We start from the raw sequence: 115,343 nt of genomic DNA on the forward strand, positions 1-115,343 counted from the left end.
GCATCGGCGAGCGCACGGTCAAGCGGCACATGGCCAATGCGCTGGAAGCCTGCATCCTGTTCGACGACGACTTCTGATGGCCACCAGCGCGTATCGCATCAGCCCCGAGGTGGCCCGGCAGGCCGCCCACTGGCACATGCTGATGCTCGACCAGAGCGTCAGCCCGGCCCAACGCGACGCCTGCGCAAGCTGGCGTGCGGCCGCACCGGAGCATGAGCGGGCCTGGCAGAAGGCTGAGCGTGTGCGCACCCAGCTGGGGCTGCTGCCGCCACAGTTGGCCATGGGCACACTGGACCGCGAACGGCGCCAGGCGATCAAGCAACTGCTGGCCCTGGCCATCGTCGCGCCGCTGGGCTACCTGGGTTACCGTCAACTGCTGCCCCAGGCGCCCTATGCCACGCAAGTAGGCCAGCATCGCCAGTTCACCCTGGCGGACGGCACCCTGCTGGACCTGAACACCGACACCGCCGTCGACATCGCGTTCGATGACCAGCAACGCCTGATCAGGCTGCGCCGGGGCGAAATCCTCGTCGACAGCGGGCCCGATGTCCACAGCACCCGCCACCGACCTCTGCGCGTCAGCAGTGCCCAGGGCCTGATGGAAGCTATGGGTACCCGTTTCGTGGTCCGCCAACACGAGAGCAGCACGCAGCTGAGTGTGCTTCAAGGCGCAGTACGGGTGCTGCCTGAACATGGCCCGGCGCACCTCGTCGAGGCCGGCCAGCAGCTGACCTTCGACGGCCTGGGCCAAGGGCCTGTGGGCGTCGCGCGCGAGCAGGACAGCCTGTGGACCCATGGCCAACTGGTGGTGGACGAGATGCCGTTGAACCACTTCCTCCGCGAGCTCGGCCGCTATCGCCCGGGCTGGTTGCGCTGCCAGCCACAAGCCGCGCACCTGCGCATCAGCGGCACCTTCCAACTGAACAACACCGACGCGATCCTCGCAGCACTGCCCGCGACGCTGCCGGTGAATGTCGACTATCGCACCCGCTACTGGGTCACCGTGACAGCACGTTGAAAAAGAGTTGGCCCGATTTCCAGACTCGTCAGTCCTTACCTGTGGAACTGCCACATACAAGGACAATCTTTCCATGATCCGCCGCACTTCAAGGGCTCCAAAAACCGCGCTGGCACTGGCCATCGCCCTGCACTTCGCCAGCGCCTCCTCCTGGGCCTCAAGCCCTCAGGCGCCGCAGGCCTACAGCATCGCCTCCGGCAGCCTGGCCCAGGTACTGGCGCGCTTTGCCAGTGAAGGCGGGATCACCCTGCAATACACCTCGGAGCTGACCCGCGGCCGGTCCAGCTCAGGCCTGCAAGGGCGCTACGGCATCGACGACGGCTTGCGCCAGCTGCTGGCCGGCAGTGGCCTGCGCGCCGTACGCCGCGGCAACGACGTCTATGGCCTGGAGCTGCAACCGGACAGCGGCGATGCCCTGAACCTGGAGCCACTGAACATCACCGGCCTGCAGGACTCTGCCACCACCGAAGGCTCGGGCAGCTACACCAGCAACACCGTCACCATCGGCAAGGGCAGCCAGCGCCTGAAGGACATCCCGCAGTCGGTCAGCGTGGTCACCCGCAAGGCCATGGACGACCAGCGCCTCGACACCCTGGACCAGGTGCTGGAGCGCACCACCGGCGTCACCACCTACCAGAGCCCGTCCGGCGGCAAGTACATCTACTCGCGCGGTTTCGAGGTGGAGACCATCCAGTACGACGGCGTGCCCCTCGACCGCCGTTACTACGCCATCGGCAGCAGCTTCACCTCCGACACCCTGCTGTACGACCGCGTCGAAGTGCTGCGCGGCGCCAACGGCCTGCTGCAAGGCAGCGGCAACCCAGGCGCTGCAATCAACCTGGTGCGCAAGCGCCCAAAAGCTGAGCCGTCGCTGTCGATCACCGCCAGCGCCGGCTCCTGGGACACCTACCGACAGACGATCGATGCCAGCGGCCCCTTGAGCGCCGATGGCAAGCTGCGCGGGCGCCTGGTGGCCGGCCACGAGGACCGCGACTACTTCTACGACACGGCCGAAAGCCGCAAGAACGTGCTCTATGGCATCCTCGAATACGACCTCGGCGATGCCACCACCCTCGCCGCCGGCGCCAGTGTCGAAGACCTGCATTCGGTACCCTACTTCAGCGGCCTGCCGCGCAACAAGGATGGCAGCGGCGTGAATGTCAGCCGTTCGGTCTTCACCGGTGCCGACTGGAACAAGTGGAACAACAAGCAGACCACCTACTTCGCCGACATCACCCACGACTTCAACGAAGACTGGCGCCTGAAAGCCTCCGGCAGCTACATCCGCGAAACCAATGACATCCTCTACAGCTTTGGCCGTGGCGCGGTCGACGCGGCGACGGGGGACGGCATGCAGTCGCGCGCCTACCTGTACGACTTCGAGAACATCAACAAGGGCGCCGACATCAACCTCACCGGCAAATGGCGCGCCTTCGAGCGGGAGCACGAACTGGTGGTCGGCGCCAACGCCAGCGACCTGCGCACCGACGACCTGCAAGGCGGCCTGCTCAACCTCGGGCCGATGAACATCTACAACCCGGTGTCGCCCCGTGAGCCGACCCTGGATGAAATGCTCGGCACCACCTACGCCGGCACTTCCAAGGGCAAGATCCGCCAGAGCGGCCTGTACAGCGTGGTGCGCTACAAGCTCGCCGATCCATTGACCCTGGTGCTCGGCGCGCGAGTCAGCAACTATCAATACGACTACGAACTGCAGCGTTTCACCACCACCTCGCCCACCCCGGCCCACTCGAAGGAAACCGGCGAAGTCACGCCCTACGGTGGCCTGATCTACGCGTTGAACGATCAATGGTCGGCCTACGTCAGCTATGCCGACATCTTCAAGCCGCAGACCGAACTGACCGAAGACAGCGCCGCGCTCAAGCCCATCGAAGGCACCAACTACGAGATTGGCCTGAAGGGCGAATTGATGGAGGGCCGGGTCAACACCAGCTTCGCGGTGTTCCGCGTCGACCAGGAGAACCGCGCCCAGTACGACTACAACTCGGTGTGCGGGCAGAACGGCGAGGACAACTGCTACGTGGCCGGCGGCAAGGTGCGCGCCGAAGGCTTCGATGCCGAGATCAGCGGCGAGGTGTTGCGCGGCCTGCAACTGTTCGCCGGCTACACCTACACCTCGACCAAATTCCTCAACGACCCGGGTGACGGCACCTCGGCCTCCGGCGCCACCTTCAACAGCTACACCCCGCGCCACCTGCTGCGCTTCTGGGGCGACTACAACCTGCCGGGCGACCTGCATCAATGGACCGTGGGCGCAGGGGCCAATATCCAGAGCCGCAACTACAACACCAACTTCGGCGGCACCGGCGGCGTGGGCGATATCGAGCAGGCCGGCTATGCCATCTGGAATGCGCGGCTGGCCTACCAGATCAACCGCAACTTCAGCGTTGCGCTCAATGGCAACAACCTGTTCGACAAGAAATACTACTCGTCCATTGGCTGGTTGAATGCCAGTAACCAGTTCGGGGAACCGCGCAACTACACCGTGACCTTGAGGGCTGACTTCTGAACCTGAAGTAATCGGTCCAGGCCCGGCTTCTTCGCGGCTAAAGCCGCTCCCACAGGGTAATCACAGCCTTCAAATGTGTGGGAGCGGGTTCACCCGCGAAGAGGCCGGCACTGGCAACCAGAAAAACTCAGGTGCCACTCCCCCACCCGCCCCCCAGCGCCACCATCAACCCGATCCGCGCCTCCAGCTGCCGGGTCTGCAGCTCCTGCAACTTCTGTTTCTCCTGCAACGCATCGATCTGCGCCGTCAGCACATCCAGCAAGCTCACCGCCCCTTGCCGGTAACTCTCAAGGGCAATCTGCTCCGCTCTCCCCGCCGCCTGCGCCGCCTGCCCCACATCACCCGCTTGCTGCGCCAGTTCACGCACCTGCGCCAGGTTGTCCTCGACCTCGCGCACGGCCAGCAGCACCTTGCCATGGTACTCCGCCGCCGCCGCCTCGAGCTCGGCCCTGGCCCGGCGCTCATCCGCCGAGCGCCGCCCACCGTCGAACAGCGGCAACTGCAGCACCGGGCCAATCGCCCAGTAGCGGTTGGCCGCCGCCAGCAGATTGCCGGCGCCCTGGGTCTGCCCGCCGAACATCGCGCTCAGGCTGAAGTCCGGATACCAGGCGGCCCGCGCCACGCCGATACTGGCGTTGGCGGCAAACACCCGGCGTTCGGCGGCGGCCACGTCCGGGCGCTGCAACAGCAGCTTGCCGGGCAGGTCGGTCGGCACCGCTGGGGCAGTGACCGGTGCAGGGTCCGGTGCCAAGGCGAAATCGCCGGGCAACGCGCCCACCAGCTCGGCCATTGCATGCTGGGCCAAGCTGCGCTGGGCAACCACGTCGTCCACCGCCGCCTTGGCTTCCGACAACCTGGCCGCCGCCCGGTCCAGGTCCAGCTCGGAGGCGATGTTGCCCCTGTAGCGTTGCTGGATCAGCGCCAGCAGCTGGGCACGGTCGTGAACCGCGCTGTCGAGCAGTTGCCGCTGGGCATCCAGCCCACGGGCACGCACATACAGCAGCGCCAGCTGCCGTTGCAGGCTCAGCCGCGCGCCGGCCAGATCATCCGCCGAAGCCTGCGCCGTGGCATCGCCGGCCGCCACCTGGTTGCGCAGCTTGCCCCACAGGTCGAGGTCGAAATTCAAACTCAACCCAGCGGTGTCGCTGTTGTAGATCGAGGGCTGGGTATCGCCGCGCAAGGGCCGGCGGTCCGACTGGCGCTGGCGCAGCGGCGTGGCACTGGCGCTGGCCTGCGGCCACAGCCCGCCGTGCAGGCCTTGGGCATAGGCCGTCGCCGCGTCGTTGTGCGCGACTGCGGCAGCGAGGTTCGGGTTGGACGCCAACAGCCGCGCCTGCAACGCGTCGAGGCGCTTGTCGGCAAACAGCGTCCACCACTGCGCAGGCAGCCGCACTTTCGCGTCGACGATCCGCCAGTCGCCTACCCGCTCGCCGTAATGGGCCGGCAAGTCCACTGCGGGCGCCTGGTAATGCGGTGCCAGCGAGCAGCCTTGCAGTACCAGGCACAGCGCCAACCCGGCGCGCTTAGACCGAGGGCGCATGGGCACCTCCCGGGGTCACGCTGCGCACCGCGTCGTTGTCGCGCAGGGCGTCGGGCGGGTTGTCCACCACCTGGTCCTTCAGGCCCAGACCGCGGTCGACGGTCAGCGTGCTGCCCAGGTCCTGGGCGATATGGATGCTGCGCAGGTGCACGCGGCTCTGGGGGTCGAGCACCGCCACCTGCGGCCCCTGGGCGCGGAAGATCAGCGCGCTGGAGGGGATGCTTACCGCCGCGGCAGCGCTGCGCACGGTGATGCGGGCGCTGGCGTAGTCGCCTGGCAGCAAGGCGCCGCTGGTGTTCTCCACCGCGTACTGGGCGAGCAGCGTGCCCGAGCCCTGGTCGACCGCGGTCGAGGTGCCCATCAAGGCCGCCATGTAATGCTGGCCGGGGCGCTCCGGCACCGATAGTTGCACCTGCATGCCCGGCAGGATCTGGCTGGCGTAGTTCTGCGGCACCGGCACATAGAGGCGCAGGCGGCGGGTATCGGCGATGTCGAACAGCGAGGTGGCGCCGGCGCTGTCGGCCTTGATCAACTGGCCGATCTGCGCGTGGCGGGCGGTGATGGTGCCGCTGAACGGCGCGCGAATGATCTTGTACGCGGCCAGATCTTCGAGCCGCGCATAGTCGGCTTGCGCCGCCTCGGCATCGGCACTCGCCACGGCAGCCGCAGCGACCTTTTCATCGACCTCCTGGCGCGACACCGAATGGCTGGCGAACAGGTGCTGCCAGCGCGCGGCGGTGCCTTGCGCCAGCGACGCGCTGGCTCGGTGCTGGGCCAGGGTGGCCTTGGCCTGGGCCAGTTGCTGGTCGAGTTCGGGGCTGTCGATCTCCGCCAACGGCTGGCCGGCCTGGACCGGGGTGCCGATGTCGGCCTGCCAGCTTTTCAGGTAACCGCTGACCCGGGCGTTGACCCGGGCCATGTTCCAGGCCTGCAGGTGCGCAGGCAGGCTCAGGGTTTCGCCAGCGGCATTCATCGACGGGGTGAAGGTCACCACGGCCGGGGTCGCCCGGCTTTCAGTCCAGGCCTGCACGGCAGCGGCCTGGTGCCGGCGGGCATACACTCCCAGCGCAACGACCAGGGCCGCCAGGCCCAGGCCGGCGCCCGCCATGAGCATCAGGCGCCGACGATCAGCTACGGAACGGCTAGGCATGCAGGTTTTCTCCAACGACAGCGTGAGGGGTTGAGCGGCGGTGGGCCAGGCTGAACACGACGGGGACGAACAACAAGGTGGCGCAGGTGGCGACGATCAGGCCGCCGATCACCGCACGGCCCAGGGGTGCATTCTGCTCTTGCGACAGGGCCAGCGGCAGCATGCCGATGATCATCGCCAGGGCGGTCATCAGCACCGGCCGGAAACGGGTGAAACCGGCCTCCAGGGCGGCCTTCATGGCATCGCCATGGGCAGCCAGGCGCTCGCGGCAGAAGCTCACCACCAGCACCGAGTTGGCGGTGGCCACGCCCATGCACAGGATCGCCCCGGTGAGCGCCGGCACCGACAGCGTGGTGCCGGTGACGAACAGCATCCAGACGATGCCGGCCAGCGCGGCGGGCAGCGCGGTGATGATCACGAACGGGTCGATCCAGGACTGGAAGTTGACCACGATCAGCAGGTAGATCAGCACTACCGCGCCCAGCAGGCCGAGGCCCAGGCCGTGGAACGCTTCGTGCAGCGCGGTGATCTGGCCATGCAGGCTGACGGTCGCGCCCTTGGGCCGCAGGTGCGCGGTATCGTCGATGACGTGCTGGATATCCGCCGCGATACCGCCCAGGTCACGGCCCTGGACGTTGGCGTACAGGTCCAGGGTCGGGGTGATGTTGTAGTGGCTGACCACGTCGGCGCTGTCGGTGCGCGCCAGGCTGGCGATGCCGCCGAGCACGGTGGTGCGGCCGTTGCTGCCGGTGATCGGCAGCGCCTGCAGCTGGGCGATGCTGCTCATGCGGTATTGCGGCGTTGAGCCGACCACCGAATAGGACACGCCGTTTGCCGGGTTCAGCCAGTAGGTCGGCGCGGTCTGCGAGGTGCCGGCCAGCGAGGCGCCGAGGCTGACGGTGACGTCACGCTCGGTGATGCCCAGTTCGGCGGCACGTTTGCGGTCGACATCGACCTGCAACGACGGGTAGCTTTCCGACTGCTGCAAACGCAGGTCGGCGATGCCGGGGATGTGCTGCAGGCGGCGCATCAGCTCGGCGGCATAGGCGCGGTTGGCCGCGTCATTGGGGCCGGAGACCTTCACGTCCAGCGGCGCCGGCGAGCCGAAGTTGAGGATCTGGCTGCTGATGTCCGCCGGCAGGAAGGCGAAGGTGGTGCCGGGGAAGCTGTCCGGCAGCACCTCGCGCAGGCGCTTCACGTAATCGGCGGTCGGGCCGTGGCCGGGCTTGAGCGAGACCTGGATGTCGCCATCCTGCGGGCCGACCGTGCCGCTGGTGTTGTAGGCCATGTCGATGCCACTGATGGGCAGGCCGATGTTGTCGATGATCGACGCCACTTCATCGGCCGGCAGCACTTCGCGGATACGGCTTTCGATGCGGTCGAAGGCCGCTGCGCTTTCCTCGATGCGCGTGCCCAGCGGCAGGCGCACATGCAGGGCCATGGCCCCGGCGTCGGTCTCGGGAAAGAAGTCTTCGCCCAGGGTCGGCAGCAGCGCGAAGCTGGCCAGCACGCAGGCGAGAAAGCCCGCCAGGAAGCGCTTGCGGTTGGCCAGGGCCAGTTCCAGCAGGCCCTGGTAAGCGTCGCGCAGCCGCGAGAAACCGGCCTCGAAACCGGCCTGCAGGCGCACCAGCGGGTTGGTCGACTTGTCGCCTTCGTGGTGGTTGAGGTAGGCGTCCTCCGGGTGCCGCCCCTCGCCCTGCTCCACCCGGTGCGGCTTGAGCAGGAACATGGCCAGGGTCGGCACCAGAGTACGCGACAGAATAAAAGAGCTCCCCATGGCGAACATCACTGCCAACGCCATGGGCCGGAACAGGTATCCGGCGATGCCCTGGAGCATGAACATCGGAACAAATACAACGCAGATGCACAACAGCGCCACGAACGCGGGGCCGACGATCTGCCTGGCGCCATCGAGGATCGCCGTTCTGACCGTCTTGCCTTGTTCGAGGTGCCAGTTGATGTTTTCGATGGTCACCGTCGCGTCGTCGACCAGGATGCCCACGGCCAGCGCCAGGCCGCCAAGGGTCATCACGTTGAGGGTCTGCCCGCTGACCGCCAGCAAGGCGATCGCCGACAGCACCGCCAGCGGGATCGAGGCGGCGATGATCAGTGTCGAGCGCCAGCTGCCGAGGAACAGCAGGATCATGGCGCTGGTCAGCAAGGCCGCGATGATGCCTTCGCGGGCGACGCTGCCGACGGATTCCTTGACCACCGTCGAGGCGTCGCCGAGCAGCGAGGTCTTGAGCTCTGGTGGCAGGGTCTCGTCGATGCGCGGTAGCATGCTGCGGATGCCGTCGACGATCGACAGGGTCGAATTGTTGCCGTTCTTCAGTGCCGGCATCAGCACCGCGCGGCGGCCATCGACGCGCACGATGTTGGTCTGTGGCGGCGCACCGTCACGCACATGGGCCACCTGGCCCATGGTGATCTGCGCGCCGTCGACGACCTTGACCGGCAGGTCGTTGAGTTCATCGATGGCGCTGGGGCTGTTGTTCAGCAGCACGGTGAACTCGTTGTGGCCGATCTTCGCCGTGCCCACCGGGATGATCTGGTTCTGCGCGGCCAGCGCACTGGCCACGTCCTGGGCCGACAGGCCCTTGGCGGCCAGGGCCTGGGGGTCTAGGTCGAGGGTGATCTGGCGCTGCTTGCCGCCCATGGGGGTCGGCATCGACAGGCCGGGCACCGAGGTCAGCGGCAGGCGGATGCTGTTCTGCACCAGGTCGCGGATACGCGCCTCGGACAGCGTCGGGCTGGAAAACGCCATTTGCAGGATCGGCACGGTGGAGGCGCTGTAGTTGAGGATCAGCGGCGGCGTGATGCCGGCCGGCATCTGCTTGAGCACGGTCTGCGAAACGGCGGTGACCTGGGCGTTGGCAGTGCGGATATCGACGCTGGGCTGGAAGAAGATCTTGACGATGCCCATGCCCGGCAAGGATTGCGACTCGATGTGTTCGATGTCGTTGACCGTGGTGCTCAAGGCCCGTTCGTAGGTGTAGACGACCCGACCCGACATGGCATCCGGCGCCAGCCCTGTGTATTGCCAGACCACGGCAATGACCGGTATGCCGATATCGGGGAAAACATCACTTGGCGTGCGCAAGGCCGCCAATGGACCGACGATGCAAATCACGATCGCCAGCACCAGGAACGTGTAGGGTTTGTGCAGTGCCGTTTTGACCAGCGCGAGCATGTTGTGCCCCTGAAAGTTGAACGGGGCGCAGTCTTCCATGGACTTTCCAAGCTGTCGGTTAAACCTCCATTAAAGTAAATTAAGGGAAGCTGCGGGGCGTATTCATTTGCAGCGAAGGGGGTTGCTGGCCATCCTTTACGAATCATTCGCAGCTACTGTCAGAGGGTCGTTCATGGGCATCAGGAAAGGTACTAAATGGGCACTGTTGCTACCCGTGCTGGGGGCATTGGGGGCACTTGGCGGCTGTGCCGGGCCCATGCCGAAAGCCAGCCCGGACGAGGCCTGGGTGAGTTTGCGCGAAGAGCCGACGAGCACGCTGATGGCCGAGACCCTGGATGGCAAGCGGCTGGAGGACGGGCGCTATTTCGAGGTGCCGAAGGGGCAGCATACGCTGGGGGCGACACTGTTCGTGGAGGGTGACGGGGACAGTAATGGCAGTACTTGCCGGGTCGATGTGACCTATAAGGACTTCAAGGTCGGCACGCGCTATACCTTGGTGGAAAGTAGCCTTGGCCAGGCATATACGCTGACACTTTACAACAGTGCGGACAAACCGATTGCGCACTCTTCCGACACAGATTGCATGCCGGGGTAAGTTATAAACCCATAACTTCCCGCACCGTTAATTTGCAATGATCAAAGACCAGGGGGTGCCCCTGTAGGAGCGGCCTTGTGTCGCGAAAGGGCTGCGAAGCAGCCCCACGATTTCAGCCTCCCCTCCAAGATTGCCGGGGCTGCTTCGCAGCCCTTTCGCGACACAAGGCCGCTCCTACAATGGGCCGTGCATGCCTGATGCAGCAAGTCAGCCTCAGTCCAGCACCGGCTTGAGCAACGCCTGCGCTTCGTACAACGTCGCCAGGTAACGCAGGCGCAGTTCGTCGACGCTCAACCGCGACGCATGGGTGGTGATGGTCAGGGTCGCCTTCAACTGGCCGCTGCGGTCGAGCAGCGGCACACCCAGTACACGCATGCCGATCTCGTATTCCTGATCGACGATGCAGAAGCCCTGGGCCCTCACCCGCTGCAATTCTTCCTCCAGCAGCACCCTGTCGGTCTGCGTGTAAGGCGTCAGCCCGCGCAGCGGATTGCGCGCCAGGTACGCCTCGCGCGCGCCCTCCTCCAGCCACGCCAGCCAGAGCCGCCCACTCGCCGTGCAATACATCGGCACCCGCGACCCCGGCCGGATCGACAGCGACGTGACATGGCTGTAGCGGCTGCGCACCAGGTGAATGATCTCGTCGCCATCGCGGGTGCCCACCGACACATGCTCCTGGGTCTGGCGCGCCACCTGCTCGACGATCGGCCGCAACATGCGCGGCAGTTGCGCCGAATCCACATAGGCCTGACCGATGCGCAGGGCCTTGGGCGTCAGCCAGTACTGGCGGTTGTCGGTGTCGGCAAAGCCTTCGTGCACCAAGGTCAGCAGGAAGCGCCGCGCGGCGCTGGGCGTCAGGCCCGACAGCCTGGCCGCCTGGGGCACGCTCAGGCGCGGCTGCTCGGCGTTGAACAACTGCATCAGCGCCAGGCCCTTCTGCAGGCCGGCAATCAGGTCTCGCGGATGGATCTCAGGCTGGGTCATGGTGTGGGCTCGCAAAACGGCATTTAATGCGATAAACGGCATATGGTTGCGATTATCGCATCAAAGCCTCGATAAGCGCATTGTTCCCTACGCCTTCTCATTCCAAGCTGGCCTCCACAACAACAAGCAAGAACGGAGGTCAGCATGATCCGAGGCTCAACTGAACTGGTCGCCATCGTCGGTTCCCCCATCGCCCAGGTGAAGTCACCTGAAAACTTCAATACCTGGTTCGCCAACCATGGCCACGACCTGGCGATGCTGCCCATCGACCTGCAGGCCATGGCACTGGGCACCTTCACCGACACCCTGCGCGGCTGGCACAACCTGCGCGGCTGCGTGGTCACGGTGCCCTACAAGCAGGCCTTGGCCTCGCAGCTGGACGGGCTCAGCGAGCGGGCAGCGGCCTTGGGCTCGGTCAACGTGATCCGTCGCCAGGGTGATGGCCGCCTGCTGGGCGACAACGTCGATGGCGCGGGGTTTCTCGGCGCCGCACAGCAGCATGGCTTCCAGGCAGCGGGCAACAGCGCGCTGGTGGTGGGCTGTGGCGGGGTCGGCAGCGCTATCGCCTATGCGCTGGCAGAAGCGGGCCTGGCTCAGATCACCTTGAGCGACCCCAGCGTCGCCCGCGTCGGCGCCCTTGGCGAAGTACTGGGCAATCGATTCCCCGAGCTGGAAATCGCGACCCGATATTCATCGCTGGAAGACTTCGACCTGGTGGTCAATGCCTCGCCCGTGGGTATGGGCAACAGTACCGAGCTGCCATTGCCAGCAGCGTTGCTGGAAACCTTGCGCCCGACCACGCTGGTGGCCGATGTGGTCACTTCGCCGGAAGTCACCCCGCTGCTGGAAAAGGCCCGCGAGCGCGGCTGCCCGATCCAGACCGGCGCGCAGATGGCGTTCGCCCAACTGGGTCACCTCGGCGCCTTCATGGGCGTCACGCCACTGGAGATCTGAGGCCATGGGCGCATTCGAACAGCCACAACAGCATTACGACCTGATCGTCCTCGGCAGCGGCGCCGGCGGCTTTGCCGCAGCGGCCACGGCGGCCTGCCGTGGGCTGAAGGTGCTGGTCGTGGAAAAGGCCGAGACCTTCGGCGGTACCTCGGCGATCTCTGGCGGCGCGGTCTGGCTGTACGGCACCGACCAGGCCCGTGCCGCGGGTGCCAAGGACTCCCCCGAAGCCATGCGCAGCTACCTGAAGGCGGTGATCGGCGCCGGTTGCGACTCGGCCCTGGTGGACGCCTTCATCGAACAGGGTCACCAGGCGCTGCGCTGGCTCGAACAGCACACCGAACTGCGCTATGGCCTGCGCCCGCACTCGCCGGACTACTACCCCGAACAACCCGGCGCCACCGAGTTCGGCCGGGCGCTGGAGATGGTCGAGTACGATGGGCGTCGCCTGGGTGCGCGCTTCAAGGACCTGACGATGCCGCCGCCGGGCATGCTGCTGTTCGGTGGCATGATGGTCAACCGTGTGGACATCCAGCACTTCCTCAACCTGCGCCGCTCGCCGGCCTCGCTGTGGCATTGCCTGAAGCTGATGGCGCGCTACGCCCTGGACCGCCTGCGCCACCCGCGCGGCACGCGCCTGACCACCGGCAACGCGCTGATCGCCCGCCTGGCCTGCAGCGCCTTTGCCCATGGCACCGAGCTGTGGTTGCGCAGCGAGGCGCAGGAGTTGCTCGTCGAAGATGGCAGGGTCACAGGCGTGCTCATCCAGCGTGAGGGCCGGCTTGAGCGGATACAGGCGCGCGGGGGCGTGGTCTGTGCCATGGGGGGCTTCGCCGCCGGGGCACTGGCCGCCGCTTACCGTCCCAGCAGCGACGCGCCACACTTGAGCATGTCACCTGCCAGTAACGATGGTGCGGCCCTACGCCTCGGCGAAGCCGTGGCGGCAGCCCAGGGTGAAGGCCTGGCGGCCAACTTCTTCTGGGCGCCGGTGTCGCAAGTGCGCCATGCAGATGGCCGAGTCGAACGCTTCCCGCACCTGGTCACCGACCGCGCCAAACCCGGCGTGATCGCCATTGCCCCGAACGGGCGGCGCTTCGTCAACGAGTCCAACTCCTACCACCACTTCGTGCAGACCATGTTCGCCCAGGGCATCGGCGAATGCTGGCTGCTCTGCGATGCCGAGGCCATGAACCGCTACGGCCTGGGCCTGGCCCGGCCGAAGCCGGTGGACAACTCGGCGCTGATCGATGCGGGCTACCTGCACCGGGCCGACAGCATAGCGGCCCTGGCCCAGGCCATCGGCGTCGACCCGAACGCCCTGCAACAGACCCAGGCACGCTTCAACGCCGATGCCCGCGACGGCCTGGACCGCGAGTTCGGCAAAGGAGGCAACAGCTACAACCGCTACATGGGCGACCCGCAGCACCAGCCCAACCCGTGCCTCGCCCCGCTGGCCCAGGCGCCGTTCTACGCCATCCGCCTGCACACCGGCGACCTCGGCTCGGCACGCGGCCTGGTCACCAACGCCCGCGCCAACGTGCTGGACCGCAGCGGCGCCGCGATCCCTGGGCTGTATGCCGTGGGCAACGACATGAACTCGCTGATGAACGGCACCTACCCCGGCCCCGGCATCACCCTGGGCCCCGCCCTCACCTTCGGCTGGCTCGCCGCCAGCCATATCGCCACTGGCCTGCAAACGGAGAACCGCGCATGTACTACGAACTGCGAACCTACACCCTCGACCCGCTGAAGATGGCCGACTGGCTGGCGCTGTACCAGAGCCATGCCCTGGAGGTGCAAAGCGAGCACCTGGGCAACCTGGTGGGCTTTTTCACCCAGGAAATCGGCGAGGTCAACCAGGTGGTACACCTGTGGGCCTACGCCAGCCTCGACGACCGCATGCAGCGCCGCGCGGCGATGGCGGCCGACCCGCGCTGGACGGCGTTTTCGCGGCGTAACCGCGAGCTCGGCGCGGTGCTGCAACTGCACTCGCGGCTGCTGCGCCCCACGGCCTTCTCCCCCCTGCAATAAATCAGTGTGGGAGCGGGTTTACCCGCGAAGAATCCAACTGGGCATATGGCACCGGCTTTGCCGGTGTTCGCGGGTGAACCCGCTCCCACAGGGGCCGCGTCAGTTTTGAAAGGAGTGCACCATGCAACCACTCGAATGTGATGTCCTGGTGATCGGCTCAGGCGCCTCGGGCCTGGCGACCGCCGTGACCGCCGCGCATCACGGCCTGAAAGTGATCGTCGCGGAAAAGGCCGGGCAACTTGGCGGGACCAGTGCCTGGTCGGGGGGCTGGCTGTGGATCCCGCGCAACCCGCTGGCCATCGCCGAAGGCCGGGTGGAAGCCGACGATGCGCCGGAACGCTACCTGCGCGCCCAGACCCAGGTCGCCGCACTGGACCCGCGCCAGCGTGCGTTCCTGCGCCATGGCCCGGAGATGGTGGCGTTCTTCCAGCAACACACTGCCGTGCAGTTCCAGTCCGGCAGCCACCTGCCGGACATGCGCGAGGGCGATGGCAGCGCACGCGGCGGCCGTTCGCTGTGCGCACTGCCGTTCGACGGACGCAGGCTCGGCCCTTGGCTCCACAGGCTGCGTCCGCCGCTGGACATCGTCAGCCTGGGCGGCATGGGTATCGCCGGGGGCGCCGACATGGCGGCCTTCTTCAATGCCCGCCGCTCGCCCAAGGCCGCCCTGCACGTCGGCAAACGCCTGCTGCGCCATGGCCGCGACCTGCTGTTGCAGCGCCGCGGCCTGCAACTGGTCAACGGCAACGCCCTGGTCGCCCGCCTGCTGCGCAGCGCCCTGGACCTCGACGTGACGTTTTTCACCGACCTGCCGGCCACCGCCCTGCTCGGCGCCGGGCGCATCGCCGGTGCGCAGTTCGCCAACGGCCAGCGAATCCACGCGCGGCGCGGCGTGGTGCTGGCCTGCGGTGGCTTCGCCCATGACCGTCAGCGCATCGCAGAACTGATACCCCATGCGCCCGATGGCTCTGGGCATCATTCTGCCGCGCCGGCGGAAAACAACGGCGACGGCCTGCGCCTGGGTGAGCAGGCCGGCGGCCATATCGGTGCGCAGCTGGCGCATGCCGGGGCCTGGGCACCGGTCTCGCAAGTGCCACGCGCCGACGGCAGCATCGGCCATTTCCCGCACCTGATCGACCGCGCCAAACCCGGCTTCATCGCCGTGCGGCGCGATGGAAAGCGCTTCGTCAACGAGGCCGACTGCTACCACGACTTCATGAACGCGCTGTTCGCCGCCACGCCCACGGGCGAGCCGCACGAAGCCTGGCTGGTCTGCGACCACACCGCGCAGCGCCGTTACGGCATCGGCTGGGCGAAACCCTTCCCATTCCCCACCGGCTTCTATCAGCGGCGCGGCTACCTGTTCAGTGCACGCACCCTGGAGCAACTGGCGCAGCGCTGCGGCATCGACCCGCTGCAGCTGCAGCGCACCGTCGCCGGCTTCAACCAGCAGGCGGCCATGGGCCAGGACCCGCTATTCCAGCGCGGCGCATCGGCCTACAACCGGGCCCAGGGCGACCCGCTGCAGGCCCCCAATCCTTCGCTGCGCCCGCTGCTCAAAGGCCCCTTCCACGCGGTTAAACTACTGCCGGGCAGCCTGGGCACCTTCGCCGGCCTGCACACCGATGCCTCGGCCCGCGTGCTCGATCACGCCGGGCAGCCGATACCCGGCCTGTTCGCCGTCGGCAACGACATGCACAGCATCATGGGCGGGCACTATCCTAGTGGAGGCATCACCCTGGGGCCGGGCATGACCTTCGGCTACCTGGCCGGCAAGGCGCTGGCCGGCCAATAGCAGGTGACTTACGTTCGATAACCGAACATTTGCCAAACCTTTGAATTGACGGTCGTCGATTCACTGCCCACCATGCACCGGCCTTGCGTGTATGCCCTGCCTGGGGCCAGGTCACGTTCGAGAAACCGCCGTTCATTACAATTTCAAGAAACGACCAGGATATGAACCACTCCAAGCTCAACACCGCCGTCCCGCGGCTGCCCTCGGGCGGCATCGGCGACAAGATCCGCGGCGCCTTCGCCGTCGGCAAGACCCGCTGGGGCATGCTCGCCCTGGTGTTCTTCGCCACCACCCTGAACTACATCGACCGTGCCGCACTCGGCATCATGCAACCGGTGCTGGCAGAGGCCATGCACTGGACGTCGATGGACTACGCCAACATCAATTTCTGGTTCCAGGTCGGCTACGCCGTCGGCTTCCTGCTGCAGGGCCGGCTGATCGACAGGATCGGCGTCAAGCGCGCCTTCTTCATCGCCGTCCTGCTCTGGAGCCTGGCCACCGGTGCCCACGGCCTGGCCACCTCGGCCGCCGGCTTCATGGTCTGCCGCTTCATCCTCGGCCTGACCGAGGCGGCCAACTACCCGGCCTGCGTGAAGACCGTGCGCCTGTGGTTCCCAGCCGGTGAACGCGCGATCGCCAACGGCCTGTTCAATGCCGGCACCAATGTCGGCGCCATGCTCACCCCGGCGCTGCTGCCGCTGATCCTCGCCGCCTGGGGCTGGCAGGCCGCGTTCATCGCCATGGGCTGCCTGGGCCTGGTGTGGCTGGTGTTCTGGGCCCTGAAGTATTTCAACCCGGAGGATCATCCCTCGGTCCGCCAGAGCGAACTGGACTACATCCAGCAGGAAGCCGAACCGGAAGTGGCGCGCCTGCCGTTCAGCCGCATCCTCGGCATGCGCGGCACCTGGGCCTTCACCGTGGCCTTCGCGATCACCGCCCCGGTGTTCTGGTTCTACCTGTACTGGCTGCCGCCGTTTCTCAACCAGCAGTACAACCTGGGCATCAGCGTGACCCAGATGGGCATTCCGCTGATGCTGATCTGGCTGACCGCCGACTTCGGCAGCATCGGTGGCGGCATCCTCTCGTCGTGGCTGATCGGCCGTGGCATGCGCGCCACCACCGCGCGCCTGGTGTCGATGCTGATCTTCGCCTGCACCATGGTCAGCGTCATCTTCGCCGCCCACGCCAGCGGCCTGTGGGTCGCGGTGCTGGCCATCGCCGTGGCGGTCGGCGCACACCAGGCCTGGACCGCGAACATCTGGGCGCTGGTGATGGACTACACGCCCAAGCACCTGATCAGCACCGTGTTCGGCTTCGCCAGCATGTGCGCGGCGGTGGGCGGCATGTTCATGACGCAGATCGTCGGCAGCGTGCTGACCGCGACCAACAATAATTACGCCGTGCTGTTCACCATGATTCCGGCCATGTACTTCCTGGCGCTGATTTGGTTGTACTTCATGGCACCGCGCAAGCTTGAAGAATAGTAAGCGCGCATTTCACCCTTTACCTCGATGGGGCCCTTGGACGGGCCCTTTTTTTCGCCTGTTTTCCCAGGGGCGCAAGGCTTGAAATACCACTGCGTCTACTTTTCCTACAACCATTTGGGAATCGTGCAACTCCCCCATGAATTGATTCCTCGCTAGTGTCAGGCGCGAGCACCGACGACTCCGCACGGAGGCAGATCGTCTGCTCACGCCGCCACTCGCAAGGAGCCATTCATGGGTATCAGCAAAGCCATCAGCATCGCCATGCAGGAAGAAATCCCCAACCCGTATGGCACCTGCAATGCCTGCGAACGTTCCGGGCTGCCCATCCTGCTGTTGCGTGAAGCCTATGCCCCGCACCCTCAGGATACGAAAACCTACCTCGTCGCCCGCGACAGCGAAATCACCTACACGCCGCTGCGCATGAATCAACTGCGCGTCCTGCGCCAGGGTTATGTCTACGTGCTGCTCGACCAGGAAATCTGGCACGCCTATCAGGTCACGCCCGAAGGTGCCCTGCGCCGCTTCCCGGTGTCACAGATGCCGCTGGCACCCGGATGGCCGCTGAACAAACACTGCGAAACCAAGGACCACGATGTCCTCGCTTCCTTCATCAACATCGATACCCAGCTGTTCAGCAAGGCCTGGATCGCCTTCGCCAATGACCCTTGGCCGCGTGACGTGCTGGACAATTACCGGGACAGCATTGTCAGAGGAGAACCGCAATACCTCGACCGTTTTGTCGAACTCGACCTGAACACCGCTCGCAACGACCCGGCCAGTGTCGGCATCGCCATGACCGATGCCGAGCTGGGCCTGGGTGAAGTGCTCGAATACGCCACCTACTCCACTGGCAAGTTCACCAGCTGCCATGGCTACTATCAGCGCATGCATCGGTTGTTTGCCACCCATACCCATGTACGCACCACCATCCAGAAAGAGCAGCTTCCAAACGGCGTGCTGGCCCTGACCGTACCCGACCCGGTCGGCCTGGTCATGGAGGCCAATGCCCAGCGCACCAGCTGGTTCCGCGACATGCAGGGATGGCGCGCCGAGCCCCAGCGTCACTTCGAATTGTTCACCTCACAGGCCTTGCTGGGAATTCGCGAACTGAACGATGCCAGGGCAGCGGTAAAAGCCGTGGAAGAGACCGAGCAGCAGGCCAGGCACGTCGACAAGTGGAATGACAGCCCGATCAGCGCCAAGGTCTACCTGCCGCCGATAGACATCGAAGCCCAAGCCCCCCGTGCCATCAAAAACAAGCAAGAGGAGGCACGGGAGCGCCTGGAAGAGCGTTATGACGAGGGTGCCCGCGCAGCGTTTCAAGCGGCTTATGACCGCGAACTGAAATACTGGCAGTCGATGGTCGATAAGGTCGGTGCGCTGTATACCCACTTTTACGCCCAGCGGGCGTTTCAGCGTATTGGCCACCTTGACTACAGCGCCACCAGTCGCCTGTCCGCCGAATATTTCATATCCATGATGTCGGCCTGCCTCGCGGGCGGCCCCACCGAATTGCCGGCCCATGAAGACGCAGCGCTCGGGGCTACCCAGAAGCTCTGGCAGCAATTGCTCGAGGCCCCCGACAGCCTGCTGTACCAGGCGCTGATGGCCAGGCATGAGGACCTGATGCCACAGATCGTGCACGGCCTCACCGGCGATGATCTCAACAAGCTGCATGATTCGATCAAGGGGATCATCGCCAGTCCGGAAGGCGAAAGGATGATGATCCAACCGCTGCAGGACGCCATCGGCCAGTTACTCGCCGCCACCGCCGGCGCAGGCAACGCCCTCGGCCAGCACATTTCCAGGCAGGCCAGGGCACTGATCGGCCATGTGCATATCGCCTCGCTCCTGCTCTTCGCCGGGCAACCGGTCACCCAGATCAGGCTCTCGCTCACCTTGGGTGAGTACATGAGCCTGCTCAACGAACCGTTGCAGCAACGTACCAATGTCTACCTCAGCAAGCTCGACGAGCAGTTCCGCAAGCCGGCTGCACGCAAGGTCAGGGCCATGGTCCTCAGTGGGGCGATTCATATCGCGGCGCCAGGCAATCGCAACCGGATGATCGACGTGATGATCTGGACGCTGGACAGTGCCGAGAACCTGCATGCGCGCCTGGAGCAGCTGCGCGCTACTGCAGCCGGGGGTGTTGGTGACATGCTGCGCAGCGCCAGCATCGGCGCGGATATCTTGCGAACCAGTGCAGGGTTCGCTGCCGACAGTTTCAAGATCAGCGCAGCGTCAGCACGGACGCTGGCCAGTGAGGCGTTTCGTGGCCTGCACAGTCCAAATGCAGGGGTGCATGGGTCGAAGCTGCTGCTGGCCTTGGGGAGTCTCTGGCTCAATCAGGATAGCTTGGCGCGCAACTACGAGACTTCTCTCAAAGTCGCTAATCAGGATCCTGAAGTGTGGGCTGCCATAGGATCGTCCTCGCTGAGTGCACTCGGCGCCGGTATTGAAAGTGCGGGATTGGCCGCTCAGTTTTTACGGCCCCCGACAGGACTGTCTAGCGTAACTGCAACCGCGTCATTAGGACCAAAATTCGCAAAATATGGAGGCGTAATAGCGTCCCTAGCATTTGCGATGGATGCCAAGCAATACCTAAACGCCGGGCAGCGGTCTTCACAACAAGGAGACTCAAAATCTGCGTCCGCTTATAATTTTGCCAGCGTACTGAGCTTCTTGACCTTCGGGTTCGCAGGATATGCTGCATTTTTCACTGGCGCTTTTCTGGGATCACTGGGGATTGCTATCGGACTGGGCTTATTAGCATACGGTTTCGCTACCTTGGCGAAAAAAATGGAGTCAACTCTCCTTGAGTTATGGGCTCGCCAAAGCAGATGGGGCCTTCCTGTCGACCGCCGTCATTGGATTACGGAAGATCACATCGACGCAGCGATTGGAGCACTAAATGCAGCAGCCATAGGCGTTAACGCCAGCGCAAAAATAAATATTAAACTTCAGAATTCAAATATTATTCGAGCCACATCACCCATTGGCTCAATCATCCACACCGGCGCAGAAGTCCCTTCTGGCTTCACGCTAGACTACAACATCGTGCTACCTGGCTTCGATCCCAAACGTTCGCGATACAAATGGACATTGATAGTTTTCACCCCTTCCTCGAATGGCCACGGCCCAGTCACTTTAATTTCAGCGAGCAATTCCGACTCCGCCTCACCACTTATCGTTAACGCAAAAACAAATGCCATTTTGCAGAGGGATGTACACGAGCCTCCAACTGTAAAATCACACGACGACGCCCTTAAAATTAACGGTTCTATTCCTTTATTCGACGACCATGAGATCAGTGCCATCGAGCTAACGCTTATTTATTGGCCAGACGCCGATGACGAGATCGGATACGCGCAGCTCACCACCCGTGAAGACAAGTTAAGATATGCGAGGAAGCCATGAGCTCGCCACTATTGAATCCACCCTGCGCGGGTTGGAGGGAAGATTTGCCGCACCCACTCACGCCCCCTCTGATTGCAACAAGTCTTGGCAAACAAAACCCCAACCATCAAGACGACATATACCTGGAAGTCCCGCGAAGCCAATTGCGAGCACGTGGCATAATGTCATTCATTTCATTAATTACAGGAGCCGCGACCTTGTGGACGCCATGGCTGATTATTGAGAGCATTAGAATCGGCATGCCATGGTTCACTTTGGTGGGCACAGGCATATTACTGGTAGGGGTCCTTATAACGGCCTCTTGCTTCCGTATCGATACAGCCTCGCCTAGGGACGAACCGATACGATTCAACCGCGCCCGACAAAAAATTTATGCTTATAATTTTCAGAGCCAGTGGTGGAACCCATTTGGGAATTGGCGAATCGTCCCGGTGTCTTACGACTGGAGCCAAGTCCGCGCCGAACGCTGGTGGCAGCATGCCGGGTCCATATTTAAATGGGGCGTCATGCTTTCAATCGTAAAACCCGGCACAAACAATGTACTCGATCGTTTCAACCTGACGTTCATGGGCGCCGACGAACACGCCTGGGCCTATGTCTGCACTTACATGCAAGAGGGCCCCTGCGCACTACCACCACCCGGCCCACCGAAAGACCACAACGACGTCCTCTGGTGTGAATTCGCCCTGCGCCTTGCGCCCAAGGTGGAGTGGCCGGCCGACATGGATCAGGAGTCAAAGACAGCGCCATAGCACTTCCATACATCCACAAGCACGGGAATGCCTACATGGGCTCGTTGATTCAGCAACATATTGTGGAAGCGAGTTCACCGGGGGGCCGAACCAGCGCGAAGCAGGCAACAGGGTGCATGGCACCGGCTTCGCCGGTGTTCGCAGGGCGAGCCCGCTCCCACAAAGTACATTTTCAGCCCACCGCTTCGAGCACCGCCCGGGCTTTTTCCAGCGCCATCCGCGCCCGCTGCTCACCGCTGATGCCCTGCTCCATCAACTGCCGCGTGGGGATCTCCAGGCTCAGCGGCACCGTTGCCGGTAACCCTCCCAACAAGCCCACTAGGTCGGCATCCCCCTCCCCCGGGAAGCGCCGCTCGTTGCGCGCCTGGCGCAGGATCTCGTCCATATCACTCGGCACCGGCCCGGCGACATCGCACAGCTGGGCATAGCGCATGCGTTGCGCCGGCCATTGCGCCAGGTCGTCCAGCGACGAGCGCGAGCGGTTGAAATGGAAGGCATCCACCAGCACGCAACCGTTCGCGCGGTCGGCGTTGGTCACCACCCGCATGGCCTGGCGCAGGTCGCGCACGTCGGTCCAGGGCATGAACTCCAGGTGCGGGTGAATGCCGTAGCCGGCGGCCAGGTCACACAGTTCGGCGAAACGCTCGGTGAGGCGCGCCTCGATCGGGTCGTTGCCGGCTACCAGCAGCTCGGTGCCGCCCAGCTCGGCACCGATCGCGAGGATGGGCTCGAAATCGGCTACGTTGGTGTCCGGTTTCAGGCGCAGGATTTCCAGGTCCAGTACCTGGATACCGGTGTCGCGCAGGCGTGCCTGGGTCTGGCGGCGCAGGCTGGGGTCGGCTACCAGTGGGAAGTGCTGTTCCTGCTCGGTGGCGGGTACCAGGCGCAGGCCGACGTGGCTGTAGCCGGCGCGAGCTGCGGCTTCCACCATCTCGGGTGGGGAAAGTTCGAGGACGGTGAGTGCAGCCAGGGAAAAGATTCGTTCAGTCATGTCGTTGTCCAGGGCGAGTGGAGTCAGGCGATGGGCTCGGGCGCACAGGCCCGGCCGCTTTCGGCGGCCTGGCGGATCGCTTCGATCAGGGCCAGGGTGCGGCCGCCGTCGGCGGCGTCGATCAGTGGCGCTTCTTCACCGCGGACAACGCGGATGAAGTGCTGCAACTGCAAGGTCAGGGCCTCGCCTGCCGCTATGGTTTCGTCGTTCTGCAGCAACGGCGTGTGCCAGCCGGAGCCGGGCTGTTCGTAGTGCCAGCGCTTGAGTTGGGGGATGCTCAACGCGCCCTGGGTGCCGGCCAGCAGGTAGCACGGCTGGCCGTCCTGGCGCGGGTAGACCGGGCTTTCGCCGGAATCCAGCTCCCAGCTCCAGGGCGCCGCCACCGCGTCGGAGCCGGTCAGGCTGCCGAGGGCGCCGTTGGCGAATTGCAGCAGCACCGCCGCGCTGTCTTCGTTGGCGAAGCCGCGCACGTCGTTGCGGGTGAAGGCCTGCACCTGCACCACCTCGCCGCACAGGTGACGCAGCAGGTCGAGGTCGTGAATCAGGTTGGTCAGCAGGAAGCCCGCACCCGGTTCGCGACGCCAGGGCGTCTCGAAGTAGCTGTCGGGCTTCTGCAACTGCCACAGCGCGGTGACGTTGATCAGCCGGCCGAGCTTGCCTTCGCTGATCACCTGGTGCGCCTTGGCGATCAGCGGGTTGTGCCGCCGGTGGTGGCCGACCAGCACCGGCACGCCGCGACGGCGCGAGGCGTCGACCAAGGCGCGGACTTCATCCAGGTGCACCCCCACCGGTTTTTCCACCAGCACCGGCACGCCGGCCTCGACACAATCCAGCGCCGTGGCGACGTGCAGGTTGTTGGGGTTGGCGACGATCACCGCATCCGGCCGGGCCTGTTCGAGCATCTGTCGGTGATCGGCGAAACAGGCCACGCCGCATTCGGCGGCAAACGCCTCGGCCTGGGGGCCTGGGTCGGCCACGGCGCACAGTTGCGCCTGGGCCAGACGACGCAGGTGCTGATAATGCTGGCGGCCCATGATACCGGCGCCGATCAGGGCGATTCGCAGGGGTGAGTTCAACGCGCTGTCCTCTTGTCATTGTTGTTGGCGCGATTATGGAAACAAATTCCAGAATCGACCTTGAGCAATGTAGAACCAAGTTCAGCTTTTCAGAACACCTCTGGCAACAGACTGTGCGTTTATCGCCCGCAAATGCGCATCAGGCGAACAGTTCGCTGGCCAGGCTGGCTGCCGACAGCTCCTGCGCCGCCGCCAGCAACAGCGGCGCCAGCTCATCCAGGCGGGTTTGCGCCAGGCGGGCGCTGGGCCCGGCGATGCTCAGCACGCCAATCACCTCGTCGCTCTGCGGGCGGCGCACCACGGCCGCCAAGGCCGAGGTGCCGATGGCCGAGGTCTGCTCGACCCAGGCATAGCCGCGCTCGCGGGCGCGTTGCAGGTAGGCGAGCAGTTCATCGGTGGAGCGTGGTGCATTGGGGCCGAACTGCGCGGGGTCGGCGATGCCCTGGCGCAACACCATCTGCAACGCCTGCTCGTCGTCGTGGCTGGCCAGCCAGGCATGCCCGGAGGCGGTGTAGAACAGCGGCGCATCGCGGCCCATGTCCGGGTCGTAGCGCAGCCCGGAGCGGGCACCCTGGGACTTGGCGATCCAGGTCTGGCGGCCGCCGTCGATCACCCCCAGGCGCACCAGTTCGCCGCTGTCCTGGGCCAGGCGGTCGAGGATCGGCTGGATGATGTCGGCGCCACTGCTGGAGAGGTAGCGAAAGCCCAGGGCCACCAGCTTGGCCGACAGCTGGTAGCGACCGTTGTCGCGGTTCTGGCGCACGTAGCCCAGGCGCACCAGCTCGGTGAGCATGCGGTGGGTGGCGCTTTTGGGGATGTCCAGGCGCTCGGCGAGGGTTTGCAGCGGCAGGCCATGTGGTTCGCCGGTGAGGCTTTCCACAAGACTGAAGGCGCGTTCGATCTGACTACCAGCCATGAGATGAGTCCCTGAAAAATTGGCGAATTCTAGAAGATGATTCCATGAGGTCGATAGCTGCCGGATTGTAGCGACACGGAAATGTCCGATTATCGACCACAACTTGGCCGATCAGCTTGCGCGACCGACTGCTCCACCCAAAGAATATGGAATCTTGTTCCAATAATAATGCAGGAGATGCCGCAATGCCCCAACCAACCGATTGCGATGTACTGGTCATCGGCTCCGGTGCGGCCGGGCTGGCCGCAGCCGTCACCGCCGCCTGGCATGGGCAGAAGGTCATCCTGGTGGAAAAGGACGATGTATTCGGCGGCGCCACCGCCTGGTCCGGCGGCTGGGCCTGGGCGCCGCGCAACCCGCTGGCACGGCGCGCCGGTATCCATGAGGACATCGAGCAACCGCGCACCTACCTGCGCCATGAACTGGGCGAGCAGTATGACGCCGAACGGGTCGACGCCTTTCTCGAGGCCTGCCCGCACATGGTCGCGTTCTTCGAAAACCACACCGCCTTGCAGTTCGCCGAGGGCAACGGCATCCCCGACATGCACGGCGACACGCCCGGCGCCGCCCTTGGCGGCCATCAGCTGATCGCCGCCCCCTATGACGCCCGCGCAGTCGGCGCGCTGCTGCCGCGTCTGCGCCGGACGATGCGCGAAACCTCGTTCATGGGCATGCCGATCATGGCCGGCAGCGACCTGGCCGCCTTCCTCGACATGACTCGCTCGCCGCGTGCCCTGCTGCATGTGTGCAAGCGCTTTGGCCGCCACCTCTACCACCTGGCCCGTCATGGCCGGGCGATGCACCTGGTCAACGGCGTGGCGCTGGTGGCGCGGCTGGCGAAATCGGCCGAGGACCTGGGCGTGCAACTGCTGGAGTCGACCCCGGCCAGGCGCCTGCTGATGGAGGACGGCAAGGTGCTGGGGGCCGTGGTCGACGGCGCCCAGGGCATGCGCTCGATCCGCGCCAGGGCCGTGGTGCTGGCGGCGGGTGGTTTCCCCCACGACAGCGCCCGCCGCCAGCAACTCGTCCCACGGCACGCCAGCGAGCTCCTCGCCCTGCCGCCACCCGGCTGTTCGGGCGATGGCTTGAGGCTGGGCGAAGCCGCAGGTGGCGTGGTGGCCACCGACCTCAAATCGCCCGTGGCCTGGGCGCCCGTGTCGAAAGTTGCGCACCGCGACGGCAGCATCGGCCACTTCCCGCACATCATCGAGCGCGGCAAGCCAGGCATCATCGGTGTGCTGGCCGACGGCAAGCGCTTCGTCAACGAGGCGCACGGCTACTACGACTATGTCTCGGCCATGCTCGCGGCGGTCCCGCAAGACCAGCAAGCGTGCTCGTGGCTGATCTGCGACCACCGCTTCCAGCGCCGCTACGGCCTCGGCCATGCGCGCCCGGCGCCGCTGCCGGTGGGGCCGCATGTGCGCAGCGGCTACCTCAAGCGCGCGGCCACCCTCGAACAGCTCGCGGCGCAGTGCGGCATCGACCCGGCCGGGCTCAGCGCCACGGTGGCCGACTTCAATGCCCATGCTCGGCATGGCCAGGACCCGGCTTTCGGCCGCGGCTCGACGCCCTTCAATCGCAAGCAGGGTGACCCTCGACACACTGGGCCCAACCCCTGCGTCGCGCCGCTCGAACAGGCCCCGTTCTACGCGGTGAAGGTGCAGCCCGGCTGCTTCGGCACCTTCGCCGGCCTGCGCACCGACGGCCACGCCCGTGTGCTCGACGCCGCCGGCCAGCCGATCGGCGGCCTGTACGCGGCCGGCACCGACATGGCCAGCGTGTTCGGCGGCTGGTACCCGTCCGGCGGCATCAACCTGGGCCCGGCGCTGACCTTCGGCTATGTCGCCGGGCGGCATATCAGCGGCGTAACGGCATACGAATAGAGGGACAACGCATCCAGGCGTGGACATTGGCCGGGCTTGCGCATAAAACTGGGGCACCACCGACCTTTACCCAAGGAGGACCAGCGCCTTTGAACAAGAACTCCGAGCCGTCGCGCGGCTGGCTGGCCAACAAGTTCCTCGCCGATGGCCAGGAGCCGGACCCGCGTTTCACCCTCGCCAACGAGCGCACCTTCCTGGCCTGGATCCGCACCGCCCTGGCGCTGCTGGCCAGCGGCATCGCCGTGGACATGTTCACCGCCGAGATCTTCAGCGCCGGCACCCGACGCCTGCTGGCGGTGTCGCTGATCTGCCTGGCGCTGCTGCTGAGCCTGCCGGCCTTCGTCCGCTGGCTCAGTGTGGAACGGGCAATGCGCCAGAAGCGCCCGCTGCCGTTCCCGCTGATCGCCCCGGCGCTGTCGATCGGCGTGTCGCTGGTGATGGTGGTGTTCGCCTACGCGGTATTCTTCCATGCCTGAAGCCACCGCCGATGACGGCTTGCAGCCGGAACGCACGCTGCTGGCCTGGCGCCGGACGATCATGGCAATGGTGGTGTGCAGCTGTTTCTTCCTGCGCTGGGTGCCGCACCACCGTTGGCTCGCCGTGGCTCCGGCGGTGCTCTGCCTGCTGGCCGCAGGCCTGGCCTGGCTGCGCCTGAGGCGGCGTTACCTGCGCCATGTAACGGGCCTGCAAGCCGAGACCGTCGCCTCCAGCATCAGCGTCAACCTGTGGCTGGCGCTGTGCGTCACTGCGCTGTGCGCGGTGGAACTCGCGGCTATCCTGGCGTGGTAGCCGAGACCTCTTCGAGCTGCGCCAGCCAGTACCCCACATCCACCTCGTCGATCTGCTCGGGCCGCAGGAAGCGTTGCGCATACTCGCGGTACACGCCGCTGGCCAGGAACAGCTTCAGCAGTTGCCGGTCGACATGCTGGTCGCGGGCCATGAACACCAGGATCTTCACCGACTCGGACAGGGTCTTGGCCGGCTTGTACGGCCGGTCGGCGGCGGTCAGTGCCTCGAAGATGTCGGCAATCGCCATCACCCGCTCGGCAACGCTCAGCTCGCCCATGCGCAGCCGGCGCGGGTAGCCACTGCCGTCCATCTTCTCGTGGTGGTTGCCGGCGATGTCCGGCACCCGCCGCAGCTGGCGCGGGAATGGCAGCGCGGTGAGCATGATCAAGGTCTGGACGATGTGTTCGTTGATCTTGAAGCGCTCTTCATCGTTCAGTGTGCCCCGGCGGATCGCCAGGTTGTACAGCTCGCCGTGGTTGCTGGCGTGGGCCGGCAGGCGCATGTCGAAGCCCCAGGTGTTGCGCGGGTCGTCCTTGGCCACCGGCGGCTTGCGCGGCCCCCAGGGCACGCGGTGCTCGGGGCGATCGGCCAGCAGCGCTTCGGCCACCGGCAACGGCGGCGGCAACTGCCCGGCGAAGCGCTGGGCCTCGTCCCGGGAAATGCCCAGGCGGTTGTCGAAATGGCGCTGCCAGCGGCGCTCACCGATGCGCTGCAAACGTTCGATGTCGGCCTCTTCCATGAACTCGCCGCCGATATTGGCCTTGGCGACGAAGGCAAATTCTTCCTGCAACTGCGCTCTGGCCTGCTCCAGCGTGCGTTGCAGCACCGCTTGCTGCTCGCCCGCTGCCAGCCCCTGCCAATAGGCCAGCTCGGCATCGCGCCAGAGCACCTCGAAACGCATACGTACTTCGTGGATGCGGTTGTACAGGGTTTCCAGCTTGGTCGCCTTGTCCACCACGTATTCCGGGCTGGTGATCTTGCCGCAATCGTGCAGCCAGGCGGCGATGCGGAATTCGTAGCGCTCGGCCTCGCTCATGGAGAAGCCGGCGAACGGGCCGCTGTCGGCCTGCACGGCCTTGTCCAGCAGCATCTGCGCCAGTTGCGGCACGCGCTCGCAGTGCCCGCCGGTGTAGGGGCTCTTGGCGTCGATGGCATCGGCCAGCAGCTTGATCATGCCGTCCAGCAGGCGCTGCTGGGCTTCGACCAGCTGGCGGGTCTCGATGGCCACGGCGGCGGCACCAGAAAGCTCCTCGACGAAGCGCCGGAACGGCTCGCTCACGGCATTGCCGGCCTGTTCGCCGCGCAACTGCAGGACGAGAATGCCGAGCCGCTCATGGCTGCGGTCATCGAGCACCACGGCGAGGCTGCGCCCGTGCAGTTCGAGGGCCTGGGTGACAATGGCCGCCAGCGCGTCGAGGTCGCTTTCACGCACGGCCAACGCGGCCGGGTAGCCCTCGCCCCGGCATGCGGCGGCCAGGCGCAGCTGCTGGTGCTCGGCCTCGTAGAGGTACACCGCGCCGCCGCCGACGCCAGCGGCATCCACCAGGTGGCGGAGCACGCCGTCGAGCATGCGTTCGAGCTGGGTTTCGCGGCTCAGGGTCAGGGTGATGGCCTGGAAGCTGCGGATGGTGCCGGCCATGCGCCTGAGCACGTGGCTCAGCTCGCGCACTTCGGAAACCCGCGATGCCACGCCCACCTGGCGGCTGAAATCGAAGTCGGCCAGGCCGCGCACCTGCTCGGCCAACAGGTGCAGCGGGCGGCCGATACGCCGCCCGATCAGCCCGCCCAGCAGCAGGAGCACGGCCATCAGCGCCGCCGTCCAAAGCAACTGGTCGAACAGCACCTTGCGCGCCCCGGCCAGCAACTCGTGGGCCGGCACTGCAATCAACACCTGCAGCTTCTGCCCGGCCAGGGTCGTCAGCGGCACGCGCATGCCGTACCAGGCCTGGTCCGCCGCCTGGAACAGCAACGGCCGGGTGCTCTGGGGCTGTTCGGCGTAGATGTGCTGCAGGCCGGGGATGCCCAGTTCGGCGACGCTGGACAGGCGCACGTGGTTGCCCTCATGGACGACCACCCGCTGCAGGTCGGGGTAGGCCACCACACGGCCCTGGTCATCGACCACGGCGATCTCGGTGCCGGCGGTCATGCGCAGGTCGCGGGTCTCGCTGGCCAGGTCGTCGACCGAAACGTCGAGGCCGATCACTGCGGCGCCGTCGACACTGCGCTGGGCCATGGTCAGGCCGATCTCGCGGGTGGTGAAGAACACATAGGGGCGGGTCAGCACGGTGCCGGGGCGCTGGGCGGCGTCGACGAACCAGGGGCGCTGGCGCGGGTCGTAGCGGTAGTCCGGCTTGGGCTGGGCCTGGAGCAGGGCCAGGGCGCGGTCGTAGAAGCGCCACTCGCCGCGCATCGCTCCATCCTCACCCAGGGTCACGGTCTGCACCAGGAAGCGGGTATTGGCTGGCGCGGCAAAACGCTGCAGCAATGCCGGGTCGCTCAGGCGCCGCACCAGCAGGAATTCGCCATTGGGGTAACCGACGTAGGCAGCGCTGAGCATCTTGTTGCCGTTGAGGTTCTCGACCAGTTGCGGCAACTGCGCCAGGCGCTGCTCCAAGGTGCGGGCGGCCGGGTTGAAGGCCAGCAGGCGAATGCTGCTCTGGGCCGGGCCGACCAGGCGGCGGGCGCGCTCGTCGATGGTCTTGCCCACCTGCTGCGCGGCATCGCCGGCAGCTGCCACCAGGGTCTGGCTGATGCCGCGGTAGCCCTGCCAGGCCAGGCCGGCGCCGAGCAGCAGCATGCCCAGCATGATCGCCAGAGCGATCAGCCATTGCAGGGAAATGCCACGTCCGGGCGTGTTCATGGCAGCGCCCTCCCTGGACGCCCGATGCACACCCTGCCCGCCCGGCAGCGACCTGCCAACTTGGCAGCACGACCCGAAAACACCCAGACCATCCGCAGCATTCCTTATGTGGCGACTTCAAACAGTGTAATCAGCCAGAACAAGCGAGGGCTGATCCGCGCCCTTCTGCGGTATAGCAGGCAATGAAGCCTAGCATTACCATTTCTAGCCTAGGAAATACTTGTTTTATGCTAAATTCGCGTTGGTTTGCAGCCTGCTCCAGGGCGGCGATTACCAGCCACCCTTGGCCTAACCGCCCCCACCCGCTAAACTCCCCGCCGGGTGCTAGCTGCAACGTGCAGTGAGGCAGGTTAAAGAACAACGCTGGTCGGGCCGCCATGCGGGAGTCCTTGCGCCCATGCAAAAAACCTCCTTGACGCGTGCCCAGCGTCTGGCCCAACGCGCATTCGCCAATTTCGAGCGTTTCCTGCACATCGAGGCCGTCAGCGGCATCGTCCTGCTGATCACCGCCATCGCCGCGCTGATCTGGGCCAACTCGCCTGCGGCCGCCAGCTACGACGCCCTCTGGCACACCCCGGTGGGCTTCGCCATCGGCTCGTTCAGCTATGCGCAATCCCTGCACTTCTGGATCAACGACGGCCTGATGACCATCTTCTTCCTGGTCGTGGGCATGGAAATCCGCCGCGAAATCCACGAAGGCGCCCTGGCCAGCCTGCGCCAGGCGACCTTGCCCATGGCGGCGGCCGTTGGCGGGGTGGCAGTCCCCGCGCTGCTCTACCTGGCCTTTGGCCATGCCCCGGCCGAGCAGCAGGGCTGGGCCGTGCCCACCGCCACCGACATCGCCTTCGCCGTCGGCGTGCTGGCGCTGCTGGGCAAGTCGATCCCGTCCAATATCCGCGTGTTCCTGCTGGCGCTGGCAATCATCGACGACATCATCGCCGTGCTGATCATCGCCATCTTCTATTCCGGCGGCCTCGACTACAGTGGCTTCGGCGTGGCCGCCATCGGCCTGCTGCTGGTGATCGGGCTGCAGAAGATCGGCATCGGTTCGGCCTGGGCCTATGTGATTCCCGGCGCCATCACCTGGGTCGGCATGCTGATGACCGGTGCCCACCCGACCCTGGCCGGCGTGGTGCTCGGCCTGATGACGCCGGTGGTCGCCATGCCTCTGGGCGAGCGCCCGCTGGATGCGATCCACCGCTTCACCGACGATCTGCTGGGCCGGGCCAAGGCACCCAAGGCGGACACCGGCGACCTGATCGACCCGCTGAAACGCCTGCGCCTGGCCCAGCGTGAACTGGTCGCCCCGGTAACCCGCGTGGGCGGTGCCCTGCACCCGTGGGTGGCCTACGCGATCATGCCGCTGTTCGCCCTGGCCAATGCCGGTGTCGGCCTGTCGGGCATCGACCTGTCCGCCGAGGGGCCGCACTGGGTGATGACCGCTGTGGCCGTGGCGTTGGTGGCGGGCAAGCCGATCGGCATCATCGGCGTCAGCTGGCTGATGGTGCGCCTGGGTTGGTGCAGCCTGCCGGCCCAGGTCGACTGGCGCGGCATCACGCTGATCGGCCTGCTGGCCGGCATCGGCTTCACCATGTCGATCTTCATTGCCAACCTCGCCTACAGCGACCCCGCCTCGCTGGGCGCGGCCAAGCTTGGGGTGCTGTCGGGCTCGGTGATCGCCGCCGTGCTGGGCCTGGCCTGGGGCGTGCTGGTGATGCGCAAGGCCGGCGCCAAGGCCCCGCTGCAAGCGGGCTGAACCGATTCGGGGCCTGCGGGCCCCGGTCATTTTGATGTATACAAAAAATGCAAACTTTGCTTACATGCCCTGGGCGCCTACGACACCGGCAACCGTCGTTGCGTATTGCGCCAGGCTCAAGCCATGCAACAAGCTCCTCTGCAACACGCCCCCAAGACCTTGCTGGTCAAGAACGCCGCACTGCTGGTCACCATGGACGGCCAACGCCGTGAAATAAAGAACGGCGGCCTGTACATCGAAGACAACCTGATCAAACAGGTCGGCCCCAGCGACACCCTGCCCGGCCACGCCGACGTGGTGCTCGACATGCGCGGCAAGGTAGTCATTCCCGGCCTGGTCAACACCCACCACCACATGTACCAGAGCCTCACCCGCGTGGTGCCGGCGGCCCAGGACGGCGAGCTGTTCAACTGGCTGACCAACCTGTACCCGATCTGGGCGCGGCTGACCCCGGAAATGATCGCGGTGTCGACCCAGACGGCCATGGCCGAACTGATCCTCTCCGGTTGCACCACCTCCAGCGACCACCTGTACATCTACCCCAACGGCTGCAAGCTCGACGACAGCATCCACGCCGCCAGCGAGATCGGCATGCGTTTCCACGCCGCGCGCGGCAGCATGAGCGTGGGCCAGAGCCAGGGTGGCCTGCCGCCGGACTCGGTGGTGGAAAAGGAAAGCGACATCCTCAAGGAATCCCAGCGCCTGATCGAGGACTACCACGACGCCAGCCACGGCTCGATGCTGCGGGTGGTGGTGGCGCCCTGCTCGCCGTTCTCGGTGAGCCGCGACCTGATGCGCGAAGCCGCGGTGCTGGCGCGCCAGTACGGCGTGTCGCTGCACACCCACCTGGCGGAGAACGTCAACGACATCGCCTACAGCCGCGAGAAGTTCGGCATGACTCCGGCCGAATACGCCGAAGACCTTGGCTGGGTCGGCCATGACGTGTGGCACGCCCACTGCGTGCAACTCGACCAGCACGGCATCGAGCTGTTCGCCCGCACCGGCACCGGCGTCGCCCATTGCCCGTGCTCGAACATGCGCCTGGCCTCGGGCATCGCGCCGATCCGCAAGATGCGCGACCACGGCGTGCCGGTGGGCCTGGGCGTCGACGGCTCGGCCTCCAACGACGGCGCCAGCATGATCGGCGAAGTGCGCCAGGCCCTGCTGCTGCAGCGCGTGGGCTTCGGCCCGGATGCGATGACCGCCCGCGAAGCCCTGGAAATCGCCACCCTGGGTGGCGCCAAGGTGCTCAACCGCAACGACATCGGCGCCCTGGTGCCGGGCATGGTCGCCGACTTCGTCGCCTTCGACCTGGGCCACGTGGCCTACGCCGGTGCCCTGCATGACCCGCTGGCGGCCCTGGTGTTCTGCACCCCGACCCACGTCGACACCAGCGTCATCAACGGCCGCGTGGTGGTGCAGGATGGCCGCATCACCACTGTCGACCTGCCGCGGGTGCTGGAGCGCCACAACCAGCTGGCTTGCCAGTTGGTCAGCGGCGACTGAGCACGCCCGGCAGCGGGTGTTCGCGGAGCAACATGAACAAAACTTCATGTTGGCTGTGAGCGCCCTGCTGCTGGGGTACACACCCGATCCAGCCCTGTGCCTGGGCCGCCCTTGCCTTGAGGCCCGGGGCGGGGTTGCGTAGCATCGCCGGCCCTGGGGCCGCTAGGCGGCCCATTCGCTCGCGGGACAAGCCCGCTCCGACACAGAGCCACCATGCCACAGCCAATCCCCCTCAAGGACCACGAAAAGGAAAAACTCCTGGTCAACCGCCGGCTGCTGGCCTGCGCCGCCCTGGTGTTCAGCCTGTGTGCCGTGCTGGTGGGCCGGCTCTACGTGCTGCAGGTACTGCAGCACGACCAGCAGACCGCGGTCTCGGAAAACAACCGCGTGCACATCCTGCCGATCGCCCCCGAGCGCGGGCTGATCTACGACCGCAATGGCGTGGTGCTGGCCGACAACAAGCCCAGCTTCGACCTGACCATGACCCGCGAGCGCGCCGGCAATTCGGCGGAGGTGCTCGACAGCCTGGCGCAGATCCTTGGCCTCGGCGAAGACGACCGCAAGCAGTTCGACAAGGACCTGCGCCGTGGCCGCAAGCCGTTCGAGCCGGTGACCCTGATGGTCGGCCTGACCGAGGAGCAGATCGCCCTGATCGCGGTCAACCAGTTCCGCCTGCCGGGCCTGGACGTGGAGCCGCAGTTCATCCGTGAATACCCCCTGGCCGAGCACTTCGCCCATTCGGTCGGCTACGTCGGCCGCATCAACGAAAAGGAAGCCAAGACCCTCGACAGCACCGAGTACCGCGGCACCCAGTCGATCGGCAAGACCGGCATCGAGCACTTCTACGAGGCCCAGCTGCACGGCCACGTCGGCTACGAAGAGGTCGAGACCAACGCCCAGGGCCGGGTCATGCGCGTGCTCAACCACAAGGCCCCGATCCCCGGCAAGGACATCATCCTCAGCCTCGACTCGCACCTGCAGGTGGCCGCGGAAAAGGCCCTGGGCGACCGCCGCGGCGCGGTGGTGGTGCTGGACCCGGCCAACGGCGACGTGCTGGCCATGGTCAGCAACCCGAGCTTCGACCCCAACCTGTTCGTCAAGGGCATCAGCTTCAAGCAGTACGCCGCCCTGCGCGACTCGATCGACCGGCCGCTGTTCAACCGCGTGCTGCGCGGGCTGTACGCGCCGGGCTCGACGGTCAAGCCGGAAGTCGCCATCGCCGGCCTCGACAGCGGCGTGATCACCCCCGGCAGCCGGGTGTTCGACCCCGGCTACTACGAGCTGCCCAACTACGACCACAAGTACCGCAACTGGAACCACAGCGGTGACGGCTGGGTGGACATGTACACCGCCATCATGCGTTCCAACGACACCTACTTCTACGACCTGGCGCACAAGCTCGGCATCGACCGCCTGCACGACTACATGGCCGAGTTCGGCCTGGGCCAGAAGGTCTCGCTGGACATGTTCGAGGAAGCCCCCGGGCTGATGCCGTCACAAGCCTGGAAGCGCGCCACCCGGCGCCAGGCCTGGTTCCCCGGCGAGACGCTGATCCTCGGCATCGGCCAGGGCTACATGCAGGTCACCCCGCTGCAGCTGGCCCAGGCCACCAGCCTGCTGGCCAGCAAGGGCGTGTGGCACCGCCCGCACCTGGCGATGACCGTCGGTGGCGAAACCCCGGTGGACCCGAACCCGATGCCGGACATCGTGCTGCACGACAAGCACGCCTGGGACCAGGTCAACGTGGGCATGCAGATGGTCATGCACGACCCGCGCGGCATCGCCCGCGCCTCGGCAGCCGGATCCCAGTACCGGATCGCCGGCAAGAGCGGCACGGCCCAGGTGGTGGCGATCAAGCAGGGTGAGCGCTACAACCGCAACAAGACCCTCGAACGCCATCGCGACAATGCCCTGTTCGTCGGTTTCGCCCCGGCCGACCACCCCAGCGTGGTGGTGGCGGTGATGATCGAGAACGGCGAGGCCGGTGGCCGCGTGGCAGGCCCGGTGGTGCGCGAGGTGATGGATGCCTACCTGCTCGACGAGCAGGGGCACCTCAAACCGCAATATGCCGGCACGCCGCAGGTCAAGCCCGCTCCGCATAGCTAGGGGCGTGCAGCAGCCCCAGGCGGCGCCGGGTCACGCACACCAGCAGGATGAACCCGGTGACCCCCGCCGTCATCAACGCCTCGTAACGGTAGGCATCACTGAACAGCATGTGGCCCAGCACCAGCAGGATGGCGCCGATGACCGCCCAGGTCAGCCACGGGAACAGCCACATCTTGAACGCCAACTCGGTGCCTTCACGCTCGGCGCGTGCGCGCATGCGCAACTGGGAAACGGCGATCACCAGGTACACCAGCAAGGCGATCGACCCCGTGGTCGACAGCAGGAAGCTGAACACCTTGCCTGGGAACACATAATTGACCAGGCACCCGGCAAAGCCTGCCAAGGTCGACAGCAGTACCGCCGCCACCGGCACACCGCTGGCCGACACGCGCCGGGTAACCGGCAGCGCCTCACCCCGTGCGCCCAGGGAATAGAGCATGCGCGAAGCCGTGTACAGCCCGGAGTTCATGCAACTGGTGACGGCCACCAGCACCACCAGGTCCACCAACAGCTTGGCGCCCGGTACATGGAGTATTTCCAGCACGCGCTGGAACGAGCCCACGGTCTTCAGCGCCGGGTCGTTCCAAGGCACCAGCGCCACCACCAGAAAGATCGACAGCAGGTAGAAAATCGCGATGCGGTACACCACCAGGTTGGTGGCACGGCGGATCTTCGCTTGCGGGTTGGCCGTTTCGCCAGCCGCAATGGTGACCACCTCGGCACCGAAGAAGCAGAAGATGGTAATCAGCACCCCGCCCAGCACCGCGCCCCAGCCATTGGGCACGAAGCCACCGTTGGCCCACAGCTGGCCGACCCCCGAGACGTTCGCCAGCGGCCAGACACCAGACACCGCCATCCCGCCCACGGCGATGAAGGCGGCAATGGCCAGCACCTTGACCAGCGCGAACCAGAACTCGAACTCGCCGAAGTTCTTCACGCTGACCAGGTTGCTGCAGGCCAGCAGCGCCATGATCAGGAAGGCGAACAGCCAGGACGGCACGCCCGGAAACCACGCATGCAGGATATCGGCGCCGGCGATGGCCTCGACCGGAATGATCAGCACCCAGAACCACCAGTACAGCCAGCCGATGGTGAACCCGGCCCAGGGCCCGATGGCCTCGCCGGCATAGGTGGAAAAGGAGCCGCTGTTCGGGTTGGCCACCGCCATTTCGCCGAGCATGCGCATCACCAGCAGCACCAGCAGGCCGGTCAAGGCGTAGGAAATGAGGATGGCCGGACCGGCCGAAGCGATGGCCTTGGACGAGCCGATGAACAGCCCGGCGCCGATGATGCCGGCGATGGAGATCATCGAGACCTGACGGGAGGTCAGGCCGTGGTGCAGTGCAGCGTTTGAGTTGGGTTGCAGCGACATCATTGAGCCTTCGGGAGACCTGGCCAGGCTTCATCTGCCTGTGCTGGCCTCTTCGCGGGTGAACCCGCTCCCACAGGGTTTTGCACTCCCCTGTAGGAGCGGCTCCAGCCGCGAAGGGGCCGGTGAAGCCTGTGCAGGTCTTCTTGTCATTGTTCTGAGCAAAAGCCCCCGGCCGGTAGACCGGGGCATGGTTCATTCGCCGAGGTAGGCCTTGCGCACCTGGTCATCGTGCAGCAAGGCCTTGGCACAGCCTTCCAGGCTTATCCGCCCGCCATCGATCACATAGGCGCGGTCGCAGGTCTGCAAGGCCAGGCGGGCGTTCTGCTCCACCAGCAGCAGGGTCACGCCGCTCTTCACCACCTCGTGGATGGTCTCGAAGATCTTCTGCACGATGATCGGCGCCAGGCCCATGGACGGCTCGTCGAGCAACAACAGCTTGGGCCGGCCCATCAGCGCGCGGGAGATCGCCAGCATCTGCTGCTCGCCACCGGACATGGTGCCGGCCAACTGGTAGGCACGCTCCTTCAGGCGCGGGAAGGTGGTGTACATGCGTTCGATGTCGGCGGCGATCGCATCCTTGCCGTCGCGCCGGGAAAACGCGCCCATCTCCAGGTTTTCGTGCACGGTCAGCTTGGGGAAGATGCCCCGCCCTTCCGGCACCAGCGCCAGGCCGGCGCGGATCAGGTCATGGCCCTTGATCGCCGCGTGGGCCTTGCCGTCGAAGGTGATTTGCCCGGCACTCGGCGTCAGCAGGCCGGCCAGGGTCTTCAGGGTGGTGGTCTTGCCCGCGCCGTTGGCGCCGATCAGCGCGACCATTTCACCCTGGCCGACCCTGAGGTCGATGCCCTTTATGGCCTGGATCGCCCCGTACGCGACCTTGAGGTCGCTCACTTCGAGAATATTGCTCATGCCACTGCCTCCGCACCGAGGTACGCCTCGATGACCTTGGGATCCTTCTGCACGTCGACCGGCAGGCCGTCGGCAATCTTGCGGCCGTATTCCAGCACCGTGACGTGGTCGCACAGCCCCATCACCAGCTTCACGTCATGCTCGATCAGCAGCACGGTCTTGCCGTCCGCCTGCATCTTGCACATCAACCGGCGCAGGCCTTCGGTTTCCGAAGCGTTCATGCCCGCCGCCGGTTCGTCGAGGGCGATCAGCCGAGGCTCGGTGGCCAGGGCGCGGGCGATCTCCAGGCGGCGCTGGTCGCCGTAGGAGAGGTTCCTGGCCAGCTCACCGGCCAGATGGGCGATGCCCACGTAGTTCAGCCAGTGCCGCGCCGCCTCGCGGATCTCGCGCTCTTCACGGACACAGGCCGACGTGCGCAGGATGGCGCCGAACACCCCGCTGCGGGTGCGCACGTGGCGGCCGATCATGACGTTCTCCAGGGCGGTCATGTTGTGGAACAGGCGGATGTTCTGGAAGGTACGGGATATCCCGGCCTCCGCCACCTTGTGCGGCTTGCTGATGCGCAGCGGCTTGCCATCGAACACCACCCGCCCCTGTTCGGCCTGGTAGAGCCCGGTGAGCACGTTGAACAGGGTGGTCTTGCCGGCGCCGTTGGGCCCCAGCAGGCCGCGGATCTCGCCACGGCGGATGCTCAGGTCGATGCCATGCAGGGCCTGCAGGCCACCGAAGAACTTGCTCACCTGGTGCAGTTCAAGCAGTACGTCGCTCATGCCTTGTCCGCCTGTTTGATCGGGAGTTCGAAGGAGGCTTCGCTGGCAGGCGCTTGCACGGCTGTGCTGAGCGCAGCTGGCAGTGGCTGCGGTTCGGGGTCGCCCTCGTGCAGCTCGGCACGGCGGCGGTCGGACGGCCACAGGCCTTCGGGGCGAAAGCGCATCACCAGAATCAGGGCCAGGCCGAACACCAGCATGCGCAGGGTCGAGGCATCCAGCACGTTGCGCAGGATGTCGCGGCTGATGAAGGTGACATGGTCCATCACCCAGGGCTGCACCCAGTTGACCAGGTCGCGGAACAGCTCAGGCATCACCGACAGGATCAACGCCCCCAGCACCACGCCACGGATCGAGCCCATGCCGCCGAGCACCACCATGGCCAGGACCATGATCGACTCCATCAGGGTGAACGATTCGGGGCTGACGAAGCCCTGGTAGCTGGAGAACAGCACGCCGGACACGCCGCCAAAGGTAGCGCCCATGGCAAACGCCAGCAGCTTCAGGTTGCGCTTGTTCAGGCCCATGGCCTCGGCGGCCACTTCGTCCTCGCGCAGGGCCATCCAGGCGCGGCCGATACGCGAGACTTCCAGGCGTTTGGACAGCACGATGCAGAGGATGACGATGGCCAGGAAGAACAGGTAGTAGCTGATCACCGGCGACACCTCGAGGCCGAACAGGCTCCAGCTTTGCTGCAGCGATAAGACCGGCGTCGCACCCGCCCCCGGTGCGTGGGACCAGGCTGCGAAGTCCATGTGCAGCGGCGCGATGTTGCTGATGCCCTGGGGGCCGTTGGTGAGGTTTACCGGCTGGTCCAGGTTGTTCATGAAGATGCGGATGATCTCGCCGAAACCCAGGGTGACGATGGCCAGGTAGTCGCCGCGCAACTTGAGCACCGGCGCGCCGATCAGCACCCCGCAGATGGCCGCTGCCACTGCCGCCAGCGGGATGATCAGCCACACCGGCCAGTCGAGCACGTTGTCCAGCAGGCCGGCCAGTTGCAGGTGCGGCGAAGCGAGCAGCGCATACAGGTAGGCGCCGATGGCGTAGAAGCCGATGTAGCCCATGTCGAGCAGCCCGGCATAGCCGATGACGATGTTCAGGCCCAGCGCCAGCAGCACGTAGAGCATGGCGAAGCCGAGGATGCGCACCCAGGTCGGGCCAAGCATGGGGATGGCCTCGACCAGGAACGGCAAGGCGATGAAGCCGAGGATCAGCAACAGGTATTGGCTCTTGAGGTTTTTCATGGCCAGCTCCTCACGCCCGGTCGGCCTGGCGTTCGCCAAGCAGGCCGTTGGGGCGGAACAACAACACCAGGATCAGCACGGCAAAGGCGAAGATGTCCTGGTAGTTGGCACCAAGGAAGCCCCCGGTCAACTGCCCGGTGTAGCCCGCCGCCAGCGATTCGATCAGCCCCAGCAGCAAACCGCCGGCCATGGCCCCGAACAGGTTGCCGATGCCGCCGAGCACCGCCGCCGAGAACGCCTTCAGGCCCAGCAGCAAGCCCATGTAGGCGTCGGCCTGGCCGTAGTTGATGGCGCGCATCACCCCGGCGATCGCCCCCAGGCTGGCGCCGATGAGGAAGGTGGCACTGATTACCCGGTTGATGTTGATGCCCATCAGCCCGGCCACTTCCTGGTTCTGCGCGGTGGCGCGCATGGCCTTGCCCAGCCGGGTCTTGTCGACCAGCAGCCAGAGGCCGAGCATGATCACCACGGCAATCAGCATGATCGACAGCTGCACATTGGTCAGGGTCGCGCCGAACACCTCCACCGGCTGCACCTCGACCACTTCCGGGAAGGTCTTGTAGCCGCGCCCCCAGATCATCATCGCCAGGTTCTGCAGGGCGATCGAGATGCCGATGGCGAGGATCAGCGGGGTCAGCCGCGGCGCCTTGCGCAAGGGCCGGTAGGCGTACTTTTCCATGCCCTGGGCCAGCAGCATGCACACCACCGCCGCCGCCATGATCGCCAGCAGCAAGGTGAGGATGCCCGGAGCGAAGCCTGCGCCGGCGAGCATCGTGAGTACCGAAATGGTCACCATCGCGCCGACCATCACCACCTCGCCATGGGCGAAGTTGATCAGGCCGATGATGCCGTAGACCATGGTGTAGCCCAGGGCTACCAGGGCATAGATGCTGCCCAGCACCAGGCCGTTGAGGACCTGTTGCAACAAGATATCGAAATTACCGTCCACGCGCTGAATCCTCGAAACTGCGTTGTCGTCGGCGCACAGCGGCACAGCGCCGCACGCCGACAGGCCTGGCAGGTGGGAAAAGTCTTCTTGTTATGTGGCAGGCGTGCGCCCGCTTGTTATGGGGTAAAACTCAGTCGCGCTCGATCGACAGGGTCTTCCAGCCGCCGTCGGCATACTGGAATACGGTGGCGGCCGGGTTCTTCAGGTTGCCCTTGTCGTCGAAGGCGATGGTGCCGGTGACGCCGTCATAGCTTTGTTGCTTGAGCACCGGCAGGTAGACCTTGGGGTCGTCGGAGCCGGCCTTGACCATGGCGTTGATCGCCGCCCAGGTGGCGTCGTAGGCGGCCGGCGAAGACTGCACCACGCCCACGCCGAACTTGGCCTTGAGCTTCTGCTCGAAGGCCGCGCCCTTGGGCATTTCCTGCAGCGGCGTGCCGTAGTTCCAGGCATACACCCCTTCTGCGGCGCTGCCGGCCATCTGCCTGAACGAATCGTTGGGCAGGTTGCCGATGTTCATGAAGCGCGCCTTCAGGCCCAGGTTCTTCATCTGCTTGGCCATGGGCGCGGCCTGGTAGTCGAGGGCGGCGAAGAACACCGCATCGGCCTTCTGCGCCTTGGCGGTGGTGAGGATGGCGTTGAAGTCGGTGGACTTGTCGTTGGTGTACTCGCGCACCACCACGTTGCCGCCGGCGGCCTTGACCGCCTTGGTCACCTCGTCGGCCAGGCCCTGGCCGTAGGCGGTACGGTCGTCGAAGATGGCGATGCGCTGGGCCTTGAGCTGGTTGACCAGGTAGTTGCCGGCGTAGCGGCCCAGGGTGGCGTCATCGTTGACGGTACGGAACACCGAAGGGATGCCCTGCTGGGTCAGCGTGGGGTTGGTGGCCGAGGGCGAGATCTGCGGGATGCCGGCGGCGGCGTAGATCTTCGATGCGGGGATGCTGGTGCCGGAGTTGTAGTGGCCGATCACCACCGCCACCTTCGAGTCCACCAGCCGTTGCGCCACGGCGGTGCCGGTGCGTGGGTCGGCCACATCGTCCTCGGACACCAGCTTGAATTCGGCCACCTTGTCGCCAATTTTCAACTGCTGCTGGTTGGCCTCCTCCACGGCAATCTGGATGCCATGCTCGACGTCCTGTCCCTGGTGTGCCGAAGGCCCGGTCAAGGGCCCGGCGAAGCCGATCCGGACCACTTCACTGTCCGCTGCCTGCGCCGTCCCCATGGCCATCAGCAAGGTTACTGCGGTGGCGAGGGCTGCACGCCCCCCGTTGTTCTTATACATGCTCAGCTCCCAGTCGTAGTTGGACGAACCTCGAAACACTGTGCTTACCGCCTGCGAATTGGCACGAACGCCGTCGCACTTGTAAGATAACAGTCAGCAGGCAACTGTCAATGGGTGTATGCTGAAGGAGTGGGTAAAAAATTGATCTGCCAAGCGACCCGCTCGCCAGCGGCAAAAAGGGCTCGCCCTGCCAGCTGGTAAGATGTTTGATAACATATGCCGACAACATCACCGCTGGTTGGCTACGGATCCCGCCGCATGGGCTTTCGGGCTGCGCGCCACCTGCCGGAGAACAACCGTGATGAGCCAATCAGTTTCAGGAGCAACACCTCTATGAATGCGTCGTTAGGCACGCGCCGCGCCAATCTGGCGGAAACCGTGATCCAGGAGCTGTCCGGCCGGATCGACAACGGCACCTACGGCCCGGGCGACAAGCTGCCGTCCGAGCAGGAGCTGTGCAAGGAGTTCAATGTCAGCCGCCCGGTGGTCCGCGAGGCAGTGGCATCGCTGCGCCTGGGCGGGCGCCTGATCGCGCGCCAGGGCGTGGGCGTGTTCGTGGTCGAGCAGGACGTCAAGCGCATCGGCTTCGCCATCGACAGCGTGGTCGACGACGTGCGTGCCGCGGCGCAGATCCTCGAGTTGCGCCTGGGGATCGAGACCGAGTCGGTGGCCCGCGCCGCCGAACGCCGCAGCCCGGCCAGCATGGCAGCGATCACCGAGGCGTTCGACCGCTTCAACTCGCTCGATGGCGCCAGCCAGGAAGAAGAAGCCCGCGCCGATTTCGAGTTCCACCTGGCCATTGCCCGCGCCACCAACAACCCGCACTTCACCCAGCTGCTCGAAGCGCTGGGGCCGGACATCATCCTCGACCTGAACCTCAAGCATGGCCAGGTGACCGGCAAGAACCGCCAGGCGCACATCAAGAAGATCGGTCGCGAGCATGGGGCGATCCTGTCGGCGATCAGCATGGGCGATGTGAACAGCGCGCGCACGGCGCTGCGCAAGCACCTTGAAGAAAGCCTTTCGCGGTATCAGCGGTTGCTCGACGCCAAAGGTTGAGCGCTATCCTGCACCGGCCTCTTCGCGGGTAAACCCGCTCCCACAGGGATCGCACATTGCCTGGGCTTGTGCCGACACCTGTGGGAGTAGGGATCGCACATGCCTGGGCATGTGCTGTACCTGTGGGAGCGGGTTCACCCGCGAAGAGGCCAGTGCAGAAAACCTCAGGGGTTCAGGAATACCTCAGAGCCCGAGGCACACATACTTGATCTCCAGGTAATCCTCGATCCCGTAACGCGACCCTTCCCGCCCCAGCCCCGAAGCCTTCACCCCGCCAAACGGCGCCACCTCGGTCGCCACCACCCCGACATTGACCCCGACCATCCCGTATTCCAGCGCCTCCGACACCCGCCAGATCCGCCCCACATCCCGCGCATACAGGTAACAGGCCAGGCCGAACTCGGTGGCATTGGCCTGGGCAATCACCTCCTCTTCACTGCCGAAGCGGAAGATCGGCGCCACCGGCCCGAAGATCTCCTCACGCGCCACGCGCATGTCAGGCGTCACATCGGCCAGCAAGGTCGGCTCGAAAAATGCCTCGCCCAATGCATGCCTGCGCCCACCCGCCACCACCCGCGCGCCCGCCTCCACGGCCTCGCCGACCAGCCGTTCGACACCACTGGCGGCACGCCCATCGATCATCGGCCCGACCTGGGTGCCGGGCGCATCGCCCTGCCCCACCACCAGCTCGCGCACCCGTTCGGCAAAGCGCGCGACGAAGCGCTCATAAATGCCATCCTGGATGTAGAAACGGTTGGCACACACACAGGTCTGCCCGCTGTTGCGGAACTTGGCGATCAGCGCACCTTCTACCGCCTTCTCGAGGTCGGCGTCGTCGAACACGATGAAGGGCGCGTTGCCGCCCAACTCCATCGTCACCTTCTTCACTGTCGCCGCCGACTGCTGCAGCAGCTGGATGCCGATCGGCGTCGAGCCGGTGAACGACAGCTTGCGCACGATCGGGCTGGCCGTCAGTTCGCCGCCGATCGCCGCCGAATCGCCGGTGACCACACTGAGCACACCCGCCGGGATCCCTGCCCGCTCGGCCAGCACGCACAGCGCCAGCGCGCTGAACGGCGTCTGCGAGGCCGGCTTGAGCACCAGCGTGCACCCCGCCGCCAAGGCCGGCGCTGCCTTGCGCGTGATCATCGCTGCCGGGAAGTTCCACGGGGTGATCGCCGCGCACACGCCAATCGGCTCCTTGGTGACGATCAGGCGGCGGTCGGCACTGGGCGAAGGAATGACATCGCCATAGAGGCGCTTGCCCTCCTCGGCATAGAACTCCACATAGGCGGCGGCAAAGGCGATTTCGCCGCGGGACTCGGCCAGCGGCTTGCCCTGTTCGGCGGTCATGATCCGCGCCAGGTCTTCCTGGTGGGTGAGGATCTCGCGGAACCACGCCTGCAACCGGGCGGCGCGCTCCTTGGCGGTGAGTGCGCGCCAGGCCGGCAAGGCGCGCTCGGCGGCGGCGATGGCGCGGCGGGTTTCATCGGCCCCCATGCGCGGCACATGGCCGAGCACCTCGCCCGTGGCCGGATTGGTCACGGCGATGCGCTGGCCGCTGTCGGCCGCCAGCCATTTTCCGTCGATGTAGCAAACTTCACGCAGCAGGTCGTGATCGGCAAGGTTCATGTCGATTGGCTCGTTCGAAGAAGGAAAAAAGGTGGGGCCGGACCGCGCCCCACCTGAGGCGAATCAGCGCTTGGCCTGCAGGGCCTTGTCGCGGATCTGGCTGAGGGTCATGCGCGGGGTCAGGGCTTCGGGGTCGACCTGGATTTCGATCAGCGCCGGCTTGCCGGACGCCTGGCAGCGCTCGAAGGCGGCGACGAAGTCTTCGGTGCGGGTGACCGTTTCCCCATGCAGCCCATAGGCGCGGGCCAGGGCCGCGAAGTCCGGGTTGTGCAGTTCGGTACCGGAAACCCGCCCCGGGTAGCTGCGTTCCTGGTGCATGCGAATGGTGCCGTACATGCCGTTGTTGACCACGATGGTGATCAGCCGAGCGTTATAGTGCGCCGCAGTGGCCAGTTCCTGACCGTTCATCATGAAGCAGCCGTCACCGGCAAACGCCACCACGGTGCGCTGCGGGTAGGTGAGCTTGGCCGCCACCGCCGCCGGCACGCCATAGCCCATGGAACCATTGGTCGGGCCAAGCAGCGTGCGGAACACCCGGTGCTGGTAGCCGCGGTGTACCCAGCCGGTGTAGTTGCCGGCGCCGCAGGTGAGGATGCTGTCGGCCGGCAGGTGGCTGTTGAGCCAGGCGATCACTTCGCTCATCTGCACGTCACCCGGCGAACGCGGGGTGTCGAAGTTGCCGCGGTAACCGCCGTTGAGGCTGGCGGTCCAGTCTTCGAAAGCCTGCGGGCGCACCGGGCCAAGGATATTGGCCTGGCGCAGGAAGCTGCCGGGGCCGGCGTTGATGCCCAGGGTCGGCTGGTACACCCGGCCGATCTCCTCGGCACTGGCGTGTACGTGCACCAGGGCCTGCTTCGGCGTGGGGATGTCGACCAAGGCATAGCCCCCCGTGGTCATCTCGCCCAGCCGCGCGCCGATCACGATCAGCAGGTCGGATTGCTTCACCGCCTCGACCAGCACCGGGCCGGCCGCCAGGCCCAGGTCGCCGGCGTAGTGCGGGTCGGTGTTGTCGAACAGGTCCTGGCAACGGAACGAGGCAGCCAACGGCAGGTTCTGGGTGTGCACGAAGGTCTTCAGGTCGGCCACCGCAGCGGCCGTCCAGCCGCCGCCCCCGGCCACCACCAGCGGCCGTTCGGCCTTGGCCAGCAACTGCTGCAGCTCGCCCAGGGCTTCCGGGGCCGGCGCCGCCTCGACACGCCTGGCAGGCCGGGCATCGGCCACCTGCACCAGGTCGGTCAGCATGTCTTCCGGCAAGGCGACCACCACCGGGCCCGGGCGCCCGCTGATGGCACGCTGGAAGGCCTGATTGATCAGTTCGGGAATCCGCGCGGCGTCGTCGATCTGCACCACCCACTTGGCCATCTGGCCGAACATGCGGCGGTAGTCGACTTCCTGGAAGGCTTCACGCTCGATCTGATCACGCGCCACCTGGCCGATGAAGAGGATCATCGGGGTCGAGTCCTGGAACGCGGTGTGCACGCCCACCGAGGCATTGGTCGCGCCGGGGCCACGGGTCACCAGGCAGATGCCGGGCTTGCCGGTCAGCTTGCCGTAGGCTTCGGCCATGTAGGCCGCGCCACCTTCCTGGCGGCAGACGATCAAGTCGATCTGGTCCTGCACATCGTGCAGCGCATCGAGCACTGCCAGGTAGCTTTCGCCCGGCACGCAGAAGGCGCGCTCCACGCCATTGACCCGCAACGCATCGACCAGCACCTGGCCGCCACTGCGCACCACTGTGTTGTTGCTCATTGTTGTTCTCCTTCAGGCCAGGCGATCAGATGACCGAATCTTCGAGGAACGGCTTGTTGTCGATCACGCGCTGGTAGGACAACGCGCCCAGGTCCAGCGAGCGATAGCCGCCATAGGTGATCAGCTCCGACAGGCCACGGCCGATGGCCGGCGCCTGCTGCAGGCCATGGCCGCTGAAGCCGTTGCAGAACAGGAAATTGCCGACCTCGTTGTGCGGGCCGACGATGGCGTTGTGGTCGAGCACGCAGAAGTCGTAGTGCCCGGCCCAGTAGTTGACCACCTTGATGCCCTCGAACGCCGGCACGCGCTCGGCGAGGATCGGCCAAACCTCTTCGTCGAACTCGTCGTGCAGCACCTCGAAGTCCTCGAAGTCCACTTCCGGGTCGTGTTTGGGGTAGGTGCCGCCCAGGTAGAACTTGCCCTCGGGGCGGAAGAACACGCCGGTCGGGTCGATGGTCAGCGGCACGGTGCCCTCCAGCGGCGTGCGGCAATCGAACACGAACAGCGAGCGACGGCGCGGCTCGACCGGGATGTCCAGGCCGGCCATGCGCGCGACCTGGGTGCCACGGGTACCGGCGCAGTTGACCAGCAGGCCGCAGCCGATGCGCTCGCCACTGGCCAGTTGCACGCCGGTGATGCGCTCGCCTTCGCGCTGGATGCCAGCCACTTCGTTCTCGATGTACTCGATGCCCATCGAGCGTGCCTTGCGGCGGAAGCCGTTGAGCATGCCCAGGCTGTCGAACCAGCCCTCGCCGCTGCGGCCATAGCTGGCGCCGGCCAGGCTGTCGATATTGACCCAGGGGAACTTGCGCTGCAGCTGCTCGGGGTCGAGCAGGTGCACGTCGGCGCCATGGGACACCTGGGTATCGTGCAGGCGGCGTAGCACTTCATAACCCTTGTCGTCACCGAGGAACAGGTAACCGTTCTCGTGGAAGGCCAGGTCCGGGCGATCGCCGTCGACCTCCATCACATCAGGGAAGCTGCGCACGAACTCGGCGCCGAACCTGGAGATCTCGATGTTGATCGGGTTGGAGAACTGCTGGCGGATCGAGCTGCTCGACAGCGCGGTGGCCGACTTGTTGTAGGTCCAGTCGCGCTCGATGACCAGCACCGAGCCGTCGAAGTCCGGGTTGTTGGCCAGGAAGTAGGCGGTGGCACTGCCATTGACGGCGCCGCCGACGATCACTACATCGTAGTTCTGTTGTTTTGCGGTGGAAGCCATGTATCAAGCTCTCCGAGAGATAGCAGGAAACCCTGTGGGAGCGGGTTCACCCGCGAAGAATGCAACGCGGTACCTGGCACCGGCTTTGCCGGTGTTCGCGGCGGTTCGACGCATCGATAAACCCGCTCCCACAGTGACCGCGTTCAGCCTTGTTTGGTTATTGGGGGTCTTCGAAGTGGCCGGCGCCGGCGAAGTTGCCGCCGTGGTAGCGCGCCGCTGGCTCGTCGGGCTTGAGCGGCGGATGTTCGGCCAGCACCTTCTCGCGGTAGTCGTCGGCACTGTCCTTGGGCACGTAGCCGATGGACGAAGCCAGGCGGTTGTCCCACAGACTTTCGCGGTTGTTGGACATGCCGTAGACGACCATGTGGCCGACCCGCGGCGCCAGCAGCGCGCGCTCGGTCAGTTGGGCGAAGTCGTCGAACGACAGCCAGGTGGCGAGCATGCGGCGGTCCAGCGGCTCGGGGAACGAGGAGCCGATGCGCAGGTTCACCGATTCGATGGCGAACTTGTCCCAGTAGTAGCGGCCCAGGTCCTCGGCGAAGCATTTGCTTACGCCATACAGGCTGTCGGGGCGATGCGCGGCGCTGGCATCGATGGTCTCGGTGCGGTCGTAGAAGCCGATGGCATGGTTGGAACTGGTGTACACCACCCGCTTGACGCCATTGCGCCGCGCCGCTTCGTAGATGTTGTAGGTGCCGACGATATTGCCGTTGAGGATCTTCTCGAACGTATCTTCGACCGGCACGCCCCCGGCATGCACGATGGCGTCGACGCCCTCGGTCAGCGGCAGCACGTCGGCGAAGTTGCCCAGGTCGCAGCGGATCAGTTCTTCGTGCGGCGCGGCATGGCCCAGATCGGCGATGTCGGTCAGGCGCAATTGGTCGGCGAACTGCGCCAGGTGCTTGCGCAGCACACTACCCAGGCGCCCGGCGGCGCCAGTGATCAGCAGACGTTTGAATGGCTTGCTCATGGTTTACCTCTTTGCAATTCGATTGATCAGACCAATGCCGCGAACGCGTCGCGCAGCTGGCCCAGCGCCTGTTCCAGCTCCGCGCGCGAGGTGGCGAAGGACAGCCGCACATAGGGCTCCACGCCAAACGCCGAACCCGGCACCGTGGCCACCTTGCCGACCCGCAACAGGTAGGCCGACAACTCGGTATCGTTGCTGATCACCTGCCCGTCCGGGGTGCGCTTGCCGATAAAGGCGCTGACCTCGGGGAAGGCGTAGAACGCGCCCTGGGGCATCTGCAGCTGCAGGCCCGGGATCTGCGCCAGGCCACGCACCACCAGCTCGCCGCGGGCCTGGTACTCGCGGTTGGCATCGCGCACGAAGTCCTGCGGACCGTTCAGTGCGGCCGCCGCTGCCAGCTGCGAAATGCTCGAGGGGCAGGTGGTGGTCTGCGACTGGGTCTTGTTCATCGCCACGATCAGGTCTTTTGGCCCTGCCGCGTAACCCAGCCGGTAGCCGGTCATGGCGTAGGCCTTGGACACCCCGTTGATCAGCAAGGTGCGCTCGCGCAGCTGCGGGCAGGCGGTGACGAACGAGACGAACGGCTGGTCGCCGAGCACGATGTGCTCGTAGATCTCGTCGGAGATCACCAGCACCTTGGGGTGGCGCTCCAGCACCTTGCCCAGCGCGGCGAACTCCTCACGGGTGAAGATCGCCCCGCTCGGGTTGTTCGGCGAGTTGAGCATCACCCAGCGCGTGCGCGGGGTGATGGCGGCTTCCAGCTGTGCGGGGGTGACCTTGAAGCCTTGTTCGGCACCGCACGGGATGACCACCGGCACACCGCCATTGAGGATGGCCATGTCGGTGTACGACACCCAGTACGGCGCCGGCGTGATGACCTCGTCACCCTCCTCCAAGGTGGCCAGGAAGGCATTGAACAGCAACTGCTTGGCGCCATTGCCCACGCAGATCTCGTCCATGCCATAAGGCAGGTCGTTTTCCCGGGCGAACTTGTCGACGATCGCCCGGCGCAGGCTGTCGAGGCCGTTTGGCGCGGTGTAATGGTTGTTGCCCGCCAGCATCGCCTGATAGGCAGCCTCGATCACGTGGGCCGGCACGTTGTAGTCCGGCTCGCCCAGCGCGAGGTTGATCACCGGCTCACCATTGGCCAGCATCTGCTTGGCCAGCACCGACACCGCCATGCTCGGCGAGCTCTTTACCGCTTTGACGCGGCTGCTTTGCACGTCCATCGCTCAACGCTCCTTGGCGGCTTCGAAGCCGTAGTCGTCACGCGCCTGCTCGGCGCTGATGTAGCCGTAGCGCAGATCGCGCTCGACCTGCTGGCGCTCGCGCTGGCGCGGATCGCCGTAGCCACCGCCACCGGGCAGGCGCAGCACCAGGCGACGCTCGGCCGGGACGAACTGCTGACCCTTGCCGCGCAGCAAGGTGCCATCATCGAGCCCGACGAAGCCCTCGGCGCCCTGCTGGCCGCCGGCCAGGCCACGGGCCGGATACTGGATGCGGTCGAACATGGCGCTGAAGCGGAAGCTGTAGCCCTCGGCCGCGGACACTTCGATTTCCTGGCCCAGGCCGCCGCGCAGTTGGCCGGCGCCGCCGGAGCCTTCCCGCAGCTCCTTGCGCCAGACCACCACGGGGCCGGCGTGCTCGGTCGCCTCGACCGGCATGGTGTGCACCCCGCTGGGGAACGCAGTGGCGCTCAGGCCATCCATTGCCGAACGGGCGCCCATGCCGCCACTGTTGAACATCAGCATTTCGGCGTTGCGCTCGTCCGGGTTGCTTTCCAGCGGGCGCACGCTCAGGTGCAGGTTCCACAGGGCGCTGGCGCCTTCGGCCGGGACCTTGCCCGGCAGGCACTTGTGCAACGCTCCCAGCACCAGGTCCGGGACGAAATGGCCCAGCACGTGACGCACCGACACCGGTGCCGGGTGCTTGGCATTGAGGATGCAGCCTTCGGGCGCTGTGACTTCGAACGGCGCCAGCGAGGCGGTGTTGTTGGGGATCTCCGGCGCGACGATGCACTTGAGGCCATAGCAGGCATAGGCCTTGGCGTAGCCGAGCGGCACGTTGATGCCGAACTGGCTCATGCCCGAAGTGCCGGTGAAGTCGCTCTTGATGCCATCAGGGCCGACGGTGAGGGTCACCGCCAGGGTCACCGGCACGTCGTAGCCGTCGAGGGTCATGCTGTTGCTGTAGGTGCCATGGGGCAGCGACTTGAAGCACTCCAGGGTGGCACGGCGGCTGTGTTCGAGGATGAAGCCGCCGATGTGATCGAGGTCATCGAGCTGGAACTCCTCGAGCATGTCGAGCAGGCGTTTGTGGCCGGTCTCGTTGCACGCCGACAGGGCATAGAAATCGCCCACCACCCTGTCGTTCTCGCGCACGTTGTTGCGCAGGATGTTGATCAGGTCGCGGTTGACCTTGCCGCGTTCGAACAGCTTCATGATCGGGATGAACAGGCCTTCCTCGTAGACCTCGCGAGCATCCGGGCCGAAACCGCGGCCACCGATGTCGACCACGTGGGCGGTGCTGGCGAAGTAGCCGATCAGCCTGCCCTTGTGGAACGACGGCGAGACGATGGTGATGTCGTGCAGGTGGCCGGTACCCTTCCACGGGTCGTTGGTCACGTACACGTCACCTTCGAAGATGTTGTCCTCGCCGATGTCGTTGATGAAGTGCACCACCGCCTCGGCCATGGTGTTGACGTGCCCCGGGGTGCCGGTGACAGCCTGGGCGAGCATGTTGCCGGCGCGGTCGAAGACCCCGGCCGAGAGGTCGCCGGCCTCGCGCACACTGGTGGAGAAGGCGGTGCGGATCAGGGTCAGGGCCTGTTCTTCGACCACCGAGACCAGGCGGTTCCACATCACCTGCATTTGAATGTCGATCAAGGTATCGCTCATGTTCTGGCTTCCGAATTCAGGCGTTAGCGACGCACGACCAGCAGGCAGCCGTCTGGCTGGACCGTGGCGGTGAAGTTGGAGGTGACGAAGGTCGAGGTTTCGCGCTCGACGATGATCGCCGGGCCGTCGACCCGGGCACCGACCTGCAGCTCTTCGCGCGGGTGGATGCCGGCCTCGACGAAGCCGCCAGCGGCGACGTCGAAGACCTGCCGGCGCGCGACCTCATGGGCGCGGTAGGCGGCGCCGACCTGCTCGATGCGCTCGACCGGCGGCAGCGGCGAACTGGCCTTGACCGACCAGCTGACGATCTCGATGTCCGGGCCTTCGATCGGGCGGCCGAAGAAACGCGTATAGGCTTCTTCGAACAGAGCCTTGAACTGTGCGGTATCGGCAGCGGAGAAGGCCTTGAACGGCAGCGCCACGGGGATTTCCCAGCCTTGGCCGACGTAGCGCATGAACGCGGTGCAGTCCATTTCCGGCTCGCCTTCCGGCATGCCCTGGCGCAGGAAGCCCAACGACTCGGCCTTCATCTCTGCGATCAGCACATTGACCGCCGCCGCATCGAACTCGGACAGGCGCACGAACGCACTGCGCACGGCTTCGTAGCCGAACGGCGCGCGCAGGAAGCCGATGGCCGAGCCCACCCCGGCACCGGCCGGGACGATGAAGCGCGCCACGCCCATCTTCTCGCACAGGCGTGCGGCATGCAGCGGGCCACCGCCACCAAAGGTGATCATGGTGTAGTCGGCGATGTCCTTGCCGCTTTCCACCGCATGCACACGGCCGGCGTTGGCCATGTTCTCGTCGACCACTTCGCACACGCCGAAGGCGGCGGTGTCGGCCTGCAGGCTCAGCGGCTGGCCGATCACCCGGAGCATGGCATTGGCAGCGCTGTCGCTGTTCAGGCGCAAGGCACCACCGGCAAAGTTGTCGGCATCCAGGCGACCGAGCAGCAGGTTGGCGTCGGTGATGGTCGGCTCCAGGCCGCCACGGCCGTAGCAGGCCGGGCCAGGCTCGGAAGCCGCGCTGTGCGGGCCGACGCGGATCTGGCGCATGCTGTCGAGGCTGGCGATGGAGCCGCCACCGGCACCGATTTCGACCATCTCCACCACCGGGATGGAAATCGGCATGCCGCTGCCCTTCTTGAAGCGGTAGGTACGCGCCACTTCGAAGGTCTTGGCGGTTTTCGGCACCTGGTCTTCGATCAGGCAGATTTTCGCCGTGGTGCCGCCCATGTCGAACGACAGCACGTTCTCCAGCGCGTAACGGCGGGCGATGTCGGCGGCGAAGATCGCCCCGCCGGCGGGGCCGGATTCGACCAGGCGCACCGGAAACTCGGCGGCGCTCTGCACCGAGATGATGCCGCCGCCGGAGTGGATCATGAACACCGGGCAATCGGCGCCTTCCTTTTTCAGCGTCACCACCAGGCGGTCCAGGTAGGACTTGATCAGCGGCTTGACGTAGGCGTTGGCGCACACGGTGTTGAAACGTTCGAACTCGCGCATCTGCGGCGAGACTTCACTGGAAATCGAGATCGACAGCTGCGGCAGGCGGGCCTGCAGGGCGTCACGCAGCTGACGCTCATGGGCGCCGTTGACGTAGCTGTGGATGAAGCCGATGGCGACGCTTTCATAGTTGCCTTCGGCGATGCGCTCGACCAGCGCGTCGATGTCGGCCTGCAGCGCAGCGATCAGCACCCGGCCTTTGACATCCAGGCGCTCGCGCAGGGTGTAGCGGTGCTCACGGTCGATCAGCGGCGGCGGCAGGACGATGTTGATGTCGTATTGCTCGAAGCGGTTCTCGGTGCGCATTTCCAGGGTGTCGCGGAAACCTTCGGTGGTGATGAAGGCGGTGCGCGCGCCACGGCGCTCGATCAGGGCGTTGGTCGCCAGGGTGGTGCCGTGGATCAGCTGGTCGATGTCCGAGAGCTTCAGGCCCGCCTGCTCCACCACCTGGCGCACGCCGGTGAGGATGGCCCGCTCGGGCAGCTCGTAGTCGGTCAGGATCTTGGTCGAATGCAGCACGCCGTCCACGTCCAGCGCGATATCGGTGAAGGTCCCGCCTATGTCCACGCCGACCCGGCATGATGTCGCAGTCATCGTCATATCCCCTGCAATGCTTTGTAGTTGTGCCGATCCGCTGAAGCGGTCTTCATGTAAGTTATATGTTGTCTTACATGTGGTCAAGCACCTGTTTGCTGAAATCTTGGTTTCCTGTGCCGGCCCTTTCGCGGGTAAACCCGCTCCCACAGGATCGGGTGTTCTCCTGGCCCTGTGGGAGCGGGTTTACCCGCGAAGAGGCCGGTACAGCCAAACAGCCGCCGGATCAGCCGGCGGTCTTGACCATCCGCCCACCACCCACCGCCTGCGCCGTGGGGAACACCTCCAGCCGCGACACATCCACCTGCCGCGGCATCTTCAGCGCCGCCAGCAACAGCTCGGCGATGTCCTGCGGCTGGATCGATTCATAACCGTCATACAGCTCGCTGCCTGCCGCCTGCATACCCATGGCGGCCTTGTACAGCTGGGTCTGCACCCGACCCGGGGCGATTTCGGTCACCCGCACGCCACTGCCCAGCAGGTCGCAGCGCAAGGCATCGCAGAACAGGCTCACCCCGGCCTTGGACGCGCCATACACCGCCGCCCCCGGGTGCGGCGCACGGCCGGCGCTGGAGCCGATGAAGAACAAGTGCCCCCTGCCCCGCTCGAGCATGCCTGGCAGCACCTGGCGCGTCAGGTGCAGCGGCGCCTTGAGGTTGATGTCGAGCATGTTGTCGATCTCGGCTTCGTCGATGTCCTGGAACGCCGCCCGCGTGGAGAGAATGCCAGCGTTGTTGACCAGCACATCCACCGCCTGGCCTTCCAGCGCCGCAGCCAGCGAAGCGTAGTCACGGACATCGGCCTGCAGGGTGCTGACGCCAGGCTCCCGAGCCAGCTCCGCCAGCGCCTGCTGGCTACGACCAACGGCGATCACCTGCAGCCCGGCATCGCGCAGCGCCAGCACGATGGCCTTGCCGATGCCGCTGGTGGCGCCGGTCACCAGCGCGCGCTGGTAGCCCTCGGGAAATGCACCTTCACGCATAGATGTAGCCTCCGCTGACGATGACGTTCTCGCCGGTGGCGTAGCTGTTGCGACTGCTGCCCATCATCACGATCCACTCGGCGATCTCCGCCGGCTCCGCGGCGCGCCCCAGCGGGTTGGCGGCCGCCAGTTCGCCGAGGAAGCCCAGCTGCTTGGCGCGCTCGGTGGCGAAACCGGCCGGGGCCACCGAGTTGACCAGGATCTGGTCCTTGGCGCAGGCCTGGGCGAAGGATTTGGTCAGGCTCACCACCGCCGCCTTGGTCGCCGCATAGTGGGCGTTCTGCGGGTGGGCCTTGAAGGCGTCCACCGAAGTGACGTTGACGATGCGCCCGGTGACGGCTGGCGCGGCAACGTACTGCTGCATGTGGCGCACGGCGGCGACCATCATGTGGTACGTGCCCTTGATGTTGACGGCGTTTTCCAGGTCCCACTCGTCGTCGGTGATTTCCAGGATGTCCTTGCGCGGGTAGATCGCCGCGCTGTTCACCAGGCAGTGGACCCGGCCCAGGCTACTGACGATTTCACCAAAGGCGGCATGGGCGGTGTCCTTGCGGGCGATGTCGCCGACCGCGATGGCCACCTCCACGCCCTGGCCGCGCAGTTCCTCGGCGGCTTGTACCAACAATTGCTCGTTGCGGTCGATCAGGCCGATCTTGCCTGCGCCGCGCTTGGCCATCAGCCGGGCTGTTTCCAGGCCCAGACCCGAGGCACCACCTACGATCACTACCGTTTGCTTGTCCACACAACACCTCCACGATTGAGTCTTTACGTAAGATGCCTGTTGTCTTACATTTGGTCAAACATCAAATCGCCGACAGGTATCGCCATGCCCGCCTCCAGCCGCACGATGGATGCTCCGATCGTAGCCTCGCCCGATGCCCGCGACCGCCTGCTCGACGCGGCCAGCATCCTGTTCGCCCGGCATGGCTACCAGGCCATCAGCCTGCGTGACCTGGCCAACCACCTGGGCCTGCGCGCCGGCTCCCTGTACCACCACATCGACAGCAAGCAGGGCCTGCTGTACGAGCTGATCGAAGCGACGTTGACCGACCTGCTGTATGAAACCCGCACGCAGCTGCGCCGGGCGGCAACGCCCGAACTGCGCCTGGCCGCCTTCGTCGAGGTGTTCGTCGCCTACAGCCAGGGCGCCGCGCAACGTCTGACCCTGGTGACCCGCGAGGTGGTGAACCTGAGCGATGAACAGGTCGAGCATATCGACGACCTGAAGCACGCTTACCGCAGCCTGCTGAGCGGTATCGTCGCGACCGACTGTGGCCAGCCAAACCCATGGGCCAACGAAGTCGCCGATGCCATCCTCTCGCTGCTGTCCGGGCACACGCTGTGGGGCATGCCTGCGCGCCGCCAGGAACAGGCCACCCCGCTGTTGCTGCGCTTCATCCGCGGCATCCTGCAATCGTCGAGCGCCCGCCCTCAGGGCGCCTGAGCTTCTCAGTCGCGCTCGAAAAAACTCTGGCCTTTTTCCCTCAGCAACTCCACCAAGGCGCCCGCTGCCGGGGACAGGTAGCCTTCCGTGCGCACCAGCACCGCCACGGTGCGGCGCATGGTCGTCTCGCTCAGCGGCACCTCGCGCAACCACGACATGCCCAAGCCATGGGCCAGGGTTTCCCGCGCCGCGAAGCTCAACAGCCGGGTGCGCGCGATCAACCGTGGCAGCAGGGAAATGGCATTGGTCTCGATCTGCACCTGCGGCGCCGGTAGCTGGTGGGTGATGAACACGTTGTCGATCCAGCGCCGCGCCGTCACGGTCGGCCCGGCCAGCACCCAGCGGTACTGGCAAAGGTCGTGCAAGGCGATGGGGCCGGCGAAGATCGGGTGCTCGGCGCTGGCCACCACGATCGCATCGTCCTCGAGGATGGGATAGGTGGTGAACTCGGGCTCGGCGGCGATCTGCGGCGAAATGATCACGTCCAGCCGCCCCGAACGCAGCGACTCCTTGAGCACATCGTCCTGGGCGATGGACAGCTTCAGGGTCACCTCCGGCGCCCGCTCCAGCAACGCTGCGGTCAGGTGCGGCAGCAGGTGTTCGGCCATGCTCGCGGCACACCCCAGGCGAATGTTGCCCACCAGCCCGCTGGCGAAATCCCGCACTTCGCGCTCGGTTTCAGCGATGTTCAGTTGCAACTGCCTGCCCCGGGCCAGCAGCAGCTTGCCGACGTCGGTCAGCTTGATGCGCCGGCCGTCGCGCTGGAACAGCCGGGTGCCGAGGGACTCTTCAAGCCGCTGGATGCTCTTGGTCAGCGCCGGCTGGCTGCGGTTGAGCTTCTCGGCGGCGCGGCCGAGGTGGCCGAGCTCGGCGATGGTTTCGAAATAGGTCAGGTCGCGCAGGTCCATGATTCATCAATTTCAGTTATGGATTCATCAAAAGTAGAAAATAGACTTGATCGATTGCCCGGTCGATAATTTTTTGCGCTGGCGCTGCCAGCCTCGCGTTATCGCTGTGCAAGGAGTATCCACGTTGCCCACCGCCCTGCCCGTTTCTCGCAAAACCCTCTTGCTCTGGTTCGCCCTGTTGATCTGCGCCGGCAGTGTCGGCCAGTTGCTGCATGCCCTGGGCGTGCCGGCCGGGTTGTTTCTCGGCCCCATGCTGGTGGCGATCGCGTTTGGTGTATCCGGCGCGCAGTTGCGCCTGCATCGCCAGGTGTTCCGGTTCGGCCAGGGCTGCGTCGGCCTGCTGGTCGCCCACTCGGTGACCTGGGGTGTACTGGTGGCCATGGCCCAGTCCTGGCAGCTTATGCTGGTCGCCACGTTCATCACCGTCTTGCTCAGTGCCGTGGTCGGCCTGGGCACGGTACGCTTTGGCGGCATCCCCGGCAGTACCGCTGCCTGGGGCACCGCGCCGGGGGCGGCCTCGGCGATGGTGTCGATGGCCGAAGAGAACGGTGCCGACGCCCGCGTGGTGGCGACCATGCAGTACGTGCGGGTGGTGTGCGTGGTGATGATCGGCTCGCTGGTCAGCCACCTGCTCGGCGCCACGCCCGGCAGCGGTGCGGCGGCCAGTGCGCCGGCGGTGAGCCAGGCACCGCACCTGCTCAACGTGCTGCTCAGCCTGGCGGTGGTGCTGGTCGGCATCGTCGTCGGCAATCGCCTGCCGGCCGGCGCCCTGCTGACGCCGCTGATGCTGGGTGGCGCCCTGCAACTGGCCGGGCTGCTGACCATCACCCTGCCCGAGCCTCTGCTGGCCTGCGCCTACGGCGCCATCGGCTGCTACATCGGCCTGCGCTTCGACCGCCAGACCGTGTGCTATGTGTGGAAACGCCTGCCGACCATGATTGCCGGGGCGGTGGCGCTGATCGCGTTGTGCGCGGCCTGCGCCTATGGGCTGGCGCGCGCCATGGGCAGCGACTTCCTGTCGATGTACCTGGCGACCAGCCCGGGTGGGCTGGATGCCATGGCGATCATCGCCGTAGAGACCCATGCCGATGTCGGGTTGGTGCTGGCGATGCAGACATTGCGGCTGTTCGGGGTGATTCTGACCGGGGCGTTTTGTGCACGGCAGATCATTCGGTTGACCCAGGTGCGTTCGTCTTGAAGTTTGTACTGCCTGTTTGAGATCAGCCTCCCCATTGCGAGGCATCCAGCGACCCGGCTAATATTGAGAACGATTCACACTCACGCCTGGATGACAGCCGTTGGACAGCACCTCGACCCGCAAGCTGGGCTTTTTCTTCAGCGACCACCACCGCTGGCTGCTCCAACACATCCACAAGCGCCTGCGTAACCGCGCCGATGCCGAGGATACTGCTGCCGAAGCCTTCTGCCAGATGCTCGGCGCCCGGGTCGACCCCGACAGCATCCAGCAACCTCGCGCCTACCTGTCGACCATCGCGCGGCGGCTGATCTTCGATCGCCACCGCCGCCGGCAACTGGAGCAGGCCTACCTCGAACGCCTGGCACAGCTGCCAGAACCCGTGGCCCCTTCAGCCGAGGAGCAACTGCTGCTGATCGAGGCGCTGGTGACCATCGACCAGGTGCTCGATGGCCTGCCTGCCATCGTCAAGGCAACGTTCCTGTACAGCCAGCTCGACGGCATGAGCTATGTCGATATCGCCAGCAAGTTGCAGATCAGCGAGCGCACCGTCAGCCGCTACATGAAGCAGGCCCTGTGCCAGTGCTACCTGAGCGAGGTGCAGCCATGAGCAGCCATCCGCTGGACGCGATCAGCGAACAGGCGATCGACTGGATGGTGGCGCTCAATGCCCGCACGCCCGACGACGCCCTGCTGCAGCGCCTGGGCCACTGGCTGCAACAGGACCCCGCCCACCAGCAGGCCTGGGACCGCCTGCAGCGCCGCCTGGGCCGGCCGATCGCCACCTTGCGCGCGCTGGAGCAGCGCGCCCCTGGCCAGACCGCCGAGGCGCGCCAGGTGCTGCTGCAACCCACCCACTCGCGGCGCGAGGTGCTGGCCGCGCTGGCCAGCGTGGGCCTGTTCGGTGGCGCCTTGTGGGGCGCTTGGCGCAGCGACGCCACGCAAAACTGGCTGGCCGACCTGCACACGGCCAGCGGCGAACGGCGCAGCTTCACCCTGGCCGACGGCAGCCGCCTGAGCCTGAACAGTGCCAGTGCCGTCGACCTGTATTTCGACCCCGCGCAACGGCTGCTGGTGCTGCGCCGTGGCGAGTTGCTGATCCAGGTCGCCGCCGACCCGAAGCGGCCTTTGCGCGTGCGCACCGCGCAAGGTCAGGTGCAGGCCCTGGGCACGCGCTTTCTGGTCAGCCAGGAGCCCGCCGCCACGCGCGTCGTGGTGCTGGAACACAGCGTGCGCGCCAGCCTGCCTGATGGCCGATGGCTCGACCTGCGGCAAGGCCAGGCGGCGTTGCTGCGCAGCAATCTCATCGAGCCACTGGCCGACGAACAGCAGCAGCGGGCCGCCTGGGTAAACGGCCACCTGGAAGTACTCGACGAGCCACTGCACGTGGTGATCGATGCCTTGCGCCCTTACCAGCGCGGCTATGTGCGGGTGGCCCCGGCCGTTCGCAACCTGCGGGTACAAGGCGTGTTCCCGCTGGATCATCCTGAAGAGGCAGTGGCAGCGTTGGCCGAAGCCTTGCCGATCAGCATCGAACATTACGGCCCGTGGCTGACCTTGATCGGTCCGGGACATGCGCGGCAAAAAAAATCATGAAAATCATTCTCAAGCGTGTCCGGTTTTCATTTCTCGTCCCACCTATCTCCTGACAAGCCAATATAATCGGGAGAATTCCGTGCACAACCTCTGGCCCCGCGCCCTGCCCCTGGTCGCCGCCCTGACCAGCCTCACCGCCCTTGCCCAGGCGCAGACCCTGTCGTTCAACCTGCCGCCGGCGAGCCTGGCCACTACCCTCAACCGCATCGCCAGCCAGGGCGGCAGCATCATCGCCCTGGAACCGGCCCTGGTACGCGGCAAGCAGGCCCCGGCCGTGGTCGGCCAGATGAGCGTCGAGCAAGCCATGCAAGCCGCGCTGGCCGGCAGCGGGCTGGAGTTGCGCATCACCAGCAGCGGGCATTTCAGCGTGGCCCCGGCCGGCCAGCACGGTGATGCACTGGAGCTGGGGAGCACCAGCATCACCGACGACTACCTGGATGCCACCAGCGAAGGCAGCGGCTCGTATGCCGCCCGCGCAGTCACCCTGGGCAAAGGCACGCACACCCTCAAGGAAATACCTCAGTCGGTGACGGTGATCACCCGCAAGCAGCTCGACGACCAGGGCATAACCGACCTGCAGGACGCCCTCAACCACACCACTGGCATCGTCGGTGCGCAAGGCATCGGCCCGGGCATGGTGGTGACGTCCCGCGGCTTCCAGATCGACGACTGGCAATACGACGGGGTGCCGATCCAGCGCAACAACTACTCGCTGGGTAACTGGGCGACCCAGGACCTGGTGTTCTTCGACCGCGTGGAGGTCTTGCGTGGCGCTTCCGGCCTGCTGCAAGGCACCGGCAGCCCTGGCGGCGCGATCAACCTGGTGCGCAAGCGCGGCCAGCACGTGCCGACGGTGACCGTCACTGGCAAGGCTGGCTCCTGGGACCACTATGGCCTGCAACTGGACGCCGGTGGCCCGTTGACCGCCGACGGTCGCGTGCGCGGCCGGCTGGTGGCCGACGAAGACCAGAGCGACAGCTTCATCGACTACCAGTGGAGCGAGACCCACTCCCTGTATGGCGCGCTGGACATCGACCTGAACGACGCCACCACGGTCGCTGCCGGCATCAGCTACAACCGCCAGCAGTCGCGGCCGATGCTGCGTGGCCTGCCCCGCTACGCCGACGGCAAGGCCATCGACCTGCCCCGTTCGACCTACACCGGCGCACGCTGGAGCCGGGCCGAAACCGACGTCACCACGTACTACCTGGACCTTGAGCATCGTTTCAACGATGACTGGGTGTTCAAAGCTGCCGCCGTGCGCATGGACGAAACCAACACCTCCACCCACCAGCGGGTGCAGACCACCGGCCAAGGCATCGAGCCTGACGGCAGCGGCATTACCTACGCCGACTGGATCACCGACTTCCACAACACCAAGCTGGGCCTGGACATGAACCTGGTTGGCCACTTCGACACCGGCTCCGTGTCCCATGAAATCACCGTCGGCGGCAACTACGCCAAGCTGAAGTCGGACGACGCCTACTGGCGCAACTTCGATGCCTCCGACGACAACATCTTCGACATCGAGCACAACCGCCCCGAACCTAGCCGTGACAACATCTTCGACGGCGAACTCGCACGCGCCAACCGGGCCAGCTACGACGTCCGCCAGAAAGGCCTGTATGGCGTGTGGCGGGTCAAACCGGTCGAGGACCTGACCTTGATCGTCGGCTCGCGCGTCAGCTGGTTCGACTACAGCTGGGATTCGATCGACTTCAACAGCCTGACCGACCCAGGCACGCGCTATCCCACCAGCCGCATGACCGAGTCCGGCGAAGTCACCCCCTACGCCGGCTTCGTCTACGACCTGACCCGCGAGTGGGCCTGGTACGTCAGCTACACCGACGTCTTTACCCCGCAGACCGAGCGCGCCGTGGGCAACGTGCCGCTCAAACCGATCGTCGGCAGCAACTACGAGACGGGCTTCAAGGGCGTGCTGCTCGACGGACGGGTCAACGCGTCGCTGGCGCTGTTCCGCTACGACCAGGAAAACCGCGCCACTACCGATGTAGCCTCAGGCTTTGCCTGCGATGACTGGTACTGCTCCACTGCAGCGGGCAAGGTGCGCAGCCAGGGCTTCGAAGCCGAGATCAGCGGCGAAGTGCTCAGCGGCCTGCAACTGTTTGCCGGCTACACCTACAACACCACCAAGTTCCTCGACGACCCGGACGAAGAAGGCCGTGTGTTCAGCCAGTGGACGCCCAAGCACATGCTGCGCGCCTGGGCCGACTACACCCTGCCTGTGGACGGCCAGCGCTGGAGCACCGGCCTGGGCTTCACCACCCAGAGCCATACCCTGGGTTACGAGCGCACCTACGACGTGCCCGGCTACACCGTCTGGAGCGCACGCCTGGCCTATCAGCTGACACCTGAGGTCAGCCTGGCGGTCAAAGGCAACAACCTGTTCGACAAGCAGTACTGGGTGTCCGGCTTCAACCAGCTCAACGGCAGCAACAACTATGGCGAGCCGCGCAACTTCATGTTCACGGTCAAGTACACGCCGCAGTTCTGAGCCGCGTCAGGTCGTCATCGGCCGCTGCGCGATTCATGGAGCGTGAAGCGCCCTAGTCACGCAGGAAACTGGCCTCGAACGGGTACTGGGTCAACACCTCGTACCCGCTCTCGGTCACCAGCAACTGGTTCTCCAGCTTGATCCCATCGCGCCCGCCCACTTCACCGACATAGGCCTCGACACACAGCGCCATGCCCGGCTGCAGTTCGCCTTCGTAGCCGTAGGACTCCAGGTCTTCCGGATAGCGAATGCTCGGGTACTCGTCACACAACCCGACTCCATGGAACATCACCCCGTAACGCTGCGCCCGGCAGCTTTCCGGCAGGCGGTGGCCATTGCGGGTGAGTTCGGTGAAGCGCACGCCCGGCCTGACCATCTCGGCATTGACATGAATATGCTCGTGGGCGATGCGGTACAGCCGCTTCTGCTCGGCGCTGGGTTCGCGGTCACCGCAGATCCAGCTGCGCGACATGTCCACGCAAAACCCGTAGACACCAATCAGGTCGGTATCGAACGACAGCAGGTCGCCATCGCTGAGCACCCGCGGCCCGGATTCCTGGAACCAGGGGTTGGTACGCGGCCCGGAGCTGAGAATGCGCGTTTCGATCCACTCGCCGCCTCGGCGGATGTTGCCCGAATGCAAGGCCGCCCAGACATCGTTCTCGGTGGCGCCCGCCTGCATGGCCTGGCGCATCTCGGCGATCGAGGCCTCGCACGAGGCGACCGCGCAACGCATGGCGAGGATTTCGTCGGGGCCTTTGATCAGGCGGGCGAACTCGGTGACTTCCTGGCCGTTGTGCACCTGCACGCCCAGGGCATCCAGCGCGCGCAGGCCGGCCACTTCGATGCGGTCCACGGCCAGGCGGCGGTTGTTGCCGGCATGGCTGCGCAGCAGCTCGTCGACCTGGGCGCAGAAGCGCCGGGCGTGCTCGTCGGTCCGGTCTCCGGTTTCGAAGTAGAAAAACGACGCGCCGCTGCGCAGCTCGCTGACCAAGGGCAGATGCGCGGACAGGTGATCGCAACCGTGGAAGTCCCACAGCACCACATGGCCACTGGCGGCGACGAAACAGGCGCGGGCGGGGTTGTGGGTGGTCCACAGCTGCATGTTGGTGGTGTCGGTGGCGTAGCGGATGTTCAACGGGTCGAACAGCAGGATGCCGCCCAGGTCACGGGCGACCAACTGCTCGCGAATGCGTTGCAGGCGGTACTGGCGCAGGCTTGGCAGGTGCGGCGCCGGCAGGCCGAGCGCGGCCCATTCGGCGAACGCCAGCGGGGTCGGGCCGATTTCGGTGCGGTCATTGTCATCCACCGAGCCGTCGGCCTTGAGCGCGGCGGCGCGCTGGCGGGACGGGTCGATGCGGCGGGCGTGGGCGGGGATCGAGAACGGCGGCGTCATCATGGTCTGCGGATTTCCCTGGTCTTATTGTGTGGAAACTGCGGCGCTGCGTGATTACAGTCTATTGCGGGTCTCTCGCAGCCAAGAACCGACTTTTTCTAAGGCTTATCGATTACAAGAACGTATGGTCCAGCACACCGAACCCGATCAGACCCTGATCAAGATGCCCTCGCTGCGCGCCGTCAAGGCATTCGTCGCCGCCGCCCGCTACCAGAATTTCACCCGCGCCGCCGAAGCGCTGTGCGTGACCCAGGCGGCGATCAGCCGGCAGATCCGCGACCTGGAACTGCACCTGGGGGCGGAGCTGTTCAACCGCGCCGGGCGCGCGGTGGAGCTGACCCCGGCCGGCTCGATCTTCTACGACGCGGTGCAGTTGTCGTTCACCAACATCGCCCAGGCCGCCGAGCGCATTCGCCACCACGACAGCCCCAAGCAGCGCATCACCCTGTGCTGCACACCCGCCTTCGCCAATTTCTGGCTGGGGCCGAAGCTGCCTGCGCTGTTTGCCGCCTACCCCGAGATCGACCTGAACATCGTCACGGTGCAGAACTTCCTGACCCTGGAGAACGGCGTCAGCCCGGACATCATCATCTGCAAACGCGCCAAGAGCGGGCAAGGCTACTTCAGCCAGCCGCTGGTCTGTGACGTGATCTACCCGGTGTGCAGCCCGGCCTTCCTGGAGCAGCATCCCGACATCCAGACCCTGGACGGCCTGCGCGATACCGCGCTGCTCAACCTCAGCCCGTTCGGCCGCTCACAGGTGGCCGAGCACGTGGACTGGAAGGTCTGGTTCGCCTATCAGGACATCGACCTGGAGTGCCGCGACGCCGAGGCGCCACAGTTGTTCAATGCCAACGACTTCAGCCTGCTGATGCAACTGGCGCAGAACCACCAGGGCGTGGCCCTCGGCTGGCACTACCTGGTGGCGCCGCTGGTGGCACAGGGCCTGCTGGTGCGGCCGGTGCGTGAAACCCTGGTGCACCGCGACACCCGCCACTACCTCAGCATCAGCGAGGCCAAGAGCCACGATGCCAGTTGCTGCAAGCTGCGCGACTGGCTGCTGGAACAGTTCGACTGGTCGCTGCACGAGGAGGTCGACGCCCTGCCGACGGGCTAGCAGCCACTAGCCCTTCAACGCCGCCTCGATCGCCGCGACGTCGATCTTGCCCATGCCCAACATCGCCTCGAAGGCCCGCTTGGCAGCGGCCTTGTCGGGGTTGGCGATGGCCTCGAGGAGAATGCGCGGGGTGATCTGCCACGAGATCCCCCACTTGTCCTTGCACCAGCCACACACGCTCTCGCTGCCGCCGTTGCTGACAATGGCCTGCCAGAAGCGGTCGGTCTCGGCCTGGTCTTCGGTGCAGACCTGGAACGAAAACGCTTCGCAATGCTTGAACGTGCTACCGCCATTGAGCCCCACGCACGGGATGCCCATGACGGTGAATTCCACGGTGATCACATCCCCGGCCTTGCCCGATGGATAGTCGGCCGGTGCCGGATGCACCGCCACCACCCGGCTGTCGGGAAAGGTGCGGGCATAGAAGTTGGCCGCCTCCTCGGCGTCCTGGTCGAACCACAGGCAGATCGTGTTTCGGGCAGTCATGGCCGCGCTCCAGGGTGAACGATGAGCCTTGAGTCTAGCCCTGGCGACAGGCGCACGACACCGCAGGCGATCAGAAAAGCACTACATCAATCAGCGATTCTTCCCACAACCAGAGCGCTTTACAGCACGGCATCATTCCTGGCAAACCTCACGCGCGATAACCCGCAGGGAGAATCAGGTTTGCCGAACCACGAAGCCAAATTGCAGCATCTGAGCCCCGAACAGCTAGAAGCGCTGTACCGCGAATACCTGAAGGGGGAAAAAATCGCGCTGTTGCTGCAGCGCTACAACCTCGACATTGCCCCCGGCAGCCTGATCAAGGCACTGCCGCCGGTACCCTGCGCCGGGCTGACGTGCCCGTACTGCAAGACGAGCCTGTACCAGCGGCCCAAATGCAGGACCGCGCAGAGCAGCAAAGAGCTGCTGGCCTTCTGCAAGACCTGCGACCACCGCCATTACTTCGCCTCACCGTCCAATTGGCGCTGCGAGTGCACCTGCCGCCCCTGCCAGGCGTCACGTACCCGCGTGCACCAGGAGCAGGCCGTCGAACAACGCAAGCGGGTCAGGGAGCACTGGTCGATAACCCGGAAAAATCCCATTTCCCTGCAAAGCCTTTCGATCACCCACAGGCTGCAGATGATGGCCATGCTCCAGGTGCGCATGGATGTCCGGCATAATTGCCTGGGCGCGGCCGATCACGCTGTCGGCGACTTGCGCGTCAGCCCTTCCCAGGCCATGGACAGCACGATACTGCAAGCGCTGCACGAGAAGCAGCTGCTGCTGGTCGACCCCGAATCGCCCCTGGAGGCCTTCAGCCGCGACCAACCGCCGAAGGCCTGGCAGAGCAAGGTGCGCTGGTTGAGCAACGTCAGCCTGGATGGCCAACGGCGAGCCAGCCCGGCGCAGCTGTACCGCGCACTGCACAGCTCGTTGCTCGAAGGCCCCCGCAGGCACTGGCACGATGAAATCATCGACTGTGTCCAGGCGCTGTGCGTCGAAGAGCTCTGCACTTACCTGGCAGCGCAGTGCGCAGCCCATGGCCTGCCTTGGGAATCTGCCAGACGCGCCAGCGAGGCGGCAGCGCGGCTGCTCCAGGTGCATTCGGTGCAGCGTGCCTGTTGCCTGGCCGATGCCGCCCTGCAAGGCGCCCTGACGTTCATCGCCCGCCACCAGGTCAGCAAGGCGCATGCGGCCAGCACCATCGCCGGGTGCATGCTGGCGCTGAGCGAGCAAGCCGTCCGCGAGCAGTGGCTATTGACGCCACCGCAGAACGCCCCTCGCGGCGCACGTTCAAGCCTCAACCAGGCGCTGTTCGGCGTGCTGTTGAAGCAGACCGACCACGGCCTCGAGCAACCGCCCGCCGCGTACACGGCCTTGCTTGCGGGGCGGGCTGACCCGTGACTATCCTGGCGTTTGCAACATTCTGCAGACAATTCCTAAGCCAAGCGGTGAACCTGCTTACAAAAATGCGGTCTGTCCCAGACGGTCAATTCACCGACCGGTTCGTCGGCCCCTCGATGATGAGCAGTCACCGGGCCTCTATTTTCTGTTGCAGCGAAGACCCCCACATGCCTGAATCCCGCCCAGTCTCCCTCGCCCTCCCTGCCCTGCGCGGCAGCCTGATCGCCGCCCTGGTGGCCCTCGCCGCCCCGGTGCATGCCGAAGAGCCTGCCAGCGATGCGCGCTGGGTCAGCGACAGCCTGAGCACCTACGTGCGCAGTGGCCCGACCGATGGCCACCGCATCGTCGGCACGCTCAAGTCCGGGCAGAAGCTCACCCTGATCGGCAGCCAGGGCAACTACAGCCAGGTGCGTGGGCAAAGCGGCGATGTGGTGTGGATCCTCACCAGCGACCTGCAGGCGGTGCCTGGCCAGAACGAGCGCCTGCCGCAGCTCGATGCCCAGGTGGCGGACCTGTCCGGTCAGCTCAAGACCATCGACGACAGCTGGAAGAACCGCGTCCAGGGCATGCAGGAGACCCTGGATTCACGCAAGCAACTGATCGCCGAGCTGGAGGCGCGCAACCAGGCGCTGAACGAACAGCTCGACCAGAGCCAGTCGAGCCTGCGTGACACCCAGGCGCGCCTGGGCGACGAGAACAAGCAGGTGATGATGCGCTACATGGTCTATGGCGGCAGCATCGCCGGTGCCGGACTGCTGGCGGGGTTGATCCTGCCGGCCCTGACCCGCGGGCGGAAGAAGAACGACCGCTGGTTCTGATGAAGGCCATGTGGGCCTTTTCGCGGGTTCGACCGCGAAAAGGCCCACATGCTTGCGCCGCTACTTGCTGCGCGCCTTGTTATAGATGGTCTTGGCCTGGTCCGCGGCAGCCTGGCACTTGGTCATGTCGCCGGCATCGCGGGCCTTCTTGGCTTCTTCCCATTTCACTTTGAAATCATGCGCCATGCCACCGTGCATCAACTGGCCACTGGCCTTGTGGTCGGCTTCCAGCTCTTTGATTTTCGCATCGCAATTGGTCTTTGGATCGGCATGAGCGGCAACGCTCAGTACCGAAGCAATCACCAGCAGTATCATGGATTTCATGGAGCGTTCTCCTTGGAAATCGAGGGGTTCATCGAGAGACATAGGCTCGATGCAGCAACCAGCATAGTCGGCAAGGCATCATGATGCCTGCCCGGCTCCCGGCCGATTACTGACGCAACCGCGCCAATGCATCCAGCACATGGCCCGTGGCCCGATCCACATGTCCTTCACGGCAGGCTATCCCTAGCTGCCGCCACAATCCCGGCACCAACGGCCTTCGCGCGATACGCCGGTCCAGTTCCGCCGCCTCGCCTTCCTGGGGCAGCAAGGTCGCGCCATAGCCGGCGCCCACCAGGCTCTTGATCGCGTCGTTGTAGTTCAGTTCGATCCGCGCCTCGGGGTACAGCCCGGCCGCCGCGAACCATTCACCCGTCACCCGCGACAGCTGGGTGCTGCTGTCGTTGAGGATCAGTGCCCGCTGCCCCAGCCAGGCCGGGGAGATCTCGGCCGGCGGCTGCCACTCGGCGGGCACGTAGGCGAGGATCGGGTCGCGCCGCCAGGGCGCCAACCTGACCCCTTTGCCGGCCACCTGGGGCAAGGCCACCAGGGCGATGTCCAGGCTGCCTTCACGCAGCCGCGTCAGCGAGGCCTGGGAGGTCAGCACCTGCACCTGCACGTCGATGCCAGGGTGCGCCTCGCCCAGGTGCTCCAGGGCCTTGGGCAACAGGTGGGCGATGGCGCCGGTGGAGGCGCCCAGGCGCACGCGGCCGGTCAGCCCTTCGACCTGCCGGCGCACTTCGTCCAACGCCAGGTCGGCGTCGGCCAGCAGGCGCCGGGCGCGGGCCAGCAGGGTTTCGCCGATGGCGGTGGGGCGTACCTGGTTACGATTGCGGGTGAGCAGCGGTGCGCCGACCCGGGCCTCCAGCTCGGCCACGTGCAGGCTGATGGTGGGCGGTGCCAGGTTGAGCTGGCGGGCGGCCTCGGCGAAAGAGCCCAGGTCGGTGATGACCACCAGGGTGCGGAGGCGGTCGAGGCTGATTTCGCGCATGGGGTCGAGGCTCTGTGTAGCCTGTGCCGGCCTCTTCGCGGGTAAACCCGCTCCCACAGGGTCCGCACAGCTCTCAAACCTGGTGCAGTACCTGTGGGAGCGGGTTTACCCGCGAAGAGGCCGGCACAGGAGATAATGGATTCAGAAAACATGAACATGAGCGTCATGATATTCAAATTTTCTTTATCTGCGCCACAGGCGAGCATGCACCACCCCTCCCCTGACCGGACCCGACCATGCACACCCCTGTAGTCTTCATCGACGGCGACCAAGGCACCACCGGCCTGCAGATCCACACCCGCCTCCAGGGCCGCGACGACCTGCGCCTGCTGACCCTGCCCGAAGCCGAGCGCAAGGAACCGCAACGCCGCCGCGAGGCAATCAACAGCGCCGACATCGCCCTGCTCTGCCTGCCCGACGCTGCCGCCCGTGAAGCCGTGGCGGCCATCGACAACCCCGCCGTACGGGTGATCGACGCAAGCTCCGCGCACCGCACCAGTCCAGGCTGGGTCTACGGTTTGCCGGAGCTGGACGAAGGCCAGGCCGAACGCATCGCCCAGGCCACCCGGGTGAGCAACCCCGGCTGCTACCCCACCGGCGCCATCGCCCTGCTGCGCCCGCTGGTCAAGGCCGGCCTGCTGCCGGCCGACTACCCGCTGAGCATCCATGCCATCTCCGGCTATTCCGGCGGCGGCCGCGCTGCGGTGGAAAAACATGAAAACCCAGGTCAGCAACACACACCGACCTTGCAGCTTTACGGTCTGGAGCTGGCCCACAAGCACGTGCCGGAAATCCAGCTGCATGCCGGCCTGGCGGCTCGGCCGATGTTCCTGCCGGGCTACGCGGCCTATCGCCAGGGCATCGTCCTGAGCATCCCGCTGCAGCTGCGCCTGTTGCCGGGCAGGCCCGACGCGGAGCACTTGCAGGCCTGCCTCGAGCAGCACTATCAGGGCGCCCGCCACGTACAAGTGATGCCGCTGCACCAGCACGGCCCGGCAGCCGCGCTTGACCCCGAGGCGCTGAACGACAGCAATGACCTGCGCCTGGCCCTGTATGCCAACCCCGAGCACGGCCAGGTGCTGCTGACGGCGGTGTTCGACAACCTCGGCAAAGGTGCCTCGGGGGCGGCGGTGCAGAACCTCGACCTGATGCTCGCCGCGATGCGCGGCTGAAAAGGGGTTAGACTGTGCACCCCGCGCCAGCCCGGCGCGGGGTGAGTTCACCGCAGCCGGAGCCCGTCCACCGATGTTCATCCTGAGCCGCCTCGACAGCGTGCCGCCCGAATCCTTCCAGAACCAGATCCGTGACCTGGTGATCCACAACGTCGGCGAACTGAGCAGCGTCGCCATCCGCGCCGACAACCCGCTGTACCCGCTGTACCAGTATGGCGTCGGCATGGAGGTGCACCAGTACCTGCAGGCCATGGACGGCACCCGCGGCCTGGCCGTGGCGCTGACCCTGGCGCTGGACGCCGAGGCGCCGGACCGTCTGCTCGGTTTCGCCCTGACCCTGCCCGCCCAGGACAATCCCCAGGCCTGCGCCCTGGCATTTCTCGCCGTGGCCCCCGGGCAGCGTCGCCAGGGCATCGCCCGGGCGCTGTTGGGTGACCTGCAGGGGCGCTTTGCCCAGGTCGAGCTCAATGCCTTCGCCCACCAGGTGTCGTGGTTCGAGGCGATGGGCATGCAGGTGGTGGCGGCCAGCGGGCCGCAGGTGCTGATGAGCAGCACCGGCCAGGCCAGCGGCGCGCTGATCGGGCGGCTGGACATTGCGCCGATCTACCAGACGGCCGAGGTGTTGCAGATCCATACCTACTTGCTCAATCAGCAGGGCGAGGATGCCATGCTCGAGGCCGAGCAGCAGCGGGATGAGTGGCTGGATGGGTTGACGGAGCAGGCCAAGGCCTGTGTGCGGGAGCGCAAGTCGGTGCATTGAACCTTTGGGGCTGCTTTGCAGCCCTTTCGCGACACAAGGCCGCTCCTACAAGGATCGCATTTCTCTGTAGGAGCGGCCTTGTGTCGCGAAAGGGCCGCAAAGCGGCCCCGGCAATCGTCAGGCATGCACCCAACGCCGATGCAGTCCGCGGGCCAGCGCATCAAGCATGAACCCCAACACCCCGATCAACAGCACCATCGCCATCAGCTCCGAATACGCCAGGCGGTCGCGGGTATCGAGAATGAAATACCCCAGCCCCGCACTCACCCCAAGCATCTCGCACGGCACCAGCACGATCCACAGGATGCCGATGGCCAAGCGCACGCCGGTCAGCACATGGCCGATCACCCCAGGGATGATGACCCTGCACAGCGTCTCCCAGCGCGTGGCGCTGAGGCTGCGGCTCAGTTGCAGCCAGCGCGGGTCGAGCTGGCGCACCCCGGCCGCGGTGTTGAGCAGGATCGGCCACAACGCGGCAAAGGCCAGCAGGAAGTAGATCGGCTGGTCGCCCACGCCCATCAGCATCACCACCACCGGCATCCACGACAGCGGCGAGATCATCCGCAGGAACTGAAAGGCCGGTGTGGTCGCCGCTTCCAGATGCCGGTAGCTGCCCACCAGCAGGCCCAGCGGCACACCGATCAGCAGCGCCAGCAACAGCCCGACGAGTATGCGCTTGAGGCTGACCCAGGCGTGCCCGTAGACCTCGCCATGCGCCAGCAGCTCGCCCAGGCTGGCCAGGGTCGCCTGGGGCGAAAAGCGCGCCGAGAGGCCATCGGCCTCGCCGAACACCTGCACCCCCGCCCACCACAGCAGCAGCAATCCCAGCAGGCCGGCCAGGCCGAGGCCGGCATGTACCACGTGCTTGCCCATCAGACCGCGAACTCCTCGCTACGCTCGAAGTTGTCGGCAATGCCGAACACCGCCGGGCCGCCGACCGCGGCGATGGCATTGCGCACGAAGCGGTCGTCGACCAGGTCCCGGGCCACGTGGGCCGGGTCCAGGCCCGCAAGGAAACCACGCTCGCCTTCGATCAGGGTGTTCTTCAGGCGCTTGACCAGCTCCTCGGTGTAGCTCGGGTACGGGTAGGGCTGGAAATCGATGCGTTTTTCATCCCACTGCTGGTGCTGGATGGCGCCGCTGGCAATGTAGCCGGCACGGTCTTCAGCGCTCGGCGCCAACACTTTGCCGAGCACTGCCGGTTCGTGCGGGGTGTACTTGTTGGGGCCGGCCTTGGACAGCAGCGCCGCCGCCTCGGCGCGATGGTCACGGGTCCACTGCTGGGCCTTGACGATGGCGTTGACCACCTTCTGCGACCACACCGGGCGGTTGTTCAGGTCGTGCTCGTGCATGAACACCACGCAGCAGGCGTGGTTGCGCCAGACGTCGCCGGTAAAGCGCTGTACGCGGCCGACCTTGAGGTTCTCGGCCAGGGCATTGAACGGTTCGGCGACGATATAGCCGGCGATGCGCTTGCTGGCCAGGGCCGGCGGCATGTCCGAGGGCGGCAGCACCAGCAGGTTGACCTCGTTGGCGGCCAATGGCGCGTTGGCCGGCTTGGACACGGCGCTCAGGCCGTTTTCGTCGAGCATCTGCTGCAGCACCACGTTGTGGATCGAGTACCAGAACGGGATCGCCACGGTCTTGCCACCGAGCTGTTTCATCTCGGTGATGTCCGGCGCCACGGTGAGGCCCGAGCCGCCAACGTGGTTCCACGCCACGACCTTGGCCGGCACCTTGCTGCCATAGCGCGCCCACACGGTCATCGGCGACAGCAGGTGGATGACATTGACCTGGCCGGAGATGAACGCCTCGATCACCTGGGCCCAGCTGCGCAGCAGCACCGGGCGTTCGGCCTTGATGCCTTCGGCCTCGAACAGGCCATTGTTGTGCGCCACCAGCAGGGGCGTGGCGTCGGTGATCGGCAGGTAGCCGATGCGCACCGGCGCGTCCGGCTCGGCGGCGGCGCGCGCCTGCAGGCTCGACAGCAGCGGCACGGCGCCGGCGGCGGTGAGCATGGCGCTGAGCTTGAGGAAATCGCGACGCGAGGTGGAGGAACAGCAGTCATCCATGCACATGCACAGGCTCCGAAGGCAGCGGGGTTGGCTGAGGTTGGTCAGGGCGGCTGGCACGCCGCAGGGTTTTCAGGATGTCGATGCGCAACGCGCCCAACTCCTCGACCCGCTGCGCGCGGGGTTGCGGCAGGTCGATGGGCCATTGGCCGAGAATGCGCGCCGGATGGTCGCCCAGCAGCAGCACGCGGTCGGACAACAACAGCGCTTCGTCGATGTCGTGGGTAATCAGCACTGCGGCGGTGTTGTGGGTGGCGATCAGTTGCAGGAGTAGTTGCTGCATGTCGGCGCGGGTCACTTCGTCCAACGCACCGAAGGGTTCATCAAGCAGCAGCACCTCGGGCTGGCGCGCAAGGCAGCGCGCCAGCGCGGTGCGCTGGGCCATGCCGCCGGACAGCTGCGCCGGGTACTGGGTGCGCGCGTGGGCCAGGCCCACCGCGGCAATCGCATGGTCGATGCGGGCGCGGCGCTCGGCAGTGGCCAGCTTGGGCTGGCGGGCAAAGTCCAGGCCGAAGGCGACGTTGCTTTCAAGGCTCAGCCAGGGCAGCAGGCTGGGGTCCTGGAAGGCCACTGCCAGGCGCGGGTGCGGGCCCTGCAACGGCTCGCCGCGCAGGGTCACGCTGCCGCCACGCGGCGCCTGCAGGCCGGCCAGCACCCGCAGCAGGCTGGACTTGCCCACCCCGCTGGGGCCAAGGATGGTCACCACCTCGCCCGGCGCCAGTTGCAGGTCGAAGCGCGCCAGCACCTCCTGCCAGCCGTTCTCGCGCGGGTAGCCCAGGCTGATCTCGCGGGCTTCGAGCAAGGCCTGGGTCATGCGTTGGCGGCCTGGCGGTGCAGTTCGGCGCGCAGTTGCACCAGGCTCGGGGTGACGATCGGCACGAACGCCGATTCGCGCCAGCGACGGGCGAAGCCGGCACCGAATTCGTCCAGATAGGCCTTGCCGCCGCTGGCCTGCAATTCCAGCTGGACGGCGTCGGCGGCGCTTTCGGCCAGGGTGATGCGCAGCTTGAACAGCGCGGCCGGCTGGCTCAGGAAGCGGCCTTCGAGCAGGCCCTGCTTGAGCTCGGCGACGGTGTTTTCCAGGCGTTCCTTGAGCACCTGGCGATGTTCTTCGAGGAACGACAGGCGCCCGTGCAGGTGCTCGTGCACCTCATCCAGCGAGCGCCGCGCCAGGCCGATGGCCATGCCGCACTGCAAGGCGAGGAAGGCCGGGCGCACCTTGGGCAGGAACTCCCGGGCGTTCTCGTGCAGCAACCAGTCGCGGCTCAATTGCACCTGGTGGAAGGCCAATGCTGCGGTGTTGCTCGATTGCAGGCCCATCAGCTCCAGGTCGTCGGAGCGCTCCAGGCCCTGGACACTGGACGGGATCGCCATGATGAACGGTGAGCCGCCGGCGTCATCCTCGATCGCCGCCGCCACCACGAAGCCGCTCTTGCGCAGGTTGGTCACCCAGTGCAGGCGGCCTTCGAGGGTCCAACCGCCCTCCCCGGGGCGGCCGCACACCTGCAGCGCCTCGATACCGGAGAGAAACTTCATGGCGTTGGAAAGGCCGGTGGCGCCGGCCAGCTCGCCGGTCAGCAAGCCCGGCAACAGGCGCTCGCGCAGCCCCTGGTTGGGGCTTTGCAGCAGGTATTCGATGAAGGCGCGCTGGCCCCAGCAAACGAACGCCGCGGCCAGCGAGCGGCTGGCGATGGCGGCGATGGCCTCGACGGCATGGGTGACCGCGCCACCACTGCCGCCCAGGGCCGGCTCCACGCCGACGCGCAGCAGTTGCGACTCGGCGATATGCGCCAGGACCAACTGCGGGTCGCACTGGCCCTGGTCGATTGCCTCGGCATTGGCATCCAGCCACTGACGAAATGCACTGTCAAGCATGTCCCTACTCCTTTTGATACGCAGGCGCCACCAGCGCCGGGCGCGGTTTTACGCGGTCGGCTGCCAGCGGTACTTGCTCAGCTCGTCGTTGAGCGGCGTCTGGGCGAACACATTAGCAAAGTTGCACAGGGTTGCGAGACTCACGCCAAGAATCACTTCAAGGGCGTTGCCTTCGCTGAAACCGGCTTCGCGGAAGGCCTGGTAGGTGGCCTCGCCGACATTGCCACGGCTGGCGATCACTTCACGGGCGAATTCGGCCAGGGTCTCGTAGCGGGCGTCGGGCAGTTCGCCACGGGCACGCAGGGCCTCGACCACATCGGCCGGCAGCTTGGCCTTGTTCAGCGCCACGGCGGTGTGGCCGGCGACGCAGAAGTCGCAGCCATGCTGGGTCGCGGCGATCAGTTGGACCACTTCACGCTCGGCCAGGGTCAGCTCGGACTTGCCATTGAGGGCCGAAACCGTCACGTAGGTTTCCAGCGCCGCCGGGGCATTGGCCAGCACGCCGAGCAGGTTGGGGATGAAGCCGGCATTCTTCTGGGCGTTCTCGAGGAACGGGCGGGCCGCTTCCGGGGCGCTCTGCAGAGTGTGTAGAGTAATGCGCGAAGTCATGGAGGGGAGTCCCTTTGCTGTAGGTCACTACAGTCTGTTGGTTATAAGAATTACCCTCCATATTCATCAGTCGCCTTTCCTTGCTCCTGAGTCTTTGCATTAGATGATTTCATCCAGCCACCTCGTCGATTGGTTATTAGAAGGCCTTGAACTGGACGCCAGTCTGTTTCATGTCGGCCGCTACTGCGGAGGTTGGCATGCCAGCACCCACGGCATGGACCGGGCCAGCTTTCACCTGGTGGTACAGGGCCACTGCTGGCTGCACCTCGACGGCCAGGCCGACGCGCTGCGCCTGGAAGCCGGGGATGCGGTGTTCCTGCTGCGCGACCTGGGCTACCGGTTGTCCGGCGAGCAGGACCCGGCCAGCGCCTGCGCCCAGCCCCGCCAGCCGATGCTGGCGCTGGATGCCAGCGCCAGCGACGGCGTGGGGCTGGTGTGCGGGTTCTTCGACTTCCGCCCGGGGCTGTCGTCGCTGATCGTCGAGGGGCTGGCGGACTGGATCGTGCTGCGCGCCGACGAGCCGGACGGGCATGCGGCGCGGGCACTGTTCGGCTTGATCCTGGAAGAGTGCCGGCGTTCGCCTTCGCAGACCGTACTGGAGCGCCTGACCCACCTGCTGTTCCTGTACGTGCTGCGCCAGCAGGCCCACGCGGGGCAGTCACTGGGTGGGCTGGTGGCGCTCGCTCGCCAGCCGGCATTCGCCGGGTTGCTGGGGCGATTGATCGAGGCGCCGGGGCAGGCGTGGACGCTGGAGAGCATGGCGGCATGCACCGGGCTTTCGCGTTCGGCGTTCTTCAAGCGCTTCAACGAGCTGGCCGGGCAGTCGCCGGGGCAGGTGCTGCTGGCGCTGCGCATGCGCCATGCCTGCCAGTTGCTGCGGGCGGGCAGCACCGTGGAACAGGTGGGGGCGCAGGTGGGGTATCAGTCGGTGGCGGCGTTTACCCGGGCGTTCGCCAAGGCTATCGGGGTGCAGCCGGGGGCTTATCGACGCCAGCATGAAGGGCGTTGACCTGCTGCGGCCCGTTCGCGGGTAAACCCGCTCCCACAGGGGCCCGCACAGATCCCAAGGTTTGTGCAGCCCCTGTAGGAGCGGGTTTACCCGCGAAGAGGCCAGATACATTCAGACCTGGCTGACAGGAATATCCCCGCCACCCTTGCCCTCACGCCGCCCACCCATCCAGTCATTCACCTGCTGCCCGAACTCGGCTGGCGCCTTGCGCCCGAACCGCCGCGCCAGGTCGAGGATGGTCTGTTGCGCCAACGCCTCCTCCATGCGCTTCTGCGCGCCCAGCATTACCGCGTGAATCGCGCAGGTGCCCTCGGTCGCCCAGCCTGGCGCCGAACCTTCGAACAACGTGCAACGTTCACGAATCTCGCGGCAATCGAAGATCTTCTTCCGCCCGTCAATCGCATTGACGATGTCCAGCACGGTGATTTCGTCGGACGGCCGCGCCAGACGGAAACCGCCGCGCACGCCTTCAGTAGCCGCCACCAGCCCGGCCCGGGCCAGCTTGGTGAAGACCTTGGCCAGGTACTCCTGTGGCACGCCCTGCAACTCCGCCAGGTCACGCACGCTGGACTCGCGGGTGTCCCCGCGCTCGTCCACCAGGTACAGCAGGCAATGGATGCCGTATTCGACGCCAGCACTGTAGAGCGACATATCAATCTCCGACCAACTTTGTCGCAAATAGTACGCCGTTAGCTGAAGCAGCGCAAAGCCATTCCACGCCATCCGTCGCTTCCTTGATATTCGAAACGCCCTTGAATGCCTTGATATACGGGCATCCCATGGCAATCGATCAGTGCCGGGCGGAGGGGCTGTCGAAAAAAAAGCTTGCCGACTCAAACTACGATCAATACAGTCGTAGTTATTCGAGCGGCACACACAACACCCTCGAAGCCCTCTTCAACCTCGCGGAGCACCTCCATGAAATCGAACATCCTGATCATCGGTGCCGGCTTTGCCGGTGTCTGGAGCGCCCTGAGCGCCGCCCGCCTGCTCGACCAGGCCCAGCGCGACGACCTGAGCATCAGCGTGCTCGCCCCCCAGCCTGAACTGCGCATCCGCCCACGCTTCTACGAGGCCGACGCGCACACCCTGAAGGCACCGGTGGGCGATTTGTTCGAAGCGGTCGGCGTGCGTTTCATCAGCGGCAATGCCGAGGCCATCGATGCCGAAGGCCGCAACGTGAGCTACACCGATGCCGACGGCCAGCGCCAGCAGATCGCCTATGATCGCCTGATCCTCGCCGCTGGCAGCCAGGTGGCACGCCCCGCGATCCCGGGCCTGGCCGAGCATGCCTTCGATGTCGACCAGATGGAGTCGGCGGTGAAGCTCGAGCAGCACCTGCACGGCCTGGCCGCCCTGCCCGCCTCGCCGGCGCGCAACACCGTAGTGGTCTGCGGCGGTGGCTTCACCGGCATCGAAACCGCCACGGAAATCCCTGTCCGCCTGCGCGCCATCTTCGGCAACGAGGCTGCCGTACGGGTGCTGGTGATCGACCGTGGCACCAGCGTCGGCGCCGCACTGGGCGCCGGCATCACCCCGTCGATCGTCGCGGCCTGCGAGCAGGCCGGCGCCCAATGGCTGACCGGCACCTCGGTGGTGAAGGTGGATGCTGGCGGCGTGACCCTGGACAACGGCGAGTACATCGCCAGCAAGACCGTGATCTGGACCGCAGGCGTGAAGGCCAGCCCGCTGACCGCCCAGGTGGCCGGCGAGCGCGACAACTTCGGCCGCCTCAAGGTCGACGACCACCTCAAGGTGATCGGCCAGGCGCACATCTATGCCACCGGTGACACCGCCTGGGCCGCCGTCGACGAGGTGGGCAATCACGCCCTGATGACCTGCCAGCACGCCATCCCCATGGGCCGCCACTCCGGCAACAACGCCATGGCCGACCTGCTTGGCGTGGCGCCGGTGGTGTACCGCCAGCCCAAGTACGTGACCTGCCTTGACTTGGGCGAATGGGGCGCGGCCTACAGCGAGGGTTGGGAGCGCGAGTTGAAGCTGCACGGCGAAGAAGGCAAGGCCCTGAAACGCCAGATCAACTCGGTCTGGATCTACCCACCAGCCGCGGATCGGGCCTTGGCGCTGGCGGCTGCCGACCCCATGATCGCGATCGTTTAAACGCAAAATCCTGACAGATCCGTCAATAAACGGCGGATTTGTCAGAACTTGTCGTTACATTGAATGACTGGTCAATATTAATGGCCATATGGCATCATTCAGCAAAAAAACAATTCAAGAGGGTGAGGAACACACTTAAATCCGCAGCGCATCGAGAGCCTGGCACCATCCCCGGTGGCCCGGCCTTCCGTCCATGCTCTTGACGCCTGCACGCCACCGTCAAGGAGCATTCCATGCAGTTACGGAATATGAAGATCGGCATTCGCGCAGCCAGCGTGTTCGCCCTGTTGGGCTTGCTGGTCCTGGCCATGGGCCTTATCGCACTCTATGAAACCCGGCAGATGGACTCTGCCACCGACGAAATCCGCGTCACCTGGATGCCCGCCGTGGTCGCCCTCGGCGACATCAGCACCGATCTGGGGCGTGCCCGCGCCATCACCCTGCGCGCTGCGCTGGATGACAACCCGGTCGAACGTGCCCGCAACATCGACCTGGCCAATGCCATCAACGAGCAGCTCAAAGGCAGCCTCAAGGATTACCAGGACACCATCATCGCCGCCGATGACCTCGCGCTGTTCAACGCCTTCGATTCGGCCCACCAGCAATACCTCGACCTGCAGACCCGCGTCCTGCAAGCCATCGGCGCCGGCCGCATGGACGAGGCCAAGCAGCAGATCAGCGGCCCCCTCACCCAGTACGCCGACAGCATGATGAAGGCCATGAGCGCGCTGATCGCCTACAACGGCAAAGGCGCCGACGACGCGTCGCAGCGCAGCAGCGACGTGGCCGACCAGGCCTTCAGCGCGATCATCGGTGCGCTGTCGGTGATCATCCTTGCCCTGGTGGCCATCGCCACCCTGCTCACCCGCAGCATCGTGGTACCGCTGGCCGATGCCGTGGCCGTGGCCGAGCGCGTGGCCACCGGTGACCTGACCAAGGACATCCGCATCACCGGCCGCGATGAACCGGCCCTGCTGCTGGGCGCCCTGGCCCGCATGCAGGCCAGTTTGCGCGACACCCTGCGCCAGATCGCGGCGTCCTCCGACCAGCTGGCTTCGGCATCGGAAGAACTGCACAGCGTCACCGAAGACACCAGCCGCGGCCTGCACCAGCAGAGCGCCGAGATCGACCAGGCCGCCACCGCCGTCAACCAGATGACTGCCGCCGTGGAAGAAGTGGCGAACAATGCGGTGAGCACTGCCGATGCCTCCAGGGGCGCCGACCAGAACACCCGTGACGGCCGCGACCAGGTCAACCAGGCCCTGGCCGAGATCCAGCACCTGGTCGAAGACGTGACCGGCACTGCCGCCGAGATCGAACAACTGGCCAGCAACGCCAACGAGATAAGCCGCGTGCTGGATGTGATTGGCTCGATTGCCGGGCAGACCAACCTGCTGGCCCTGAACGCCGCCATCGAAGCCGCGCGGGCCGGTGAAGCGGGCCGTGGTTTTGCCGTGGTCGCCGATGAAGTGCGCGCCCTCGCCCATCGCACCCAGCAGTCGACGGCGGAGATCGAGCAGATGATCGCCGGGATCCAGAACGGCACCGAGCGCGCGGTGTCGGCGATGCACAGCAGCCAGGGACGGGCCAGCGGCACACTGGAAGTAGCCCAGGGTGCCGGGCAGGCGCTGGAGGTGATTGCCGAGGCGATTGCCTCGATCAACCAGCGCAACCTGGTGATTGCCAGTGCCTCCGAGGAACAGGCCCAGGTGGCCAGGGAAGTGGACCGCAACCTGGTGAACATCCGCGACCTGGCGATGCAGACGTCGGCGGGGGCCAACCAGACCAGCGCTGCGGCGCAGGATCTTTCGCGGTTGGCGGTGGATTTGAACGGCATGGTTGCGCAGTTCAAGGTTTGAGCTGGAATGGTCGGGGCTGCTTTGCAGCCCTTTCGCGACACAAGGCCGCTCCTACACGAGACCCGATCCCCCTGGACTGCGCCCCTGCGACAGAATGCCTCACCATCGTCAGGGTTCTCCTGACTGGCAGGGGTGATAGCCCCGTGCAATCATCTGTAGACAATTTGTCTAACGACCAGCGAGCCGCTGGAAGCAAGCCTTGTCACGGAGTTGCGCATGCAGTTGAGGAACATGAAGATCGGCAAACGGGCAGCTTGCCTGTTTGTACTGCTGGGGGTGCTGGTGTTGGCCATGGGCCTGGTGTCGCTGTACGAGACCCAGCGCATGGACAGCGCCTCTGAGGATGTGCGTGGTGGCTGGATGCCCGCCGTGGTGTCGCTCGGCGCCGTCAGCACCAACCTGGGCCAATCGCGCATCCTGCTGCTGCGCGGCGCCTTGGAGACCGACGCCCAGGCCCGCGCCAGCGCCCTGGCGTCGCTCAAGGCCACCCTCCAGGGCTTGCGCGACGACATCCACGCCTACGAAAAGACCGTCACCACGCCCACCGGGCGGGTGCGCTTCGACGCCTTCACCTCCGCCTACCAGCGTTATGAAGAGCTGCAGACGCGCATTGCCGAGCAGATCGCCACCGGCGATGTGGATGGCGCACGGGCACTGATCGCCGGCCAGCTGAACGCCCAGGCCGAAACCATGATGCAGGCCATGCGCACCCTCATCGAATTCAACAGCACAGGCGCCTACGCCGCCACCCAGCGCACCAGCGACGCGGCCCGTGAAGCCTACCAGATAACCCTGGCCGCCCTGGCGCTGATCATGCTCGCCCTGGCTGCCATCGCCACCGTGCTCACCCGCAGCATCGTCGCGCCGCTGGCCGAGGCGGTGGCAGTGGCCGAGCGCGTGGCCAGCGGCGACCTGACCCGGGATATCCGCATTGTCGGCAGCGATGAGCCGGCCTTGCTGCTGGCGGCCCTGCGCGGCATGCAGGACAACCTGCGCGATACCCTGCGCAGGATCGCCGCCTCTTCCGACCAGTTGGCTTCGGCCTCGGAGGAATTGCACACCGTGACTGAAGACACCAGCCGCGGCCTGCACCAGCAGAGCGCCGAGATCGACCAGGCCGCCACCGCCGTCAACCAGATGACCGCCGCCGTGGAGGAAGTGGCGAGCAACGCGGTCAGCACCGCCGATGCGTCCCAGGGCGCCGACCGCACCACCCGCGATGGCCGCGATCAGGTCAACAAGGCATTGGCGTCGATCCGGCATCTGGTCGAGGACGTGACCGGCACTTCAGCCGAGATCGAGCAACTGGCCAACAACGCCAACGAGATCAGCCGCGTGCTGGACGTGATCGGCGCGATTGCCGGGCAGACCAACCTGCTGGCCCTGAACGCTGCCATCGAAGCCGCGCGGGCCGGTGAAGCGGGCCGTGGTTTTGCCGTGGTCGCCGATGAAGTGCGCGCCCTTGCCCACCGTACCCAGCAGTCGACGGCGGAGATCGAGCAGATGATCGCCGGCATTCAGAACGGCACCGAGCGTGCGGTGGCGGCGATGCACAGCAGCCGCGGGCGGGCCAGCGGCACATTGCAGGTGGCCCAGGGTGCCGGGGATGCGCTGGAAGTGATTGCCGAGGCGATTGCCTCGATCAACGAGCGCAACCTGGTGATTGCCAGTGCTTCGGAGGAACAGGCGCAGGTGGCCAGAGAAGTGGACCGTAACCTGGTGAACATCCGCGACCTGGCGATGCAGACGTCGGCGGGGGCCAACCAGACCAGTGCGGCGGCGCAGGATCTTTCGCGGTTGGCGGTCGACCTGAATGGCATGGTGGCGCAGTTCAAGGTTTGATCTGAAATGGTCGGGGCTGCTTTGCAGCCCTTTCGCGACACAAGGCCGCTCCTACAACCCCTGTAGGAGCGGCCTTGTGTCGCGAAAGGGCCGCAACGCGGCCCCCACCCCAACTGCAGTCAGTCGTTGACGCTAACCACCCGCCCCGCCTTCTCGGCAGCCTTGCCACGGGTCGCCAGGCAGTAATACAGCGGCACCGTCACCAGCAGTCCGAACAGCCAGGACAAGTCAGCCCCTTCGACGATGTTCGAATACGGCCCCACATACAGCGATGTGTTGGCAAACGGCAACTGCACCAGGATGCCGCAGGCGTAGGCAATGATCGCGTGGTGGTTGAAGCGGCCATAGATGCCGCCATCGGCGCGGAAGATCGAGGCAATGTCGTACTGCCCCTTCTTGATCAGATAGAAGTCGATCAGGTTGATCGACGCCCACGGCACCAGCACCAGCAGCAGCGCCAGGATCAGGCCGATGAACTGGCCGATGAAGCCCGCCGAGGCGTTCAACGCTACCATCCCGCAGCCCACCAGGATCACCGAGGCGAGGATCACCCGCACCTTGATGCTCGGCGTCCACTCGGCGATGAAGGTCTGGATCGCGGTGACGATCGACAGCACCGCGCCGTACAGGTTGAGGGCGTTGTGGCTGATGATGTTGAGCAGGAACAGCACCATCAGGATCGGGCCCAGCCAGCCGGTGGCCTGCTTGACCGCGTCCATCGCATCGGTGCCTTCCGGCACGCACAGCACCGCGATGGTACCGAAGCTGAAGCACAGGATGGTGCCCAGGGTGGCGCCGAAGTAGGTGGCCCAGAACGGCTTGGCGATGCCCACTTCACGCGGCAGGTAGCGCGAGTAGTCGGAGGTGTACGGCGAGAAGCTGATCTGCCAGATGATGCCCAGCGACACGGTGGCGATGAAGCCCGACAGGTTGAACGCGCCACGGCTGAGGAAGTCGGCCGGCAGCTCCTGGACGAACATCATGATGAAGCCGGCCAGCAGTGCCGAACCCATCACCCAGGTGCCGATGCGGTTGAGGATGTGGATGAAGCGGTAGCCGATCACGCCGATGGCGGTGGCGCTGAGCGCACCGATCACGATCGCGCCCGGCATCGGCACGCTCGGGGCGATGCCGTGGATGGTCTTGCCCGCGAGGACGATGTTGGAAATGAAGAAGCCGACGTAGATCAGCGCGGTGAAGAACACGATCAGCAAGGCGCCGTAACGGCCGAACTGGCCACGGCTCTGCACCATCTGCGGAATGCCCAGCTGCGGTCCCTGCGCAGAGGCCAGGGCGATGAACACGCCCCCGACAAGATGACCCAGCACGATTGCGATCAGCCCCCACAACAGGTTCAGGTGGAACACCTGGACCACCATCGCGCCGGTGACGATCGGCAGTGGCGCGATGTTGGTGCTGAACCAGAGGGTGAACAGGTCGCGCGCCTTCCCGTGGCGCTCGGCAGGTGGAACGTAATCGACCGTGTGATTCTCGACAAACTGGTGTTGCGACGACGGTTGGGACATAGGTTTCAGCTCGACAGGTCGTTTTTATCTTTGTAAGGAAACCGCATCTAGGCGGCGTCTCTGCTGCGGACCATATTATGGTATTCCAAACTTTTGACAACACTGATCCGCTGTAAAAAACCCCCGCTGATCCGCTCGCGCACACCCTGCGACAAACCGCCTCAGCTCGCAAAGCCACGGGATACGTGGCTTTGCGCCGTTCATCGTGAAAAAACGGCTTTGAAAATTCCGGTTGCAAAATAGGTATTACGGTATACCATCAGACACATCAACGATAAAAACCGCGGACCACCGCAGCCCTTCAGAGGTACACCCGATGATCGACGCAACCGTCTACAAGAACGTCCTGGGCTCCTTCCCGTCCGGCGTGACCGTCATTACCACCCTGGACGACGACGGCTCGGTCGTCGGCCTGACCGCCAGCGCCTTCTCCTCCCTGTCGATGGACCCGCCGCTGGTGCTGTTCTGCCCCAACTACAGCTCCGACTCCTACCCCGTGCTGATCAAGAACAAGCGCTTCGCCATTCACCTGCTCTCCGGTGAGCAGCAGGCCGAAGCCTACGCGTTCGCCAAGAAAGGCAAGGACAAGGCCACCGGCATCGAGTGGAGCCTGAGCGAACTGGGCAACCCGATCCTGGCCGGCGCCACCGCCGTCATCGAGTGCGAACTGTGGCGCGAATACGAAGGTGGCGACCACGCCATCATGGTCGGCAAGGTACACAACCTGATCGTCCCCGAGGAAGCGCCGCGGCCGATGGTCTACTGCCGCGGCAAGATGGCCAGCCTGCCAGCGTTCGCCTGAAGCCTATTCTGAATCGATACCCCTGGCGCCTCCCCTGCCCGGCGCCAGGCACTTTCAAGCGTTGAGGAAAGCCCCATGAAATTTTCGTTGTTCGTGCACATGGAACGTTGGGATGAACAGGTCAGCCACCGCCAGCTGTTCGAAGACCTGACCGAACTGACCCTGATGGCCGAGCACGGCGGTTTCAGCACCGTGTGGATCGGCGAACACCACGCCATGGAATACACCATCTCGCCAAGCCCGATGCCGCTGCTGGCGTACCTGGCCGCGCGCACCGAGACGATCCGCCTGGGCGCCGGCACCATCATCGCGCCCTTCTGGAACCCGATCCGCGTCGCCGGCGAATGCGCCCTGCTCGACGTGATCAGCAACGGCCGCATGGAAGTGGGCCTGGCCCGCGGTGCCTACCAGTTCGAATTCGACCGCATGGCCAACGGCATGCCGGCTACCGACGGTGGCAAGGCCCTGCGCGAGATGGTGCCGGTGGTGCGCAAGTTGTGGGAAGGCGACTACGCCCATGACGGCGAAGTGTACAAGTTCCCTACTTCCACCAGCGTGCCGAAGCCGTTCAACGCCACCCCGCCGATGTGGATCGCCGCCCGCGACCCGGACTCGCACAACTTCGCCGTGGCCAACGGCTGCAACGTCATGGTCACCCCGCTGATGAAGGGCGACGAGGAAGTGCTGGACCTGAAGAACAAGTTCCAGGCCGCCTGCGACAACAACCCGGACGTGCCGCGCCCGCAACTGATGGTGCTGCGCCACACCCACGTGCACAGCCCGGCCGAGCCGGATGGCTGGAAGGTCGGCGCCCAGGCCATCTCGCGCTTCTACCGCACCTTCGATGCCTGGTTCGGCAACAAGACCACCCCGGTCAACGGCTTCCTCGAACCGAGCCCGGAGTCGAAGTTCGCCGAAGTGCCGGCGTTCCAGCTGGAGAACATCCGCAAGAACACCATGATCGGCACCCCGCAAGAGATCATCGCCCGCATCAAGTACTACCAGGAGCTCGGTGTCGACGAGTTCAGCTTCTGGTGCGACAACAGCCTGCCCCACGCCGAGAAGAAGAAGTCGCTCGAGCTGTTCATCAAGGAAGTGGTGCCGGCCTTCGCCTGAATTCCCATTGCCTGAAACATTGCGGGACGCGCCCGCTCCCGTGGGCCCCTGTGGCCTGCGTGAGCGGGCTTTTTTTTGGCCTGTGCCGGCCTCTTCGCGGGTAAACCCGCTCCCACAGGCACACCACAGCCTTCAGGCCCTGTGCTGCGCCTGTGGGAGCGGGTTTACCCGCGAAGAGGCCAGTACAGGCAGCACAAGAATCAACGGATCAGCGCACCTTTCGTCCCCTCGCCATAGAAATTTACAGCCGCCCCTTGCGCAACAAATATTATGGTATACCATCAGACAACAAGAGCTGATAACCCTCACCAGGAGCCACCCATGAGTTTCGAAATCCGCAAGATCGTCACCTACTCCGAAGAGACCCGCATCGAAGGCGGCAAGGCCACCGACAAGCCGGTGACCATGGTCGGCCTGGCCGTCGTGATCAAGAACCCATGGGCCGGTCGCGGTTTCGTTGAAGATCTGAAGCCGGAAATCCGTGCCAACTGCTCGGAGCTGGGTGCGCTGATGGTCGAGCGCCTGACTGCCGCCATCGGCGGTGCCGACAAGATCGAAGCCTACGGCAAGGCTGCCGTGGTCGGCGCCGACGGCGAGATCGAGCACGCCTCGGCGGTGATCCACACCCTGCGCTTCGGCAACCACTACCGCGAAGCGGTACAGGCCAAGAGCTACCTGAGCTTCACCAACAAGCGCGGCGGCCCGGGCACCTCGATCCAGATCCCGATGATGCAGAAGGACGACGAAGGCCTGCGTTCGCACTACATCACCCTGGAAATGCAGATCGAAGACGCCCCGCGCGCCGATGAAATCGTCGTGGTCCTGGGCGCTGCCGACGGCGGCCGCCTGCACCCGCGCATCGGCAACCGCTACATCGACCTGGAAGAACTGGCTGCCGAAAAAGCCAACGCTCAATAACAACAACCAAGACGGGCCGGGGCGTGGCGTGCTTACCCGCCGCGCCCGACCTTCAAGGAGCGCCCTCCATGATTCAGCCTGTCGCTGAACGCACACCCGCCGGTACCAGCTACCTGTCCGTCGGCCAGGGCCAACCCGTGGTACTGATCCACGGCGTGGGCCTGAACAAGGAAATGTGGGGCGGGCAGATCGTCGGCCTGGCCAACGACTACCGCGTCATCGCCTACGACATGCTCGGCCACGGCCAGAGCGCATTGCCGGCGGCCGACATCGGCCTGGAAGGCTACGCCGCCCAGCTCGCCGAACTGCTCGACCACCTGCAGATCCAGCAAGCCACCGTGATCGGCTTCTCCATGGGTGGCCTGGTCGCCCGTGCGTTCGCCCTCAACCACCCGCAGCGCCTGGCTGCGCTGGTGGTGCTCAACAGCGTGTTCAACCGCACCCCCGAGCAGAGTGCCGGGGTCATCGCCCGCGCCGCCCAGGCTGCAGAGCTGGGCCCCGACGCCAACGTCGACGCCGCCCTCGACCGCTGGTTCAGCCGTGAATACAAGGCGGCCAACCCCGCGCAGGTCGCCGCCATTCGCCAGGTGCTGGCGAGCAACGACCCGCAGGGCTATCACACCACTTATTCGCTGTTCGCCACCCAGGACATGTACCGCGCCGACGACCTGGGCAGCATCCAGGTGCCGACGCTGATCGCCACCGGCGAACTCGACTCGGGCTCCACCCCGGCCATGACCCGCCAGCTCGCCGCCAGCATTCCCGGCGCACAAAGCGTGGTCCTCGCCGAGCAACGGCATATGATGCCGGTGGAGGCCCCGCGTGAAGTCAACAAGATGCTCCTGGACTTCCTCGCCCACGCCCGCACCCTCACCGAATCCGCCAAGGGGATTGTTGCATGACCCTCGTTCGTTTCCAGATGTGCATCGACGGCCAATGGCTCGATGCCCAGAGCGGCAAGACCTTCGACAGCCTCAACCCGGCCACCGCCCAGGCCTGGGCGCAACTGCCCGACGCCGCCGAAGCCGATGTGGAGCTGGCCGTGCAGGCCGCCCAGCGTGCCTTCGACAGCAAGCAATGGCGCGGCATCACCGCCACCGCGCGCGGCAAGCTGCTGCGTCGCCTGGCTGACCTGATCAGCGAGAACAAGGAGCACCTGGCCCAGTTGGAAAGCCGCGACAACGGCAAGCTGATCCGCGAAACCCGCGGCCAGGTCGGCTACCTGCCGGAGTTCTTCCACTACACCGCGGGCCTGGCCGACAAGCTCGAAGGCGGCACCCTGCCGCTGGACAAGCCCGACCTGTTCGCCTACACCGTGCACGAGCCGATCGGCGTGGTCGCCGCGATCATCCCGTGGAACAGCCCGCTGTACCTGACCGCGATCAAGCTGGCCCCGGCCCTGGCCGCCGGCAACACCATCGTGATCAAGCCGTCCGAGCACGCCTCGGCGACCATCCTCGAACTGGCCCGCCTGGCCCTTGAAGCCGGCTTCCCGCCAGGCGTGGTCAACGTGGTCACCGGTTACGGCCCAAGCACCGGCGCCGCCCTGACCCGCCACCCGCTGGTGCGCAAGATCGCCTTCACCGGCGGCGCCGCCACCGCGCGCCACGTGGTGCGCAGCAGCGCCGAGAACTTCGCCAAGCTGTCGCTGGAGCTGGGTGGCAAGTCGCCGAACATCATCTTCGCCGATGCCGACCTGGACAGCGCCATCAACGGCGCCGTGGCCGGCATCTACGCCGCCTCCGGCCAGAGCTGCGTGGCTGGCTCGCGCCTGCTGGTGCAGGACGAGATCTTCGACGAATTCGTCGAGCGCCTGATCGCCCGTGCCAAGCGCATCCGCATCGGCAACCCGCAGGACGACGCCAGCGAAATGGGCCCCATGGCCACCGCGCAGCAGTTGGCCGTGGTCGAAGGCCTGGTCGCCGCGGCCAAGGCCGAAGGCGCCAAGCTGCACATGGGCGGCAAGCGTGCCGAGGTCGAGGGTGAGGGCTGGTTCTACGAGCCGACCCTGTTCGAATGCGACAGCAATTCGATGACCATCATGCAGGAAGAAGTGTTCGGCCCGGTCGCCGCGGTGATCCGCTTCAAGACCGAGGAAGAGGCGCTGGAGATGGCCAACGACTCGCAGTTCGGCCTTGCCGCCGGCATCTGGACCCGCGACCTGGGCCGTGCCCACCGCCTGGCCCGTGACGTGCGTTCGGGGATCATCTGGGTCAACACCTACCGCGCGGTCTCGGCCATGGCGCCGATCGGCGGCTTCAAGAACAGCGGCTACGGCCGTGAGAGCGGCATCGATTCGGTGCTGGCCTATACCGAGCTGAAGACCGTGTGGATCAACCTGTCCACCGCGCCGATGCCCGACCCGTTTGTGATGCGCTGAGAGGTAGCACGAGATGATCGAACCTGGCATCTACAAAGACGTGATGGGCTCGTTCCCATCCGGCGTCACCGTGGTCACCACCCTGGACGCCGACGGCGGCATCGTCGGCATCACCGCCAGCGCCTTCAGTGCGCTGTCGATCGACCCGGCGCTGGTGCTGTTCTGCCCCAACTACGCCTCCGACACCTACCCGATCCTGCGCGACAGCAAGCAGTTCGCGATCCACCTGCTGTCCGCCGGGCAGACCGCCGAGGCCTATGCCTTCGCCGGCAAGGGCAAGGACAAGGCCAAGGGCATCGACTGGCACCTGAGCGAGCTGGGCAACCCGCTGCTGGCCAAGGCCACGGCGATCATCGAGTGCGAACTGTGGCGCGAATACGACGGCGGTGACCACGCGATCATCGTCGGCGCGGTGAAGAACCTGGTGCTGCCCGCCGACCCAGTCACCCCGATGGTCTACCACAAAGGCAAGCTGGGCGCCCTGCCCCCGCTGGGCTGAAAGACCGCATTGGCCCTTCGCGGGTAAACCCGCTCCCACAGGTACTGCACAGGTTTCAGTATCTGTGCGATCCCTGTGGGAGCGGGTTTACCCGCGAAGAAGCCAACACCGATGACCCTGTTTTTTAGGGGCCGCGCTAATCGTCTCACCCTCGGTTGCGGCCCCTGTTTTCATTCGGAGTACTGCGCATGAGCAACGAGAAGTACGAAAAAGGCCTGCAGATCCGCACCCAGGTGCTGGGCGAGGAATACGTCAACCGCTCGATCCAGAACGCCGACGAGTTCACCAAGCCATTGCAAGAGCTGGTCACCGAGTACTGCTGGGGCCATGTCTGGGGCCGCGAAGGCCTCTCGCTGAAAGAGCGCAGCATGATAAACTTGGCCATGATTTCCGCGCTCAACCGGCCCCACGAGCTCAAGTTGCACATTCGCGGCGCCTTGCGTAATGGCCTGAGCCGTGAACAGATTCGCGAGATCCTGCTCCAGGTCGGCATTTATTGCGGCGTGCCCGCGGCGGTGGACAGTTTCCGCCTGGCCCGCGAAGCGTTCGCTGAAGCCGATGCGGAGTCAACCCGTTAACAGCGGGCTGTTCGAACCCACGCAGGGAGCACCCGAGGTTCGTGGTGCCACCGCGGTTGCGGCCGGGCAGCCTCATTCAGAGCGCACTTGATGAAACGCCAGCCCCTCGACGACAGCTTCAAGGTCAACCGCAACCCCGTTACCCTGCGCGAAATCGTGCTCGACAAGCTGCGCGGTGCGATCATGAACTTCCACCTGCTCCCGGGCGACCGCCTGGTCGAGCGCGACCTCTGCGACCGCCTCGGCGTCAGCCGCACCTCGGTGCGCGAAGCCCTGCGCCACCTGGAGTCCGAAGGCCTGGTGGAATTCGCCGACGCCAAAGGCCCGCGCGTGGCCATCATCACCCTGGAAGACGCCCGCGACATCTACGAGCTGCGCTGTGTGCTCGAAGGCCTGATCGTGCAACTGTTCACCCTCAACGCCAAGGCCAAGGACATCCGTGCCCTGGAGCGCGCCCTGGAGGTGAACCGCGAGGCCCTGGAGGAAGGCGAGCTGCAGCAGGTGCTGGACTCGGTGCAAGGGTTCTACGATGTGCTCCTGGAAGGTTCCGGCAACCAGGTCGCGGCCCAGCAGCTGCGCCAGTTGCAGGCGCGCATCAGCTACCTGCGCGCGACCTCGGTGTCCCAGGAAAACCGCCGCGGCGCCAGCAACCGCGAAATGGAAAAGATCGTCGACGCCATCAAGGGCGGCGACCCGCTGGTGGCCCACCAGGCCTCGGTCGACCACGTGCGCGCCGCCGCCAAGGTGGCCCTGGACTACCTGCGCCAGAAGCAGGACGACAACACCAAGGTGCGCGAGATGGTCGAGCCCCTGGCCCTCAAGGAGCCACGCATAGAACCCCGTATAGGCCGCTGACATGCCCAACGCCCCGCGCTACTGCCCGCACTGCACCACGGAACTGGCCCGGGGCGTTCCCACCGGCGACACCCACGAACGCCTGTATTGCACCGGCTGCGGCTATATCCACTACATCAACCCGAAAATCATTGCCGGCTGCATCATCGAGCGCGATGGCAAGTACCTGCTGTGCCAGCGCGCCATCCCACCGCGCCCCGGCACCTGGACCTTGCCGGCCGGGTTCATGGAAGCCGGCGAAACCACCGAGCAGGCGGCGCTGCGCGAGGTCTGGGAAGAAAGCGGCGTGCGTGGGGAAATCGTCTCGCCTTACTCGATCTTCAGCGTGGCGAAGATCAGCGAGGTGTACATCATCTTCCGCGCCATCGCCACCGAGGAAACCGGGCAGTTCGGGCCGGAGACCCTGGCATACAAGTTCTTCGAACCGGAGGAGATTCCCTGGGACGAGATCTATTATCCGGCGATCCGGCAGATTCTCGAGCGGTACATCCTCGAGCGACAGGCCGGGGTGTACGGCATCTACATGGGCAATGACGATACCGGCAAGGTGCACTTCATGCGTTGACCTGTGCCGACCCCTTCGCGGGTACAGCACAAGCCTGGGCATTGTACGATCCCTGTGGGAGCGGGTTTACCCGCGAAAGGGCCAGTGCAGGAGAGCACAAACCCCTCGCCAACCGTCTATTCTCGGTGCACCCTAAAGGCCTTAACGCAAAAGGACCGGCAGCGCACATGGCGAAATGGCTACACGGCGGCGGCTTGATGGCCGAGCGCATCCGCAACCACGACTGGGCAGCCACGCCCCTGGGGCCGCTCGAACACTGGCCAGACGCCCTGAAGACCACCGCGGCCCTGTGCCTGGCCTCGCGCTTCCCCCAGGCCATTCTCTGGGGCCCGGACCTGATCACCCTGCACAATGACGCGTTCGCCGAGATCCTCGGGCAGAAACCCCTGGCCCTGGGCAAAGCGTTCAGCGAAGTCTGGCAGGAAGCCTGGGCCGACATCGGCGCCATGGCCAACCGCGCCCTGGCCGGCGAAGCCGTGTACATCCAGGACTTCCCCCTGACCATCGAACGCAACGGCAGCCCGGAACGCGCCTTTTTCACCTTCTGCTACAGCCCGATCCGCGACCATGACGGCCAAGTGCTCGGCATGCTCGACACCGTCACCGAAACCACCGCCCACGTGCTCGCCAACCGGCGCCTGAACTTTCTCGACGACCTCGGCCGCGCCGTGGCCGATGCCACCGACCCGGACCAGATCCTCGCCATCACCACCCGCCGGCTGGTCGACCACCTGCAACTGTCGAGCTGCGCCTATGCGGTGATGGAGCCCGACGAAGACGGCTTCACCATCTGCGGTGACGCCGTGGCGCCCGGCTCGCCGCACCTTGTGGGGCAGTACCAGTTGCACGATTTCGGCCAGCTCGCCCTCAGCCGCCTGCGCAGCGGCCAGGCCCTGGTGATCAACGACAATCTCAGCGAGCTGGCCGCCACGGAGGCCGCCACCTTCCAGGCCATCGGCATCACCGCGACCATCTGCATGCCGCTGATCAAAGGCGGCCGCCTGACCGCGCTGATGGCCATCCACGACAAGCGCCCGCGCCAGTGGACCCACTATGAACAGGCATTGATCAGCGAAGTGACCGAGCGCTCCTGGGCGCATATCCAGCGGATCCAGGCCCATGCCGAGGTGCGCGAGGCAATGGCCGCGCTGGAGGCGCTCAACGCCACCCTGGAACATCGGGTCGAGGAGCGCACCACCCAGTTGCTGCACACCGAAGCCGTGCTGCGCCAGGCGCAGAAACTCGAAGCCATCGGCCAGCTGACTGGCGGCGTGGCCCACGACTTCAACAATCTGCTGACCATCATTCGCTCGTCGCTGCACTTCCTGCAGCGCCCCAACCTCGATGAGAAGCGCCGTGACCGCTACCTCAAGACCATGTCCGACACCGTCGACCGTGGCGCCAAGCTGACCGGCCAGCTGCTTGCCTTCGCCCGCCGCCAGGCCTTGAGCCCGCAGGTGTTCGAAGCCGGGCCGCGGCTGCAGGCGATGGCCGAGATGCTCGACACCGCCACCGGCGCGCGCGTCCAGGTGGAGCTGCAACTGCCCCAGGCCTCCTGCCATATCCGCGCCGACCTGAGCCAGCTGGAAACCGCGGTGATCAACCTGATGCTCAACGGCCGCGACGCCATGGCCGGCGAAGGCACCCTGCGCCTGCAACTGCAGGCCGACCAGCGCATGGCCGGGCAGGACGGGCCGTTCGCGGCCATTTCGGTCAGCGACAGCGGGGTCGGCATCGCCCCCGAATTGCTCGAGCGCATCTTCGACCCGTTCTTCACCACCAAGGCGCCGGGCGAAGGCACCGGGCTCGGCTTGTCTCAGGTGTTCGGCTTCGCCAAGCAGTCCGGCGGCGACATCAAGGTCAGCAGCGTCCAGGGCCAAGGCACGCGCTTCACCCTGTACCTGCCCCAGGAGCCGACCCCAACCGGCGAAGCGGCCAGCGCCGACACCACTGCCGAGCTGCAGCCGGGTGGTGAGCGGCGACGCATCCTGGTGGTCGAGGACAACCCCGATGTCGGCAGCTTCACCGCGCAGATCCTCGAAGACCATGGCTACCGGATCAGCTGGGCCAGTTCCGCCGAACAAGCCCTGGCCCAGCTCAACGGCCCGGCCGGCAACTTCGATGCGGTGTTTTCCGATGTGGTCATGCCGGGCATGGGCGGCCTGGCGCTGGCCCGCGAGCTACGCCGCCAGCGGCCACAGCTGCCGGTGATCCTGACCTCGGGTTACAGCGAAGCGATCGCCGAAGGGGGCCATCAGGGGTTCGCCTTCCTGGCCAAGCCCTACTCGGCAGAGCAGGTATGCCAGATGCTCGGCAAGTTGCTGGGCGCCTGACAGGTCAGTTCAACTGCCCCAGGACCAGCCCGGCCGCCACCGCGATCATCGCCATCCCCGACACCCGCCCGACCAGCCTCGCCGCCTGTGGGCGGGTGCTCAGTACCGCCTTGGCGCCATAGCCGACCAGGGTGTAGACCACCAGCGAACTGCACAGGTGCACCGCGCCCAGCAGCAGGATCTGCGCCGGCATCGGCCAGTTCGAGGCCGGGTCGGTGAACTGCGGCAGCAAGGCCAGGAACAGCAGGAACACCTTGGGGTTGAGCCCGCTCACGCAAAAGCCCTTGAACGCCCAGCGCGAACCGGACTCCCGCGCGCCGCCCTGCCCCGCCTGCGGCACCGCCGGGCTCAGCAGCAGGTTGCCGCCCAGCCACAGCAGGTACCCGCAGCCGGCGAGGGTCAGCAGGGTCAGGGCCAGCGGATGCCCGGCCAGCAGGCTGCCCACCCCCGCCGCCACCACCAGGGTGGCGAGAAAATGCCCCGAGAGCATGCCCATCACCGCAGGCATTACCCAACGCCCGCGCATGCCCGCCGAAATGGCGTACGCCCAGTCGGCACCGGGGGTGATCACAAACAACAACGACACGGCCCAGAACGCCGTCAGTACACTGATTGCCACGATGAGTCTTCCTTCACGGGGTTGGCGGATGAAGAAAGACTACGGATTCCGTTCGGGGATTATCTTCCGTATATTTCCCCCTGCAAGCGGATAACTGGAAGATTTGTCTCAATGGACCGCACTGACCGCAAGATCCTTGCCGAACTGCAAAAAGACGGGCGCCTGTCGGTAACCGAACTGGCCGACCGCGTGGGCCTGAGCCTGTCGCCCTGCCATCGCCGCCTCAAGGCGCTGGAGGAGTCCGGCGCCATCCTCGGCTACCACGCACGCCTGGCGCCGAGTGCGCTGGGGCTGAACTTCGCCGCGCTGGTGTTCGTGACCTTGCGCGAGGTGACTCGCCAGCCGGTGGCGGACTTCGAGGCGGCGCTGGGGCAGATCCCGCAGATCGTCGAAGCGCAGCGGCTGTTTGGCGACCCGGATTACCTGCTGCATGTGGTGGCCAAGGACCTGCCGGCGTTCCAGAAGCTGTATGACGAGCAGTTGACTAGCATTCCCAATGTGAAGCGGTTGAGTTCTACCCTGGTCATGAAGGAAGTGATCCAGGACCGGTTGTTGCCGATGTAGCGAAGTACGCCTGAGCGGGCCTCTTCGCGGGCAAGCCCGCTCCCACAGGGATGTCACCAGCCTGGGATGTCACCAGCCTGTGGGCCTGTGCTGTACCTGTGGGAGCGGGTTTACCCGCGAAGAGGCCGGCAAAGGCAACCTTTTCAGCTGCCCTGTCAATGCACACTGTGCACCACCACAGCGCACCCCACAGCGCTCGACCCACCACAACCCCCTCTAGCCCAAGCCCTCCAGCCAACTGGCACCCTCCTTGCTACCGTCACCCGCTTAACCTTTTGTCAGCCTTAGGTTTTTTAAGGTTTATGGGCACATATTTACTAATTTCTCGTTATCCCCGCGCCCCGCATCATCGCTCCAACAAGAACGCGTCGCCCTTCGCCGGCACGCACCCGGGCAGCACCCGATGCCCCACCTTGCCTTGGAGTCAGTCATGACCAGTGCAGCCAATTCGGCACCCCTCATAGAGAAACACACGATCGGCTACGTGCCGCCGCAAGACCGCCATGGAAAGGTAAGGGATCTGTTCACACTGTGGTTCGGCGGCAACATCGCGCCGCTGCCCATCGTCACCGGCGCGCTGGGCGTGCAACTGTTTCACCTGAACCTGGTGTGGGGCATCGTCGCCATCCTCGTCGGCCACCTGGTCGGCGGCGTGCTGATGGCGCTGCACTCGGCCCAGGGCCCGCAGATGGGTATCCCGCAGATGATCCAGAGCCGCGCCCAGTTCGGTACCCTCGGCGCGCTGCTGGTGGTGGTGATCGCCGGGGTCATGTACATCGGTTTCTTCGCCTCCAACATCGTCCTCGCCGGCAAGTCGCTGCATGGTGTGGTCGAGTCGGTACCGGTCCCGGTAGGCATCGTCATCGGCGCGCTGGGCTCGGGCATCATCGGCATCATCGGCTACCGCTTCATCCACGTGCTCAACCGCATCGGCACCTGGGTGCTGGGCATCGGCATCGTGGTCGGCTTCGGCTACATCTTCAGCCATGTGCAGAGCGACGACTTCCTCACCCGCGGCGGCTTCAACCTGGCCGGCTGGCTGGCAACCGTGTCGCTGGCGGCGCTGTGGCAGATCGCCTTCGCCCCCTACGTGTCGGACTACTCGCGCTACCTGCCGGCCGACGTCAAGGTCAGCTCGACCTTCTGGACCACCTACCTGGGCTCGGCCCTGGGTTCGAGCCTGTCGTTCATCTTCGGCGCCGTGGCGGTGCTGGCGATCCCGGCCGGCATGGACACCATGGACGCGGTCAAGCTGGCCACCGGCACCCTCGGCCCGGTGATGCTGGTGCTGTTCCTGCTCAGCGTGATCAGCCACAACGCCCTCAACCTGTATGGCGCAGTGCTGTCGATCATCACCCTGATCCAGACCTTCGCCTACCGCTGGATCCCTACGGCCAAGAGCCGTGCCGTGCTGTCGCTGATCGTGCTGGCCGCCTGCTGCGTGGTGGCGGTGTTCGCCTCGGCGGACTTCATCGGCCACTTCGTCGACATGGTGCTGGTGCTGCTGGTGGTGCTGGTGCCATGGACGGCGATCAACCTGATCGACTTCTATGCCATCCACAAGGGTGACTACGACATCCAGTCGATCTTCAAGGTCGATGGCGGGATCTATGGCCGCTACAACCCGCAGGCGTTGATTGCCTACGCGGTGGGCATCGTGGTGCAGATTCCGTTCATGAACACGCCGCTGTATGTCGGGCCGATTTCCGAGCACATCAACGGGGCCGACCTGTCGTGGCTGGTGGGCCTGGCGATCACCTCGCCGCTTTACTGGTGGCTGGCCAGCCGCGACAGTGCCTACCGCCGCCGGCAGACCAGCGCCAAGCTGGCCATGGGGCACTGATAGAACCTCTGACGGCCCTTTCGCGGGTGAACCCGCTCCCACCGGGAAAGCACAAGTCTCAAGGCCTGTGTTGCCCCTGTGGGAGCGGGTTTACCCGCGAAAGGGCCACGCGCGGCCCCAGCGCGGTGGATCAGTACGGCGCCTGGCCCGGCACCCAGGCGGTACCCGCCAGCGGCACCCGGGCCATCGCGGCAGCCTCGACGGTCAGCGCCACCAGGTCCTCGGGGTCGAGGTTGTGCAGGTGCGACTTGCCGCAGGCGCGGGCCATGGTCTGCGCCTCCAGCACCAGCACCCGCAGGTAGTTGGCCAGGCGCCGGCCGGCTTCTTCCGGGTTCAGGCGCTTGGCCAGTTGCGGGTCCTGGGTGGTGATGCCGGCCGGGTCGCGGCCGTTCTGCCAGTCGTCGTAGAAGCCGGCGGCCGAGCCGATCTGCTTCAACTCGCTGTCCAGGCGCGGGTGGTTGTCACCCAGGGCGATCAGCGCCGCGGTGCCGATGGCCACGGCATCGGCGCCCAGGGCCATGGCCTTGGCCACGTCGGCACCGTTGCGGATGCCGCCGGAGACGATCAGTTGCACCTTGCGGTGCATGCCCATCTCCTGCAGCGCCTGGACCGCCTGCGGGATGGCCGGCAGGATCGGGATGCCGACGTGCTCGATGAACACTTCCTGGGTGGCCGCGGTGCCGCCCTGCATGCCGTCGAGCACGATCACGTCGGCGCCGGCCTTCACCGCCAGCTTGACGTCGTAATACGGGCGGCTGGCGCCGATCTTCACGTAGATGGGTTTTTCCCAGTCGGTGATCTCGCGGATTTCAGCGATCTTGATCGCCAGGTCGTCCGGCCCGGTCCAGTCCGGGTGGCGGCAGGCGCTGCGCTGGTCGACACCGATCGGCAAGGTGCGCATGCCGGCGACCCGCTCGGTGACCTTCATGCCCAGCAGCATGCCGCCGCCACCCGGCTTGGCGCCCTGGCCGAGAACGATCTCGATGGCGTCGGCCTTGCGCAGGTCGTCGGGGTTCATGCCGTAGCGCGACGGCAGGTACTGGTACACCAGGTGCTGCGACTGGCCGCGTTCTTCCGGGGTCATGCCGCCATCGCCGGTGGTGGTGCTGGTGCCGGCAATGCTCGCGCCTCGGCCCAGGGCTTCCTTGGCATTGGCCGACAGCGCGCCGAAGCTCATGCCGGCGATGGTCACCGGGATTTTCAGGTGGATAGGCTTTTTCGCAAAGCGGTTGCCCAGCACCACGTCGGTGCCGCATTTTTCTCGGTAGCCTTCCAGCGGGTAGCGCGACACGCTGGCGCCCAGCAGCAGCAGGTCGTCGAAGTGCGGCACGCGGCGCTTGGTGCCGCCGCCGCGGATGTCGTAGATGCCGGTTTCGGCGGCACGCTGGATTTCCTGGATGGTCAGGCGATCGAAGGTGGCCGATTCACGCAGTACCGGGGGGAATTGTTCGCTCATGGAAATGCTCCTGGATCAGTACGCGCTGGCGTTGTCGACTTTGAAGTTGTACAGCTGGCGGGCCGAGCCGTAGCGTTTGAAATCGGCGGCCTTGTGTGCAAGGCCCGCCTGGTCCAGCAGCGCCTGCAGCTCTTGCAGGTGCTCGGCGCGCATTGCCTTCTCGACGCAGTCCGAGCCCAGCGATTGCACCGTGCCCTTGACATAGATGCGCACCTCGTAAAGCGAATCGCCCAGGGCATCGCCGGCATCGCCACACACCACCAGGCGCCCGGCCTGGCCCATAAAGCAGCTCATGTGGCCGATGCTGCCGCCAACCACGATGTCCACGCCCTTCATCGAGATGCCGCAACGCGCGCCGGCATCGCCCTCGATCACCAGCAAGCCGCCATGGGCGGTGGCGCCGGCGGCCTGGGAGGCGCTGCCCTTGACCCGCACCGAGCCGGACATCATGTTCTCGGCCACGCCGACGCCGACGTTGCCGTGCACGGTGACGCTGGCCTGCTGGTTCATGCCGGCGCAGTAGTAGCCGGCATGGCCTTCGATATCCACCGACACTGCGGCGTTGATGCCCACTGCCAGGTTGTGCTTGCCGTCGGGGTGGGTCACCCGCCATTCGCGGTCCTGCACCTCGCCGTGCAGGGACTGGTTGAGCATGCGCACCGAGGCGCTGGAAAGGTCGATCGTCTTCATGAGTGTCTCCGCTGATTCGGTGGCGTCAGGCGCTTTCGCGTTCCCAGACATACAGGGTGGCCGGCGCCGGTTCCCAGACCTTGGCCTTGTCGATGCCCGGCAGGCTGGCCAGGGCCTGGTACTCGGAAGCCATGGCCACGTAGTCGTCGGTCTCGGCCAGCACCGCCGGCTTGCAGGCGATCGGGTCGCGGATCACGGCAAAGCCGTTGCGGGTGCCAATGGCGAAGGTGAAGAAGCCGTCCAGGTCCTGCAGCGCGCCGTCCAGGGCCTGGGCCAGGCTGTCGCCCTGCCGCAGGCGCCAGGTCAGGTAGCCGGCGGCGACTTCCGTGTCGTTGTCGGTCTCGAAGGTGATGCCTTCGCGCTGGAGTGCCTGGCGCAGGCGGAAGTGGTTGGACAGCGAGCCGTTGTGCACCAGGCACAGGTCGGCGCCGGTGGAGAACGGGTGGCTGCCTTCCATCGTCACGGCGCTTTCCGTGGCCATGCGGGTGTGGCCGATGATGTGGCTGCCGCGCATGCCGGCCAGGCCGAAGCGGCTGGAGATTTCCGCTGGCAGGCCCATGCCCTTGAGGATCTCGATGCTCTGCCCGGCGCTCATGATGCGCAGTTCGGGGGCCAGCTCGGCCAGCGCCTCACGGGCGGCGGCCTCCGTGGTGTGCACCTTGAGCACGGCGGCGCTGGCGTTCTGGAACCCGTCCAGCGCGCAGCCCAGGCGCCCTTCCAGCTGGCCCATCAGGGCCGCCCAGGGGTAATCGGGGGTGGTGGCCTGCAAGGTCAGCTTGACCCAGCCGTCGGCCACTTCGTCGCCGTAGATGGCAAAACCGGCGCTGTCCGGGCCACGGTCGGTCATGGCTTGCAGCATGGGCTCGAAAAGCTTGCCGAGCTGGGCTTCGAGCTCCGGTTTCTTGAGGTACAGACCTACGATTCCACACATGGTGTTACTCCTTCTAGGCAGTGGGCAGCCGCTGCTTTTACCGCTGCCCCGGGATGGCGTTGGCGGTCAGAAGAATTCGGTGTAGCGCTGGATCTCCCAGTCGGAAACGTGGCGGCAGTACTCCACCCACTCCATGCGCTTGAGCTTGATGAACTCGTCGACGATCTCGGCGCCAAGCACCTCGCGCAGCAGCGGGTCGGCCTCGAGGGCATCGACGGCCTCCTTGAGCGACTGCGGCAAGGTCTTGATGCCGCGCGCGGCGATCTCTTCCAGGCTCAGGTTGTAGAGGTTCTCGTTGCACATCTCGCCCGGCTCCAACTGGCGGTCGATGCCGTCGAGGCCGGCGGCAATGATCGCGGCGGTGACCAGGTACGGGTTGCAGCCGGCGTCCGGCAGGCGAAACTCCAGGCGCCCGTAGGGGATGCGCACCATTGCCGAACGGTTGTTGGCACCGTAGGCGACGAACGCCGGGGCCCATGTAGCGCCGGACAGCGAACGGCCGACGACCAGGCGCTTGTACGAGTTGACCGTGGGCGCGGCGAAGGCGCACAAGGCCGGGCCGTGGGCCAGGAGGCCAGCGGCGAAATGGTAGGCGAGCCGGGACAGCCCCATGCCGCTGCTGTCGGACGGGTCATGGAACAGGTTCTTGTGGGTGCTGCTGGCCAACGACAGGTGGAAGTGCATGCCATTGCCGGCCCGCTTGGGGTCGGGCTTGGGCATGAACGAGCAGATCATCCCCAGGTCGTTGGCGATCTCGCCGGCGGCCATGCGGAAGAAGGTGAAGCGGTCGGCCGACTCCATGGCATCGCTGTAGGTGTAGTTGATTTCGAACTGGCCGTTGGCGTCCTCGTGGTCGATCTGGTAGATGTCGAAACCGACCGGCTGCAGGGCCTCGGTGAGGCGTTCGAGGAACAGTCGCGAGCGCGACAGGCCCTTGTAGTCGTAGCAGGGCTTGTCGAGGTTGTCGGAGGCGTCCACCAGTTGCAGCTTGCCGGCTTCGTCGCGGCGGAACAGGCTGAACTCGGGCTCGAGGCCGGTGTTCAGGGTCCAGCCCTTGTCGGCCAGGCGCTGCACCTGCCGTTGCAGGACGTAGCGGCTGTCGTAGGGCCAGGGCTGGCCGTTGACGTGGCCGACGCACACCACCCGGCCATAGCCCGGCTGCCACGGCACCGGGATCAACGTGGAGAGGTCGCCGCGGGCCATGAAATCCGGGCCGTGGGGTTCCATGCCCATGCCGCAGATGGCGAACCCGGCAAAGCCGGCCCCCTCTTCTGCCACCATCTTGAGGCCCGATACCGGCACCGACTTGGTCTTCGCCGAACCGTGGATATCGACGAACTGCGCCAGCACGTACTTGATGCCGTGCTGATCGAGGGTGCGCTGGGTTTCTGCTGGCAACATGGGGCGATCACTCCTGGGTGAGGGGCACTAATTCCGCATGAGAAATTTAGTTTCCTATCAGGAATGCAATGCGCTTGCCAATTCTGTTCAGGGCGATGCTGTTGTGCTGCCTGTGCCGGCCTCTTCGCGGCTAAAGCCGCTCCTACAGGGCGCGTGCAATCCCCTGTGGGGGCGGCTTTGGCCGCGAAGAGGCCGGCACAGCTGGCACACAACTCCGGCAGGTTTTTCTGCTGTATATATGGGAAACTTGTTTTCACCCGAGGAAAACGGCGACCCACGCAGCCGCCTTTCGCACTTTCCCAGTGCGAAATATTAATTCTTGAACTGAAACCGTGCAGGACATTCGATGCCGACCGAAACCGAACCGCGCCTTCGCCTGGAGCAATACCTGGGCCTGCAGATCAAGCGCCAGCGCCAGGCCCAGTCCCTCAAGCTCGCCGACGTGGCGCGCATCGCCGGCATCAGCCAGGGCATGTTGAGCAAGATCGAGAACGCCCAGGTGTCCACCAGCCTCGACACCTTGAGCCGCCTGTGCGACGTGCTGGGCATGCCCATGGCCAAGCTGTTCAGCCAATACGACCAGCCCGATGGCAACGCCCTGCTGGTCAAGGCCGGCGATGGCCTGGAGGTGGTGCGCCGCGGCACCGACAAGGGCCACACCTACCATTTGCTCAATCACGCCAGGGGCCCGAAGAAGCATTTCGAGGCCTACATGGTGAGCATGGACGACGCCAGCGAAGAATTCCCGACCTTCGCCCACCCCGGCACCGAGTTCCTCCACTTGCTCGAGGGTGAACTGGTGTATCGCCACGGCAACCAGCTCTACCACCTGCACGCCGGCGACAGCCTGACCTTCGACGGCGAGACCCCGCACGGCCCCGAGCAGCTGGTGCAGGTGCCGATCCGCCTGTTGTCGATCATGAATTACGGCGAGGAATAAGAAGGCGCTGCAAGGCAATAACCGATGTCGCGATCAGACAAGCACACGTCGCCCGCGATCGGCTTCGGATTTGTGTCTACAAAAATAATACACACATCGACCAGCCCCGCGCCGTGGGCTGGTCGACGTGGTATTCGCGAGTAAAACAGCCTCGCTTCACAATTCCAACGCTGTGGCGCCTTTTTGCACCGGGCAGTTCGTCCGGGCTCATAACGATAAAACTCCCAGAATCAAAGACCCGCGTCGCGCCGATCGGGAGTGTTTGCGCGCGCCACATTGTGAAGACTTGACTGCCATGATCGCGACTTCAATCCCCGTAGCCGGTGCTGCCACCGGCCACCGTAACGCCCTGTGCGTTGCCCACATCGCCGCTGTGCTGTTCGGCCTGACCGGTATCCTCGGTCACCTGATCGAGGCCGACGCCAGCATCATCACCTTCGGCCGTGCCACCTTCGCCTTCATCGCCCTGGGCTTCGTCGCCGGGCTCAAGGGCACTCGCCTGCTGGACGCGCTGACCCTGCGCAACCTGCCGGTGCTGGGCCTGACCGGCGCGCTGCTGGCGACCCACTGGGTGACCTTCTTCATTGCGGTGAAAGTCGGCGGCGTGGCCGTGGCCACCCTTGGTTTCGCCAGCTTCCCGGCCTTCATCGCGATGATCGAGCGCGGCGTGTTCGGCCAGCGTATCGGTGCCGTGCAGGGCTTGCTGCTGCTGATGGTGACCGCCGGCCTGGTGCTGGTGGTGCCGACCTTCGACCTGCTCGACAAGGGCACGGTCGGCCTGCTCTGGGGCCTGGGCTCGGGCCTGGCGTTCGCCCTGCTGACCGTGGCCAACCGCCGCAATGCCTCGGGCATGAACGCGATGCAGGTGGCGTTCTGGCAGAACGTGGTGGTGGCCGCGCTGGTGGCACCGTTCGCCTTCACCCACCTGGGCAGCACCAGCCTGGGGGGCAACGACTGGATCAACCTGGCGCTGCTGGGGGTATTCTGCACCGGGCTGTCGCAGTTCCTGTTCGTCAAGAGCCTGGAAGGGCTGGAGGCGCGCACCGCCGGCATGATCATCGCGCTGGAGCCGGTGTACGCGATCCTTGGCGCGTGGTGGCTGTTCGGCGACCAGCCGAGCCTGCGCATGGCGGCGGGTGCTGCGCTGATCGTGCTGGCGACCATTCTTGCCGCAGCGCGCAAGGCCCCGGCCGAGGGAGGCGATACCAGCCGCTGCGCGCACTGACCTGTATGCTCCATATCCAGAAACTGGCGCACTCCCTGTGGGAGCGGGCTTGCCCGCGAACACGGGCGAAGCCCGTGCCAGCCTCCGCAGTGACTGCTTCGCGGGCAAGCCCGCTCCCACAGGTTACGCGCGGCTAATCTGTGGCAGTTAGGCACCCTCAGGCAACAAGCTGCGGTCGAACATGAACACCCGCTCCCCCTGCGGCGTGTACTGATACAACTGCTGCGGCCGCCCCAGCCGCGGCTGGTTCTTCTCCCCGGTATCCCTCACCCACCCCAGCTCGCGCAGGCGCTCCAGGCGCTTGCGCAGCGAGGTGTTGTTCACCGCCTGCCCCAGGCACGCCTGCACCGCCCCCAACGCATCGAGCACAGTGAACTTCTGCGCCAGCAGGCACAGCGGCAGGCTGCTGTACACGGTCTTGGCCGCCAGCCGCTCGCGGGCGCGTTCGACCAGCAGGTTGTGATCGAACGGCAGCAGCACCCTGCGCTCCACCACACTGTCCAGGTCGAAAAACGCCAGCTGGTCACCCTCGACCTGCTGCTGCGGGTCGAGCAAGGCCAGGTAATAGGTACTCAACGACCAGCCGCGCGGGTCGCGGAAGGCATTGCCTTCGGTCCCAACCTGTTCCAGATGGCGCGGCAGCACCTTGGCCTTCTCGCCCAGGGCTCGCCCGGCGGCACACTCCAGGCTGGTATCCGGGGTGCGGCCGTTGACGATGACGCCAGGCAAGGCCCACTGGCCGATATGCGGCTCACGCTCACGACGGTGCAACAACACTTGCAGATGCTGGGCATCCGGGGCCAGGCGCAGGGCGACGATATCGACACTGGCCAGGACTTCGACTGTACTCACCGGGAACTCCTTGTTCTTCAACGCGGCCATATTCCACCAGAGCATCTAAATAGATCAAGCAGAAAACCCGTGGAAAATGCCACTTGACACACTTAATGCACCAGGTGAATTATATAGCCATTCCAGCGAGGAGACCCGCCATGAAGATCGCCAGTTTCGATGTCGACGCGCAGAACGGCTTCACCCGCAACGCGCCCCAGGAGTTGCCGGTGCCTGAGGGCAACGAGATCGCCCCGGACCTCAACGCCATGGCCCAACGCGCCGACCTGCGCCTGGGCAGCAAGGACGCGCACCCGGCCAACGCCGCGTGGGTGGTCGGGGAACCTGCGCAGATGCTGCAGCCGCTGGCCCTGGCCAACGCCGACCTGACCTGGGTCAGCCACTGCGTCCCCGGCACCCCGGGCTTCGAACTGCTGCCCGGCCTGCCCGCCCCGATCGACTACGACTTTTTCGTCTGGAAAGGCGTCGAGCCCGACCTGCACCCCTATGGCGCCTGCTATCACGACCTGGCCGAACGCCGCTCCACCGGGGTCATCGAATACCTCACGGTGCAGCAGGTGGGCGCGGTGATCGTCGGCGGCCTGGCGTTGGACTACTGCGTCAAGACCACTGCCCTGCAACTGCGTCGCGCCGGCTTCCCGGTGCTGCTGTACCTGCCGGCCTGCCGCGCCCTGACCCAGGAAGGCGCGATCAGCGCCTGCGGCGCACTGGCCGCCGAAGGGGTGATCCTCTGCGGCGACGAGGCCGCACTCGACTACCAGCTTTCACGGATCAAGGAAGACCGCCCATGAGCGACAGCGTTTTCGGCCCACGGATCATCCAGAACCTGCTGGACACCGATTTCTACAAGATCACCATGATGCAGGCGGTGCTGCACAACTACCCCAACGCCGAGGTGGAATGGGAGTTCCGTTGCCGCAACGGCGAAGACCTCTCCCCTTACCTGGCAGAGATCCGCTACCAGGTCGAACAGCTGGCCGACGTCAGCATCACCCACGACCAGCTGGCCTACCTGGAGAAGATCCCGTTCATCAAGCCAGACTTCATCCGCTTCCTCAGCCTGTTCCGCTTCAACCTGCGCTACGTGCAGATCGGCCTGGACGACTCGGGGCAGTTGGCGATCCGCGTGCGCGGCCCGTGGCTGCACGTGATCCTCTACGAGATCCCGTTGCTGGCGATCATCAGCGAGGTGCGCAACCGCTACCGCTATCGTGACGTGGTGATCGAACAGGTCGGCGAACGCCTGTACCAGAAGCTGGACTGGCTCAAGGCCGAAGCCAGTGCCGACGAGCTGGCCGGCGTCCAGCTGGCCGACTTCGGCACACGCCGGCGCTTTTCCTACCGGGTGCAGGAAGAAGTCGTGCACATTCTAAAGCGCGACTTCCCCGGCCGTTTCGTCGGCACCAGCAACGTGCACCTGGCCCGCGAGTACGACCTCAAGCCGATCGGCACCATGGCCCACGAATGGTTCATGGCCCACCAGCAGCTCGGCCCGCGCCTGGTCGACAGCCAGGCCGCGGCGCTGGAATGCTGGGTGCGGGAATACCGCGGGTTGCTGGGCATCGCGTTGACCGACTGCATCACCATGGACGCGTTCATGGGCGATTTTGATCTGTACTTCGCCAAGCTATTCGACGGGCTGCGGCACGACTCGGGAGATCCGCTGCTGTGGGCGGAGAAAGCGATCGCCCACTATGAACGGCTGGGGATCGACCCGAAGGGCAAGACGCTGATCTTTTCCGATGGGCTCGACTTCGCCAAGGCGCTTGAGCTGTACCGGGCCTTGCACGCGCGGATCAATGTCAGCTTTGGCATCGGCACGCGGCTGACCTGCGATATTCCCGGGGTGGAGCCGATGAATATCGTGATCAAGATGACCGGGTGCAATGGGGCACCGGTGGCGAAGATTTCCGATAGCCCGGGGAAGACGCAGTGCCGGGATGAGAATTTTGTGGCTTATTTGAAGCATGTGTTCAAGGTGAATTGAAGTCACCGGTACGGAGCTCTTCGCGGGTAGACCTGCGTCTCCAGTGAGTCTGCGCAGGTTTGAGAAGCGGGGGGCAAAGTGAAAACTCCTACAATGATTTAGGAACTGGAGAACTCCTCTAAGAATTGATTCCCCTTTAGTGTTCGAGGCCTGGCTTAAACGAGTCCGAACACTAATGCACCGTTGGCCGGCATGTCCATGCCGCAGACGGGGAAAGAGGAATTCCAATGCCCAGGCAGAATGATTCAGACAACAAGAATGCCACTACGGCAAGTGCCAATCACCAGATAAACGAATACAACGCCAAGTCCATGCTCGAATCTTCGGCATGGAGCGTCCCCCCTTCTCATCACTCATCAGAAAGCCTTCCCGAATTTTCGGCCATTCCCGAAGACTACCCAGGCGATCCCGATTTCCAGCTGCGTAGCAAATTCATGAACCCCATGTGCGGCGCAGCCATGCCTCTGATCGGGCTGGCGATGCGCCTGGACACGCTGGAAAAGCTCGACGACATGGCTGAACTGCATCGCCGGGTGCACATCAGCATCGATAACCTCGTGGCGGAAATGAACCAGCTTCGCTATGAGCCCGCGCAGGTTTCTGCCTACTCGTACGCGCTGTGTCTGTTCCTCGATGAAACCGTGATGCGCAGACCATGGGGCAGGCATTCACTGTGGAGCCATCGATCGATGTTGGGGGAATTTCACGGCGACACCCATGGCGGCGAAAAAATTTTCACCCTGCTGGCCCGAATGGAACAAGAGCCCAAACGATTCAAGGACGTGCTGGAGTTCATTTACCTGGTCTTGTGCATGGGCCTGAAGGGCAAGTACGCACTCGCACCCGATGGCGACACCGCGCTGCAAGCCCACATCACCCGATTGCACAAAAGCATCCGCGAGTTGCGCGGCCCTTTGCCGGCGCTATTTCAGGATGCGTCGAACAATGTGGCGCCGCACAAATTCCGCATGCGGCGTTTGTGGCCATGGTGGAGCCCGATATTGATTGCCGCCGGTGTTATTGCGGCGCTGTACGGTTACTACAGTTGGCGCCTGCAACTGATCACTGGCGAAGTGCTGGATTCGCTCAACCGCATCTTGCAGCAGTAACTCTGCGCTTGCCTGAAATGCCCTGCCTTAGCACATCGTTTCTGGAGCCAACATGCCTAGACAGTCCGATCTGCGTTACAGCTTCGAACCCCTGGCCGCGCGCATCGACCTCGAGGTGGTGTCGTTCGAACTGCTGGAAGCCCTGAGCGAACCCTTCCAGCTGAAACTGGAGCTCATCAGCTTCGACGACGACATCGATTTCGGCCAGTTGCTCGACAAGCCCGCCCTGTTCACGATCTACAACGGCGATCGCCCGGTGCGCTACGTGCACGGCCTGGTCAGCAGCTTCCGCCAGGGCGACAGCGGCTTTCACCGCACCCATTACCACGCCGTCGTCGAGCCCCAGCTGGCCCGCGCGGGGCTGCGTTCGAACTGGCGCATCTTCCAGCAGAAAACCGTCCCGCAGATCCTCGAACTGATGCTCGAGCGCCAGGGCATCCTGCGCTACGAACTGGGCAGCAGTTTCGATCACCAAGTCCGCGAATTCTGCGTCCAGGCCGGCGAAACCGACCTCGCCTTCATCGCCCGCCTCGCCGGCGAGGAAGGCTTCGTCTACGGCTTCGAGCACAGCGCCAAGGAACACAAGCTGCTGATCACCGACCGCCTGCTGTCGCTCGGGCTGATCAGCCGCGGCACGATCGAGCACGAAGACGAGGACGAAGGTTTCTTCGAGGCCGAAGCCGAAGACGACATCGGCCGCAACCACGTGCTGTACCACCACAACAGCGGCGGCGACCAGGCCAGGCCCTGCCTGTGGCGCCTGCACTACAGCGAGAACGTGCGCACCGCCCGCCAGGCCCAGCGCGACTACACCTTCACCCACCCCGCCTATCGCCTCGACCAGCGCGCCGACGTCATGGGCGAGGTGCACCAATCCAAGGACTACGAGCGCTTCGACTACCCGGGGCGCTACAAGCGCGAGGCGGTCGGCATCCCCTTCACCGAAACCCGCCTCACCGGCCTGCGCCACGATGCGCGCATCGCCGAAGTGACCGGTGACGACGTGCGCCTGCAGCCCGGCCAGGCCTTTACCCTTACCGGCCACCCGCGCGAGGACCGCAACGTGCTCTGGCGGGTGACCCGGGTCAGGCACGAGGGCAGCCAGTTCACCAGCCTGCAGGACGCCTGCGCCGACGCCAAGCAAGGCACCCACTACGAGCAGAGCGCGGTGCTGGTCCCGGGCATGGCCGAATGGCGCCCCGCCCCCCTGCCCCGCCCGCGCGTCGACGGCCCGCACATGGCCACCGTGGTCGGCCCGCCCGGCGAGGAAATCTTTTGCGACCAGTGGGGCCGGGTCAAGGTCAGCTTCCCCTGGGACCGGGAAAGCAACAGCAACGAATTCAGCTCCTGCTGGGTGCGCGTGTCGCAAGGCTGGGCCGGCGGCAGCTGGGGCTCGATGGCCATCCCGCGCATTGGCCAGGACGTGATCATCCAGTACGTCAACGCCGACCCCGACCAGCCGATGATCACCGGGCGCACCTACTGCGGCGACCAGCTGCCGCCGTACGACCTGCCCGAACACAAGACGCGCATGACCATCAAGAGCCAGACCCACAAGGGCGATGGCTTCAACGAGCTGCGCTTCGAGGATGAACTGGGGCGCCAGGAGGTGTTCATCCATGCCGAGCGCGACCAGAACAACGTGGTCAAGCACGATGAGACCACGCAGGTCGGGCGTAACCGCGTCGAGCAGGTCGGCAATGACGAGCAGTTGAAGGTGGGCAACGACCTGACCCAGGATACCGGCCGCGACCGCACCCAACGGGTCGGGCGAACCTGCCAGGTAGAGATAGGCCACGACCTGATCGAGCAGATCGAGAATGATCATCGGGAGACCACCGGCGCCAATCACCACATCGCAATCGGCGGGCAGAGCGACCTGCTCGTCAAAGGGCGACAACACATCAACATCGGCGGGGGCGTAAACCAGCAAACCACGCTCTACCAGCTACAGGTCAGTGAACGCATCGAGTTCAGAAGCCCCGGCGGCAGCATCGTGCTGGATCAGCAAGGCATCACCCTGAACGGACTGACCCTCACGCTGCTCGGCCCGACCCAGGCGACCTCGGAGGGGGCGGGAAATGCGCTGGAGCAGGATCTGCTTGCCAATGACAGCGGCGGCTGCGAGGAAACAGGCCGATGAACAGCGAAGCCTTGTTCAAGCTCATCAGCGAACACCGTCGCCCAGAGCAGTACTGTTACGTGCTGCTGGACCCACTTGCGATTCCTGAGAAAAGCGAACATTCGTTACTTGCATACCTGAAGCCGGTATTGGGTGACCGTGCGATGACCCCGGTGCCTCGGGCCGACCTGCCCCGTGCGCCACATCTGCATCCGGTGCTCGCATGCTTGAGTTCTCCCGGCAGCTCACCTTGCCCATCGATTCTGCAACTGACGGCGCAGGCTGCCGAGCAAGACATGCGACGGCGCAAGCGTCACGTTTGCGGCTGGCTGCTCAGCGAGGCGCCCCTCTCGGCGATTGCTGCGCACCTGGCCGCACTGTGTCATTTGCCCGACCCGTCCGGGGCAACCACCTTCCACCCGGTGTACGAGCCGTTACGCCTGGAACTGCTGGCTGCGTTGTTCGATCGTGTGGAGCAGGGGCCATGGTGGCCGATCGAACGCTGGGTATTCCTGACCAGCGGCGGCAGCCTGGCGGGGCTGAAAGGCCAGCCACACGCGAGACGCGGCCTGCCTGCGGGCGCCATCAGTGTCCAGCGGGACATCGCGCTAATCGAGAAGATAGTTGCCATCTGGAAAACATCACCTCTGCTGCCTGGCACGATCCAGGCGCCTTTGATGCCTCCATTCGCAGCGGTACGTGCCTCCAATCACATCAACGATGCGCGCAAGCTCGGCCTGAGCGCTGAGGAAGACATCGAAGCGCTAGCCCTGCACCTGCTGTGCCTGCATCCGCAACTGCACACCCTCAAGGCCGTACGCGACATGATCAATGCGGCCATTGAGCAGCAAACCCCGCTGATCGCTCAGCTGGCACGCTATTGCGACTCGACCTGGCAGCGCCTGATTGCCCCCCTGCCCCGATCAGAGGCCTACCCATGAGCTTCAGTCAGAATATCGCCAACCTGATGGCCGAAACCGATTTCCTCCTCACCCCCTGCAAGGCCTGCCAACGCCAGGGCCTGCCCATCCTCCCCCTGCGCCAGGCCGTGGTGCCCGACACCCGCCCCGGCAGCGACCCCGCCACGCAAACCCGCATCGGCCTGCGCACACTGCGCAGCGGCTACCTCTATGTGCTACTCGACCAACGCATCTGGCACGCCTACGAAGTCACCGCCCAAGGCCACCTGCGCCAGTTCAATCCCTACGAACCCAACCCGGGCCCGCCGCCCTCGCTGCCTGAACATTGCATGCACGAGGACCACGACATCCCCTCGTCCTTTCTCAACATCGACACCGATACCTACGGCTCGGCCTGGCTGGCGTTCTCCAGCGATCCCTGGCCGGTCAGCGTGCTGCAGGCCTACCGCAGTGGCCAATACCCTGCGCAGCGCTTCGAGGGAGTGGACCTGGTCCAGGCGCGCAGCAACCCCGAACTGCTGGGCCTGGCCATGACCCCGGACAATCTCCAGGTCGATCGCCAGGTGTTCGAATACGCCCAGCAGCTCAATGGCCCGTTCGACAGCGCCCACGGCTTCCACAGCCGCTTCCTGCGCCAGACCGCCCTGCGCGGTTACCTGGTCAACGCCATTGCCCGGCACAAACTGGAGAACGGCGTGCTGGCGGTGGTGCTCGACGACACTGTCGGCCTGGTCCAGGAGTTCAACCACCAGCGCCTGAACTGGGTGGTCAAGCGCCAGGCCTGGCGCGAAGACCCACTGCGTGCCTACCAGCTGCAGACTTCGCAGATCTTGCAGATCATCCGCGCTACCCAGCGCGAGCAGGCCGCGCAGAAAGTGCCGACGTTCGAGCCACAGGCCGGCGATGGGCCGCCGGTGTTTACCGATCCAGAAGTGGAACGCCAGCGGGTTGTCGAGATGAGCCAGCAGGAGAGCGACGAAAAGCTTGAGGAACGCTACGACGAACCTCGACGTGCGGCGTTCCAGGCTGAATACGATCAGGAAGAAGCCCGCTTCCAGGCCTATATCGACCGGCATGCCGGCGCCTACGCGAAGTTCTGCGAAAGCGCGTTGTTTGCGCTGATCGAACGGCACGACTACGACGGCCGCAACCGCGAATCGGGTATCGCCTACAGCAAGACCATGGCAGCCTGTTGCGCGGGCAGTATCACCGAAGCCCCCATCGCCAGCGTCGAACCCTCACCCCCGGCTCCCGGCACCAGCGAGGCCTTGTGGCTGAAATGGCTGCAAGACCCGAACAGCCCGCCCTACCGTGCCCTGCTGCTACGCGATCAGCCCCTGATGGCAGCGCTTTTGCCAACCTTCTCGCAGACCGAACCGACCCAATGGAATGACAGCGAAAAGCTCTACACCGCCTTGAGCAAGCTAATCGCCAGTGATGACATCGGTTTCCGGCTGCGCGACTCCCTGAAGCAGGCCATCACCGAACTGCAGAGCTCGGTCAATGCCGCCAGCCAGCGCCTGCAGGCGCACCTCGCCCCCGGCATCCAGCACGCCGTGCGGCACCTCAACAGTGCCAGCCAACGGGTCTACAACGGTGTGCACCTGATCGAGTTGCAGGTGCAGATGAAGCTGGGCGAGTACTACGCCCTGCAAAGTGCACACTTGCGGGAAATGCAGAACAGTGCCAGCGAAAAACTCGCCAAGGCGCGGGCAGAAATGATGCCGTCCCTCGACGAGCTGAAAGCGGGCGTGCAGAACGAAGTCCGCAAGGTCAAACCGATCATCCAGACCGGCCTGTTGAGCCTGGCCGTGCTCGACCCGAAAGTCGCGCACAGCGTGATTCAAGTCAGTGTCTGGGTCGAGGGTACGGCGCATGAACTGCACGAGCGATTGGCCAGGGAAATGAAGCTCAATGTCGATCAACTGAACGATGCCACGAAGATGGCGTTGGTGGACATCACAGTTGCGGCGGGGACGCTGGAGCTGGATGCGCGAAAGACACTGAATGGCATGAGGATCAGTGCGGGGCACGCTTCACAGTTGGTGCGTCAAAGTTTCACTGGGTTGCGGGGAACGGGAAAAGGCTGGGAGTTGCTGCTATCCCTGGGCGGGCTGTATTTATTGAACGATAGCCTTGGCAAGAACCTGAAAAAAGCGGAAGAGGCGATGGGGCCAAAGGCCGATGAAGCCATGCTGGCGCTCTATGGGGCCAAGCTGGGAATTATTGGCGGCGGTATAGAGTTGGTTGGGCTTGTGATGCCACGTAAGGCAAGCACCAGCAATCACATGTCTCTTGGTCGTAGCATTGCCAGAATTGGCGGCGTACTTAATGCCGCCGCGGGCCTCTTTGAGGCAGCACAGGCAATCACTGCTTACAACCGTACCAACAAAGCCGGAGATACGACGGCTGCCAAGTATTATTTCGTCGGTTCAGCTGCTAATGTTATTGCCGCTGCCGCTGCTGTTGTTGGAGTGTTCAATCCGTTAGCTCTAAAAGCCATTGGAATCGCCATCATATCGAGCTTAGTCGCTTACATACTGAACAAAATGGCCGAAAAGAACGAGTCAAGCGCCTTGGAACTATGGGCTAGGCGTTGTTACTTCGGTAATGCCAACGAAACACCACGCATACACTGGGATTCTCCAAACCACGCAGACATCGCGCTTGCGGCGCTGAACGCAGCGACACTGGGCATAACAGGCGGGCTAAAATTCGATACCGTTATTGATAATAACCTCAGCAACACTAAAATTGGGGTACCCATCGACCTACAGAGCTTTTTAAAGTTTCGATTAGCGCTCCCAAATTTCAACAGGTCGTCTGCGGGCTATCAATGGAGTCTCCTGATCCATAGGCATGGCGATGGAGCCCCGCCGCATCACGTTGGCGGTGAAGTAATCACATCACAACAACATTTCCCACCGATACTCAGACCCGTCAACGCCAGGCGAGCGTCACTAAAGCCATTGAAAGCCACCAACAAAATCGACTACAAACTTGAGACTTTGAAAATCAGCGAAAGTCTTCAACCTCTCCAACCAGAGAACAATCAATCGACAATAAATTTTGCAGGCCAAATTGAGTTAACTCAAGATACCGGGAGGCACAATATCATGTCAGCCTCCCTGACCATTACATACTGGCCTGACCGCAGCATCCCGGAGGCCTATGCCGAACTCACGTTCCAGGAGAATAACTGATGAACGAACCTGATCGAGGCCTAGGTTGGAAATACGACCTACCCTCCCCTAACACGGAAGCAAGCATTGACTCTATCACTACAGTGCCACCCCGCGTGTTGTCCGACATGAATGAAAATTACCTCGAGCTATCCCGAGCCACCTTGAAACTCAGAGGCGGCTGGATTGTTATAGGCGTGGTGATATCAATTATGTTTCTAACCGGCCCAGTCAGTTTATTTGGCCACTTCCCACTCAAACCAAATCTGGCAGGACTGAAAGAACTTTTTTTAGATATTTTCTTCCATGCCTTTTTCTTCCTTCTCCTGGCCCCTTCCATCCGAATGGATCTTGGCTTCCCTAAAAACGAACCCATCCGATTCAACCGACAGCGCCGAAAGGTCTACTTCTATCAGTTCAGATTCAACCTCCTCAATCCATTCGGCAAAAAAAACTGGGGCGTGAAGCCCGTGGCTTACGACTGGGATGACCTCACCCTCGAGGCATACCGCATCTATGCACCCATGGGGTACGGCGGGCTCAAGGAAGAAGTAAAGATCTCGATCTGCAAACCTGGCACCCACGAAGTAATCGACCGCGTGTTCTTTACCGACGACATAGAGCAAGGGGAGCATTGCTGGGCCATCGTCAGACTTTTCATGCAACAAGGTCCCGAAGCACTTCGCGACGTCCTCCCCCACTCCAGTAACGGGGATGAGATCCCAACTCCCAACCCTGCGGTGAAAGCAGTTTTCCGCAATCCCTTTGATCACTTGGCCCCCGAAGTCCAATGGCCCGCCGAAATGGACCTCGAATCGCGCACCGCACCGACCCCAGGAAAACAATCAAACGACAATAATTTTTGCAGGCCAAATTGAGTTAACTCAAGATACCGGAAGGCACAATATCATGTCAGCCTTCCTGACCATTACATAGTAGCCGGACCGTAGCATCTCGGAAGCCTATGCCGAACTCACGTTCCAGGAGAATAACTGATGAACGAACCTGATCGAGGCCTAGGTTGGAAATACGACCTACCCGCCCCTAACGCCCAAGCAAGCATTGACCCCAGAGTTAGAGAGTCACTCCGTGTTTTAACTGAAATAAATGAAAATTACCTCGAGTTCTCCCGAGTCACTTTAATACTCAGAGGTGGATGGATCATTACAGGCGCACTGATATCCCTTATAGCTATAGCAGGTGCAATCGACTTATTAAATTACTTCCCACTTAAACCAAACTTGGCAGGACTGAAACGAGCTCTCACATATATCCTCTTCTCCGTACTCCTGTTCTGCCTCCTCGCCCCTCACATCCGAATGGATCTCGGCTTCCCTAAAAACGAACCCATCCGATTCAATCGACAACGCCGAAAGGTCTACTTCTATCAGTACAGATTCAATCTCCTCAATCCATTCGGCAAAAAAAGCTGGGGCGTGAAGCCCGTGGCTTACGACTGGGATGACCTCACCCTCGAGGCATACCGCATCTATGCTCCCATGGGTTACGGTGGGCTCAAGGAAGAAGTAAAAATCTCGATCTGCAAACCTGGAACCCACGAAGTAATCGACCGTGTGTTCTTTACCGACGACATAGAGCAAGGGGAGCACTGCTGGGCCATCGTCAGACTTTTCATGCAACAAGGCCCAGAAGCACTTCGCGACGTCCTCCCCCCCTCCAGTAACGGGGATGAGTTCCCAACTCCCAACCTTGTGGAGAAAGCAGTTTTCCGCAATCCCTTCGATCGCTTGGCCCCCGAAGTCAAATGGCCCGCCGAAATGGATCTCGAATCCCGCACCGCCCCGCCCCCAGGAAAATAATCATGAAACCAGTCGTGCTGGTAGACCTAAGAGATCGCAACTCAGGAGAACAATTCATGAGCCTTCCTCATCGTGGAGCCGGCTGGAAATTTGATCTCCCTTCCCCGAAAGAATCGGCACCTCCGCAGGAAAGTACGAGCAATCTAG

The 115,343-nt window shown here is 65.1% G+C and carries 96 protein-coding genes (2 of these 96 running past the window's edge); 55 read left to right on the forward strand and 41 right to left on the reverse strand.

Annotated features, from left to right (window positions below):
- From ACIP21_RS09235 to ACIP21_RS09245, 3 genes are all read left to right on the forward strand, one after another.
- Positions 1-77, forward strand: the 3' portion of a protein-coding gene (locus ACIP21_RS09235; protein WP_400686627.1) for a sigma-70 family RNA polymerase sigma factor. 430 nt of this gene lie to the left of the window's left edge; only the last 77 of its 507 coding nucleotides appear in the window; the start codon falls outside the window, past its left edge; its stop codon occupies positions 75-77.
- Positions 77-1,018 carry a FecR domain-containing protein gene (locus tag ACIP21_RS09240; protein ID WP_400686629.1) on the forward strand — a complete coding sequence of 314 codons (942 nt, stop codon included), beginning with the start codon at positions 77-79 and terminating at the stop codon, positions 1,016-1,018. The genes ACIP21_RS09235 and ACIP21_RS09240 overlap by 1 nt, the downstream gene beginning before the upstream one ends.
- Positions 1,019-1,091: 73 nt before the next feature.
- Entirely contained in the window at positions 1,092-3,548 is a 2,457-nt protein-coding gene (locus ACIP21_RS09245) for a TonB-dependent siderophore receptor (RefSeq protein WP_400686631.1), read from the forward strand.
- A gap of 127 nt (positions 3,549-3,675) precedes the next feature.
- Here ACIP21_RS09245 and ACIP21_RS09250 read toward each other — a convergent pair whose 3' ends face one another.
- Genes ACIP21_RS09250 through ACIP21_RS09260 form a run of 3 tightly spaced genes read right to left on the reverse strand, consistent with a single transcriptional unit; the run spans position 3,676 to position 9,428 of the window.
- Positions 3,676-5,088 (reverse strand): efflux transporter outer membrane subunit, encoded by a 1,413-nt coding sequence (locus ACIP21_RS09250; protein ID WP_400686633.1) that lies wholly within the window; start codon positions 5,086-5,088, stop codon positions 3,676-3,678.
- Positions 5,072-6,238, reverse strand: coding sequence for an efflux RND transporter periplasmic adaptor subunit (locus ACIP21_RS09255; protein ID WP_400686635.1), 1,167 nt, complete (start codon positions 6,236-6,238; stop codon positions 5,072-5,074). Before ACIP21_RS09255 ends, ACIP21_RS09250 begins: the two co-directional genes overlap by 17 nt.
- On the reverse strand, positions 6,231-9,428 hold the full coding sequence (locus ACIP21_RS09260; RefSeq protein ID WP_400687112.1) for an efflux RND transporter permease subunit: 3,198 nt from the start codon (positions 9,426-9,428) through the stop codon (positions 6,231-6,233). Before ACIP21_RS09260 ends, ACIP21_RS09255 begins: the two co-directional genes overlap by 8 nt.
- Positions 9,429-9,600: 172 nt before the next feature.
- On the opposite strand from ACIP21_RS09260, the gene ACIP21_RS09265 reads away from it, so the two are divergent.
- Positions 9,601-10,023 (forward strand): hypothetical protein, encoded by a 423-nt coding sequence (locus ACIP21_RS09265; protein WP_400686637.1) that lies wholly within the window; start codon positions 9,601-9,603, stop codon positions 10,021-10,023.
- 213 nt (positions 10,024-10,236) lie between these two features.
- Here the strand turns inward: ACIP21_RS09265 and ACIP21_RS09270 are convergent, their stop codons facing one another.
- The gene (locus ACIP21_RS09270) at positions 10,237-11,007 is read right to left on the reverse strand and encodes an IclR family transcriptional regulator C-terminal domain-containing protein (protein WP_400686639.1); all 771 of its coding nucleotides are present in this window, start codon (positions 11,005-11,007) and stop codon (positions 10,237-10,239) included.
- 144 nt (positions 11,008-11,151) lie between these two features.
- Here ACIP21_RS09270 and ACIP21_RS09275 point away from each other — a divergent pair, with 144 nt between their 5' ends.
- The 7 genes from ACIP21_RS09275 to ACIP21_RS09305 all read left to right on the forward strand — a co-directional run bounded on the left by ACIP21_RS09275 (position 11,152) and on the right by ACIP21_RS09305 (position 21,440).
- Positions 11,152-11,961, forward strand: a complete 810-nt coding sequence (locus ACIP21_RS09275) for a shikimate dehydrogenase family protein (RefSeq protein WP_400686641.1) — start codon at positions 11,152-11,154, stop codon at positions 11,959-11,961.
- Between the two features lie 4 nt (positions 11,962-11,965).
- The gene (locus ACIP21_RS09280; RefSeq protein ID WP_400686643.1) at positions 11,966-13,708 is read left to right on the forward strand and encodes an FAD-dependent oxidoreductase; all 1,743 of its coding nucleotides are present in this window, start codon (positions 11,966-11,968) and stop codon (positions 13,706-13,708) included.
- The gene (locus tag ACIP21_RS09285) at positions 13,669-13,989 is read left to right on the forward strand and encodes an NIPSNAP family protein (protein ID WP_400686645.1); all 321 of its coding nucleotides are present in this window, start codon (positions 13,669-13,671) and stop codon (positions 13,987-13,989) included. Before ACIP21_RS09280 ends, ACIP21_RS09285 begins: the two co-directional genes overlap by 40 nt.
- Positions 13,990-14,110: 121 nt before the next feature.
- Positions 14,111-15,784: an FAD-dependent oxidoreductase gene (locus tag ACIP21_RS09290; RefSeq protein WP_400686646.1), complete on the forward strand. Its 1,674-nt coding sequence runs from the start codon at positions 14,111-14,113 to the stop codon at positions 15,782-15,784.
- Positions 15,785-15,945: 161 nt separating this feature from the next.
- Complete coding sequence (locus tag ACIP21_RS09295; protein ID WP_400686648.1) at positions 15,946-17,268, forward strand: MFS transporter; 1,323 nt, start codon at positions 15,946-15,948, stop codon at positions 17,266-17,268.
- 234 nt (positions 17,269-17,502) lie between these two features.
- Entirely contained in the window at positions 17,503-20,688 is a 3,186-nt protein-coding gene (locus ACIP21_RS09300) for a T6SS effector BTH_I2691 family protein (RefSeq protein WP_400686650.1), read from the forward strand.
- A gap of 161 nt (positions 20,689-20,849) precedes the next feature.
- Entirely contained in the window at positions 20,850-21,440 is a 591-nt protein-coding gene (locus ACIP21_RS09305; RefSeq protein WP_400686652.1) for a DUF6708 domain-containing protein, read from the forward strand.
- Between the two features lie 172 nt (positions 21,441-21,612).
- Here the strand turns inward: ACIP21_RS09305 and ACIP21_RS09310 are convergent, their stop codons facing one another.
- From ACIP21_RS09310 to ACIP21_RS09320, 3 genes are all read right to left on the reverse strand, one after another.
- Positions 21,613-22,431, reverse strand: coding sequence for a sugar phosphate isomerase/epimerase family protein (locus ACIP21_RS09310; RefSeq protein ID WP_400686654.1), 819 nt, complete (start codon positions 22,429-22,431; stop codon positions 21,613-21,615).
- A 23-nt stretch (positions 22,432-22,454) separates the two neighbouring features.
- Positions 22,455-23,507: a Gfo/Idh/MocA family protein gene (locus ACIP21_RS09315; RefSeq protein WP_400686656.1), complete on the reverse strand. Its 1,053-nt coding sequence runs from the start codon at positions 23,505-23,507 to the stop codon at positions 22,455-22,457.
- A gap of 139 nt (positions 23,508-23,646) precedes the next feature.
- Positions 23,647-24,423 (reverse strand): IclR family transcriptional regulator, encoded by a 777-nt coding sequence (locus tag ACIP21_RS09320; RefSeq protein WP_400686658.1) that lies wholly within the window; start codon positions 24,421-24,423, stop codon positions 23,647-23,649.
- 185 nt (positions 24,424-24,608) lie between these two features.
- Here ACIP21_RS09320 and ACIP21_RS09325 point away from each other — a divergent pair, with 185 nt between their 5' ends.
- The 3 genes from ACIP21_RS09325 (at position 24,609) to ACIP21_RS09335 (ending at position 27,095) form a co-directional block, all read left to right on the forward strand.
- Entirely contained in the window at positions 24,609-26,306 is a 1,698-nt protein-coding gene (locus ACIP21_RS09325) for an FAD-dependent oxidoreductase (protein ID WP_400686660.1), read from the forward strand.
- Positions 26,307-26,395: 89 nt separating this feature from the next.
- Positions 26,396-26,782 (forward strand): YidH family protein, encoded by a 387-nt coding sequence (locus ACIP21_RS09330; RefSeq protein WP_400686662.1) that lies wholly within the window; start codon positions 26,396-26,398, stop codon positions 26,780-26,782.
- Positions 26,775-27,095 (forward strand): DUF202 domain-containing protein, encoded by a 321-nt coding sequence (locus ACIP21_RS09335; protein ID WP_400686664.1) that lies wholly within the window; start codon positions 26,775-26,777, stop codon positions 27,093-27,095. The genes ACIP21_RS09330 and ACIP21_RS09335 overlap by 8 nt, the downstream gene beginning before the upstream one ends.
- Here ACIP21_RS09335 and ACIP21_RS09340 read toward each other — a convergent pair.
- Entirely contained in the window at positions 27,079-29,955 is a 2,877-nt protein-coding gene (locus ACIP21_RS09340) for an HD domain-containing phosphohydrolase (RefSeq protein ID WP_400686666.1), read from the reverse strand. The two genes, ACIP21_RS09335 and ACIP21_RS09340, sit on opposite strands and share 17 nt — an antisense overlap.
- Before the next feature lie 397 nt (positions 29,956-30,352).
- Between ACIP21_RS09340 and nhaA the strand changes: the two genes are divergently transcribed.
- The 3 genes from nhaA (at position 30,353) to mrdA (ending at position 35,323) form a co-directional block, all read left to right on the forward strand.
- Entirely contained in the window at positions 30,353-31,711 is a 1,359-nt protein-coding gene (gene nhaA, locus ACIP21_RS09345; protein ID WP_400686668.1) for a Na+/H+ antiporter NhaA, read from the forward strand.
- A gap of 123 nt (positions 31,712-31,834) precedes the next feature.
- Positions 31,835-33,217, forward strand: a complete 1,383-nt coding sequence (locus ACIP21_RS09350) for an 8-oxoguanine deaminase (protein WP_400686670.1) — start codon at positions 31,835-31,837, stop codon at positions 33,215-33,217.
- Positions 33,218-33,430: 213 nt separating this feature from the next.
- On the forward strand, positions 33,431-35,323 hold the full coding sequence (gene mrdA / locus ACIP21_RS09355) for a penicillin-binding protein 2 (RefSeq protein WP_400686672.1): 1,893 nt from the start codon (positions 33,431-33,433) through the stop codon (positions 35,321-35,323).
- Here mrdA and ACIP21_RS09360 read toward each other — a convergent pair.
- The 6 genes from ACIP21_RS09360 to ACIP21_RS09385 form a co-directional block, all read right to left on the reverse strand.
- Positions 35,301-36,698 (reverse strand): amino acid permease, encoded by a 1,398-nt coding sequence (locus ACIP21_RS09360; protein WP_400686673.1) that lies wholly within the window; start codon positions 36,696-36,698, stop codon positions 35,301-35,303. The two genes, mrdA and ACIP21_RS09360, sit on opposite strands and share 23 nt — an antisense overlap.
- Before the next feature lie 189 nt (positions 36,699-36,887).
- Entirely contained in the window at positions 36,888-37,604 is a 717-nt protein-coding gene (locus ACIP21_RS09365; protein ID WP_400686675.1) for an ABC transporter ATP-binding protein, read from the reverse strand.
- Positions 37,601-38,374 carry an ABC transporter ATP-binding protein gene (locus tag ACIP21_RS09370; protein WP_400686677.1) on the reverse strand — a complete coding sequence of 258 codons (774 nt, stop codon included), beginning with the start codon at positions 38,372-38,374 and terminating at the stop codon, positions 37,601-37,603. The genes ACIP21_RS09365 and ACIP21_RS09370 overlap by 4 nt, the downstream gene beginning before the upstream one ends.
- Positions 38,371-39,618 carry an ABC transporter ATP-binding protein gene (locus ACIP21_RS09375; RefSeq protein ID WP_400686679.1) on the reverse strand — a complete coding sequence of 416 codons (1,248 nt, stop codon included), beginning with the start codon at positions 39,616-39,618 and terminating at the stop codon, positions 38,371-38,373. The genes ACIP21_RS09370 and ACIP21_RS09375 overlap by 4 nt, the downstream gene beginning before the upstream one ends.
- 10 nt (positions 39,619-39,628) lie before the next feature.
- Positions 39,629-40,567, reverse strand: coding sequence for a branched-chain amino acid ABC transporter permease (locus ACIP21_RS09380; protein ID WP_400686681.1), 939 nt, complete (start codon positions 40,565-40,567; stop codon positions 39,629-39,631).
- A 130-nt stretch (positions 40,568-40,697) separates the two neighbouring features.
- Positions 40,698-41,846, reverse strand: coding sequence for a branched-chain amino acid ABC transporter substrate-binding protein (locus ACIP21_RS09385; RefSeq protein ID WP_400686683.1), 1,149 nt, complete (start codon positions 41,844-41,846; stop codon positions 40,698-40,700).
- Positions 41,847-42,179: 333 nt separating this feature from the next.
- On the opposite strand from ACIP21_RS09385, the gene ACIP21_RS09390 reads away from it, so the two are divergent.
- Positions 42,180-42,905, forward strand: coding sequence for a FadR/GntR family transcriptional regulator (locus ACIP21_RS09390; protein ID WP_400686685.1), 726 nt, complete (start codon positions 42,180-42,182; stop codon positions 42,903-42,905).
- 183 nt (positions 42,906-43,088) lie between these two features.
- Here the strand turns inward: ACIP21_RS09390 and ACIP21_RS09395 are convergent, their stop codons facing one another.
- The 9 genes from ACIP21_RS09395 to ACIP21_RS09435 all read right to left on the reverse strand — a co-directional run bounded on the left by ACIP21_RS09395 (position 43,089) and on the right by ACIP21_RS09435 (position 55,198).
- Positions 43,089-44,537: an NAD-dependent succinate-semialdehyde dehydrogenase gene (locus ACIP21_RS09395; RefSeq protein ID WP_400686687.1), complete on the reverse strand. Its 1,449-nt coding sequence runs from the start codon at positions 44,535-44,537 to the stop codon at positions 43,089-43,091.
- A 63-nt stretch (positions 44,538-44,600) separates the two neighbouring features.
- Positions 44,601-46,286 carry a thiamine pyrophosphate-binding protein gene (locus tag ACIP21_RS09400; protein WP_400686689.1) on the reverse strand — a complete coding sequence of 562 codons (1,686 nt, stop codon included), beginning with the start codon at positions 46,284-46,286 and terminating at the stop codon, positions 44,601-44,603.
- A gap of 25 nt (positions 46,287-46,311) precedes the next feature.
- Complete coding sequence (locus ACIP21_RS09405; protein WP_400686691.1) at positions 46,312-47,508, reverse strand: NAD(P)/FAD-dependent oxidoreductase; 1,197 nt, start codon at positions 47,506-47,508, stop codon at positions 46,312-46,314.
- Between the two features lie 157 nt (positions 47,509-47,665).
- A complete protein-coding gene (locus ACIP21_RS09410; RefSeq protein WP_400686693.1) occupies positions 47,666-48,478 on the reverse strand; it encodes an NAD-dependent epimerase/dehydratase family protein in 813 nt (270 codons plus the stop codon).
- Between the two features lie 26 nt (positions 48,479-48,504).
- Positions 48,505-49,707 carry a pyridoxal phosphate-dependent aminotransferase gene (locus ACIP21_RS09415; protein ID WP_400686695.1) on the reverse strand — a complete coding sequence of 401 codons (1,203 nt, stop codon included), beginning with the start codon at positions 49,705-49,707 and terminating at the stop codon, positions 48,505-48,507.
- Positions 49,708-49,710: 3 nt separating this feature from the next.
- Positions 49,711-51,375 carry a hydantoinase B/oxoprolinase family protein gene (locus tag ACIP21_RS09420; RefSeq protein WP_400686697.1) on the reverse strand — a complete coding sequence of 555 codons (1,665 nt, stop codon included), beginning with the start codon at positions 51,373-51,375 and terminating at the stop codon, positions 49,711-49,713.
- Positions 51,376-51,398: 23 nt separating this feature from the next.
- The gene (locus tag ACIP21_RS09425) at positions 51,399-53,474 is read right to left on the reverse strand and encodes a hydantoinase/oxoprolinase family protein (protein WP_400686699.1); all 2,076 of its coding nucleotides are present in this window, start codon (positions 53,472-53,474) and stop codon (positions 51,399-51,401) included.
- Positions 53,475-53,700: 226 nt separating this feature from the next.
- Complete coding sequence (locus ACIP21_RS09430) at positions 53,701-54,456, reverse strand: SDR family oxidoreductase (RefSeq protein WP_400686701.1); 756 nt, start codon at positions 54,454-54,456, stop codon at positions 53,701-53,703.
- Positions 54,449-55,198 (reverse strand): SDR family NAD(P)-dependent oxidoreductase, encoded by a 750-nt coding sequence (locus tag ACIP21_RS09435; protein ID WP_400686703.1) that lies wholly within the window; start codon positions 55,196-55,198, stop codon positions 54,449-54,451. Before ACIP21_RS09435 ends, ACIP21_RS09430 begins: the two co-directional genes overlap by 8 nt.
- Positions 55,199-55,282: 84 nt before the next feature.
- On the opposite strand from ACIP21_RS09435, the gene ACIP21_RS09440 reads away from it, so the two are divergent.
- Complete coding sequence (locus tag ACIP21_RS09440; protein WP_400686705.1) at positions 55,283-55,900, forward strand: TetR/AcrR family transcriptional regulator; 618 nt, start codon at positions 55,283-55,285, stop codon at positions 55,898-55,900.
- A gap of 5 nt (positions 55,901-55,905) precedes the next feature.
- Here ACIP21_RS09440 and ACIP21_RS09445 read toward each other — a convergent pair whose 3' ends face one another.
- Positions 55,906-56,808: a LysR family transcriptional regulator gene (locus ACIP21_RS09445; protein ID WP_400686707.1), complete on the reverse strand. Its 903-nt coding sequence runs from the start codon at positions 56,806-56,808 to the stop codon at positions 55,906-55,908.
- Positions 56,809-56,932: 124 nt separating this feature from the next.
- On the opposite strand from ACIP21_RS09445, the gene ACIP21_RS09450 reads away from it, so the two are divergent.
- From ACIP21_RS09450 to ACIP21_RS09465, 4 genes are all read left to right on the forward strand, one after another.
- Positions 56,933-58,006, forward strand: coding sequence for an AbrB family transcriptional regulator (locus tag ACIP21_RS09450; protein ID WP_400686709.1), 1,074 nt, complete (start codon positions 56,933-56,935; stop codon positions 58,004-58,006).
- A 100-nt stretch (positions 58,007-58,106) separates the two neighbouring features.
- A complete protein-coding gene (locus tag ACIP21_RS09455) occupies positions 58,107-58,613 on the forward strand; it encodes a sigma-70 family RNA polymerase sigma factor (protein ID WP_400686711.1) in 507 nt (168 codons plus the stop codon).
- Positions 58,610-59,599, forward strand: a complete 990-nt coding sequence (locus tag ACIP21_RS09460; RefSeq protein ID WP_400686713.1) for a FecR family protein — start codon at positions 58,610-58,612, stop codon at positions 59,597-59,599. The genes ACIP21_RS09455 and ACIP21_RS09460 overlap by 4 nt, the downstream gene beginning before the upstream one ends.
- A 79-nt stretch (positions 59,600-59,678) precedes the next feature.
- On the forward strand, positions 59,679-62,114 hold the full coding sequence (locus tag ACIP21_RS09465; protein ID WP_400686715.1) for a TonB-dependent siderophore receptor: 2,436 nt from the start codon (positions 59,679-59,681) through the stop codon (positions 62,112-62,114).
- Between the two features lie 52 nt (positions 62,115-62,166).
- Here the strand turns inward: ACIP21_RS09465 and dddP are convergent, their stop codons facing one another.
- Complete coding sequence (gene dddP, locus ACIP21_RS09470; RefSeq protein WP_400686717.1) at positions 62,167-63,513, reverse strand: dimethylsulfonioproprionate lyase DddP; 1,347 nt, start codon at positions 63,511-63,513, stop codon at positions 62,167-62,169.
- A 121-nt stretch (positions 63,514-63,634) separates the two neighbouring features.
- Here dddP and ACIP21_RS09475 point away from each other — a divergent pair, with 121 nt between their 5' ends.
- Entirely contained in the window at positions 63,635-64,627 is a 993-nt protein-coding gene (locus ACIP21_RS09475) for a LysR family transcriptional regulator (RefSeq protein ID WP_400686719.1), read from the forward strand.
- A 6-nt stretch (positions 64,628-64,633) separates the two neighbouring features.
- Here the strand turns inward: ACIP21_RS09475 and ACIP21_RS09480 are convergent, their stop codons facing one another.
- The gene (locus tag ACIP21_RS09480) at positions 64,634-65,113 is read right to left on the reverse strand and encodes a VOC family protein (RefSeq protein WP_400686721.1); all 480 of its coding nucleotides are present in this window, start codon (positions 65,111-65,113) and stop codon (positions 64,634-64,636) included.
- Between the two features lie 180 nt (positions 65,114-65,293).
- Between ACIP21_RS09480 and ACIP21_RS09485 the strand changes: the two genes are divergently transcribed.
- Together ACIP21_RS09485 and ACIP21_RS09490 are read left to right on the forward strand one after the other, a co-directional pair.
- Positions 65,294-66,514, forward strand: a complete 1,221-nt coding sequence (locus ACIP21_RS09485) for a hypothetical protein (RefSeq protein ID WP_400686723.1) — start codon at positions 65,294-65,296, stop codon at positions 66,512-66,514.
- A gap of 167 nt (positions 66,515-66,681) precedes the next feature.
- Entirely contained in the window at positions 66,682-67,332 is a 651-nt protein-coding gene (locus ACIP21_RS09490; RefSeq protein ID WP_400686725.1) for a TIGR04211 family SH3 domain-containing protein, read from the forward strand.
- A gap of 60 nt (positions 67,333-67,392) precedes the next feature.
- Here the strand turns inward: ACIP21_RS09490 and ACIP21_RS09495 are convergent, their stop codons facing one another.
- Positions 67,393-67,656, reverse strand: coding sequence for a hypothetical protein (locus ACIP21_RS09495; protein ID WP_400686727.1), 264 nt, complete (start codon positions 67,654-67,656; stop codon positions 67,393-67,395).
- Positions 67,657-67,762: 106 nt separating this feature from the next.
- Positions 67,763-68,644 (reverse strand): LysR family transcriptional regulator, encoded by an 882-nt coding sequence (locus ACIP21_RS09500; RefSeq protein ID WP_400686729.1) that lies wholly within the window; start codon positions 68,642-68,644, stop codon positions 67,763-67,765.
- 236 nt (positions 68,645-68,880) lie between these two features.
- Here ACIP21_RS09500 and argC point away from each other — a divergent pair, with 236 nt between their 5' ends.
- Both argC and ACIP21_RS09510 read left to right on the forward strand, forming a co-directional pair.
- Positions 68,881-69,816, forward strand: a complete 936-nt coding sequence (gene argC / locus ACIP21_RS09505) for an N-acetyl-gamma-glutamyl-phosphate reductase (protein WP_400686731.1) — start codon at positions 68,881-68,883, stop codon at positions 69,814-69,816.
- 73 nt (positions 69,817-69,889) lie between these two features.
- Complete coding sequence (locus tag ACIP21_RS09510) at positions 69,890-70,576, forward strand: GNAT family N-acetyltransferase (RefSeq protein WP_400686733.1); 687 nt, start codon at positions 69,890-69,892, stop codon at positions 70,574-70,576.
- 117 nt (positions 70,577-70,693) lie between these two features.
- Here ACIP21_RS09510 and ACIP21_RS09515 read toward each other — a convergent pair whose 3' ends face one another.
- From ACIP21_RS09515 to ACIP21_RS09535, 5 genes are read right to left on the reverse strand one after another with little or no spacing between them, the layout of a single operon-like run.
- Positions 70,694-71,449: an ABC transporter permease gene (locus ACIP21_RS09515; RefSeq protein WP_400686735.1), complete on the reverse strand. Its 756-nt coding sequence runs from the start codon at positions 71,447-71,449 to the stop codon at positions 70,694-70,696.
- On the reverse strand, positions 71,449-72,654 hold the full coding sequence (locus ACIP21_RS09520) for an ABC transporter substrate-binding protein (protein WP_400686737.1): 1,206 nt from the start codon (positions 72,652-72,654) through the stop codon (positions 71,449-71,451). The genes ACIP21_RS09515 and ACIP21_RS09520 overlap by 1 nt, the downstream gene beginning before the upstream one ends.
- Positions 72,641-73,462, reverse strand: a complete 822-nt coding sequence (locus ACIP21_RS09525) for an ABC transporter ATP-binding protein (protein ID WP_400686739.1) — start codon at positions 73,460-73,462, stop codon at positions 72,641-72,643. The genes ACIP21_RS09520 and ACIP21_RS09525 overlap by 14 nt, the downstream gene beginning before the upstream one ends.
- Entirely contained in the window at positions 73,459-74,523 is a 1,065-nt protein-coding gene (locus ACIP21_RS09530) for an acyl-CoA dehydrogenase family protein (protein WP_400686741.1), read from the reverse strand. Before ACIP21_RS09530 ends, ACIP21_RS09525 begins: the two co-directional genes overlap by 4 nt.
- A 48-nt stretch (positions 74,524-74,571) precedes the next feature.
- Complete coding sequence (locus ACIP21_RS09535) at positions 74,572-75,132, reverse strand: carboxymuconolactone decarboxylase family protein (RefSeq protein ID WP_400686743.1); 561 nt, start codon at positions 75,130-75,132, stop codon at positions 74,572-74,574.
- A gap of 103 nt (positions 75,133-75,235) precedes the next feature.
- Between ACIP21_RS09535 and ACIP21_RS09540 the strand changes: the two genes are divergently transcribed.
- The gene (locus ACIP21_RS09540; RefSeq protein WP_400686745.1) at positions 75,236-76,141 is read left to right on the forward strand and encodes an AraC family transcriptional regulator; all 906 of its coding nucleotides are present in this window, start codon (positions 75,236-75,238) and stop codon (positions 76,139-76,141) included.
- Between the two features lie 111 nt (positions 76,142-76,252).
- Here the strand turns inward: ACIP21_RS09540 and ACIP21_RS09545 are convergent, their stop codons facing one another.
- A complete protein-coding gene (locus ACIP21_RS09545; RefSeq protein ID WP_400686747.1) occupies positions 76,253-76,792 on the reverse strand; it encodes an RrF2 family transcriptional regulator in 540 nt (179 codons plus the stop codon).
- Positions 76,793-77,059: 267 nt separating this feature from the next.
- Between ACIP21_RS09545 and ACIP21_RS09550 the strand changes: the two genes are divergently transcribed.
- The 3 genes from ACIP21_RS09550 to ACIP21_RS09560 all read left to right on the forward strand — a co-directional run bounded on the left by ACIP21_RS09550 (position 77,060) and on the right by ACIP21_RS09560 (position 81,963).
- A complete protein-coding gene (locus tag ACIP21_RS09550) occupies positions 77,060-78,262 on the forward strand; it encodes an NAD(P)/FAD-dependent oxidoreductase (protein WP_400686748.1) in 1,203 nt (400 codons plus the stop codon).
- A 233-nt stretch (positions 78,263-78,495) separates the two neighbouring features.
- Complete coding sequence (locus ACIP21_RS09555; RefSeq protein WP_400686750.1) at positions 78,496-80,121, forward strand: methyl-accepting chemotaxis protein; 1,626 nt, start codon at positions 78,496-78,498, stop codon at positions 80,119-80,121.
- Positions 80,122-80,352: 231 nt separating this feature from the next.
- Positions 80,353-81,963, forward strand: a complete 1,611-nt coding sequence (locus ACIP21_RS09560; RefSeq protein WP_400687114.1) for a methyl-accepting chemotaxis protein — start codon at positions 80,353-80,355, stop codon at positions 81,961-81,963.
- Positions 81,964-82,082: 119 nt separating this feature from the next.
- Here ACIP21_RS09560 and ACIP21_RS09565 read toward each other — a convergent pair whose 3' ends face one another.
- Positions 82,083-83,489 carry a purine-cytosine permease family protein gene (locus ACIP21_RS09565; RefSeq protein ID WP_400686752.1) on the reverse strand — a complete coding sequence of 469 codons (1,407 nt, stop codon included), beginning with the start codon at positions 83,487-83,489 and terminating at the stop codon, positions 82,083-82,085.
- Between the two features lie 316 nt (positions 83,490-83,805).
- Between ACIP21_RS09565 and ACIP21_RS09570 the strand changes: the two genes are divergently transcribed.
- The 10 genes from ACIP21_RS09570 to ACIP21_RS09615 all read left to right on the forward strand — a co-directional run bounded on the left by ACIP21_RS09570 (position 83,806) and on the right by ACIP21_RS09615 (position 93,535).
- Positions 83,806-84,291 carry a flavin reductase family protein gene (locus tag ACIP21_RS09570; protein ID WP_400686754.1) on the forward strand — a complete coding sequence of 162 codons (486 nt, stop codon included), beginning with the start codon at positions 83,806-83,808 and terminating at the stop codon, positions 84,289-84,291.
- Between the two features lie 75 nt (positions 84,292-84,366).
- The gene (locus tag ACIP21_RS09575) at positions 84,367-85,407 is read left to right on the forward strand and encodes an LLM class flavin-dependent oxidoreductase (RefSeq protein ID WP_400686756.1); all 1,041 of its coding nucleotides are present in this window, start codon (positions 84,367-84,369) and stop codon (positions 85,405-85,407) included.
- Positions 85,408-85,728: 321 nt separating this feature from the next.
- Entirely contained in the window at positions 85,729-86,325 is a 597-nt protein-coding gene (locus ACIP21_RS09580) for an amino acid synthesis family protein (protein WP_003256068.1), read from the forward strand.
- 68 nt (positions 86,326-86,393) lie between these two features.
- Complete coding sequence (locus ACIP21_RS09585; RefSeq protein ID WP_400686758.1) at positions 86,394-87,227, forward strand: alpha/beta fold hydrolase; 834 nt, start codon at positions 86,394-86,396, stop codon at positions 87,225-87,227.
- On the forward strand, positions 87,224-88,705 hold the full coding sequence (locus ACIP21_RS09590; protein WP_400686760.1) for an aldehyde dehydrogenase: 1,482 nt from the start codon (positions 87,224-87,226) through the stop codon (positions 88,703-88,705). The genes ACIP21_RS09585 and ACIP21_RS09590 overlap by 4 nt, the downstream gene beginning before the upstream one ends.
- Before the next feature lie 13 nt (positions 88,706-88,718).
- Positions 88,719-89,204, forward strand: coding sequence for a flavin reductase family protein (locus tag ACIP21_RS09595; protein WP_400686761.1), 486 nt, complete (start codon positions 88,719-88,721; stop codon positions 89,202-89,204).
- A 188-nt stretch (positions 89,205-89,392) separates the two neighbouring features.
- Positions 89,393-89,782: a carboxymuconolactone decarboxylase family protein gene (locus ACIP21_RS09600; protein ID WP_152957680.1), complete on the forward strand. Its 390-nt coding sequence runs from the start codon at positions 89,393-89,395 to the stop codon at positions 89,780-89,782.
- 90 nt (positions 89,783-89,872) lie between these two features.
- Positions 89,873-90,637 carry a GntR family transcriptional regulator gene (locus ACIP21_RS09605; protein WP_400686764.1) on the forward strand — a complete coding sequence of 255 codons (765 nt, stop codon included), beginning with the start codon at positions 89,873-89,875 and terminating at the stop codon, positions 90,635-90,637.
- Between the two features lies 1 nt (position 90,638).
- The gene (locus ACIP21_RS09610) at positions 90,639-91,202 is read left to right on the forward strand and encodes an NUDIX hydrolase (RefSeq protein ID WP_400686766.1); all 564 of its coding nucleotides are present in this window, start codon (positions 90,639-90,641) and stop codon (positions 91,200-91,202) included.
- A 167-nt stretch (positions 91,203-91,369) separates the two neighbouring features.
- Positions 91,370-93,535 (forward strand): ATP-binding protein, encoded by a 2,166-nt coding sequence (locus tag ACIP21_RS09615; RefSeq protein ID WP_400686768.1) that lies wholly within the window; start codon positions 91,370-91,372, stop codon positions 93,533-93,535.
- Positions 93,536-93,539: 4 nt separating this feature from the next.
- On the opposite strand, the gene ACIP21_RS09620 is transcribed toward ACIP21_RS09615, so the two are convergent.
- Positions 93,540-94,154, reverse strand: a complete 615-nt coding sequence (locus ACIP21_RS09620) for a LysE family translocator (RefSeq protein ID WP_400686769.1) — start codon at positions 94,152-94,154, stop codon at positions 93,540-93,542.
- A 111-nt stretch (positions 94,155-94,265) separates the two neighbouring features.
- Between ACIP21_RS09620 and ACIP21_RS09625 the strand changes: the two genes are divergently transcribed.
- Together ACIP21_RS09625 and ACIP21_RS09630 are read left to right on the forward strand one after the other, a co-directional pair.
- Positions 94,266-94,718 (forward strand): Lrp/AsnC family transcriptional regulator, encoded by a 453-nt coding sequence (locus ACIP21_RS09625; RefSeq protein WP_400686771.1) that lies wholly within the window; start codon positions 94,266-94,268, stop codon positions 94,716-94,718.
- 430 nt (positions 94,719-95,148) lie between these two features.
- Positions 95,149-96,561, forward strand: a complete 1,413-nt coding sequence (locus ACIP21_RS09630; RefSeq protein WP_400686773.1) for a purine-cytosine permease family protein — start codon at positions 95,149-95,151, stop codon at positions 96,559-96,561.
- A gap of 130 nt (positions 96,562-96,691) precedes the next feature.
- On the opposite strand, the gene ACIP21_RS09635 is transcribed toward ACIP21_RS09630, so the two are convergent.
- From ACIP21_RS09635 to glnT, 4 genes are all read right to left on the reverse strand, one after another.
- Entirely contained in the window at positions 96,692-98,017 is a 1,326-nt protein-coding gene (locus tag ACIP21_RS09635) for an FMN-binding glutamate synthase family protein (RefSeq protein WP_400686775.1), read from the reverse strand.
- Positions 98,018-98,032: 15 nt separating this feature from the next.
- Positions 98,033-98,707 carry a protein glxC gene (locus tag ACIP21_RS09640; protein WP_400686777.1) on the reverse strand — a complete coding sequence of 225 codons (675 nt, stop codon included), beginning with the start codon at positions 98,705-98,707 and terminating at the stop codon, positions 98,033-98,035.
- A gap of 25 nt (positions 98,708-98,732) precedes the next feature.
- Complete coding sequence (locus tag ACIP21_RS09645) at positions 98,733-99,638, reverse strand: glutamine amidotransferase family protein (protein WP_400686779.1); 906 nt, start codon at positions 99,636-99,638, stop codon at positions 98,733-98,735.
- A 66-nt stretch (positions 99,639-99,704) separates the two neighbouring features.
- Positions 99,705-101,039 carry a type III glutamate--ammonia ligase gene (gene glnT / locus ACIP21_RS09650; RefSeq protein ID WP_400686781.1) on the reverse strand — a complete coding sequence of 445 codons (1,335 nt, stop codon included), beginning with the start codon at positions 101,037-101,039 and terminating at the stop codon, positions 99,705-99,707.
- A gap of 346 nt (positions 101,040-101,385) precedes the next feature.
- On the opposite strand from glnT, the gene ACIP21_RS09655 reads away from it, so the two are divergent.
- Both ACIP21_RS09655 and ACIP21_RS09660 read left to right on the forward strand, forming a co-directional pair.
- The gene (locus ACIP21_RS09655) at positions 101,386-101,979 is read left to right on the forward strand and encodes a cupin domain-containing protein (protein ID WP_400686783.1); all 594 of its coding nucleotides are present in this window, start codon (positions 101,386-101,388) and stop codon (positions 101,977-101,979) included.
- 295 nt (positions 101,980-102,274) lie between these two features.
- A complete protein-coding gene (locus tag ACIP21_RS09660) occupies positions 102,275-103,204 on the forward strand; it encodes a DMT family transporter (RefSeq protein WP_400686785.1) in 930 nt (309 codons plus the stop codon).
- Between the two features lie 147 nt (positions 103,205-103,351).
- Here ACIP21_RS09660 and ACIP21_RS09665 read toward each other — a convergent pair whose 3' ends face one another.
- The gene (locus ACIP21_RS09665) at positions 103,352-104,056 is read right to left on the reverse strand and encodes an NrtR DNA-binding winged helix domain-containing protein (RefSeq protein ID WP_400686787.1); all 705 of its coding nucleotides are present in this window, start codon (positions 104,054-104,056) and stop codon (positions 103,352-103,354) included.
- Between the two features lie 140 nt (positions 104,057-104,196).
- Here ACIP21_RS09665 and ACIP21_RS09670 point away from each other — a divergent pair, with 140 nt between their 5' ends.
- From ACIP21_RS09670 to ACIP21_RS09710, 9 genes are all read left to right on the forward strand, one after another.
- Positions 104,197-104,847, forward strand: coding sequence for a nicotinamidase (locus ACIP21_RS09670; protein WP_400686789.1), 651 nt, complete (start codon positions 104,197-104,199; stop codon positions 104,845-104,847).
- On the forward strand, positions 104,844-106,043 hold the full coding sequence (gene pncB / locus ACIP21_RS09675) for a nicotinate phosphoribosyltransferase (RefSeq protein ID WP_400686791.1): 1,200 nt from the start codon (positions 104,844-104,846) through the stop codon (positions 106,041-106,043). The genes ACIP21_RS09670 and pncB overlap by 4 nt, the downstream gene beginning before the upstream one ends.
- A 227-nt stretch (positions 106,044-106,270) precedes the next feature.
- On the forward strand, positions 106,271-107,152 hold the full coding sequence (gene icmH / locus ACIP21_RS09680; protein ID WP_400686793.1) for a type IVB secretion system protein IcmH/DotU: 882 nt from the start codon (positions 106,271-106,273) through the stop codon (positions 107,150-107,152).
- Between the two features lie 52 nt (positions 107,153-107,204).
- On the forward strand, positions 107,205-109,295 hold the full coding sequence (locus ACIP21_RS09685; protein ID WP_400686795.1) for a type VI secretion system Vgr family protein: 2,091 nt from the start codon (positions 107,205-107,207) through the stop codon (positions 109,293-109,295).
- Positions 109,292-110,215: a hypothetical protein gene (locus ACIP21_RS09690; protein WP_400686797.1), complete on the forward strand. Its 924-nt coding sequence runs from the start codon at positions 109,292-109,294 to the stop codon at positions 110,213-110,215. The genes ACIP21_RS09685 and ACIP21_RS09690 overlap by 4 nt, the downstream gene beginning before the upstream one ends.
- Complete coding sequence (locus tag ACIP21_RS09695; RefSeq protein WP_400686799.1) at positions 110,212-113,397, forward strand: T6SS effector BTH_I2691 family protein; 3,186 nt, start codon at positions 110,212-110,214, stop codon at positions 113,395-113,397. Before ACIP21_RS09690 ends, ACIP21_RS09695 begins: the two co-directional genes overlap by 4 nt.
- On the forward strand, positions 113,397-114,254 hold the full coding sequence (locus tag ACIP21_RS09700) for a DUF6708 domain-containing protein (RefSeq protein WP_400686801.1): 858 nt from the start codon (positions 113,397-113,399) through the stop codon (positions 114,252-114,254). Before ACIP21_RS09695 ends, ACIP21_RS09700 begins: the two co-directional genes overlap by 1 nt.
- Before the next feature lie 117 nt (positions 114,255-114,371).
- The gene (locus ACIP21_RS09705) at positions 114,372-115,196 is read left to right on the forward strand and encodes a DUF6708 domain-containing protein (RefSeq protein WP_400686803.1); all 825 of its coding nucleotides are present in this window, start codon (positions 114,372-114,374) and stop codon (positions 115,194-115,196) included.
- Between the two features lie 2 nt (positions 115,197-115,198).
- Positions 115,199-115,343 carry the 5' portion of a DUF6708 domain-containing protein gene (locus ACIP21_RS09710; protein ID WP_400686805.1) on the forward strand. It continues 713 nt past the right edge of the window, so the window shows 145 of its 858 coding nt (coding positions 1-145); it begins with the start codon at positions 115,199-115,201; the stop codon falls past the right edge of the window.

Source organism: Pseudomonas sp. NPDC089401, assembly GCF_044749485.1.
Lineage (GTDB): Bacteria > Pseudomonadota > Gammaproteobacteria > Pseudomonadales > Pseudomonadaceae > Aquipseudomonas.

Excerpts from the sequence above, each read along its gene's own strand:
- ACIP21_RS09370 (WP_400686677.1), bottom strand. The coding sequence starts at position 38,374 with ATGAGCGACGTACTGCTTGAACTGCACCAGGTGAGCAAGTTCTTCGGT.
- ACIP21_RS09565 (WP_400686752.1), bottom strand. The coding sequence starts at position 83,489 with ATGTCCCAACCGTCGTCGCAACACCAGTTTGTCGAGAATCACACGGTC.
- ACIP21_RS09600 (WP_152957680.1), top strand. The coding sequence starts at position 89,393 with ATGAGCAACGAGAAGTACGAAAAAGGCCTGCAGATCCGCACCCAGGTG.
- ACIP21_RS09255 (WP_400686635.1), bottom strand. The coding sequence starts at position 6,238 with ATGCCTAGCCGTTCCGTAGCTGATCGTCGGCGCCTGATGCTCATGGCG.
- ACIP21_RS09550 (WP_400686748.1), top strand. The coding sequence starts at position 77,060 with ATGAAATCGAACATCCTGATCATCGGTGCCGGCTTTGCCGGTGTCTGG.
- ACIP21_RS09360 (WP_400686673.1), bottom strand. The coding sequence starts at position 36,698 with ATGATGTCGCTGCAACCCAACTCAAACGCTGCACTGCACCACGGCCTG.
- ACIP21_RS09570 (WP_400686754.1), top strand. The coding sequence starts at position 83,806 with ATGATCGACGCAACCGTCTACAAGAACGTCCTGGGCTCCTTCCCGTCC.
- ACIP21_RS09365 (WP_400686675.1), bottom strand. The coding sequence starts at position 37,604 with ATGAGCAATATTCTCGAAGTGAGCGACCTCAAGGTCGCGTACGGGGCG.
- ACIP21_RS09275 (WP_400686641.1), top strand. The coding sequence starts at position 11,152 with ATGATCCGAGGCTCAACTGAACTGGTCGCCATCGTCGGTTCCCCCATC.
- ACIP21_RS09615 (WP_400686768.1), top strand. The coding sequence starts at position 91,370 with ATGGCGAAATGGCTACACGGCGGCGGCTTGATGGCCGAGCGCATCCGC.
- ACIP21_RS09280 (WP_400686643.1), top strand. The coding sequence starts at position 11,966 with ATGGGCGCATTCGAACAGCCACAACAGCATTACGACCTGATCGTCCTC.
- ACIP21_RS09445 (WP_400686707.1), bottom strand. The coding sequence starts at position 56,808 with ATGGACCTGCGCGACCTGACCTATTTCGAAACCATCGCCGAGCTCGGC.
- ACIP21_RS09495 (WP_400686727.1), bottom strand. The coding sequence starts at position 67,656 with ATGAAATCCATGATACTGCTGGTGATTGCTTCGGTACTGAGCGTTGCC.
- ACIP21_RS09490 (WP_400686725.1), top strand. The coding sequence starts at position 66,682 with ATGCCTGAATCCCGCCCAGTCTCCCTCGCCCTCCCTGCCCTGCGCGGC.
- ACIP21_RS09430 (WP_400686701.1), bottom strand. The coding sequence starts at position 54,456 with ATGCGTGAAGGTGCATTTCCCGAGGGCTACCAGCGCGCGCTGGTGACC.
- ACIP21_RS09670 (WP_400686789.1), top strand. The coding sequence starts at position 104,197 with ATGAAGATCGCCAGTTTCGATGTCGACGCGCAGAACGGCTTCACCCGC.
- ACIP21_RS09290 (WP_400686646.1), top strand. The coding sequence starts at position 14,111 with ATGCAACCACTCGAATGTGATGTCCTGGTGATCGGCTCAGGCGCCTCG.
- ACIP21_RS09295 (WP_400686648.1), top strand. The coding sequence starts at position 15,946 with ATGAACCACTCCAAGCTCAACACCGCCGTCCCGCGGCTGCCCTCGGGC.
- ACIP21_RS09375 (WP_400686679.1), bottom strand. The coding sequence starts at position 39,618 with ATGAAAAACCTCAAGAGCCAATACCTGTTGCTGATCCTCGGCTTCATC.
- ACIP21_RS09685 (WP_400686795.1), top strand. The coding sequence starts at position 107,205 with ATGCCTAGACAGTCCGATCTGCGTTACAGCTTCGAACCCCTGGCCGCG.
- ACIP21_RS09340 (WP_400686666.1), bottom strand. The coding sequence starts at position 29,955 with ATGAACACGCCCGGACGTGGCATTTCCCTGCAATGGCTGATCGCTCTG.
- ACIP21_RS09705 (WP_400686803.1), top strand. The coding sequence starts at position 114,372 with ATGAACGAACCTGATCGAGGCCTAGGTTGGAAATACGACCTACCCGCC.
- ACIP21_RS09460 (WP_400686713.1), top strand. The coding sequence starts at position 58,610 with ATGAGCAGCCATCCGCTGGACGCGATCAGCGAACAGGCGATCGACTGG.
- ACIP21_RS09510 (WP_400686733.1), top strand. The coding sequence starts at position 69,890 with ATGTTCATCCTGAGCCGCCTCGACAGCGTGCCGCCCGAATCCTTCCAG.
- ACIP21_RS09410 (WP_400686693.1), bottom strand. The coding sequence starts at position 48,478 with ATGAGCAAGCCATTCAAACGTCTGCTGATCACTGGCGCCGCCGGGCGC.
- ACIP21_RS09535 (WP_400686743.1), bottom strand. The coding sequence starts at position 75,132 with ATGACTTCGCGCATTACTCTACACACTCTGCAGAGCGCCCCGGAAGCG.
- ACIP21_RS09305 (WP_400686652.1), top strand. The coding sequence starts at position 20,850 with ATGTCATTCATTTCATTAATTACAGGAGCCGCGACCTTGTGGACGCCA.
- ACIP21_RS09575 (WP_400686756.1), top strand. The coding sequence starts at position 84,367 with ATGAAATTTTCGTTGTTCGTGCACATGGAACGTTGGGATGAACAGGTC.
- ACIP21_RS09585 (WP_400686758.1), top strand. The coding sequence starts at position 86,394 with ATGATTCAGCCTGTCGCTGAACGCACACCCGCCGGTACCAGCTACCTG.
- ACIP21_RS09540 (WP_400686745.1), top strand. The coding sequence starts at position 75,236 with ATGATTTCATCCAGCCACCTCGTCGATTGGTTATTAGAAGGCCTTGAA.
- ACIP21_RS09655 (WP_400686783.1), top strand. The coding sequence starts at position 101,386 with ATGCCGACCGAAACCGAACCGCGCCTTCGCCTGGAGCAATACCTGGGC.
- ACIP21_RS09285 (WP_400686645.1), top strand. The coding sequence starts at position 13,669 with ATGTACTACGAACTGCGAACCTACACCCTCGACCCGCTGAAGATGGCC.
- ACIP21_RS09420 (WP_400686697.1), bottom strand. The coding sequence starts at position 51,375 with ATGAGCGATACCTTGATCGACATTCAAATGCAGGTGATGTGGAACCGC.
- ACIP21_RS09385 (WP_400686683.1), bottom strand. The coding sequence starts at position 41,846 with ATGTATAAGAACAACGGGGGGCGTGCAGCCCTCGCCACCGCAGTAACC.
- ACIP21_RS09630 (WP_400686773.1), top strand. The coding sequence starts at position 95,149 with ATGACCAGTGCAGCCAATTCGGCACCCCTCATAGAGAAACACACGATC.
- glnT (WP_400686781.1), bottom strand. The coding sequence starts at position 101,039 with ATGTTGCCAGCAGAAACCCAGCGCACCCTCGATCAGCACGGCATCAAG.
- ACIP21_RS09440 (WP_400686705.1), top strand. The coding sequence starts at position 55,283 with ATGCCCGCCTCCAGCCGCACGATGGATGCTCCGATCGTAGCCTCGCCC.
- ACIP21_RS09350 (WP_400686670.1), top strand. The coding sequence starts at position 31,835 with ATGCAACAAGCTCCTCTGCAACACGCCCCCAAGACCTTGCTGGTCAAG.
- ACIP21_RS09240 (WP_400686629.1), top strand. The coding sequence starts at position 77 with ATGGCCACCAGCGCGTATCGCATCAGCCCCGAGGTGGCCCGGCAGGCC.
- argC (WP_400686731.1), top strand. The coding sequence starts at position 68,881 with ATGCACACCCCTGTAGTCTTCATCGACGGCGACCAAGGCACCACCGGC.
- mrdA (WP_400686672.1), top strand. The coding sequence starts at position 33,431 with ATGCCACAGCCAATCCCCCTCAAGGACCACGAAAAGGAAAAACTCCTG.
- ACIP21_RS09300 (WP_400686650.1), top strand. The coding sequence starts at position 17,503 with ATGGGTATCAGCAAAGCCATCAGCATCGCCATGCAGGAAGAAATCCCC.
- ACIP21_RS09400 (WP_400686689.1), bottom strand. The coding sequence starts at position 46,286 with ATGAGCAACAACACAGTGGTGCGCAGTGGCGGCCAGGTGCTGGTCGAT.
- ACIP21_RS09260 (WP_400687112.1), bottom strand. The coding sequence starts at position 9,428 with ATGCTCGCGCTGGTCAAAACGGCACTGCACAAACCCTACACGTTCCTG.
- ACIP21_RS09625 (WP_400686771.1), top strand. The coding sequence starts at position 94,266 with ATGGACCGCACTGACCGCAAGATCCTTGCCGAACTGCAAAAAGACGGG.
- ACIP21_RS09645 (WP_400686779.1), bottom strand. The coding sequence starts at position 99,638 with ATGTGTGGAATCGTAGGTCTGTACCTCAAGAAACCGGAGCTCGAAGCC.
- ACIP21_RS09520 (WP_400686737.1), bottom strand. The coding sequence starts at position 72,654 with ATGTGCATGGATGACTGCTGTTCCTCCACCTCGCGTCGCGATTTCCTC.
- ACIP21_RS09390 (WP_400686685.1), top strand. The coding sequence starts at position 42,180 with ATGAATGCGTCGTTAGGCACGCGCCGCGCCAATCTGGCGGAAACCGTG.
- ACIP21_RS09270 (WP_400686639.1), bottom strand. The coding sequence starts at position 11,007 with ATGACCCAGCCTGAGATCCATCCGCGAGACCTGATTGCCGGCCTGCAG.
- ACIP21_RS09265 (WP_400686637.1), top strand. The coding sequence starts at position 9,601 with ATGGGCATCAGGAAAGGTACTAAATGGGCACTGTTGCTACCCGTGCTG.
- ACIP21_RS09640 (WP_400686777.1), bottom strand. The coding sequence starts at position 98,707 with ATGAAGACGATCGACCTTTCCAGCGCCTCGGTGCGCATGCTCAACCAG.
- ACIP21_RS09405 (WP_400686691.1), bottom strand. The coding sequence starts at position 47,508 with ATGGCTTCCACCGCAAAACAACAGAACTACGATGTAGTGATCGTCGGC.
- pncB (WP_400686791.1), top strand. The coding sequence starts at position 104,844 with ATGAGCGACAGCGTTTTCGGCCCACGGATCATCCAGAACCTGCTGGAC.
- ACIP21_RS09605 (WP_400686764.1), top strand. The coding sequence starts at position 89,873 with ATGAAACGCCAGCCCCTCGACGACAGCTTCAAGGTCAACCGCAACCCC.
- ACIP21_RS09415 (WP_400686695.1), bottom strand. The coding sequence starts at position 49,707 with ATGGACGTGCAAAGCAGCCGCGTCAAAGCGGTAAAGAGCTCGCCGAGC.
- ACIP21_RS09425 (WP_400686699.1), bottom strand. The coding sequence starts at position 53,474 with ATGACTGCGACATCATGCCGGGTCGGCGTGGACATAGGCGGGACCTTC.
- ACIP21_RS09610 (WP_400686766.1), top strand. The coding sequence starts at position 90,639 with ATGCCCAACGCCCCGCGCTACTGCCCGCACTGCACCACGGAACTGGCC.
- ACIP21_RS09595 (WP_400686761.1), top strand. The coding sequence starts at position 88,719 with ATGATCGAACCTGGCATCTACAAAGACGTGATGGGCTCGTTCCCATCC.
- ACIP21_RS09475 (WP_400686719.1), top strand. The coding sequence starts at position 63,635 with ATGGTCCAGCACACCGAACCCGATCAGACCCTGATCAAGATGCCCTCG.
- ACIP21_RS09320 (WP_400686658.1), bottom strand. The coding sequence starts at position 24,423 with ATGGCTGGTAGTCAGATCGAACGCGCCTTCAGTCTTGTGGAAAGCCTC.
- ACIP21_RS09530 (WP_400686741.1), bottom strand. The coding sequence starts at position 74,523 with ATGCTTGACAGTGCATTTCGTCAGTGGCTGGATGCCAATGCCGAGGCA.
- ACIP21_RS09480 (WP_400686721.1), bottom strand. The coding sequence starts at position 65,113 with ATGACTGCCCGAAACACGATCTGCCTGTGGTTCGACCAGGACGCCGAG.
- icmH (WP_400686793.1), top strand. The coding sequence starts at position 106,271 with ATGCCCAGGCAGAATGATTCAGACAACAAGAATGCCACTACGGCAAGT.
- ACIP21_RS09515 (WP_400686735.1), bottom strand. The coding sequence starts at position 71,449 with ATGGGCAAGCACGTGGTACATGCCGGCCTCGGCCTGGCCGGCCTGCTG.
- ACIP21_RS09335 (WP_400686664.1), top strand. The coding sequence starts at position 26,775 with ATGCCTGAAGCCACCGCCGATGACGGCTTGCAGCCGGAACGCACGCTG.
- ACIP21_RS09325 (WP_400686660.1), top strand. The coding sequence starts at position 24,609 with ATGCCCCAACCAACCGATTGCGATGTACTGGTCATCGGCTCCGGTGCG.
- ACIP21_RS09590 (WP_400686760.1), top strand. The coding sequence starts at position 87,224 with ATGACCCTCGTTCGTTTCCAGATGTGCATCGACGGCCAATGGCTCGAT.
- ACIP21_RS09635 (WP_400686775.1), bottom strand. The coding sequence starts at position 98,017 with ATGAGCGAACAATTCCCCCCGGTACTGCGTGAATCGGCCACCTTCGAT.
- ACIP21_RS09250 (WP_400686633.1), bottom strand. The coding sequence starts at position 5,088 with ATGCGCCCTCGGTCTAAGCGCGCCGGGTTGGCGCTGTGCCTGGTACTG.
- ACIP21_RS09310 (WP_400686654.1), bottom strand. The coding sequence starts at position 22,431 with ATGACTGAACGAATCTTTTCCCTGGCTGCACTCACCGTCCTCGAACTT.
- ACIP21_RS09690 (WP_400686797.1), top strand. The coding sequence starts at position 109,292 with ATGAACAGCGAAGCCTTGTTCAAGCTCATCAGCGAACACCGTCGCCCA.
- ACIP21_RS09555 (WP_400686750.1), top strand. The coding sequence starts at position 78,496 with ATGCAGTTACGGAATATGAAGATCGGCATTCGCGCAGCCAGCGTGTTC.
- ACIP21_RS09580 (WP_003256068.1), top strand. The coding sequence starts at position 85,729 with ATGAGTTTCGAAATCCGCAAGATCGTCACCTACTCCGAAGAGACCCGC.
- ACIP21_RS09660 (WP_400686785.1), top strand. The coding sequence starts at position 102,275 with ATGATCGCGACTTCAATCCCCGTAGCCGGTGCTGCCACCGGCCACCGT.
- ACIP21_RS09395 (WP_400686687.1), bottom strand. The coding sequence starts at position 44,537 with ATGAACCTTGCCGATCACGACCTGCTGCGTGAAGTTTGCTACATCGAC.
- ACIP21_RS09500 (WP_400686729.1), bottom strand. The coding sequence starts at position 68,644 with ATGCGCGAAATCAGCCTCGACCGCCTCCGCACCCTGGTGGTCATCACC.
- ACIP21_RS09525 (WP_400686739.1), bottom strand. The coding sequence starts at position 73,462 with ATGACCCAGGCCTTGCTCGAAGCCCGCGAGATCAGCCTGGGCTACCCG.
- ACIP21_RS09700 (WP_400686801.1), top strand. The coding sequence starts at position 113,397 with ATGAACGAACCTGATCGAGGCCTAGGTTGGAAATACGACCTACCCTCC.
- ACIP21_RS09695 (WP_400686799.1), top strand. The coding sequence starts at position 110,212 with ATGAGCTTCAGTCAGAATATCGCCAACCTGATGGCCGAAACCGATTTC.
- nhaA (WP_400686668.1), top strand. The coding sequence starts at position 30,353 with ATGCAAAAAACCTCCTTGACGCGTGCCCAGCGTCTGGCCCAACGCGCA.
- dddP (WP_400686717.1), bottom strand. The coding sequence starts at position 63,513 with ATGATGACGCCGCCGTTCTCGATCCCCGCCCACGCCCGCCGCATCGAC.
- ACIP21_RS09545 (WP_400686747.1), bottom strand. The coding sequence starts at position 76,792 with ATGTCGCTCTACAGTGCTGGCGTCGAATACGGCATCCATTGCCTGCTG.
- ACIP21_RS09560 (WP_400687114.1), top strand. The coding sequence starts at position 80,353 with ATGAAGATCGGCAAACGGGCAGCTTGCCTGTTTGTACTGCTGGGGGTG.
- ACIP21_RS09245 (WP_400686631.1), top strand. The coding sequence starts at position 1,092 with ATGATCCGCCGCACTTCAAGGGCTCCAAAAACCGCGCTGGCACTGGCC.